The organism is Achromobacter marplatensis (assembly GCF_049060505.1).
Taxonomy (GTDB): Bacteria; Pseudomonadota; Gammaproteobacteria; order Burkholderiales; family Burkholderiaceae_B; genus Achromobacter; species Achromobacter marplatensis_A.
The window spans coordinates 111,130-221,604 of sequence record NZ_JBMGRB010000010.1; the positions used below are offsets into that span (position 1 = coordinate 111,130).

Annotated in this window: 110 protein-coding genes and 1 other annotated feature (2 of these 111 cut by a window edge); of the genes, 44 read left to right on the top strand and 66 right to left on the bottom strand. The window is 65.4% G+C overall.

Annotated features, from left to right (window positions below; translation table 11 throughout):
- On the top strand, positions 1–136 hold the end of the coding sequence (locus tag ACI0FO_RS23300; RefSeq protein ID WP_416030572.1) for an IclR family transcriptional regulator. The gene continues 605 nt to the left of window position 1, outside the view; the window shows 136 of its 741 coding nt (coding positions 606–741); the start codon falls outside the window, past its left edge; it ends in the stop codon at positions 134–136.
- 73 nt (positions 137–209) lie between these two features.
- Here the strand turns inward: ACI0FO_RS23300 and rocF are convergent, their stop codons facing one another.
- Positions 210–1,148, bottom strand: a complete 939-nt coding sequence (rocF, locus tag ACI0FO_RS23305; RefSeq protein WP_416030573.1) for an arginase — start codon at positions 1,146–1,148, stop codon at positions 210–212.
- Positions 1,149–1,170: 22 nt separating this feature from the next.
- Positions 1,171–2,406, bottom strand: a complete 1,236-nt coding sequence (gene rocD / locus ACI0FO_RS23310) for an ornithine--oxo-acid transaminase (protein WP_416030574.1) — start codon at positions 2,404–2,406, stop codon at positions 1,171–1,173.
- Positions 2,407–2,570: 164 nt separating this feature from the next.
- On the opposite strand from rocD, the gene ACI0FO_RS23315 reads away from it, so the two are divergent.
- Positions 2,571–3,392 carry a MetQ/NlpA family ABC transporter substrate-binding protein gene (locus ACI0FO_RS23315; protein ID WP_416030576.1) on the top strand — a complete coding sequence of 274 codons (822 nt, stop codon included), beginning with the start codon at positions 2,571–2,573 and terminating at the stop codon, positions 3,390–3,392.
- A 13-nt stretch (positions 3,393–3,405) separates the two neighbouring features.
- Here ACI0FO_RS23315 and ACI0FO_RS23320 read toward each other — a convergent pair whose 3' ends face one another.
- Positions 3,406–4,602, bottom strand: a complete 1,197-nt coding sequence (locus tag ACI0FO_RS23320) for an MFS transporter (protein ID WP_416030578.1) — start codon at positions 4,600–4,602, stop codon at positions 3,406–3,408.
- A gap of 92 nt (positions 4,603–4,694) precedes the next feature.
- Between ACI0FO_RS23320 and ACI0FO_RS23325 the strand changes: the two genes are divergently transcribed.
- Entirely contained in the window at positions 4,695–5,165 is a 471-nt protein-coding gene (locus ACI0FO_RS23325) for an Lrp/AsnC family transcriptional regulator (RefSeq protein WP_416030580.1), read from the top strand.
- Between the two features lie 4 nt (positions 5,166–5,169).
- Here ACI0FO_RS23325 and ACI0FO_RS23330 read toward each other — a convergent pair whose 3' ends face one another.
- From ACI0FO_RS23330 to ACI0FO_RS23365, 8 genes are all read right to left on the bottom strand, one after another.
- Positions 5,170–6,342 (bottom strand): metallophosphoesterase, encoded by a 1,173-nt coding sequence (locus ACI0FO_RS23330; protein ID WP_416030581.1) that lies wholly within the window; start codon positions 6,340–6,342, stop codon positions 5,170–5,172.
- A gap of 100 nt (positions 6,343–6,442) precedes the next feature.
- Complete coding sequence (locus ACI0FO_RS23335) at positions 6,443–7,669, bottom strand: alpha-hydroxy acid oxidase (protein WP_416030583.1); 1,227 nt, start codon at positions 7,667–7,669, stop codon at positions 6,443–6,445.
- Between the two features lie 129 nt (positions 7,670–7,798).
- The gene (gene asd, locus ACI0FO_RS23340; protein ID WP_416030584.1) at positions 7,799–8,668 is read right to left on the bottom strand and encodes an archaetidylserine decarboxylase; all 870 of its coding nucleotides are present in this window, start codon (positions 8,666–8,668) and stop codon (positions 7,799–7,801) included.
- Positions 8,669–8,777: 109 nt separating this feature from the next.
- On the bottom strand, positions 8,778–10,409 hold the full coding sequence (locus tag ACI0FO_RS23345) for an ATP-binding cassette domain-containing protein (RefSeq protein WP_313463056.1): 1,632 nt from the start codon (positions 10,407–10,409) through the stop codon (positions 8,778–8,780).
- A 321-nt stretch (positions 10,410–10,730) separates the two neighbouring features.
- Positions 10,731–11,600, bottom strand: coding sequence for an HpcH/HpaI aldolase/citrate lyase family protein (locus ACI0FO_RS23350; protein ID WP_416030586.1), 870 nt, complete (start codon positions 11,598–11,600; stop codon positions 10,731–10,733).
- A 10-nt stretch (positions 11,601–11,610) separates the two neighbouring features.
- Positions 11,611–12,330, bottom strand: a complete 720-nt coding sequence (locus ACI0FO_RS23355; protein WP_416030587.1) for a response regulator transcription factor — start codon at positions 12,328–12,330, stop codon at positions 11,611–11,613.
- 348 nt (positions 12,331–12,678) lie between these two features.
- Complete coding sequence (locus ACI0FO_RS23360) at positions 12,679–13,164, bottom strand: hypothetical protein (RefSeq protein WP_416030589.1); 486 nt, start codon at positions 13,162–13,164, stop codon at positions 12,679–12,681.
- Positions 13,165–13,282: 118 nt separating this feature from the next.
- Positions 13,283–13,882, bottom strand: coding sequence for a GNAT family N-acetyltransferase (locus ACI0FO_RS23365; protein WP_416030591.1), 600 nt, complete (start codon positions 13,880–13,882; stop codon positions 13,283–13,285).
- Positions 13,883–13,970: 88 nt separating this feature from the next.
- On the opposite strand from ACI0FO_RS23365, the gene ACI0FO_RS23370 reads away from it, so the two are divergent.
- On the top strand, positions 13,971–15,209 hold the full coding sequence (locus tag ACI0FO_RS23370; protein WP_416030592.1) for an NAD(P)/FAD-dependent oxidoreductase: 1,239 nt from the start codon (positions 13,971–13,973) through the stop codon (positions 15,207–15,209).
- Positions 15,210–15,216: 7 nt separating this feature from the next.
- On the opposite strand, the gene ACI0FO_RS23375 is transcribed toward ACI0FO_RS23370, so the two are convergent.
- Positions 15,217–16,344 carry a 3-deoxy-7-phosphoheptulonate synthase gene (locus ACI0FO_RS23375; protein ID WP_416030594.1) on the bottom strand — a complete coding sequence of 376 codons (1,128 nt, stop codon included), beginning with the start codon at positions 16,342–16,344 and terminating at the stop codon, positions 15,217–15,219.
- 283 nt (positions 16,345–16,627) lie between these two features.
- Between ACI0FO_RS23375 and ACI0FO_RS23380 the strand changes: the two genes are divergently transcribed.
- Both ACI0FO_RS23380 and ACI0FO_RS23385 read left to right on the top strand, forming a co-directional pair.
- Positions 16,628–17,848: an EAL domain-containing response regulator gene (locus tag ACI0FO_RS23380; RefSeq protein WP_416030596.1), complete on the top strand. Its 1,221-nt coding sequence runs from the start codon at positions 16,628–16,630 to the stop codon at positions 17,846–17,848.
- 141 nt (positions 17,849–17,989) lie between these two features.
- Entirely contained in the window at positions 17,990–19,300 is a 1,311-nt protein-coding gene (locus ACI0FO_RS23385; RefSeq protein ID WP_416030598.1) for a ferredoxin reductase family protein, read from the top strand.
- 16 nt (positions 19,301–19,316) lie between these two features.
- Here ACI0FO_RS23385 and ACI0FO_RS23390 read toward each other — a convergent pair whose 3' ends face one another.
- The gene (locus tag ACI0FO_RS23390) at positions 19,317–20,966 is read right to left on the bottom strand and encodes a mucoidy inhibitor MuiA family protein (RefSeq protein WP_416030600.1); all 1,650 of its coding nucleotides are present in this window, start codon (positions 20,964–20,966) and stop codon (positions 19,317–19,319) included.
- Between the two features lie 152 nt (positions 20,967–21,118).
- Positions 21,119–22,018 carry a LysR substrate-binding domain-containing protein gene (locus tag ACI0FO_RS23395; protein WP_416030601.1) on the bottom strand — a complete coding sequence of 300 codons (900 nt, stop codon included), beginning with the start codon at positions 22,016–22,018 and terminating at the stop codon, positions 21,119–21,121.
- Between the two features lie 106 nt (positions 22,019–22,124).
- Between ACI0FO_RS23395 and ACI0FO_RS23400 the strand changes: the two genes are divergently transcribed.
- Positions 22,125–23,402 (top strand): MFS transporter, encoded by a 1,278-nt coding sequence (locus ACI0FO_RS23400; RefSeq protein ID WP_416030602.1) that lies wholly within the window; start codon positions 22,125–22,127, stop codon positions 23,400–23,402.
- A 20-nt stretch (positions 23,403–23,422) separates the two neighbouring features.
- On the opposite strand, the gene ACI0FO_RS23405 is transcribed toward ACI0FO_RS23400, so the two are convergent.
- Positions 23,423–23,737 (bottom strand): flagellar transcriptional regulator FlhD, encoded by a 315-nt coding sequence (locus ACI0FO_RS23405; protein ID WP_416030604.1) that lies wholly within the window; start codon positions 23,735–23,737, stop codon positions 23,423–23,425.
- A 305-nt stretch (positions 23,738–24,042) separates the two neighbouring features.
- Between ACI0FO_RS23405 and ACI0FO_RS23410 the strand changes: the two genes are divergently transcribed.
- From ACI0FO_RS23410 to ACI0FO_RS23420, 3 genes are all read left to right on the top strand, one after another.
- On the top strand, positions 24,043–24,774 hold the full coding sequence (locus ACI0FO_RS23410; RefSeq protein ID WP_416030606.1) for a DUF2325 domain-containing protein: 732 nt from the start codon (positions 24,043–24,045) through the stop codon (positions 24,772–24,774).
- Between the two features lie 72 nt (positions 24,775–24,846).
- Positions 24,847–27,852: a PAS domain-containing protein gene (locus ACI0FO_RS23415; protein ID WP_416030607.1), complete on the top strand. Its 3,006-nt coding sequence runs from the start codon at positions 24,847–24,849 to the stop codon at positions 27,850–27,852.
- Between the two features lie 157 nt (positions 27,853–28,009).
- Positions 28,010–28,366: a hypothetical protein gene (locus tag ACI0FO_RS23420; RefSeq protein WP_416030609.1), complete on the top strand. Its 357-nt coding sequence runs from the start codon at positions 28,010–28,012 to the stop codon at positions 28,364–28,366.
- Positions 28,367–28,459: 93 nt separating this feature from the next.
- Here ACI0FO_RS23420 and ACI0FO_RS23425 read toward each other — a convergent pair whose 3' ends face one another.
- Complete coding sequence (locus ACI0FO_RS23425) at positions 28,460–29,875, bottom strand: RNA polymerase factor sigma-54 (RefSeq protein ID WP_416030918.1); 1,416 nt, start codon at positions 29,873–29,875, stop codon at positions 28,460–28,462.
- Positions 29,876–30,059: 184 nt separating this feature from the next.
- Positions 30,060–30,977 (bottom strand): sigma 54-interacting transcriptional regulator, encoded by a 918-nt coding sequence (locus ACI0FO_RS23430; protein ID WP_416030920.1) that lies wholly within the window; start codon positions 30,975–30,977, stop codon positions 30,060–30,062.
- 292 nt (positions 30,978–31,269) lie between these two features.
- On the opposite strand from ACI0FO_RS23430, the gene ACI0FO_RS23435 reads away from it, so the two are divergent.
- Positions 31,270–32,649, top strand: a complete 1,380-nt coding sequence (locus tag ACI0FO_RS23435; protein ID WP_416030611.1) for a sigma-54-dependent transcriptional regulator — start codon at positions 31,270–31,272, stop codon at positions 32,647–32,649.
- Between the two features lie 36 nt (positions 32,650–32,685).
- On the opposite strand, the gene ACI0FO_RS23440 is transcribed toward ACI0FO_RS23435, so the two are convergent.
- Complete coding sequence (locus tag ACI0FO_RS23440; RefSeq protein ID WP_416030614.1) at positions 32,686–33,054, bottom strand: hypothetical protein; 369 nt, start codon at positions 33,052–33,054, stop codon at positions 32,686–32,688.
- Between the two features lie 133 nt (positions 33,055–33,187).
- On the opposite strand from ACI0FO_RS23440, the gene ACI0FO_RS23445 reads away from it, so the two are divergent.
- Positions 33,188–33,406, top strand: a complete 219-nt coding sequence (locus tag ACI0FO_RS23445) for a hypothetical protein (protein WP_416030616.1) — start codon at positions 33,188–33,190, stop codon at positions 33,404–33,406.
- 13 nt (positions 33,407–33,419) lie between these two features.
- Here the strand turns inward: ACI0FO_RS23445 and ACI0FO_RS23450 are convergent, their stop codons facing one another.
- Together ACI0FO_RS23450 and ACI0FO_RS23455 are read right to left on the bottom strand one after the other, a co-directional pair.
- Entirely contained in the window at positions 33,420–33,788 is a 369-nt protein-coding gene (locus ACI0FO_RS23450; RefSeq protein ID WP_416030618.1) for a DUF378 domain-containing protein, read from the bottom strand.
- The gene (locus tag ACI0FO_RS23455; RefSeq protein ID WP_416030620.1) at positions 33,778–34,047 is read right to left on the bottom strand and encodes a hypothetical protein; all 270 of its coding nucleotides are present in this window, start codon (positions 34,045–34,047) and stop codon (positions 33,778–33,780) included. The genes ACI0FO_RS23450 and ACI0FO_RS23455 overlap by 11 nt, the downstream gene beginning before the upstream one ends.
- A 131-nt stretch (positions 34,048–34,178) precedes the next feature.
- Between ACI0FO_RS23455 and ACI0FO_RS23460 the strand changes: the two genes are divergently transcribed.
- On the top strand, positions 34,179–34,769 hold the full coding sequence (locus ACI0FO_RS23460; protein WP_416030622.1) for a hypothetical protein: 591 nt from the start codon (positions 34,179–34,181) through the stop codon (positions 34,767–34,769).
- Between the two features lie 4 nt (positions 34,770–34,773).
- On the opposite strand, the gene ACI0FO_RS23465 is transcribed toward ACI0FO_RS23460, so the two are convergent.
- The 3 genes from ACI0FO_RS23465 to ACI0FO_RS23475 form a co-directional block, all read right to left on the bottom strand.
- A complete protein-coding gene (locus ACI0FO_RS23465; RefSeq protein ID WP_416030624.1) occupies positions 34,774–35,661 on the bottom strand; it encodes an SDR family oxidoreductase in 888 nt (295 codons plus the stop codon).
- Between the two features lie 171 nt (positions 35,662–35,832).
- A complete protein-coding gene (locus tag ACI0FO_RS23470; protein ID WP_416030626.1) occupies positions 35,833–36,177 on the bottom strand; it encodes a DUF883 family protein in 345 nt (114 codons plus the stop codon).
- 76 nt (positions 36,178–36,253) lie between these two features.
- Positions 36,254–36,586, bottom strand: a complete 333-nt coding sequence (locus ACI0FO_RS23475) for a four-helix bundle copper-binding protein (RefSeq protein ID WP_416030628.1) — start codon at positions 36,584–36,586, stop codon at positions 36,254–36,256.
- 147 nt (positions 36,587–36,733) lie between these two features.
- Here ACI0FO_RS23475 and ACI0FO_RS23480 point away from each other — a divergent pair, with 147 nt between their 5' ends.
- A complete protein-coding gene (locus tag ACI0FO_RS23480) occupies positions 36,734–36,997 on the top strand; it encodes a hypothetical protein (protein ID WP_416030630.1) in 264 nt (87 codons plus the stop codon).
- Here ACI0FO_RS23480 and ACI0FO_RS23485 read toward each other — a convergent pair.
- The gene (locus tag ACI0FO_RS23485) at positions 36,983–38,053 is read right to left on the bottom strand and encodes a DNA topoisomerase IB (RefSeq protein WP_416030632.1); all 1,071 of its coding nucleotides are present in this window, start codon (positions 38,051–38,053) and stop codon (positions 36,983–36,985) included. The genes ACI0FO_RS23480 and ACI0FO_RS23485 overlap by 15 nt on opposite strands.
- A 178-nt stretch (positions 38,054–38,231) precedes the next feature.
- Here ACI0FO_RS23485 and ACI0FO_RS23490 point away from each other — a divergent pair, with 178 nt between their 5' ends.
- From ACI0FO_RS23490 to ACI0FO_RS23500, 3 genes are all read left to right on the top strand, one after another.
- Positions 38,232–38,393: a hypothetical protein gene (locus ACI0FO_RS23490; protein WP_199196882.1), complete on the top strand. Its 162-nt coding sequence runs from the start codon at positions 38,232–38,234 to the stop codon at positions 38,391–38,393.
- Positions 38,394–38,442: 49 nt separating this feature from the next.
- On the top strand, positions 38,443–38,595 hold the full coding sequence (locus ACI0FO_RS23495; protein WP_268077873.1) for a DUF3309 domain-containing protein: 153 nt from the start codon (positions 38,443–38,445) through the stop codon (positions 38,593–38,595).
- Between the two features lie 151 nt (positions 38,596–38,746).
- The gene (locus tag ACI0FO_RS23500; protein WP_416030635.1) at positions 38,747–39,703 is read left to right on the top strand and encodes a 2-hydroxyacid dehydrogenase; all 957 of its coding nucleotides are present in this window, start codon (positions 38,747–38,749) and stop codon (positions 39,701–39,703) included.
- A gap of 6 nt (positions 39,704–39,709) precedes the next feature.
- Here ACI0FO_RS23500 and ACI0FO_RS23505 read toward each other — a convergent pair whose 3' ends face one another.
- Positions 39,710–40,546, bottom strand: a complete 837-nt coding sequence (locus tag ACI0FO_RS23505; RefSeq protein ID WP_416030638.1) for a universal stress protein — start codon at positions 40,544–40,546, stop codon at positions 39,710–39,712.
- A 131-nt stretch (positions 40,547–40,677) separates the two neighbouring features.
- Positions 40,678–42,816, bottom strand: a complete 2,139-nt coding sequence (locus tag ACI0FO_RS23510) for an FUSC family protein (RefSeq protein ID WP_416030641.1) — start codon at positions 42,814–42,816, stop codon at positions 40,678–40,680.
- A gap of 342 nt (positions 42,817–43,158) precedes the next feature.
- On the opposite strand from ACI0FO_RS23510, the gene ACI0FO_RS23515 reads away from it, so the two are divergent.
- The 3 genes from ACI0FO_RS23515 to ACI0FO_RS23525 all read left to right on the top strand — a co-directional run bounded on the left by ACI0FO_RS23515 (position 43,159) and on the right by ACI0FO_RS23525 (position 45,721).
- A complete protein-coding gene (locus ACI0FO_RS23515; protein WP_416030643.1) occupies positions 43,159–44,067 on the top strand; it encodes an EAL domain-containing protein in 909 nt (302 codons plus the stop codon).
- 179 nt (positions 44,068–44,246) lie between these two features.
- The gene (locus ACI0FO_RS23520; protein ID WP_416030645.1) at positions 44,247–44,426 is read left to right on the top strand and encodes a hypothetical protein; all 180 of its coding nucleotides are present in this window, start codon (positions 44,247–44,249) and stop codon (positions 44,424–44,426) included.
- 191 nt (positions 44,427–44,617) lie between these two features.
- A complete protein-coding gene (locus ACI0FO_RS23525) occupies positions 44,618–45,721 on the top strand; it encodes a DUF748 domain-containing protein (protein ID WP_416030647.1) in 1,104 nt (367 codons plus the stop codon).
- On the opposite strand, the gene ACI0FO_RS23530 is transcribed toward ACI0FO_RS23525, so the two are convergent.
- The 8 genes from ACI0FO_RS23530 to ACI0FO_RS23565 all read right to left on the bottom strand — a co-directional run bounded on the left by ACI0FO_RS23530 (position 45,718) and on the right by ACI0FO_RS23565 (position 55,010).
- On the bottom strand, positions 45,718–47,175 hold the full coding sequence (locus tag ACI0FO_RS23530) for a SulP family inorganic anion transporter (protein ID WP_416030649.1): 1,458 nt from the start codon (positions 47,173–47,175) through the stop codon (positions 45,718–45,720). The genes ACI0FO_RS23525 and ACI0FO_RS23530 overlap by 4 nt on opposite strands.
- Positions 47,176–47,266: 91 nt before the next feature.
- Positions 47,267–47,319 (bottom strand) — a sequence feature (sul1 is cis-regulatory element that is thought to sense ions involved in sulfur or methionine metabolism; They are found in Alphaproteobacteria).
- Between the two features lie 83 nt (positions 47,320–47,402).
- Positions 47,403–49,538 (bottom strand): TonB-dependent receptor, encoded by a 2,136-nt coding sequence (locus ACI0FO_RS23535; protein ID WP_416030651.1) that lies wholly within the window; start codon positions 49,536–49,538, stop codon positions 47,403–47,405.
- Positions 49,539–49,586: 48 nt separating this feature from the next.
- Positions 49,587–49,991: a DUF2946 family protein gene (locus tag ACI0FO_RS23540; RefSeq protein WP_416030653.1), complete on the bottom strand. Its 405-nt coding sequence runs from the start codon at positions 49,989–49,991 to the stop codon at positions 49,587–49,589.
- A gap of 45 nt (positions 49,992–50,036) precedes the next feature.
- Positions 50,037–50,750 (bottom strand): MgtC/SapB family protein, encoded by a 714-nt coding sequence (locus ACI0FO_RS23545; protein ID WP_416030655.1) that lies wholly within the window; start codon positions 50,748–50,750, stop codon positions 50,037–50,039.
- Between the two features lie 59 nt (positions 50,751–50,809).
- Positions 50,810–51,211, bottom strand: coding sequence for a hypothetical protein (locus tag ACI0FO_RS23550; RefSeq protein ID WP_416030657.1), 402 nt, complete (start codon positions 51,209–51,211; stop codon positions 50,810–50,812).
- Positions 51,212–51,545: 334 nt separating this feature from the next.
- Positions 51,546–52,439 carry a c-type cytochrome gene (locus tag ACI0FO_RS23555; RefSeq protein WP_416030659.1) on the bottom strand — a complete coding sequence of 298 codons (894 nt, stop codon included), beginning with the start codon at positions 52,437–52,439 and terminating at the stop codon, positions 51,546–51,548.
- Positions 52,440–52,441: 2 nt separating this feature from the next.
- A complete protein-coding gene (locus tag ACI0FO_RS23560; RefSeq protein WP_416030661.1) occupies positions 52,442–54,208 on the bottom strand; it encodes a GMC family oxidoreductase in 1,767 nt (588 codons plus the stop codon).
- The gene (locus ACI0FO_RS23565) at positions 54,201–55,010 is read right to left on the bottom strand and encodes a gluconate 2-dehydrogenase subunit 3 family protein (protein ID WP_416030662.1); all 810 of its coding nucleotides are present in this window, start codon (positions 55,008–55,010) and stop codon (positions 54,201–54,203) included. The genes ACI0FO_RS23560 and ACI0FO_RS23565 overlap by 8 nt, the downstream gene beginning before the upstream one ends.
- A gap of 115 nt (positions 55,011–55,125) precedes the next feature.
- Here ACI0FO_RS23565 and ACI0FO_RS23570 point away from each other — a divergent pair, with 115 nt between their 5' ends.
- From ACI0FO_RS23570 to ACI0FO_RS23580, 3 genes are all read left to right on the top strand, one after another.
- Positions 55,126–55,509, top strand: coding sequence for a hypothetical protein (locus tag ACI0FO_RS23570; protein ID WP_416030664.1), 384 nt, complete (start codon positions 55,126–55,128; stop codon positions 55,507–55,509).
- A gap of 361 nt (positions 55,510–55,870) precedes the next feature.
- Positions 55,871–57,448, top strand: a complete 1,578-nt coding sequence (locus ACI0FO_RS23575) for a TerC family protein (protein WP_416030666.1) — start codon at positions 55,871–55,873, stop codon at positions 57,446–57,448.
- 196 nt (positions 57,449–57,644) lie between these two features.
- On the top strand, positions 57,645–58,628 hold the full coding sequence (locus tag ACI0FO_RS23580; protein WP_416030668.1) for a SphA family protein: 984 nt from the start codon (positions 57,645–57,647) through the stop codon (positions 58,626–58,628).
- Positions 58,629–58,670: 42 nt separating this feature from the next.
- On the opposite strand, the gene ACI0FO_RS23585 is transcribed toward ACI0FO_RS23580, so the two are convergent.
- The 3 genes from ACI0FO_RS23585 to ACI0FO_RS23595 all read right to left on the bottom strand — a co-directional run bounded on the left by ACI0FO_RS23585 (position 58,671) and on the right by ACI0FO_RS23595 (position 60,367).
- Positions 58,671–58,958 (bottom strand): hypothetical protein, encoded by a 288-nt coding sequence (locus tag ACI0FO_RS23585; RefSeq protein WP_416030670.1) that lies wholly within the window; start codon positions 58,956–58,958, stop codon positions 58,671–58,673.
- Between the two features lie 345 nt (positions 58,959–59,303).
- On the bottom strand, positions 59,304–59,924 hold the full coding sequence (locus ACI0FO_RS23590) for an FMN-dependent NADH-azoreductase (protein ID WP_416030672.1): 621 nt from the start codon (positions 59,922–59,924) through the stop codon (positions 59,304–59,306).
- Positions 59,921–60,367, bottom strand: a complete 447-nt coding sequence (locus tag ACI0FO_RS23595) for a GNAT family N-acetyltransferase (protein WP_416030674.1) — start codon at positions 60,365–60,367, stop codon at positions 59,921–59,923. Before ACI0FO_RS23595 ends, ACI0FO_RS23590 begins: the two co-directional genes overlap by 4 nt.
- A gap of 96 nt (positions 60,368–60,463) precedes the next feature.
- Here ACI0FO_RS23595 and ACI0FO_RS23600 point away from each other — a divergent pair, with 96 nt between their 5' ends.
- Positions 60,464–61,891, top strand: coding sequence for a PLP-dependent aminotransferase family protein (locus tag ACI0FO_RS23600; RefSeq protein ID WP_416030676.1), 1,428 nt, complete (start codon positions 60,464–60,466; stop codon positions 61,889–61,891).
- A 3-nt stretch (positions 61,892–61,894) separates the two neighbouring features.
- On the opposite strand, the gene ACI0FO_RS23605 is transcribed toward ACI0FO_RS23600, so the two are convergent.
- Entirely contained in the window at positions 61,895–62,374 is a 480-nt protein-coding gene (locus ACI0FO_RS23605) for a carboxymuconolactone decarboxylase family protein (RefSeq protein WP_416030678.1), read from the bottom strand.
- 97 nt (positions 62,375–62,471) lie between these two features.
- Positions 62,472–63,794 carry an ATP-binding protein gene (locus ACI0FO_RS23610; RefSeq protein ID WP_416030680.1) on the bottom strand — a complete coding sequence of 441 codons (1,323 nt, stop codon included), beginning with the start codon at positions 63,792–63,794 and terminating at the stop codon, positions 62,472–62,474.
- A gap of 297 nt (positions 63,795–64,091) precedes the next feature.
- Here ACI0FO_RS23610 and chrA point away from each other — a divergent pair, with 297 nt between their 5' ends.
- On the top strand, positions 64,092–65,348 hold the full coding sequence (gene chrA, locus ACI0FO_RS23615; protein WP_416030682.1) for a chromate efflux transporter: 1,257 nt from the start codon (positions 64,092–64,094) through the stop codon (positions 65,346–65,348).
- 35 nt (positions 65,349–65,383) lie between these two features.
- Here the strand turns inward: chrA and ACI0FO_RS23620 are convergent, their stop codons facing one another.
- Both ACI0FO_RS23620 and ACI0FO_RS23625 read right to left on the bottom strand, forming a co-directional pair.
- On the bottom strand, positions 65,384–66,178 hold the full coding sequence (locus ACI0FO_RS23620; RefSeq protein ID WP_416030684.1) for an enoyl-CoA hydratase: 795 nt from the start codon (positions 66,176–66,178) through the stop codon (positions 65,384–65,386).
- Between the two features lie 76 nt (positions 66,179–66,254).
- The gene (locus ACI0FO_RS23625; protein WP_416030686.1) at positions 66,255–67,457 is read right to left on the bottom strand and encodes a multidrug effflux MFS transporter; all 1,203 of its coding nucleotides are present in this window, start codon (positions 67,455–67,457) and stop codon (positions 66,255–66,257) included.
- 108 nt (positions 67,458–67,565) lie between these two features.
- Between ACI0FO_RS23625 and ACI0FO_RS23630 the strand changes: the two genes are divergently transcribed.
- Entirely contained in the window at positions 67,566–67,889 is a 324-nt protein-coding gene (locus ACI0FO_RS23630; RefSeq protein ID WP_105558637.1) for a SelT/SelW/SelH family protein, read from the top strand.
- Positions 67,890–67,892: 3 nt separating this feature from the next.
- On the opposite strand, the gene ACI0FO_RS23635 is transcribed toward ACI0FO_RS23630, so the two are convergent.
- The 3 genes from ACI0FO_RS23635 to ACI0FO_RS23645 all read right to left on the bottom strand — a co-directional run bounded on the left by ACI0FO_RS23635 (position 67,893) and on the right by ACI0FO_RS23645 (position 71,229).
- A complete protein-coding gene (locus ACI0FO_RS23635; RefSeq protein ID WP_416030687.1) occupies positions 67,893–69,422 on the bottom strand; it encodes a tripartite tricarboxylate transporter permease in 1,530 nt (509 codons plus the stop codon).
- Positions 69,423–69,425: 3 nt separating this feature from the next.
- Positions 69,426–69,896: a tripartite tricarboxylate transporter TctB family protein gene (locus ACI0FO_RS23640; RefSeq protein ID WP_416030688.1), complete on the bottom strand. Its 471-nt coding sequence runs from the start codon at positions 69,894–69,896 to the stop codon at positions 69,426–69,428.
- Positions 69,897–70,068: 172 nt separating this feature from the next.
- On the bottom strand, positions 70,069–71,229 hold the full coding sequence (locus ACI0FO_RS23645; RefSeq protein WP_416030690.1) for an MFS transporter: 1,161 nt from the start codon (positions 71,227–71,229) through the stop codon (positions 70,069–70,071).
- A 109-nt stretch (positions 71,230–71,338) separates the two neighbouring features.
- Here ACI0FO_RS23645 and ACI0FO_RS23650 point away from each other — a divergent pair, with 109 nt between their 5' ends.
- Positions 71,339–71,824: a MarR family winged helix-turn-helix transcriptional regulator gene (locus tag ACI0FO_RS23650; RefSeq protein WP_416030692.1), complete on the top strand. Its 486-nt coding sequence runs from the start codon at positions 71,339–71,341 to the stop codon at positions 71,822–71,824.
- A 92-nt stretch (positions 71,825–71,916) separates the two neighbouring features.
- Here ACI0FO_RS23650 and ACI0FO_RS23655 read toward each other — a convergent pair whose 3' ends face one another.
- Complete coding sequence (locus ACI0FO_RS23655; RefSeq protein ID WP_416030693.1) at positions 71,917–72,396, bottom strand: DUF1348 family protein; 480 nt, start codon at positions 72,394–72,396, stop codon at positions 71,917–71,919.
- A 31-nt stretch (positions 72,397–72,427) separates the two neighbouring features.
- Positions 72,428–73,018 carry a TetR/AcrR family transcriptional regulator gene (locus ACI0FO_RS23660; protein WP_416030694.1) on the bottom strand — a complete coding sequence of 197 codons (591 nt, stop codon included), beginning with the start codon at positions 73,016–73,018 and terminating at the stop codon, positions 72,428–72,430.
- 394 nt (positions 73,019–73,412) lie between these two features.
- On the opposite strand from ACI0FO_RS23660, the gene ACI0FO_RS23665 reads away from it, so the two are divergent.
- Both ACI0FO_RS23665 and ACI0FO_RS23670 read left to right on the top strand, forming a co-directional pair.
- Positions 73,413–73,565: a hypothetical protein gene (locus tag ACI0FO_RS23665; RefSeq protein ID WP_416030696.1), complete on the top strand. Its 153-nt coding sequence runs from the start codon at positions 73,413–73,415 to the stop codon at positions 73,563–73,565.
- A gap of 327 nt (positions 73,566–73,892) precedes the next feature.
- Positions 73,893–74,555 carry a transferase gene (locus tag ACI0FO_RS23670; protein WP_416030698.1) on the top strand — a complete coding sequence of 221 codons (663 nt, stop codon included), beginning with the start codon at positions 73,893–73,895 and terminating at the stop codon, positions 74,553–74,555.
- Positions 74,556–74,575: 20 nt separating this feature from the next.
- Here ACI0FO_RS23670 and ACI0FO_RS23675 read toward each other — a convergent pair whose 3' ends face one another.
- The 5 genes from ACI0FO_RS23675 to ACI0FO_RS23695 all read right to left on the bottom strand — a co-directional run bounded on the left by ACI0FO_RS23675 (position 74,576) and on the right by ACI0FO_RS23695 (position 80,045).
- Positions 74,576–75,616 (bottom strand): porin, encoded by a 1,041-nt coding sequence (locus ACI0FO_RS23675; protein WP_416030699.1) that lies wholly within the window; start codon positions 75,614–75,616, stop codon positions 74,576–74,578.
- A gap of 175 nt (positions 75,617–75,791) precedes the next feature.
- On the bottom strand, positions 75,792–77,342 hold the full coding sequence (locus ACI0FO_RS23680; RefSeq protein ID WP_416030701.1) for a sensor domain-containing diguanylate cyclase: 1,551 nt from the start codon (positions 77,340–77,342) through the stop codon (positions 75,792–75,794).
- A gap of 167 nt (positions 77,343–77,509) precedes the next feature.
- Positions 77,510–78,589, bottom strand: a complete 1,080-nt coding sequence (locus tag ACI0FO_RS23685) for a site-specific integrase (protein WP_416030703.1) — start codon at positions 78,587–78,589, stop codon at positions 77,510–77,512.
- Between the two features lie 39 nt (positions 78,590–78,628).
- Positions 78,629–79,051 carry a MerR family transcriptional regulator gene (locus tag ACI0FO_RS23690; protein ID WP_416030704.1) on the bottom strand — a complete coding sequence of 141 codons (423 nt, stop codon included), beginning with the start codon at positions 79,049–79,051 and terminating at the stop codon, positions 78,629–78,631.
- Positions 79,052–79,142: 91 nt separating this feature from the next.
- A complete protein-coding gene (locus tag ACI0FO_RS23695; protein WP_416030705.1) occupies positions 79,143–80,045 on the bottom strand; it encodes a LysR family transcriptional regulator in 903 nt (300 codons plus the stop codon).
- Positions 80,046–80,263: 218 nt separating this feature from the next.
- Between ACI0FO_RS23695 and ACI0FO_RS23700 the strand changes: the two genes are divergently transcribed.
- From ACI0FO_RS23700 to ACI0FO_RS23720, 5 genes are all read left to right on the top strand, one after another.
- Complete coding sequence (locus ACI0FO_RS23700; protein ID WP_416030922.1) at positions 80,264–81,148, top strand: alpha/beta hydrolase; 885 nt, start codon at positions 80,264–80,266, stop codon at positions 81,146–81,148.
- Positions 81,149–81,152: 4 nt separating this feature from the next.
- Positions 81,153–82,487: an MFS transporter gene (locus ACI0FO_RS23705; protein ID WP_416030706.1), complete on the top strand. Its 1,335-nt coding sequence runs from the start codon at positions 81,153–81,155 to the stop codon at positions 82,485–82,487.
- Positions 82,488–82,509: 22 nt separating this feature from the next.
- Complete coding sequence (locus ACI0FO_RS23710) at positions 82,510–83,250, top strand: SDR family NAD(P)-dependent oxidoreductase (protein ID WP_416030707.1); 741 nt, start codon at positions 82,510–82,512, stop codon at positions 83,248–83,250.
- 14 nt (positions 83,251–83,264) lie between these two features.
- Positions 83,265–84,077, top strand: coding sequence for an SDR family NAD(P)-dependent oxidoreductase (locus ACI0FO_RS23715; RefSeq protein WP_416030708.1), 813 nt, complete (start codon positions 83,265–83,267; stop codon positions 84,075–84,077).
- Between the two features lie 224 nt (positions 84,078–84,301).
- Positions 84,302–85,375 (top strand): DNA-binding protein, encoded by a 1,074-nt coding sequence (locus tag ACI0FO_RS23720; RefSeq protein WP_416030710.1) that lies wholly within the window; start codon positions 84,302–84,304, stop codon positions 85,373–85,375.
- Here the strand turns inward: ACI0FO_RS23720 and ACI0FO_RS23725 are convergent.
- Positions 85,372–85,557, bottom strand: a complete 186-nt coding sequence (locus ACI0FO_RS23725) for a hypothetical protein (RefSeq protein WP_416030712.1) — start codon at positions 85,555–85,557, stop codon at positions 85,372–85,374. The genes ACI0FO_RS23720 and ACI0FO_RS23725 overlap by 4 nt on opposite strands.
- Before the next feature lie 251 nt (positions 85,558–85,808).
- On the opposite strand from ACI0FO_RS23725, the gene ydiK reads away from it, so the two are divergent.
- From ydiK to ACI0FO_RS23755, 6 genes are all read left to right on the top strand, one after another.
- Positions 85,809–86,945 carry an AI-2E family transporter YdiK gene (gene ydiK, locus ACI0FO_RS23730; RefSeq protein WP_416030713.1) on the top strand — a complete coding sequence of 379 codons (1,137 nt, stop codon included), beginning with the start codon at positions 85,809–85,811 and terminating at the stop codon, positions 86,943–86,945.
- 133 nt (positions 86,946–87,078) lie between these two features.
- Positions 87,079–87,804 (top strand): RNA pseudouridine synthase, encoded by a 726-nt coding sequence (locus ACI0FO_RS23735; RefSeq protein WP_416030715.1) that lies wholly within the window; start codon positions 87,079–87,081, stop codon positions 87,802–87,804.
- 231 nt (positions 87,805–88,035) lie between these two features.
- A complete protein-coding gene (locus tag ACI0FO_RS23740; RefSeq protein WP_416030924.1) occupies positions 88,036–88,974 on the top strand; it encodes a S66 peptidase family protein in 939 nt (312 codons plus the stop codon).
- Positions 88,975–89,151: 177 nt separating this feature from the next.
- Positions 89,152–89,493 (top strand): helix-turn-helix transcriptional regulator, encoded by a 342-nt coding sequence (locus tag ACI0FO_RS23745; RefSeq protein ID WP_310028608.1) that lies wholly within the window; start codon positions 89,152–89,154, stop codon positions 89,491–89,493.
- A gap of 12 nt (positions 89,494–89,505) precedes the next feature.
- Positions 89,506–90,822 carry a type II toxin-antitoxin system HipA family toxin gene (locus ACI0FO_RS23750; RefSeq protein ID WP_416030716.1) on the top strand — a complete coding sequence of 439 codons (1,317 nt, stop codon included), beginning with the start codon at positions 89,506–89,508 and terminating at the stop codon, positions 90,820–90,822.
- Positions 90,819–91,721, top strand: a complete 903-nt coding sequence (locus ACI0FO_RS23755; RefSeq protein ID WP_416030718.1) for a LysR family transcriptional regulator — start codon at positions 90,819–90,821, stop codon at positions 91,719–91,721. The genes ACI0FO_RS23750 and ACI0FO_RS23755 overlap by 4 nt, the downstream gene beginning before the upstream one ends.
- A 27-nt stretch (positions 91,722–91,748) precedes the next feature.
- Here ACI0FO_RS23755 and ACI0FO_RS23760 read toward each other — a convergent pair whose 3' ends face one another.
- The 7 genes from ACI0FO_RS23760 to ACI0FO_RS23790 are packed head-to-tail and all read right to left on the bottom strand — an operon-like array spanning position 91,749 to position 98,445.
- Entirely contained in the window at positions 91,749–92,633 is an 885-nt protein-coding gene (locus ACI0FO_RS23760) for an alpha/beta fold hydrolase (protein ID WP_416030720.1), read from the bottom strand.
- Positions 92,630–93,016 carry a hypothetical protein gene (locus tag ACI0FO_RS23765; RefSeq protein ID WP_416030722.1) on the bottom strand — a complete coding sequence of 129 codons (387 nt, stop codon included), beginning with the start codon at positions 93,014–93,016 and terminating at the stop codon, positions 92,630–92,632. Before ACI0FO_RS23765 ends, ACI0FO_RS23760 begins: the two co-directional genes overlap by 4 nt.
- Positions 93,017–93,028: 12 nt before the next feature.
- Positions 93,029–93,844: an N-acyl homoserine lactonase family protein gene (locus ACI0FO_RS23770; protein WP_416030723.1), complete on the bottom strand. Its 816-nt coding sequence runs from the start codon at positions 93,842–93,844 to the stop codon at positions 93,029–93,031.
- Positions 93,841–95,064, bottom strand: a complete 1,224-nt coding sequence (locus ACI0FO_RS23775) for an ABC transporter substrate-binding protein (RefSeq protein ID WP_416030725.1) — start codon at positions 95,062–95,064, stop codon at positions 93,841–93,843. Before ACI0FO_RS23775 ends, ACI0FO_RS23770 begins: the two co-directional genes overlap by 4 nt.
- 24 nt (positions 95,065–95,088) lie before the next feature.
- Positions 95,089–96,519: an NAD-dependent succinate-semialdehyde dehydrogenase gene (locus ACI0FO_RS23780; protein ID WP_416030727.1), complete on the bottom strand. Its 1,431-nt coding sequence runs from the start codon at positions 96,517–96,519 to the stop codon at positions 95,089–95,091.
- Positions 96,520–97,497, bottom strand: a complete 978-nt coding sequence (locus tag ACI0FO_RS23785; RefSeq protein ID WP_416030729.1) for a Bug family tripartite tricarboxylate transporter substrate binding protein — start codon at positions 97,495–97,497, stop codon at positions 96,520–96,522. It lies immediately after the preceding gene.
- 54 nt (positions 97,498–97,551) lie between these two features.
- Positions 97,552–98,445 carry an NAD(P)-dependent oxidoreductase gene (locus tag ACI0FO_RS23790; protein WP_416030731.1) on the bottom strand — a complete coding sequence of 298 codons (894 nt, stop codon included), beginning with the start codon at positions 98,443–98,445 and terminating at the stop codon, positions 97,552–97,554.
- A 235-nt stretch (positions 98,446–98,680) separates the two neighbouring features.
- Between ACI0FO_RS23790 and ACI0FO_RS23795 the strand changes: the two genes are divergently transcribed.
- Genes ACI0FO_RS23795 through ACI0FO_RS23805 form a run of 3 tightly spaced genes read left to right on the top strand, consistent with a single transcriptional unit; the run spans position 98,681 to position 103,381 of the window.
- Positions 98,681–100,036: an MmgE/PrpD family protein gene (locus tag ACI0FO_RS23795; RefSeq protein ID WP_416030733.1), complete on the top strand. Its 1,356-nt coding sequence runs from the start codon at positions 98,681–98,683 to the stop codon at positions 100,034–100,036.
- Positions 100,037–100,079: 43 nt separating this feature from the next.
- Positions 100,080–102,176 carry an acetate--CoA ligase family protein gene (locus ACI0FO_RS23800; RefSeq protein WP_416030735.1) on the top strand — a complete coding sequence of 699 codons (2,097 nt, stop codon included), beginning with the start codon at positions 100,080–100,082 and terminating at the stop codon, positions 102,174–102,176.
- A gap of 53 nt (positions 102,177–102,229) precedes the next feature.
- Positions 102,230–103,381: an acyl-CoA dehydrogenase family protein gene (locus ACI0FO_RS23805; protein WP_416030737.1), complete on the top strand. Its 1,152-nt coding sequence runs from the start codon at positions 102,230–102,232 to the stop codon at positions 103,379–103,381.
- A gap of 2 nt (positions 103,382–103,383) precedes the next feature.
- Here the strand turns inward: ACI0FO_RS23805 and ACI0FO_RS23810 are convergent, their stop codons facing one another.
- From ACI0FO_RS23810 to ACI0FO_RS23835, 6 genes are all read right to left on the bottom strand, one after another.
- Positions 103,384–103,848 (bottom strand): Rrf2 family transcriptional regulator, encoded by a 465-nt coding sequence (locus tag ACI0FO_RS23810; protein ID WP_416030739.1) that lies wholly within the window; start codon positions 103,846–103,848, stop codon positions 103,384–103,386.
- Between the two features lie 51 nt (positions 103,849–103,899).
- Positions 103,900–104,724 (bottom strand): SAM-dependent methyltransferase, encoded by an 825-nt coding sequence (locus ACI0FO_RS23815; protein WP_416030926.1) that lies wholly within the window; start codon positions 104,722–104,724, stop codon positions 103,900–103,902.
- A 114-nt stretch (positions 104,725–104,838) separates the two neighbouring features.
- On the bottom strand, positions 104,839–106,134 hold the full coding sequence (locus ACI0FO_RS23820; RefSeq protein ID WP_416030928.1) for an APC family permease: 1,296 nt from the start codon (positions 106,132–106,134) through the stop codon (positions 104,839–104,841).
- Between the two features lie 345 nt (positions 106,135–106,479).
- Entirely contained in the window at positions 106,480–107,058 is a 579-nt protein-coding gene (locus ACI0FO_RS23825; RefSeq protein WP_416030741.1) for an amino acid synthesis family protein, read from the bottom strand.
- 103 nt (positions 107,059–107,161) lie between these two features.
- On the bottom strand, positions 107,162–108,127 hold the full coding sequence (locus tag ACI0FO_RS23830; RefSeq protein WP_416030743.1) for a Bug family tripartite tricarboxylate transporter substrate binding protein: 966 nt from the start codon (positions 108,125–108,127) through the stop codon (positions 107,162–107,164).
- Positions 108,128–108,182: 55 nt separating this feature from the next.
- Complete coding sequence (locus ACI0FO_RS23835; RefSeq protein WP_416030745.1) at positions 108,183–109,091, bottom strand: NAD(P)-dependent oxidoreductase; 909 nt, start codon at positions 109,089–109,091, stop codon at positions 108,183–108,185.
- Between the two features lie 126 nt (positions 109,092–109,217).
- Between ACI0FO_RS23835 and ACI0FO_RS23840 the strand changes: the two genes are divergently transcribed.
- Complete coding sequence (locus ACI0FO_RS23840) at positions 109,218–110,132, top strand: LysR family transcriptional regulator (protein ID WP_416030747.1); 915 nt, start codon at positions 109,218–109,220, stop codon at positions 110,130–110,132.
- Positions 110,133–110,284: 152 nt separating this feature from the next.
- On the opposite strand, the gene ACI0FO_RS23845 is transcribed toward ACI0FO_RS23840, so the two are convergent.
- Positions 110,285–110,475: the 3' portion of a DUF4148 domain-containing protein gene (locus ACI0FO_RS23845; RefSeq protein ID WP_416030749.1), read on the bottom strand. Its footprint extends 97 nt past the window's final position; 191 of the gene's 288 nt are visible here — the last part of the coding sequence; its start codon lies beyond the right edge, outside the window — the gene reads right to left on this strand; its stop codon occupies positions 110,285–110,287.

The window sequence follows — 110,475 nt, forward strand, 5'->3', positions numbered from 1 at the left end:
TGCGCTGGATCTGGGCGGGGAATGGTACGCGTTGTGCATGGCGGGGCCGACGCAGCGCGTGTGGGAACAGCGTGAGCAGAATCTGCGCCATCTGCATGCGGCGGCAGAGGCGGTCCGCCGCGCGCGGGCCGGCTAGGCGCGGCGCGCTTGAGCAGGCCAGGCTCGACGCGCGTGAGCGGGCTAGGCCCAGCGCACGGGCGTGCGACGGATCAAGTGCCGCGGCGCATCAAAGTGGACTTGCCGAACAGGCTTTCGATCAGGTCCACCGCCAGTTCCGCCGTCTTGTTGCGCACGTCCAGCGCGGGGTTCAGCTCCACGACGTCCAGCGATCGCATCAGGCCGGTGTCGGCGATCATTTCCATGCATAGCTGCGCTTCGCGATAGGTGGGGCCGCCGGGCACCGTCGTGCCGACGCCGGGCGCGATTTCGGGGTCCAGGAAATCCACGTCGAAGCTCACGTGCAGATGCGTGTCGGCGTCCAGGCCGGCCAGCGCGGCGTCCATAGTCGCGCGCATGCCCATTTCGTCCAGATAGCGCATGTCGAACACTTCCAGCCCGGCCTCGTGGACCAATTGCTTTTCGCCCTGGTCCACGCTGCGGATGCCGATCTGGCGGACCCAGCCCGGCTCAATGTCTGGCGTTTGGCCGGACATGCCGGTGATCTGCGACGGGCCATAGCCGCACAGGCACGCCACCGGCATGCCATGCACATTGCCGGTGGGGGTCAACGCGTTCGTATTGAAATCGGCGTGGGCGTCCAGCCACAGCACGCGCAGCTTCTTACCCGTTTCGCGGCAGTGGCGCGCCACGGCGCTGATCGACCCGATACCCAGGCAGTGGTCGCCGCCCAGCAGGATGGGCAGGCGGCCTTGCGCCAGTTCGGCATAGACGGCATCGTGCACGGCCTGGTTCCACGCCGTGACTTCTTCCAGATGGCGATAGCCGTCCACCGGCGGCAGCCACGGGTTGGCGGGGCCGTATAGATTGCCGCGGTCCGTTACCTGAAAGCCTTGCGCTTCGATGACGGGGCCCAGGTCCGCCACGCGCAAGGCTTCGGGGCCCATCGACGCGCCGCGCGCGCCCGCGCCGATATCGGTCGGCGCGCCGATCAGGGTGATTTGAGTGGGCAAGCTGGCGGTGTTTTGCACGGGGCAGGCTCCGGTGAGTGCTTCAAGGGGCGGATAGTACCGCGGCAAGCTGGTCGCACGCCCAGTCGACTTGTTCGCGCTTGATGATCAGCGGCGGCGACAGGCGCAGCGTATGGCCGTGGGTGTCCTTGGCCAGCATGCCTCGTGCCTGCAGGCGTTCGCTGAAGCGGCGCGCGCCGCCGGCGTCGGGCTCCAATTCCACCGCCAGCATCAGGCCGCGGCCGCGCACCTCGCGCACGGGGCCGGGCAACGCGTGCAGGCGCTCAAGGAAATAAGCGCCAACAGCCGCCGCGTTGTCGATCATGCCTTCGTCGGTCAACACCTGCAGGGCGGCGCGGGCCACGGCGCAGGCGAGTGGGTTGCCGCCAAAGGTGCTGCCATGCTGGCCCGGCTGGAACACGCCCAGCACGTCGGCGTTGGACAGGACGGCGGACACCGGGTAGAAGCCGCCTGACAGCGCTTTGCCGATCAGCGTGACATCGGCCTCGATGCCCTCGTGCTCTTCGGCCAGCAGCTTGCCCGTGCGGCCCAGTCCGGTCTGGATCTCGTCAAGGATCAGCGTGATGCCGCGTTCGGTGCAACGTTGGCGCACCTGGGTGAAGTAGCCGGCGGGCGGCAGCACCACGCCCGCCTCGCCCTGGATGGGTTCTACCAGGAAGGCGACGGTGTTTGGCGTAATGGCGGCGTCAAACGCCTGGAAATCGCCGAAAGGCACGACTTTGAAGCCGGGGGCGAAGGGGCCGTAGCTGCCGTAGGCATCCGGGTCGGTGGAGAAGCCCACGATACCCAGCGTGCGGCCATGGAAGTTGTCGGCGCAGACGATGATTTCAGCCTGATCCGGCGGCACCCCACGGACCTCGTAACCCCACTTGCGCACCGCTTTGATGGCGGTTTCCACGGCTTCCGCGCCGCTATTCATCGGCAGGATCTTGTGCGCGCCCGTTAACCGCGCCAGGTCTTCATAGAACGGCGCCATCTGGTCGTGGCGGAACGCGCGAGAGGTCAGCGTGAGTTTTTGCGCTTGCTCGACCATGGCGGCCAGAATGCGGGGGTGGCAGTGGCCCTGGTTGACGGCGGAATAGGCCGACAGGCAATCCAGGTATCTGCGGCCATCGACGTCATAGACCCAGATCCCGCTGCCGCGGGCAATCACCACATCAAGGGGATGGTAGTTGTGCGCGCCCAGCTGGTCTTCGATCTGGTCGCGGCGGCGGGCGGCGGACCGCGCGCCGGGCAGGGTGGTCAGCACGGCATTCATGTGGACCTCCGGAGGGACGGATTGCGACCATCTTAGCGCTTGTGCCGGCGTGCCGGCATTGCCATTGCGTGACAATGGCCTTTCATGGGGCGGCGCGCAAGGTGCTGCACAATAACGCCTGGGCCGGCGCGGGGCCGGTTTTTCAAGACTCCTGGATACGCTTCATGCTTCTTAAGCACCTGCTTTTCAAACTGGCGCGCGGCGCGGCCGTGGCGGCCCTGGGCGTGGCGGCGTCCGCCGCCGCCATCGCGCAAGAAAAACCTTTGCGCATCGGCGTGATTCCCAGCGTGGCGAACGAAGCGACCGAGTTGGCGATTGCACAGGCGAAGAAACAAGGCCTGGACGTGAAGCTGGTGGAGTTCAACGATTGGGTGCTGCCCAATATCGCCGTGGCGGACGGCTCGGTCGACGCGAATTTCTTCCAGCACGAGCCCTTTCTGCAGTTGTTCAACCAGCGGCGCGGCGCGAATCTGATGCCCATTGCTTATGGTTATTCGACCACGATCGGCCTGTTTTCGAAGAAACTGAAAAAGGGCGACACGGTGCCGGACGGGGCGACCATCGCGGTGCCCAACGACCCTGTGAACACCGGGCGGGCCTTGCTGCTGCTGGAGTCGATCGGGTTGATCAAGCTGAAACCGGGCGTGGCGCATCAGGCCACGCTGGAAGACGTCGTGCACAACCCCAAGAAAGTGAAGTTCGTGCAGATCGAAGGCTCGCAATCGGCACGCACGTTCGACGATGTGACGGCCTCGGTAACCTACACCACGTTCGCCAAACAGGCGGGGTTGAATGAGAAGGATGGCTTGGCGTTCGACAATACCGATTCCGCCAGCATCCGCCGCTACGCGATCCGTTGGGTGACCACGCCCGACAAGGCGCAGGACCCGCGGCTGCTGAAGTTCATTGCCATTTATCAGAATTCGCCGGAAGTCAAAAGCACGCTGAAACGTCTGTACGGCGACCTGATCAGTTTTCCCTGGTAATCCCGCGCGGCGTTCAGGCCGTGGCTTCGCCGCGCGTGGCGCGGCGGCCGTTCAAGCGCCAGTGCAGGCCGACGGCGGCCGCGCCGACGGCCGCTGACGCGCATAGCCCCAAGGTGTCGAACCCGGCGTGCGTATACAGCGTGCCGGCGATGGCCGTGCCCACGCTGGCGCCCAAATAGGTGATGCAGGTGTTCAGGCCCAGCACCGCGCCGCGTTCTTCCGGGCGTGCCCGCGCCAACAGCAGCACCAGCAGGTTCAGGCTCAGTTGCGACGCGGCGCCCCACAACGCCGCGATGATCAGCACGGCGGCCAGCGCATGCGCAGCGGGCAGCAACGCCAGATAGACCAGCGCGATCACACCCAACGCCAGCGGCAAGGCGCGGCGCGGTCCCAACCGCTCGATGAGCGGCGCGCCCGCGATGCCCGCCACCAGAAACCCGGCGCCATAGGCGAACGCAATGAAGCCGACCTGACCTGCGGACAAACCCAGCAAGGTGCGGACATGGTCCGCCAGGAAGGCGTACATGCCGTAGAAGGCCGACGAGAATGCCAGGCAGCCCAGCAGCAGAATGGGCACATCGCGGTAAGACAAGGGCACCAGCAAGCGCGACAGGCGTAGCGGCGCCGGGTTTTCCGCGCGGCGTTCCGGCAGCTTGCGCAGACCCATCAGGGCGATCGCGGCGCACAGGGCCAGGACGCCATAGGTGGCGCGCCACCCCACGGCGTCGGAAATCAGCGCGGACAGCGGCACGCCGGCCACCAAAGACACCGACCAGCCGGCAATGACGCGGCCCAGGGTGCGCGCTTCGTGGCCGGGCGGCGCGACCAACGAGGCCGAGCCATAGGCCGCGGGCAGAATGACGCCAGCGGCAGCGCCGGCCAGGGCTTGCGCCAGGGTCAGCACGATCCAGTGCGGCGCGCTGGCGGACAGGGCCAGGGCGGCGATCAATGCGACCATCGCGCCCAGCAAGGCGCGGCGGATGCCGATGCGGTCGATGCGCGCGGCCAGGAAGAACGCGCTGGCAGCGGTGGCAGCGCCATAAGCCGAGATGGCGGTGCTGATGGTCAGGGCCGACGTCGAGAATGAACGCGCGACATCGCTCAAGATGGGGCTAAGCGCCAGACCATTCGAGCCGACGACGCTGACGGCGAACATCAATGCGGGGACGGAAGAGGGCGTGCGGGTGTTGCGATTGCTACGATTCTGCATGCCGGGAATTTTATTGGAATAAAATAAGGGTTAACGCTGATTTTTCCTTATTCCATAAAAGTTCGAATGCCGTAAGGCAGAACCTGATTCCGATGCCAGACCTGGACGACCGCGACCGAAAACTATTAACGCTGCTGGCCGACGACGCCACGCCGAGTTATGCCGAATTAGGCAAAATGCTGAACCTTTCCGCGCCGGCGGTGCACGAACGGGTCAAGCGGCTTAAGCGCGACGGCTTGATCAAGGGCATCGCGGCCAAGCTGGACGGCGCCCGGATCGGCCGCCCACTGCTGGCGTTCGTACACGTGGACACCAACAACTGGAGCATCACGCAACAGGTGCTGGGGTTGGCGGAATTGACCGAAGTGGAAGAGATCCACACGATCACGGGAAAAAGCGCCATGTTGTTGAAGGTGCGCGTGCGCGACACCCAGGCGCTGGAGCTATTGCTGGCGCGCATCCACAAGATCGACGGCATCACGAACACCACCAGCGATATCGCGCTGACCAGCTATCTGGAACGCGGGCCGCTGCCGGACACCACGCCCGAGGTGGGCGCGTAAGGCGTTAGCCGCGCATCGGCGCGGCGCGCAGGCGCAGCCGCGTGATTTCCGACGGCGCACCCAGCCGCTTGGGCGGCCCCCAGTAGCCTGTGCCCCGGCTGGTGTACACCCACATTTTGCCCAAGCGGTGCAGGCCCGCCGTGAACGGCTGCTGAAAACGCACAAAAAATCCCCACGGAAAGAACTGCCCCCCATGGGTATGGCCAGACAGCTGCAAGTGATAGCCCAGCGGTTCAGCGGCTGCGGCGCTGCGGGGCTGATGCGCCAGCAGGATTCTGGCGCAGGCATCCGCCGGCGCGCCGGCCAGCGCGGCCTTTGGGTTGCTGCGCTGCTGCGGGTCGAACGCGCCCGCGCTGTAGTCCGTTACGCCGGCCACGACAACGGGCATGCCCGATGGGTGGATCACCGCGTGCTCGTTCATCAGCACGCGCAGCCCCAAGCGGCGGAACTCCGCGACCCAGGGTGCGGCGCCCGAATAGTATTCATGGTTGCCGGTGACCAGATAGACGCCGTAAGGCGCGCGCAACGTGCCCAGCGGGCTGGCTTGCGCCGCCAGGTGCTCGACGCTGCCGTCGACCACGTCGCCGGTGATGGCGATCATGTCCGGCTCCAGCGCATTGACCGCATCAACGATGGCCTGCACGTAGTGTTTTTTGATCGTGGGGCCAACATGGATGTCGCTGATCTGCGCGATCGTGAAGCCGTCCAGCGCTTGTGGCAGGCCTGGAATCGGCACGTCCACGTTGACCACCTGCGCCCGTCGGCGCGCGTTGTAGAACCCGATCAACGTGCCGGCCACGGCCAGAGCGATAACGGCCCAGGCGCTGACGCCGCGAATTCGCATCCAGGGCAAGGCGGCGCCGGTCGCCACATCGGCAAGCCAAACCAGCAGCAGCGCGGCGTCGCGGATCACCGTCAAGACGAACAGCGATGAAAACAGCCCCATCGCGATCAGGCCGACCCACGCGATGCGGTCCCCCCAGGGCGGATGCACGGACGAACGACCCAGCATCCCCAACGGGATCAAGATGCAAGAGAGGATCAGCGCGATCGTAGCGGCGGCCGCCCCTGCGTTGCTGAGCAACGCGTCGGGAATCAGCCGGGCGCCGACATAGACGTGGGCAAGGGCTCCCAGCGTCAGGAAGCGCAGGAAAAACGAGGATTGGCGTAGGGACACGGGGCAGGCACGGGAAGCGCGCCGTTTTCTGGCTGGCGCGCGGGTGGCGAAGGAATCGCCATTCTATGCCGCCCGGCGACGCGGTTCGCCCCTGTTTTTTTCAGTATCGGGCGGGGCTGTCGCGCCATAGCAGGCTGGCGTCCATCTCGCCCACGCTGTTGATGCCCAGCATCGCCATGTTGCGGTCGACTTCAGCGCGCAGCAGGCCGATGGCGTGGGCGACGCCCGCCTGCCCGGCCACGGCGGCGGCGTAGTTGAACGGCCGCCCCACGAAGACGAAGCGGGCGCCCAAGGCCAGTGCCTTGAGCACGTCGCCGCCGCGGCGCACGCCGCTGTCCATCATGACCGTCATGCCGCCGGCGGCGGCGACCACGCCCGGCAAGGCGCGCAACGGCGAAATCGCGCCGTCAAGCTGGCGGCCGCCGTGGTTGGAAACGATGACGCCGTCGGCGCCATGTTGGCGGGCCATCGCCGCGTCTTGCGGATGCAAGATGCCTTTGATGATCAAGGTGCCGGGCCATTGCCGGCGGATGCGCGCCACGTGTTCCCAGCTGAGGTGGTCCCGGGCCGTGAAGTCGCGCAGCACGGAAGCGGACACAATCGGCGCGCCGCGCGTGGCGAAAGAATTCTCGAAATGCGGCATGCCATGCGCCATCAGCGTGCGCAGGAAGGTGCCGGCCAGCCATCGCGGCCGGGTCAGGCCGTCCCAGGCCAGACGCAGGCTGGGTTTGAGCGGCGTCGAGAAGCCCGTGCGCACATTGTTCTCGCGGTTGGCCGAAACGGGGATATCCACGGTCAATACCAGCGTTTCATAGCCTGCGCGGCGCGCCCGCTCCACCAGCGCGTCGATCTTCGCGGGGTCGCCGGGCAGATACGCCTGGAACCACGTCCCGGGCGCTTCGCGGATGACGTCCTCCAGCGGTATGAGGGAGGTGCCGCTCAGGATGGCCGGGATATTCTGCTGGAGCGCCGCGCGGGCAAGCACGACGTCGCCGCGATACGCCGACAACGCGCTGATGCCCATCGGGGCGATGCCGAACGGCGACGCGTATCGACGGCCGAACAGTTCCGTTTGCTGCGTGCGCCGGGACACATCGACCAGCACGCGGGGCGTGAACGCGTATTCGCTGAACGCACGCCGGTTGTCATGCAGGGATTGATTGTCTTCGGCGGCGCCCGCGACATAACCGAAGATGGGCCGGGGCAGGCGCCGCCGCGCCGCCGCTTCGAAGTCGTCCAGGGAAAGCAGGCGCGCAAGCGCGCGTGGCAAAGCCTGGCGGGTGGTGTCGCGGTCGGGCGCGGTAGCGGGCAGGGCGGTCGTTGTCATGGCGGGCCGGTTAAAACCCGTAATCTAGCAACGCCGCTTTATCGCATAAAGCGAATAAATATTGAATCGCAATTTCGCTAAAATCGAAATTGCAACGACCCCCCGCCGGCGACCCGCCGCCGTGTCGGGTCAGGCGCCGACAGGCAAGGCCAGCAGTTCGCCCATGCGCACGGGGCCTAGCACCGACGGCGTGTCGGCCCAGCGGACCTTGTTCGGGCCGAACAGCACAATGGCGGTGGAGCCAAGCTTGAAGCGGCCCATTTCGGCGCCTTTCCCAAGGTGGATGGGCGCGCGCGCCACATCGTCGTAGCGTACCGATTTGACGCGGCGCTTGTAGGGCGTGACCAGCCCGGCCCAGACCGTTTCGATGGATGCGACGATCATCGCGCCGACCAGTATGACGGCCATGGGGCCGTGTTCGGTGTCGAACAGGCAGACGACGCGTTCGTTGCGGGCAAACAGGCGCGGCACGTTGCGGGCGGTCAGCGGGTTCACCGAGAACAGGCGGCCAGGCACGTGGACCATCTCGCGCAGCGTGCCGGCAACCGGCATGTGCACGCGGTGGTAGTCCTTCGGCGACAAATAAATGGTGGCGAATTCGCCGCCCTGGAATGGCGCGGCGCGCTCCGTGTCGCCGCCCAGCAGGTCGACCAGGCCGTAGCTGTGGCCTTTGGCCTGGAAGATCCGGCCCTGTGCGATGGCGCCCATCTGGCTGATGGCGCCGTCGGCGGGACAGAGCACCGAGCCGGGTTGGTCGTCCAGGGGCCGGGCGTCTTCTTTGAGCGCGCGCGTGAAGAAGTCATTGAAGCAGTCGTAGGCCAGCGGGTCTTCCTGCACGGCTTCGCGCATGTCCACGCCGTATTTGCGGACGAAGCGCGAGATCATCCAATTCTTGACCGCGGGTTCCCGGCAGTCTGAGGCGTATCCGAAAAAGCGCGACACCAGGTGGTGGGGCGCAAGATACTGGCTGGCGAGGAATACTTGGTCTTTGATCGTCATCTACGAGCGCTGAAAAAACGCGTCCCGCAGACAGCGGGACGTGGTTGAAGGTTGCCCCCGCACACCAAGGACATGACCGGCGGGGGCAATTCGCGGGATTGTAACGCGATCAGGCGGCTTTGGCCGCCAATTTGGTCTTGTAGAGCCAGTCTTTATAGTCGTCCAGGTCGCCGTCGAACGGGCTTACGGCGCCATCGGCCACGATGATGAATTCGTCGGTGGTCGCGCGCAGCAAATGGCGGTCGTGCGAGACCAGCATCAGCGTGCCTTCGAATTGCGCCAGCGCCGTGGTCAGCGCTTCGCGCGTTTCCAGGTCCAGGTGGTTGGTGGGCTCGTCAAGCAATAGCAGGTTGGGACGCTGCCAGACAATCAGCGCCAGCGCCAATCGCGCCTTTTCGCCGCCGGAGAACGGGGCGATGGAGCTGGTGGCCATGTTGCCGTTGAAGTTGAAGCTGCCCAGGAAGTTGCGCAACTCCTGCTCGCGCACGGTGGGCGCGATCTTCATCATGTGCCACAGCGGGGATTCGTCGTGGCGCAGCATCTCGACCTGGTGTTGGGCGAAATAGCCGATCGACAGGCCCTTGTTGAATTGCGTGTCGCCCGCCAGCGATTCGAGGTCGCCTGCGATGGTCTTGATGAAGGTGGACTTGCCTGCGCCGTTGATGCCCAGCAGCCCGATCCGCTGTCCGGCCTGCAGCGAGAAGTTGATGCCCGACACGATGATCTTGTCGGATACGGCCTGCGTGTCCTCGTCTTCGACGCGATAGCCGGCGCTGACCTTGTCCATCGTCAACAGCGGATTCGGCGCGCGCAGCGGTTCGCGGAATTCGAACGAGAACTCGGCGGCCGCGCGCAGCGGCGCCATTTCTTCCATGCGGGCCAGCGCCTTGATCCGGCTTTGGGCTTGCCGCGCCTTGCTGGCCTGGGCCTTGAAGCGGTCGATGAAGGACTGCAGGTGCGAGCGTTGGCGCATCTGCTTTTCCATCATGCCTTGCGCCAGCTCCAGCTGCGCGGCGCGTTGGCGTTCGAAAGACGAATAGTTGCCCGAGTAGCGCTTGAGTTTGCGTTCGTCGATGTGGACGATGACGTTGACCACGCCGTCCAGGAAATCGCGGTCGTGCGAGATGACGATGAGCGTGCCCGGATAGCGCTTGAGCCAATCTTCCAGCCAGATGATGGCGTCAAGGTCCAAGTGGTTGGTGGGCTCGTCCAGCAGCAGCAGGTCGGACGGGCACATCAGGGCCTGCGCCAGATTCAGGCGCATGCGCCAGCCGCCCGAAAAGCTGGTCAGCGGCAAGTGCATCTGGGCTTGCGTGAAGCCCAGGCCGGTCAGCAACTGTTCGGCGCGCGAGTGCACGGTGTAGGCGTCGGCATCGGCCAACGCGGCGTAGATGTCGCCCATGCGCAAGCCGTTTTCGGCGCTTTCCGGCTCGGCTTCCAGCGCCGCCAGTTCGGCTTCGAGTTTACGCAGCGTGACGTCGCCGTCGATCGCGTATTCGATGGCCGGGCGGTCCAGCGCCGGCGTTTCCTGCGCGACATACGCCATGCGCCAGCTGGAGGGGTAGTCCAGGTCGCCCTGGTCGGCGTGCAGCGTGCCGCGCAGCAGGCCGAACAGGCTCGACTTGCCAGCGCCGTTGGCGCCGATCAGGCCGATCTTGTCGCCCGGGTTCAACAGCAGGTCGACCTTGTCTAGCAAGGGCTTGACGCCGCGCATGAGTGAAACTTGTTGGAAGCGGATCATGAATCGTGTGGCTGGGGGTGGCGCGGCAGGCGCGCGGCAAGGCTCCCGCCACAAGGCGCGGCGCAAAAAAGGGAACCGGGGCGGGATCGCGCGCGAAGCTGGCGAACTGATGGATGCAGTCGGGCGCGAAAGGCAAAAAAGACGGGCGGCCGATACGGGCCGCCATCCAGTCGTGGGCGTTATTGTACCGGGCCGCGCGCATCGGCGCAGCCGCCCGGGCATATCGGGCCGGGCCGCTGTCGTTTTCGTCCCCGATATTGCGCCGACTTGGCATTGGCGCCAGGCGCTGATACCGCCTGATAGCGCTCCGTGGCGGCGGGGCTACTCGCCAGCGATCGCCGCAGCCAGCGCCAGTAAACGTTCGGCGTCCTGGGCGTGCAGGTTCTCGACCAGGGCGCCGTCGACCACGGCCACGCCCTGGCCGGCAGCCTGCGCCGCCCGCCAGGCGTCCAAACGTTTGCGGGCGCTGGCCAATTCCGCTTCCGTGGGGGCGAACGCGTCGTTCGCCGCCGCGATCTGCCTGGGGTGGATCAGCGTCTTGCCGTCAAAGCCCTGATCGCGGCCCTGGCGGCAGGCCGCGGCCAGGCCGGCGTCGTCCTGCAGATCCAGATGGACGCCATCCAGTACGGCCAGGCCGTGCGCGCGGGCGGCCATCACGGCAAGGGAACGCGCCAGCAGCGTTTCTTCACGCGTCGGCGTATGACGTGCGTGCAGGTCCTTGACCAGGTCCGAGGTGCCCACCACGATGGCGGCCAATCGCGGATGGCCGCCTGCGATCGCGTCCAGCCGCAGGAAGCCTAAAGGGGTTTCGGCCATGGCCCACAAGGGCAGATCCGGCGGCGCGCCGGCGGCATCCAGCGCCTGCGCCAGCGCGGCCAATTGGCTGGCCGCCTGCACTTTGGGCAGCAGCACCGCGTGGGCGCCGGCCTGCGCGATGGCGTTGACGTCGTCCCGGCCCCATGGCGTGTCCAGCGCGTTGATGCGCACAATGCACTCGCGCCGGCCATAGCCGCCCGAGCGGAGCGCATGCGCGACTTGTTCGCGGGCTTGCGCCTTGGCGTCGGGGGCGACGGCGTCTTCAAGGTCCAGGATCAGCGCATCGGCGTCCAGGCTGCGGGCTTTGTCCAGGGCCCGCGCATTGGCGCCGGGCATATAGAGGACAGAGCGGCGGGGGCGGATAGGGTGTGTCATAAAAAGTCTGTCAGGGCTTGAGGTCGCCGACGATTTGCACCGGCGTCGTGCAGACGTAGCCTACGCCATACACGGTACGGATGCCCATGTCGCCGCCGGCCTGCGCGCGCAGCTTGCGGCGCAACCGGTGCATGTGGGCATCCAGCCGGTGGGTGTCGTAGGCGTCGGCGCTGGCGCCTAGTGCTTCGACCAGACGACCGCGCGACAACGGCAGCGGCGCGGCCTGGATTAGCGCGCCGATCAGCCGGCTTTCGGTATCGGTAATGTCGACACAGACCTGCGCGGGCGACACCAGCGTTCGGCGCGAAGGATCGAAACGCCAGGCGTCGGGTTGCGGACCGTTGCCCGCGGTGGTCGTCACGACGCGCAGCCGGCGCGACAGCGAGACGAGCGTCGCGCCCAACTCGGCCAAATTGACGGGCTTGGTCAGATAGTGGTCGGCGCCCAGGCTCAGGCCCGACACCTTGTCTTCACTCAGCAGCCGGCCCGTCAGCATGATGATGCCCATCGATGGGTAGGTCGTGCGCAGATGTGAAACACGGGTCAGCGCATCGCCGTCGGGAAGCATGGCATCCAGCACCAGAATGCACGGTGTCACCGTCAGCAACAGCTGATCCAGCTCGGCCAGCGAGCCTGCCGTAAGGATGGCTTTGTCCAGTGCGAGGTCCTGGATGTACTCGACGATGGTGTCGCGCCAGTCGCCGTGGTCATCGACGATGATGATTGTCACGGCGCGGTACACCCCTGCGCTTGCCCGCAAGGCGCTCCAAGGGCAAGCACGCATTTCGCTCTTGTCATGTGCTACGGCTTCTTCTTTGGGAAGTCCGCGGTGCGCGGGCGCACGTCCGGACGGGGCGCGATACGTTTTGTATCGTTCACGCTTGCGGAGAATATCATCATCGCCGATTGCGGCGGCGCGCCAAACCCGCGGGATGACATCCGCGCGTAGCCGAAACCTGGGTTGGTCAAAAAATGCGCAGTCCGTGCGCCGGCGCCTGAATGGCCGTCCGCCTTGAATCGTCCGACGGTTTATCCACAGAAATTGTGGATAAACCTCAGCTGCCTGGCGCCATCCCAATTATGTAGGCAAGTACTCCACAGGCACGCCTTGCGGCACCTTGCGCACGCGGTCGCGCTCAATGCGTACCGACGAGAAGCGGGTCTTGCGGGCAGCCGCGTTCTGCAGCAGCACCGACAGCACGGCGCCTTTGTCCTGGATCCATTGCTTTTTGCCCCGCAGCAGCTTCATGGCGTTCTCGACGGTGCCCAACCGGTACGACATGGCATTGATCTGCACCGACGTCTTGCCGTTGAATGAGTCCGCCTCTTGTTCGGTGATGGCGGCGGCATCCAGGTTGCTGCTTTCGTGGTCGACGCGATAGATGAACTTCAGATCACTGTGCGGATCTTGCACCACGATGAGCTTATCCGAGCCCGACACGTCGGACAGCATGCCGATGACAAGCGATTCGACCAGCTGGTTGCCTCGCTGTTCTTCGGTGTAAATGAAAATGGTGGGGCGCGTCTGGGGGGAGGCGGCCGGGACGAGGGGAGAGGAGTCCATACCTGACTTGAAAAAGGCGGAAAAGGGCGAAGACGCCATCGACCCGCCGGTCCTGCGGTACCGGCCCCGGTCCCTGCGGGACTCAAAGCCGGCTGCGAAAAGAACGTAACGCGCAACGCTATCGCGGGCGGCCCATGCGCGCCAGCAGGCGCGCTTTGACCGACGGCCAATCCTCGTCGAGGATGGCGTAATAGACCATGTCGCGGGTGCGTCCCGACTGCGCGATCAGGTGCTTGCGGAACACACCTTCTTCGACGCCGCCAATACGGAGGATGGCTTGCCGCGACTGCGTATTGCCGAGCTCCGTTTTGAACACCACGCGTATGATACCAATTGTTTCAAAGGCGTGCTGCAACAACAGGAATTTTGCTTCGGTGTTCGCGCCCGAACGCTGGGCGGCGGGCGTCAGCCACGTCGCGCCGATTTCCAGGCGCTTGTGCGGCAGGGCAATATCCATATAGCGCGTGGCCCCGACGACCTCGCCGGAGCGTTGCAGCACGATGGCGAACGGCAGGCAGGCGCCTTCGCGCTGGGCGATCAGCGCGCGCTCGACGTAGCGGCGCATGTCCTCGGCCGTGGACATGGGTTCCGGCTGCAAACGCCAAAGTTCCGGATGCAGGCCGACGGCGCTCAGCGCGTCGGCATGGCCGATCGAAAGCGGTTCCAGGCGCACGACGTCGCCTTCAAGCGTGACGGGTTGCAGCAGGGAAAGGGGCATGTCGAAGTCCTGGGCGGCCAAGTGCAGCGTGGGATTCTACGCCTGCGCCAGCTTGCCGAACACGGCCGGCAGGCGCAGAATCCGGGCGATGAAAACAGACGTTGTGGTTCTTGGGGCGGGCATCATCGGCGTGTGCACCGCGCTGCATCTGGTGGCGCGCGGCCGCTCCGTGACGCTACTGGACCGACGCGGTCCGGGTGAGGAAACCAGTTATGGCAACGCTGGCCTGATTGAGCGCGCCAGCGTCATCCCTTACGCCTTTCCGCGCGATTGGCGCAGCGTTTGGCGCTATGCGCGGAACAATACGCCAGACGTCAGTTATCACCCGCGTTTCCTGCCGCGTGTCGCGCCGTGGCTGCTGCGCTATTGGTGGCATTCGTCGCCGGCAAGGCTGGCCCGCGCAGCCGACGCGATGCTGCCGCTGATCGAGCGCAGCGTGGCCGAGCACGATGCGTTGAAAGACGACGCGCAGGTGGTGGGCCTGTTCCGCCGCAACGGCTGGATCGATGGCGTGCGCACCGAGGCCGGCCTGGCGCGCGCCGTCGCCGAAGCGGACGCGTTGGCGTCCTACGGACTGAATTACCGGGTGCTGGACCGACAGGCGCTGACGGCATTGGAACCGTCGCTGTCGGCGCGGATGGTGGGCGCGGTGCACTGGCTGGATCCGGTCAATGTGTCCGATCCTGGCGCCGTGACGCGAGGATATGCGGCCCTGTTCCAGCGGCGCGGCGGACACTTGGCGCGCGGCGACGCGCGCAGCCTGAAGCCGGCGCCTGGCAAGGGCTGGCAGGTGCAGGGCGACGACGGGGTGATCGAAGCCCGGGACGTGGTCGTGGCGCTGGGGCCGTGGTCGCCCGATGTGCTGCGTCCGCTGGGCTATCGCATCCCGATGGCGGTCAAGCGCGGCTACCACCAGCATTTTGCGCTGGAAGACGGGGCCGCGCTGTCGCATCCGATCGCGGATATTGAAAGCGGTTTCGTCGTGACGCCGATGACGCTCGGCGTGCGGCTGACGACAGGTGCTGAATTTGCCGCGCGCGATGCGCCGCCGTCACCTGTTCAGATCCAGCGCACGCGGGCGCTGGCGAGCCAGTTGCTGCCCTTGGGCGCCGCGGTCGAGCGTGAGCCGTGGATGGGATGCCGGCCCTGCATGCCGGACATGCGCCCCGTGATCGGGCCCGCGCCGCGGCATGCCGGTTTGTGGATGGCGTTCGGCCACGCGCATCACGGTTTTACGCTGGGCCCGGTGACCGGCAAGCTGCTGGCCAGCCTGATCACGGGACAGGCGCCGGATATGGACCCGGCGCCCTACGGCCTGCGCCGTTGAACCGGGTTCAGGCCAGCGTTTTTTCGCGGCGCTTGCGCACGGCCAGGGCCAAGGTGTCCAGCACCGGTTCCGTTTGGGTCCAGCCCAGGCAAGCGTCGGTGATCGATACGCCCCGGCGCAGCGGCTGGCCGGGTTTCAAATCCTGGCGGCCTTCCTCAAGATGGCTTTCGATCATGACGCCGGTGATGCGCGCGTCGCCTTGAGCCAGTTGCGCGGCGATGTCATTGGCCACGTCGATCTGGCGCAGATGCGATTTGTTGGAATTGGCGTGCGAGCAATCGATCATGACCTGCTCGCGTTGGCCGGCGGCGCGCAGGGCGGCGCAACAGGCATCCACGCTGGCCGCGTCGTAATTCGGGCCTTGCTTGCCGCCGCGCAGGATCACGTGGGTGTCCTGGTTGCCTCGCGTTTCGAAAATGGCGGCCATGCCCATTTTGGTCATGCCCATGAAGGCGTGTTTGGCGCTGGCGGCCACCATGGCGTCCGCCGCGATCTGTACGCCGCCGTCGGTTCCGTTCTTGAAGCCCAGCGGGCAGCTCAGTCCGGAGCTCAATTGCCGATGGCTCGGGCTTTCAGTGGTGCGTGCGCCGATGGCGCCCCAGGCGATCAGGTCCGCGATGTATTGCGGGCTGAGCAAATCCAGGAATTCGGTGGCGATGGGCAGGCCCAGGCCGCTGATGTCCAGCAGCAGTTCGCGGGCCCGACGCAGGCCTTCATTGATGCGGAAGCTGCCATCAAGCCGCGGATCGTTGATATAGCCCTTCCAGCCGACGGTGGTGCGGGGCTTTTCGAAATAGACCCGCATGACAATCAGCAGGTCTTTTTTGTGCTGGTCCACGGCGGCCCGCAACTGGCGGGCGTATTCCATCGCCTGGCCATGATCGTGGATGGAGCAGGGACCCACCACGATCAACAGGCGGTCGTCGCGGCCGTGCAGGACATCGGCGATCTGCGCGCGGCTTTCTTCCACCAGCGTCTGGATGGCGGGGGAAACGGGCAGTTCGTCCTGGAGCAGCGCGGGCGAGATCAGCGGACGCACGGCGCTGATGCGGGTGTCGTCGGTGCGGGTGTTGTCCTGGGTCGAGTCGGCCGTGCCGACCTCGCGGTCGTGCTGGGGGTCGTCAATGCGGGTCAAGGGGAAGCTCCGTGCCGTAGATGCGTAAAGACGGCCATTATCGCACTGGCGGCGGACGGATGCGCCAGGCGGTGGCGTTCGTCTGGCCGAGGCCGGGCGTGGCGGACCGCGACGGGCGGGACCTATCGGCCGAAGACGCTCTCAAACCTACGTCTATTGGCACCGAAATGGCACTAACCCGTTGCCGATGACGACAGATAGACTCGAGATGCCGTAGGATGGAGTCTAGGGATTTCAAGCGGCCGCCTGCAAAGGCCCGCCCTATAAGCTAGGACGGAACGTGATGCCTAAAACCGACGCCGGAGCCGCTCGACGGATTCTCTTGGTCGAAGACCACCCGGTCGAGCGCGCTTACCTGCAGAACATGCTGCTGGCGTTGGGCCATCGCCGTGTCGCGGGCGTGGGCAGCAGCACCGAAGCCGTGGGCGCGCTGGGCCGCCAGTTCTACGACCTGGTGATCAGCGACATTGTCATGGGCGACGGCGACGGCACCCATCTGCCCAACGAACTGCGGCGCCTGGTCGATGTCGGGCGGCTGAAAGCCATGCCGCCCATCATCTGGATCAGCAGCCTCAGCGACGAATTGCTGCAATCGCATGTGCGGCTGGCGTTGCAGGCGGGCTGTCCATCGGCGCAGGCCTTGTCCAAACCCGTATCGCGTTCGTCAATGCAGCAGGCGATCAAAACCACGCTTCTGTCAGCCGAAGACGTGATCTCGCCTCGCCTGCAGTCGGTCCGGCGCGAAGTGATCGAAGCCGAGCTGGGACGCGCCCTGATCACCGGCGAAGGCATGAGCGTCGTGCTGCAACCGCAGATGAGCCTGGTCACCGGCGAAGTGCTGGCGGCTGAAGCGCTGTCGCGCTGGGAACACCCCGAATTAGGGCCTATTTCCGCCGCCGACTTCGTGCCGGCGGCGCACCGCCTGGGCATGGACCGGATGTTGTTCTTGCGGGTGCTTGACCGTGTCATCGAGGTCTTGAAGCGGATGCATGCCGAGGACATCGCGGTGCCCATCGCCATCAACGCGTCGTCGTCCACGTTGTGCACGCGGGACCTGCCCAGTCTGTTGGAAAAGCGCGTGGCGCAGGCGGGGTTACCGGCCCGGCTTGTAAAAGTCGAACTGACCGAGGACGAACCCGTCAGCGATTGGCTGGCGCTTTCGTCGGTGCTGAATCTGCTGCGGGTGCGGGGTTTTGAATTGGCGATGGACGATTTCGGCGCGGGCATCGCGTCGATGCGGCTGTTTTCGGCCATGCCGTTCACCGAGCTGAAGATCGACCGCGACTTCATCGTGCATATGCACCGGGAAGCCGCGTCGCGCGCGGTGGTGGCGGCGGCGATCGAGATGGGCCGCGTGCTGGGGCGGCGAGTGGTGGCCGAAGGGGTCGAACAAGACCGCGACGTGCAGTTGCTGCGCGAACTGGGGTGCGACGTCGCGCAAGGTTACGGCTTGTCCGTTCCGCTGGACGTCGACGCATTCGTTGAGTTCTGCCGCCAGCATTAAGGCGCCAGGCCGGCCGCCGGTTGCCCTCGGGGTCCGGCGGCATTGATGGCGATCAATGCGGGGACGCGGCGCGTTCAAACGAAGGCGCGCACGGGGCTACCATGGAGGCGGTGTTCCGGCTTTCCTTGGAGGGATGAATCGATGCGACGCACGCTTGGCGCTGTCCTGGTGTTCTGCTTGTTGGCCTGGGCTGGCACGATTTGGACGCATCCGCCGGCGGAATTCACCATCTGGATCCTACGCGACCAGCTCATCCTGTTGACGGGCCTGGGCGCTTACGCGCTGATGGCGCTGATCATGCTGCTGGCGGTGCGCCCGCAGTGGATGGAGTCCCGCATGGGCGGCCTGGACAAGATGTATCGGCTGCACAAATGGAGCGGCATCCTGGCGACCGCGCTTGCCGCGACGCATTATTTGATCAAGCTTGGCAAGCCGCTGCTGCTCATGGCGTTCGATCCAGTTGCCAAGGCGCCGCGCGCGGCGGCTTGGCTGGACGTGTTCCGCGGGTCCGCCAAAGACATCGGGGAATGGGCCGTGTGGGTCTTGTTGGTCGTGGTGGCGCTTACGCTGTGGCGACAATTTCCCTATCACCTGTGGCGCCACATTCATCGCATTGCCGCCGTCGTGTTCTTGGTGACGGCATTTCATGGCGTGGTGTTGACGCCCGCCGCGTGGTGGTGGCAACCCGCTGGATGGCTCGTCGCCGTGGCGACGGCCGTGGGCACGACATGCGCGATGTTGGCGTTGACGGGAAACATCGGCCGAGCGCGGCGCCACAGGGCGACGGTGCTGTGCGTGGATCCTTTGTCGGACGATATTCTGTCGCTTACCTGTAAGGTCGAAGGCGATTGGCGCCATCGTGCCGGCCAGTTCGCTTTTCTGACGGCGGACCGCCGCGAAGGCGCGCATCCCTTCACGGTATCGGGCGCCGACGACGGCACGGGGCGCGTGAGGTTTTCAATCAAGGCGCTGGGCGATTACACGCGGCGCCTGCAAACCAGCCTGAAGGTAGGGCAGGCCGTGACGGTGGAAGGGCCTTATGGCTGCTTCGATTTGGTGCGCGATGACGGCCGCCCGCAGATTTGGGTGGCAGCCGGCATTGGCGTGACGCCGTTCATCTCGTGGCTGGAAGCGCTGCAGGCCGAGCCCGACCGCGCGCCGCAGGCCACCTTGTACTACTGCGCGCGCAATGCGGCCGAGGCGCCGTTTGCCCAAACGCTTGAAACCCTTTGCGCGCAGGTTCCGCGCGTGACGCTGCGCGTGTGGTACAGCGACAAGAACGGGCCGCTGACGGCAGCGGGCCTGCTCGCTGGACGTGTGGCGGGAACGCCTTGGCCCGGTGTGTGGTTTTGTGGGCCGACAGGCTTTGCCGATGCGCTCAAAGACGGGCTGCACCGGCGGGGAATGCCGGTGCGCCAGTTGTTTCACCAGGAAGCGTTCCAAATGCGCTAGGGCGCGTCCCGGGTATTCAGATGCCGGATACGTCGATGTCGCCCGGATAATCCACCGAGAACTTCAGCACCGTCTCGCGTGATTTGCCCGGCTCAAGCTCCCATTCCCAAGCCAGCTTGCCGTCTTCTTCGCGCTTGACGTCGCGGTCGGCCGGCGACAACAGCTTGACCACGATCTTCTCATTGCGCGACACGGGCAGGCGGTCCTTGAACACGATCTGCTCTTTGGTGGCCTTGTTGTTCTTCACCGTGATCTTGTATTCATAGGTCACGCGCTTGCCGCTGCCCGAAAAGCCGGTGCCTTCCGTAAAGCGGTTCACGAGTTGGCGTTTGATCGAGATGCCATCATCCGCGCCCATGGCCAGTTCGACTTTCTCGCCCGGCATGACGGCTTTGATGCGGCTTGAAGCCACGAATGCGTCGTCCAGGAAGGTGTTCAACGGCCCGGCCAGGAACGGAAAGTCGGTGTTGTTGCTGGCCAGCGCGGTCAGGAAGGCCGCTTCGCGCAGCGCGGGCGTGGACTGGTATTGCAGCGTGGCCGGCAGCTTGGCGGTGGCGATCGCCACGCGCTGCGACGAATTATCCGACGCGACGGTGGCCGGGTTCTTGATCTGGAACGAGGCGCTGGTGGCGTCGGTCTGCATCTGCGCCGTAGACACCTCCATGGCCTCTGCCACCGGTTCGGGCATGGTCGAATCGGCGTAGGCCTGACCGCCCGCGGCTGCGGGGCGCGATCGCTTCATGGCCATCTCGCTGCTGATGGGCGCAGGCGCGGCGATGGGGCGCGGCGGGGGGGGCGGCGGGGCGACATCGATGATCCACGGCTGCAGCGGCGGGGCGCCGCCGCCCAGCGAAGGCCGCGCGGTGGACAATGTGAGCTTGACGTTCTTCCAGTCTTCGCCGGTCCTTTGGCTGATGACGCCGAAGTAACCCAAATCCACCGTGCGGTCGGCGGGGCGCAAACGCGCGTCATAGGCCGGCGTCCAGCGTGCGCCGCCCACGGCATACGACACGGCCAGATCCACCTTGCCCGCGCGGGCAAGGTTCACCCGCAGCGTCACGGTCTTGCTGCGGCGGCTCAATTGTCCCTGCAAGACGTTCAACTGGCTTTGCAATGCACTCACCTCGCGTTCCAGCGTGGCTTTGCGTTCGGCGACCTGGCGCAGGCTGGCCAGCGTCTTGCCCAGGCTGTCGGCGCTAAGCGCCTGGATCGCTTTTAGCTCTTCCAGCGTCAGGCGGGCGCCTTCTTTCGCGGGTTCGGTCGCGCCGCGCTGCATCATCAGGACCAGCTCGCGCTGGTTGTCCAACACGGCGGCTTCATCATCCAGTTCGGCTTGCTGGGCCTCCAGCTTGCGCATTTGCTCCTGCAGCGCGCGGACCCGTTCATTGGCGGTGTCGGCCTGGAAGGCGTCACGCACCTTGACGTCCAGCAACGAGGCCTGGCCGGTGCTTTTAGCCGACACCTGCACGGAGTTTTCCTGCAATGTCACCGGCAGATTCTCAAGTACCAATTCATGTTCGCCTGCGGCCAGTTCGCTGCTGGCGGTCCGGGTCACCACGGCACGGTCCTGATAGACCGTCACCGCGCCAATGGAGGAAGCCAGCCCGGCGGCTGCGCCCAAGCCGGGAATTGTTGCGATGGCCAGGGCCAGAAGAGTACGTCGCACTAAGTCACCTGTAGGAAGGTTGGTTCGGCAAGGCTGCGGCCCGGTTCAGGGACGGATCACCGATTGCGCGACAATTTACTCTGCGCCTTGCGGTACGGCTTTACAGAAGATTTCAAACGCGACAGGGCAATACCGCGCAAGCGCGCGGCGCATCATGGGCGTTCGGGGTGGGCCAGCCGTCGCAGCATGTCGACGGCGTTGACGGCGGCCACCGAACGGTCGCGGCGCCGATAGGCAATGTCCAGCAAGGCGTGTGGGGCGTCGCCTTCGATGGGGCGGTACTCGATGCCTTCGGCGCCCATATGACGCATGGCCGCCGGCACCACAGAGATGCCGACGCCCGCGGCAACGAGACTGACGATGGATGCCATCTGCGGCGCCTCCTGGATCACCCGTGGGACAAAGCCCGCCCGCTGGCAGGCGGACAGGATGGCGTCATACAGCCCCGCGCCGATAGGGCGGGGGTATAGCACGAAATCCTCGTCGGCCAGCGCCGCGATGGGCACGCTGTTCACGCGGCTAAGGGGATGGTCGGGAGGCAGGGCAACCAGCATGGGCTCGTCCAGCACGCGTTCGGATTCGAATTCGGGGTCTAGCAGGTAGGGCGGCCGCACGAACGCCACGTCGACCTCGCCCAGCCGCAAGCCGCGCAGCAACGAAATGGTGTTGCCCTCCGTGAGCGTGACGCGCACATCGGGATAGCGGTCACGGAAGGCGCGGATGGCGCGCGGCAGGTAAGGGTGGAACACGGCCGACGCCGTGAATCCGACCGTGACGGCGCCGCGTTCGCCGCGACCCAGGCGGCGAGCGGTGTCGATGGCGCGGTCTGCGCTGGCGAGGATGGCCCGGGCATCCTCCAGGAACTGCGCGCCGGCCTCGGTCATCTCGATGCCGCGCGGCAGCCGCAGAAATAACGGCGTGCCGATTTCGCGCTCCAGCTGCTGGATCTGCTGGCTGAGCGGCGGCTGCCCGATGCCCAGCCGCGCCGCGGCCCGAGTGAAGTGCAGTTCTTCGGCAACGGCCGTGAAATAGCGCAGGTGACGGAGTTCCATCGTTTTAAAGTATGGGGTGTGCAAGTTTCATATATTGGACATATGCAGGGGAAAAGTCTACTTTGAGCATGCGGGCCCCGCGCCCGATGCCATTCCGAGAATCCTGATGTCCAGCGCCTCCCTCCATTCGTCTTCTTCCGCCCCGGCCGCGTATCTTGCCCGCGGCACGCCGGGCCTGCGCCGCGCCCAATGGGCGTTGTTTGCCGCCGGCTTTTCCACCTTTTCCCTGTTGTACTGCGTGCAGCCGCTGATGCCGCTGTTCACGCAGGCATTTGGCGTGTCGCCCGCGCAAAGCAGCCTGGTTTTGTCGCTGTGCACCGGTCTGCTGGCCGTGGCGATCTTTTTCGTCGGCCTGTTTTCGCAGGCCCTGCCGCGCAAGCCCGTGATGGCGTTATCGCTGTTTGCGTCGGCCGTGCTGGGCACGATCGCCGCCGTGGCGCCAGACTGGCATAGCCTGCTTGCGCTCCGCGCGTTGCAGGGCGTTGCGATGGGGGGCGTGCCGGCGGTGGCAATGGCCTATCTGGCCGAAGAGGTCGAACCCGATACGCTGGGCTTCGCCATGGGGCTATATATCAGCGGCAGCGCCTTCGGCGGCTTGTCCGGCCGCGTCATCACCGGCCTGGTGTCCGATCACTTCGGCTGGCGCGCGGCGATGGGAACGCTGGGCTTGCTGGGCCTTGTCGCGGCCGTGCTGTTCGTCTGGCTGCTGCCGGCGTCGCGCCGCTTCGTGCCGCAACGCGGCCGAGGCTGGACAGGCGTGGCGTCGGACGTGCGCGCGGGTGTCGGCGCGCATCTGAAGAATGGTCCGCTATGCGCGCTGTTTGCGATGGGCGGCTTGCTGATGGGCGCGTTCGTCACCCTCTATAACTATGTCGGCTTCAGGTTGTTGCTGCCGCCGTTTTCGCTCAGCCAGACGTTTATCGGCTTCATCTTCGTCGTATACCTCGTGGGCATTTTCGCGTCCACGTTCTTCGGCCGGCTGGCCGACCGCCATGGCCGTGGGGCCATGTTATGCGCCGCCACGGGACTGGCGCTGGCCGGCTTGCTGCTGACCCTATCGGATTCGCTGCCCATCCTTGTCGCCGGGATTGTCCTGTTCACATTCGGTTTTTTCGCGGCGCACGCAGTGGCCAGCGGTTGGGTCGGGCAAATGGCGCGCGGCTACAAGGCGTTGGCCGCGTCGCTATACCTGTTGGTCTATTACGTTGGGTCGAGCGTGCTGGGCGCATGGGGCGGCCATTTCTGGGCCACGCGCCAATGGCCCGGCGTTGCGGCAATGGCGGGCGGTTTGTTGGCCTTGGCATTGTTGATCAGCGCGGGACTGGCATGGCGCACCAGCGCCGGCACCAAGCGCGAAACCGGGATCATCGCCGAAACCCCCTGATTGGCCGCACCCGCTGAAGGCTAGGGCATCCCGGCCGCGTGCGGCTCGGAAGGGGCGGCGGCGGCCTGGGCGGCAAGCGTTACATCGATACCTTGGCTAAGCGCGGACAACAGCAGGTGCGGCGCCATATCCAGGCGCGCCAACAGCACGCTGCATCGTGACATCCTGGCCAAGTCGTCGCGCGACAGGGCGACCAGCCACTGGCAGGCATGCTGCGAGATCTGCAGCCCGGCCATGGCGTCGGCGTTGCCGGTGCGAGCCAGGCGCTGCAGCAGCAGCAAATACATCATGTTCGTTTCGTGGATATCGCGCAGAAGTTCGCTGGATTTCGGCATCGGGCATCCCTGACTTCGTTGATTCCGCACGTCGGCCGCCGCCGATGCGGAAAAGGGCGCGTGGCGTCCTCGTGGGAACGTCTATTCCAAGCCCGAAAGGGCTTGCGTGCCGGTAGCGTCTGTCGATCATATTTAAGCGATTGGGGCGCGTCAGCTATGGATTTCCCTGTGCGCGCCGCGGGCATGACGCAAAAATATAAAACAGACGCATTCTCATTTATAATTGCGGACACGCCAGGTCGCGCGCTGCGGGACCGCTCACGCACGCGGCGCATCCGGCGCTTGTTTCATTCCGAGGCCCTGCGATGACATCCTCTTTTCCAGACCGCCATCCCCTGCAACGCGAACATGCGGCGCTGCTGGCCGCTTACGGGCAGGCGCAATCGCATTGCAGCCAGCTGCTTAGCGCGCAGGCGGCGCGCATTCTGCATCTTGAGGCCGAAGCGATGCGGCTGCGCGCCGCGGTCATCCAGCGCGACACGGCGTTGGCTTGGGCGCGCGAAGACCACCGCGCGCTCGAAGGATCGATACCGGGATTGCCCAAGCGGGTGGCGCTGGCGCGCCGGGTCACGCAGCTGATGGAACGCATTCAATGCCTCATGCGCGAGCGGCTGGCCTGGCAGGACCGCGCCAGCCAGGGCAGGGCACGCCCGGTGGAACGGGTCGCCGAGCCCGTCGCCCTCCAGCCGGCCGTCATGGCAGTGGCATTGCGCGAAAAATCGGTGCTGTGCGTCGGCGAAGACGCGCTGGCGCTGATGCTGACGCGCAAGGTCGTCGAACTTGCCGGCGGCCGGTACCTGGGGCACAGCGGCGAGGGCGATGCAGACGGCGCGACGCTGGAAGCCAGCCTGATCGCGGCGGATCTGGTCATTTGCCAGACCGGCTGCGTCAGCCACGGCGCCTATTGGCGCGTGAAAGATCATTGCGCCCGCACCGGCAAGCAATGCGTGCTGGTCGACAAGCCCGAAGCGCTGAACGCTTTACGCCTGGACGCTTTACGCCCGGACGGCGAGCCTGTCCTCGAGCAGGAACGGTAGCGTCGCGTTACCGAGCGTTTCGGCAAGGCGGCGGGGCCCCGCAATACAGTACGTACTGGCAAAGGGGCAGACATGTTGAAGAAACAGGATCGCGTTGCGCTCCCTTGGACGGATACGCTGGCGCGTCTGGAAGATGAACGCATCATGCTGCAGCGCATTGCCGCAGGCATGCCGCTGCCGGATGTCCTGGAGCATGTGTTGCACGCCATCGAGGCGCAATCGAGCGTGAGATTGCGCACGGCGATCGCCTTGATCGACGATACCGGGACGTTCTTGCTGCACGCCGCGGCGCCCAGCTTGCCGGCGGAATTCAATGTGGCCGTGCAGCGCACGCCCATCGGACCGCAGATGGCATCCTGGGGGGCGGCGGCGCATGCAGGAACCGCTGTGTATGTGGACGACATCGCCACGCACCCGATTTGGGAGCGCTGGCGAGATCTGGCGTTGTCACAAGGCCTGCGGGCGTGCTGGTCGACGCCGATCAAGGCGCCCGACGGACGCTTGCTGGGCGTGTTTTCCAACTACTACAGCACGGTGCGCTCGCCATCCACCGACGATATCGACGCCATCGCATTGGTGACGCGCAGTGCCGCGCTGGCCATCGAGCGCCATCTGACCGACGCCGCGCTACGCGATAGCGGCGCGCGCTGGCGCGCGATGTTCGAGGGCATGCAAGAGGCCTTCTTTTTAAGCGAGGCGTTGCGGGACGGCGAGGGTCGTATCGTGGACTTCCGCTTTCTGGAGGTGAACCCGGCCTTCGAGCGCCAGAGCGGCATGCGGGAAGGCGACACGCTGGGCCATACGCTGCGCGAAATGATCCCCGGCGTGCCCAGCCAGATCATGGACGCTTTTGCGCAGGTGGTGGAGACGGGCGAACCGGCGCAGTTCGAATTCGCCGTGCCCGGGCCCAAGCATGCCTGGTACGAGGCCCGGGCGCGTAAAGACGGCGCCGACCGGATGATGGCGCTGTTTCTGGACGTCACGGCGCGTAAGGCGGCTGAAACCGAACTTTGGGAAGGGCAGCACCGCAAGAATTTCCTGTTGGCGCTGGGCGACCGCATGCGCGAGCTGCACCTTCAGTCCGAAATCGAATATGCCGCGTGCGAGGGGTTGGGCCAGCATCTGGCGCTTGGCCTTGTGGCGGTGGCGGACTGGTCGGGCGACGACGGCGCGGCGGTGACGCTATCGACCTGTTGGCGGTCCGAGAGCGAACGGGCCAACGCGCAGCCGCTGGTGCCCGATCCACTGAGCGAAGAACTGAAGGCTGCGCTGCGTAAGGGCCGCACCGCCCAACTGCAGCCGCTGGTGGCGGATCAGGACGGCGAGGTTCGGCCATCCGCGATCGTGGTGCCGATGCGTCGCTGGGGCCGATATGGCGGCACGTTGCTGGTGCGGCCACAGGCGGGCAGCCGGCTCAAGGCCGGCGATCTGGCCTTTATCGAAGAAGTGGCCGAGCGCATGTGCGGCGCCGTCGAGCGGTCGCAGTACGCGCGCACGCTGGAGCAGCGCGTCGAAGACGCCATCGCCGAACGCGACCGCATCTGGCGGCTGTCTCCGGAACTGCTTGCCGTCGTCGACGCGCATGAGCGCTTCGTCAGTGTCAATCCCGCAGTGCGGCCGATCCTGGGGTGGAGGCCCGAGCAATTTCTATCCATGGGGCTGGCCGAATTGGTGCACCCCGACGACCAGGCGGCCACGCGCGCCGCGATGGCGCAGGCGTCGCATAGCGACCCGGCGCAAGCCGTGCGGCATATGGAAAATCGGCTGCTGGGGCGTGACGGCGCCTATCGCTGGATTACGTGGAGCATGTCGTGGTCGCAAGACAGCCTGTACATGACCGGCCGTGACGATACCGATTTGAAGGTGCAGGCCGAGATGCTGCGCGAGACCGAGCAGGCGTTGAGGCAATCGCAGAAAATGGAAGCGGTGGGGCGCCTGACCGGCGGCATCGCGCACGACTTCAACAATATGCTTCAAGGCATCACGGGCGCCTTGTACCTGGTCAAGCGCAAACTCGACGCCGGCACGCCGGCGCAGGCCGAACGCTTCATCAACGTGGCAATGGATTCCGCCAATCGCGCCGCGCATCTGACCCAACGGCTGCTGACCTTTTCGCGGCGCCAGCCGATCGACCCGAAACCCTTCAGCGTGGCGACTACGTTGCAGTCGATGGCCGACCTGTTCCACCGCTATACCGGCGAACGCGTGCGCCTGCTTTTCGATCTGGATCCGGCGTTGTGGACGGTTCGATGCGACAAGAACCAGTTTGAAAACGCCATGCTGAATTTGGTGATCAACGCGTGCGACGCCATGCCCAATGGCGGGGCCTTGACCGTTGCCGCGCAAAACCGGTCATTGGATCCCGTGCTGTTGCGCCAGTTTCCCGGCATGAATGCGGGGGATTTCGTGCAGGTTTCGGTGACGGACGAAGGTTGCGGCATGCCGCCCGACGTGCTGGCGCATGCGTTCGATCCCTTCTTCACTACCAAGCCGCTGGGCGAAGGCACCGGCCTGGGGCTGTCCATGATCTACGGCTTCGCCAAGCAGGCGGGCGGCGTGGCCACGCTGGAAAGCGAGGTGGGCAAGGGCACGACGGTCAAGTTGTTATTGCCTCGGTACGACGGCGCGCCGGATGCCGCCGCGCGGCATGAGTTGGCCGCGCAACCGGTATCGGGCGTCGGACAGCCGTCCGTCGTGGTGCTGGTGGAAGACGATGCCAATGTGCGCGACATGGTGCGCGAGTGTCTGGTTGATCTTGGCATGCACGTGCTGACCGCAGCCGATGGCGAGGCCGGATTGGAACTGGTGCTGGGCACTGCGGGTATCGACCTGCTGGTGACGGATGTCGGCTTGCCGGCGTTGAACGGCCGCCAGTTGGCGGACGCCGCGCGGGCCGCCCATCCCGGGCTGAAGGTGCTGATGATGACCGGATACGCCGAAAGCGCCGCGCATGACCGCGGCTTCCTGGAGCACGGGATGGAATTGATCGTGAAGCCGTTCTCCTTGGACGCGCTGGGCGAACGCGTGCAGCGCATGTTGGCCGAATCTCGCAAGGCGCGCGACGGAGGGGCGGCCTAGGCGGCAAGAATGCCAGTGTTGCAACGGCAGGTAAAAAATGCCCTTCCAGGCGCGCGGCAGGGGGAAAGCGGGGCGCAGGCGGGTCGACGCGGGGGGCTGCGGGGACGGGAACGGGGCTTGCGTACAAGTCCCTGCTTTCCAACCAAGGAGCCCGACTATGAAAACCCGTGCCATGACTTGCGCTTTCGTATTACTGGCAGGCCTGACGTCCGCCGGTGCGGCGCTGGCCCAGTCGGCCACGCCGACCTCGCCATCTACCACGCCGAACGACTCCTCTGCCGCCCAGCCGAACCGCCCGTTGCCACCGGGGCAGATGGCGCCTGCCCCTAATGCAACGCCCCCTTCGGGCACGACGGCGCCGTCGACGCAACATAGCGGCAGCATGTCATCGGGCAAGAAACACTCCGATGAAACGCCTAATCGTCCGCGCGAAGCGAACGATAACGTTCCGCGCACGCCAGCGGGCGGCGCCGCGCCGCCTCCGGGATACCCGAACACGGGCGGTTCAAAGTAAGCGCGGCTAGCCAGACGGCAACGAAGAAGGCTTCCCTCGGGAAGCCTTCTTTATGTGACACCCGCTGCCGACGCGGTGGCGTCGAACCGGCGCTTAGTGCTGGCGGCGCAGTTCCGCGGGCGGCACCCGCAGTTGGCCCCGGTACTTCGACACGGTGCGGCGCGCCAGCAGGATGCCGCTGGCCGCCAATTGTTGAGTCAGGGCGACGTCCGACAACGGCATGGCGGGGTCTTCCGCATCCACCATTTCCTTGATCAGCGCGCGCACCGCGGCCGCCGAGCACGAACCGCCGGATTCCGTCGCCAGCTCGCGGGAAAAGAAGTGACGGAATTCGAACACGCCGCGCGGCGTCACCATATATTTGCCCACGGTGGCGCGCGACACGGTGGATTCGTGCATGTTCAGATCATCGGCAACTTCGCGCAGCATCAAGGGGCGCAACGCCACCTCGCCATATTCGAAGAATGTCTGCTGGCGCTTGACGATGGCTTCGGCGACACGCTGGATCGTCGTGTAGCGCTGTTCCACGTTACGCACCAGCCAGCGCGCTTCTTGCAGTTCCTGCGCCATGGGGCTGCGGTCGTCCAGGCGGGCGCGGCGGAACAGGTCGGCGTAGGTACGGTGCAAGCGCGCCTGCGGCATCGCATTGCGATTGGGCAAGACGCGCCAACGCGCGTGCCACTTGTCCACGAATACGTCCGGTACGACGTACACCGGGGCTTCCGCGCTATAGCGGGCGCCGGGTTTGGGGTCAAGGCTGCGGATCAACGCGCAGGCGTCGCGTAGCGCCTCGTCAGAGCAATCCAGCACGCGGCGCAGTCCGATGCAGTCGTTTTTTCCCAGGCGGTCCAGGTGCTCGCGCACGATGCGCAGCGCCAGATCCCGGGTAGTGGCGTCCACCGCCCGGGCAGCCATCAATTGCAGCGTCAGGCATTCCGTCAGGTCGCGCGCGGCCAGGCCCGGCGCATCCAGCTGCTGCACCAGGCGCAGGGCCGCAGTCCATTCCCCGTCGTCCGGAGGCGGACTGAATTCGGGCCGATCCGCGCTACAAAGGCTGTCGAGCGGCACACGCAGATAGCCGTCGTCATCCAGCGCATCGATGATGAATTCGGCCAACAGCCGGTCGCGTGGCTGCAAATGGTAGTTGCCCAGGTCCATGCACAGGCGTTCCCGCATCGATAACGACGCGCTGGCCCATTGCCCCAGGTCCTTGCCTTCGCCGGAGCCCGACGACGGCATGGGGTAATCGCCCGAATAGGCGGGCGCATCCGGGGGCGGCTCGTCGCCATCGGCAGCGGTTGTCGGGGCTGGCTCGGCCGGGGCATCGCCCGGGTCGCCGTGGCCGATGGGCTTGACGTCCGGCCCGATTTCCACCGGATCGGCGTCTTGCTCGTCCCCGTCTTCCAGAAAGGGATTGGTGGCTAGCGCGTGCTCCACCGCGGTCGTGAATTCAAGCGCCGACATTTGCAGCAGCTTGACGGACTGTTGCAGCCGGGGCGCCAGCGTCATCTGCTGGCGCAGGCGCAATTCTTGCGTAGGGTGGCCCAATCGAGTCTCCTTGCCAGGGAGCCGCCGGACGGCGGCGCATCCTTGATACTCAAGCAAACTCCGTGCCAGGTGGGTTTGCGGGCGGGTATCCGGAGGCGCGCGGCTGCGGGCGGAGGCGCTATTACAAGCCGACGGTAAGAACTGCTCAGCGGTCCGCCAAGCCTTCCTTGTCGTACACGTCCAGCCGGTTGTAGAGCGTTTTCAGGCTGACGCCCAAGGTGTCCGCGGCCAGGCGCTTGTCGCCGTCATGATGCGCCAGCGTCGCCAGGATGAATTCGCGCTGCGCGCGTCCCAGCGGCATGCCCACCGGGAAGCTGAGCGCCCCGTCGCGCATTTCCGGCCGTTGACGGGCGGGGGCGCGCGTCAGCAGGTCGGTGTTCAGTTGCGCATCCGACAGAATGAACGCGCGCTGCACCACGTTGCGCAGTTCGCGCACATTGCCGGGCCAGTCATGCTGTTGGATCGCGTCCAGCATCTGCCTGGAAAAGGTCTTCTGTGTGCGGTGCTGGGCATTCAGCGTATCCAGGAACCGGTGCGCCAGGATCACGGCATCGTTTCCGCGTTCACGTAGCGGCGGCACCCGTAGCGGGATGACCAGCAACCGGTGAAGGAAATCCTGACGCAGTCGGCCGTCGGCGACCGAGGCCGCGGGGTCGCGGTTACTGGCGCAAATGATGCGAACATTGGCGCGCAACAGGTCGGATCCGCCGACACGCTGATACGTCCCGGCTTCCAGGACGCGCAAGAAATGTACTTGCATGTCGGGCGGCATTTCCGTGACTTCGTCCAGGAACAGGGTTCCGCCGCTGGCGTACTCGAAGTAACCGGCGTTCTGGGCCAACGCGCCGGTGAAACTGCCTTTCTCGTGGCCGAACAGTTCGGCATGCGCCAACGTGCCACTGATGGCGCCACAATTCACGGCGACGAAGGGATGGCCCCGCCGTTCGCTGCCGTCATGGATCGCGCGCGCTACGATTTCCTTGCCGGCGCCGCTTTCCCCCACGATGAAGACGCTGGCATCGGTGGATGCAGCCAGTCGTACCTGAGTGCCCAATTTTTGCATCACCGGTGACAGGCCGGTCATGTCCATCGGAGGGGCGGAGGACGCAATTGCATCCTCGCGCCCGGTGGTGGTGCGGTTTGCCATGTGCAGATACCTCGGCCCGCCGGGCCTAGTCAAGATACTTTTATCGTAGTGGGCGGGTCGGCGCAGGAATGCGACCAGTTGCAAGTATTCGAAAACTTTAGTCGACAGTATCGATTGTTTACGTCTGCCGCCGCCAGACTGATTATTCTCGTTTTCATGTCAATGCGCGGCGCGGACATCGGGCTGCGCACCGCCATACGGAGAAGCTATGCCTCATTTGCTGATCGTCGACGATGACGACGCGATACGGGAAACCCTTGCCGAGATGGGCCGCGACAGCGGTTTCTCGGTGGCGGTGGCGGCCAGCGTCAAAGACGCGCTGATACAGCTTGAGCGGCAGGCGCCCGATCTGGTGCTGACCGACGTCCGGCTGCCGGGTGGCAACGGGATGGACATCTTCAAGAACGTCGCCGCGGCCAGCGCCGAGGTGGTGGTGATGACGGGCCATGGCACGGTTGACTACGCCGTCCAGGCCTTGCGTCTGGGCGCGACCGATTTTCTCGTCAAGCCAATTTGCATGGAACGCTTGAACGGCATCCTGAGCCGCGTGGTGGCCAATGCGGGCGGAGACCTTCCCGGCATGCCGTTCGAGGAAGCTGGGCGTTTCGGCAAGCTCTATGGCGCGTCCGAATGCATGGCCGCACTGTACCGTCAGATCGGACGCGTAGCGCCCACCAACGTCACGACCTTGCTGATCGGTGAAAGCGGCACTGGCAAAGAACTGGCCGCCCATGCGATCCATGAACTCAGCACGCGCCGTCAACGGCCGTTCATCGCTGTCAATTGCGGCGCGATTTCCCCCAATCTGATCGAAAGCGAAATGTTCGGCCACGAGCGCGGCAGCTTCACCGGCGCCGACCGCCAGCACAAAGGCTATTTTGAACGCGCCGATGGCGGCACCCTGTTCCTGGACGAGGTTACCGAGATGCCGTTGGACCTGCAGGTGAAATTGCTGCGGGTGCTTGAGACCGGGCAATTCATGCGGGTCGGGACCAACCGCGAAATCGGCTGCGACATCCGCATCGTCGCCGCCACCAACCGCAATCCGGAACAGGCGGTGCAAGACGGAAAGCTGCGCGAAGACCTGTACTACCGGCTAAGCGTGTTTCCCATCGAACTGCCGCCGCTGCGGGAACGCGGCGACGACATCCTGTTCCTGGCGCAGCGGTTCTTGCAGGCGCAGAACCAGGAGACCGGCAAAAACAAGGTATTTTCGCCGCAGGCCGCCGAAGCCTTGGCGCAGTACGACTGGCCGGGCAATGTGCGCGAGCTCAAGAACTTCGTGCGTCGCGCCTTCATCATGGCTGACGGCGATGTCCTGAATGCCGATATGCTGGCGCCGCATGTTTCGCCAAGCGGCGATGCCCCGACCAGCCAGGTCAGCGTGCCCGTTGGGGAAACGCTGGCCGAAGCCGACCGGCGCCTGATCCTGGCAACGCTTGCCCGCTGCAACGGCGTAAAGAAGCAGACCGCCGCGATGCTGGGCATCAGCCCCAAGACGCTTTACAACCGGCTTGAGGAGTACGCGGCTGCCGGCTATGTTCTGCCAGGCGAAGACGGATCAAGCGAGGCGCGCGACGCAACCTGAGCGCCGCCCCGGGCCGGGCGCGGGGGCGGCGCCGGCTTACTTGCCGTGGCGCGTCTTCAGCTCTGCCAGGCAGGCGTCCTTGGCGTTACCCGACATGGCGTCGCATTTTTCCTTGCCCACCTTGTAGTCGGCGTCGTTGCGCGTCTTGGCGGCGTCATGGCTGGCTTCCGCCTTTTCCTTGCCCGCCTTGGCGTCTGCTTTCGCCTTGTCGCGCGTGGCTTCGGCCTGCTGCTGACACACGTCCTTCTGGTTGCCCTTCATTCCGTCGCATGCTTTCTTGTCCATCTTATATTGGTTGTCGATCTGGTCGCTGCTGCGCACGGAAGTCGTTTGCGCGGAGGCCTGGAACGCCAGGGCGGACAGGCACAGGGCGATAGCGGGGCAAACGGTTCTGGACAGATTCATGGCTAACTCCTTTGGGTGAGGGGTCCGGCGTTAACCGGACCTGCAACCGCTAGCAAGCAAGCGGCGTTCCCGGCACGCGCTCGGGAACGCCGCTTGCGCGTCAAGCGTTCCCCACGGTTATGCGGAGAGCAAGATGAAGCAACCCGAGCAAGAGAAGGCCAAGCCCGAGGCGAACACCCCGAACGACGAGGTCGAGGCGGCCCGTCGCAGCGGCCAGTTCGGCGCAGACCAGCCCGGCTTTGGCAAGCAGCCGCCGGCAGCGAAACGGCCAGCGGACAAGAAGCCCAACACCAAGGGACCGGAGTTTGAAGAAGGCGGGCAGTATCCCGGCAAGCGTCCCGGCGGAAAATAGGGCGGTTGGCGCCCTAGTCGGCGCCGTCACCCCATTTGAAGAGCAGCACGACGCAATGCAGTGCCGCTAGCCCAATCAGCCCTTGGACGGCGCGGGTCGCGGCGGCGTGCGGCAGGATCTTCGCGAACACGTCCAGGTTGACGGCGGCGATCAAGCCGCAGTTCAAGCCGCCCGCCACTACGGCAATCAGCGCCACCCAATCCAGCCATGACAGATCGCGGCCGCGCGGTTCGGCACTTGCGGCAGTTTCTGCTTCAAGGATGGAAAAAACTCCATTCTCGATGGGCAGGCTGTTGGCGTCTTCAGGCGCCGCCGCGCCGGGGCCGAAGCCGGCAGGGTGCAAGGGCGGGGGCAACTGCGAAGGGGCGGGCTCAACCACCATTGCGCTCCGGATTGGGCGCCGAACGGGATAGGCCGGCTTCATCGGCCCCGGTCACGCGGTCCGGTGCGATATCGCTGCCGTCGTCGTCGCGCGGGTCGGGCTCAACGCTTTCACGTTCACCGGTCGCCTGCGAATCGCTGTCGGAATGGGCCATGCCGGGGGGTAAGTCGCTGGCGGAATCAGAGGAATCGCTCGGTCCCAGATCGGGGCGGCCGGTATCGTCCAGATCGGGGAAATCAGGGGCAGGGGGGCGGGGCATGGCGGTCTCCGTGCAGGGTTCGAAGGGCATGGCAAGGCGGCTTGCGCAGCTCCGACAGCAAGCGGCGTGCCGTATGCGGACGGGCATGCCAGTTGCTGCACCCGGCGACACATCCTTTCCGGGAGATCGTCATGTCGTTGATTGTTGCCGCACGCTTCCAGACATTCGACCAAGCCGCCGTGGCCGCGCAGAAACTCTTTACTGAAGGTTTCACCGAAGAGGACGTGCACACCTTCTACATCAACACGGCGGGCGGGCACGCTCGATTTCCATTAGGAGGCGACCGCGTGGCGGATCCCGACGCCAAGGGCGGCCATCTGGGAGCGGTGGCGGGCGCGTCCGCCCTGGGTCTGCTGTTCGCGCTATTGGGCGGCTTCATCGCAGCGCGCATGGCGGCGCCGATCCTGATTGTTATCGCGGCCGCTGGCGTGGGGGCATACCTGGGCGCGTTGGCCGGCGCGCTGTGGATCGTGGGGCGGGACAAGCGTAGGGCCAAAGCTACGCCCGGCGAACCTGAGGAGCATCCGACCGTGCGCGCGGCCGGCGTAATGCTGGCGCTGCATGTGCCGGCGGACAAGGAGGCGCTTGCTCGCCAGGTATTGCGGGAAACGGGTGGGCGCGACATCGAACGGGCGCAGGGCCGATGGCAGAACGGAAAATGGCAGGATTTCGACCCCTTGACGCCGCCCGAGCGGGTAGAGGCGCCCGCTTCCCAGGTTTGAAGGTTCAATCGCCCGCGCTGCCCGTGATGGGCAACACAATCCCGGTGATGTAGCTTGCGCATGCCGGGGACGCCAGAAAAACGTAGGCGGGCGAGATCTCTTCCGGTTGCGCCGGCCGTCCCAGGTCGGTCTGCTTGCCGAATTCCTTGATCGCCTCCGGACTTTGATCCGCCGGATTCAGCGGCGTCCAGACAGGGCCGGGCGCCACGGCGTTCACGCGGATGCCCTGGCTGGCCAGGTTCCCGGCCAGCGAGCGGGTGAAGGCGTGGATGGCGCCCTTGGTAGAGGAGTAGTCCAGCAATTTGGCGCTACCTCGCAGGCCGGTTACCGACCCGGTATTGATGATGGACGCGCCCGACTTCAGATGCGGCAGGGCAGCCCGGGCCATGTAGAAGTAGGCGGTGATGTTGGTGCGCAGTGTCTTATCCCACTTTTCGTCGCTGATGTCCGTCAACGATTCGGTGTGCTGCTGATACGCCGCGTTGTTGACCAGCACATCCAGTTTGCCGAAGGCTTTTACCGTCTGGGCCACGGCATCCTTGCAGAACGCGGCTTCGCGCACGTCTCCGGCGATCAGCAGGCAACGACGGCCTTCGGCTTCCACCGCGCGCCGGGTGTCTTCGGCGTCTTCATGCTCGTTCAAATACACGACGGCGACGTCGGCGCCTTCGCGCGCGAACAGCACGCTGACGGCGCGTCCGATGCCGGAGTCGCCGCCGGTGACGATGGCTGCCATGTCTTGCAGCTTGGCGCTGCCCCGATACCCCGGGGCCTGGTACTGGGGCTTGAGCTCCATGTCGGCTTCGTTGCCGGGTTTCTCTAGGTGTTGGTCCGGCATGGGGGGCGTGGGGTGTGGACGGTCACCCGTACCGGCGTTGCTGGGCTTGCTCATGGAAGGCTCCTTGGGTCAGGCGCGGAAGGCGCGTTGCGGCCAAAGGACGCAAATGCTGTTCCTGGCACAGGAGGACTAGACGCAAGCGGCTGACGGCGATCCCGACGACAGCGCGAAAAAAAGCCGGGCTGATGCCCGGCCGTTACCTAGCCGTTACCCCGGCTGGCGTGGTTATTGGCGCCCCACGACGACGCCGAAAAGAAAAGCTGCGCCGGCAACCAGCCCGATAGCCTGCCACGGCCGCGCGTGAATGTATTCCTCGGTGCAGTCGAGCGTTTCGCGCATCAGGTCACCGGCATTCTCGGAGGCGTCCCGCAAGCTGCGCCGTGTGGCCGTCAACTGCTCAGACAAACGCGTCTTCAGTGCGTCCAGGTCCGTGGTGGGATCGGCGTCGCGCAACGTTGCCTCGATTTCATCGATCCAACTTTCCGGATGGCGCGCGCGCCGGCGCGACCCACGACTGTCCGGGCCGTTCTCGGGAAAGTCGGAAGGCAGAGGGGTGTTCGTAGAGGCCATCTGAAAGCTCCTGGCAGTCGGGCGGAAAATCCGCCATCGCAGACCGGCCCGTGCGGCTGCGCGGCGTGTCGGGGCGCTAGGCCTCGAGCATGTCTTGGCAGGCCAGCGTGCAGGCGAGGCAGGCGCCGGCGCAGACCTGGCAATGCTCTATGTCCTGGTGCGGCGTGCAAGCGCGGGCGCACGCATCGCAAACCAGCGCGCACAAAGTACATAGCGCGGTAGAAAATTCGCCGTTGCGCGCCAGCATGGCCGCACACAGCCGGCACACGCTGGCGCAATCGGTGGCCAGGCTGATGCAGCGCTTCATCCGGGCCGCGTTGATGTCCAGGCTGGCCGCGGCGCATTGGTCGCAAGCCACCGCGCATTCATAGCAGGCTTGCACACATTGCTCGAAGTTTGGGTCTCGCATTGCATCTCCTTGTGAGTTCCCGTGGCGGTCAACGAAGGCAGGCGCGGCCGCACCGGGCACATCCGCTTGCAATTTGAAGGTACTGACAGTGCTTTATCCCGATTGACGGCCGTAGGATGGAAATTCGGAACTTGGCAGGAGATACCCATGAAAACCCGTTCCCGATCGACCGCCGCCGCATCCGGCCCGGCGGACAAAACCGCCCAAACCGGCGCGCAGGACAACGCTAAGATACTGCCGCCGCGGGGCCCCGTCGATGTGCCGAAACAACCGGTGAAACCAGACGACTCGACGCCGGACGAAGCGGCGCGTGATAAGCGCGCGGTCGTTGACAATCAAACGGAATCGAACTGGGCCGACGGCGCCGCGCCGCAGCCGCGCGCGAAGAACGCCCGCTCATCCATTCTTTGATCGACCCGGGCCAACGCGCCCGTCGTCGTTGCCCGGCTGGGCACGCAGGAAAGCCAGCAGGCGCCGTTCGTCCGCGTGCAAGCCGCGCGGCGCGTCCGGGGCTCGCGCCTTTGGCGGCAAGGCGCCCGCCAGATAGGTATCCAGCACGGCGGGGTGTACATAGCAGGCGCGGCACACGGCGGGCGTGTTGGCCAAGCGCTGCGAGACTTGCTTGATCACGTCCACCACGGCCTGCCGGGCCTGCGCTTCGTTCTCGACGGGGCGTGCTTGCAGCGCGGCGTATGCCAGCACCGACCCCGCCCATGTGCGGTAGTGCTTGGCGGTGAAATCGCCTCCGCCAGCGGCGCGCAGATAGGCATTGACCGCGCCGGAGTCCACGGGGTGTTTGCCGCCGTTTTCATCGAGATATTGAAACAACTGCTGGCCCGGAATTTCCAGGCAGCGCTTGATGATGCGGGCCACGCGGCGGTCTTTTACCGTGACGTCGTGGGGCACGCCGCTTTTGCCTTGGAAGCGAAAGCGAAAACCTCCGCCCGTAACGGTCGCATGCCGCCGTTTCAACGTCGTCAGGCCATACGACTTGTTCGATCTGGCGTATTCGCGCGCGCCAATGCGGATCAGCGTCGTCTCCAGCAGCCGCACCAAGGTGGCGATCACCTTTTCCTGGGCCAATCCGGGCGCCCGCATATCCCGGGCCACTTGCCGGCGGATACGGGGCAGGGCTTGGCCGAACGCCAGCAGGTTCTGATATTTGTCCGCGTCGCGCAATGCCGCCCAGTCGGGGTGATAGCGATATTGCTTGCGGCCCCGGGCGTCGCGGCCGGTAGCCTGCAAATGCCCCTCAGCCAGTGGGCAGATCCAGACATCTTCATACGCAGGCGGGATCACCAGCGCGTGGATGCGGGCAATTTCGGCGGCGTCCGTGATGCGTTTGCCGCGCGTATCCAGATAGTGGAACGCGCTGCCATTCACGCGCACCCGGCGATAGCCCGGCTGCGTGTCGTCCACGTAGACCAGCGCTGCGGGTTCGGGCGGCGAAGCGGGGGCGGCGTCCATGCTGTCTCCAACGGCGTTGGCACCTAGCAAGCGGCGTGCCTGACCACGCGGACGCCAAGCGGTCAAGCGGCGCGGGCACGGCGCTTGCTGAGGCCGTCGACAGCAACAACATCAGCGAAACGATCGTTCCGGCCGGGGCTATTCCCCGGACCGGCAAGGATCTGTCAAGGAGAGTGCCATGCAAGCCACACTGCAGCTACACGTGCCGCCCAAACCCGACCCGATTCCGCCCGGATCGCCGCCGGGGGACCTGCCGGTGGAGCCCGACACCGATGAGCCGGAAGTGGACCTGCCGCCGTTGTCGCCGCCAGTCAAAGAAATAGATCCCCCGAAACGCTGATGCCCGCGTGTCGCCGGAAAAATCGAATCAATAACGACGAGGAGTCATCATGTCGACCATTTTGCTGATCATTCTGATCTTGCTGCTTATCGGGGCCGTGCCGGCCTGGCCGCACAGCAAGGGCTGGGGCTATTACCCCAGCGGCCTGCTTGGTATTGTCGTGATCGTATTGATCGTGATGTTGCTGACGGGGCGGCTATAAAAGCTGACGGCCGGCTGAGCGCCAAACCGCGCAAGCCGGCCGTCTTCGCAAGGAATGGTCGTCCGCTGGACGAACGGTAGCGTCGGGGGCAAGGCGGGGCGTAATATTTCCCCGCCTTTTCGCAGACTTCCGCTTAACCCGCGACGCCAATATGACCATTCCCTTATTGATTTTGATCGACAGCGTGCAGGATTTCCTACCCGAGATCCAAGCGCGCGGCTTTCACATCCTGTATGCGCCCACCGCGCAAGCCCGGGCACAAGCCATCCAAGACCACGGCGCCGAGATTCGCGTCGTGCTGACGCGCGGCGCAACGGGGTTCCGCGCCGATGAAATGGCCGCGCTGCCCAAGCTTGAACTGGTCTGTTCGCTGGGCGTCGGTTACGAGAACATTGATCTGGCCGCCGCAGCAGCGCGCGGCATCATCGTTACGAACGGCCCGGGCGCCAACGCCGTATCCGTGGCCGACCACGCAATGGCGCTGCTGCTGGGCGCCGCCCGTCATCTGCCGCAGGCCGATGCCTGGGTGCGGCAAGGGCACTGGAGCGGCTTCATGGGGCCGCAAGTGACGGGCAAGCGTCTGGGCATTCTTGGACTGGGCACCATCGGGCTTGAAATCGCCAAGCGCGGGGCCAATGGGTTCGGCATGAGCGTGGGGTACTACAACCGACGAGCCCGGCCCGACTCCGGCTACACCTATTTCGACAGTCCGCGCGCCCTGGCGGCGGCGTCCGACTTCCTGGTGGTCGCCACGCCGGGCGGCGCCGGCACCCGGCATTTGGTGAACGCCGACGTGCTGGACGCGCTGGGTCCGACTGGCTATCTGGTGAACATCGCGCGGGGCAGCGTGGTGGATACCGTCGCGCTGATCGCCGCGCTGGCTGAAAAGCGCATCGCTGGCGCGGGGTTGGATGTGGTGGACGGCGAACCCCATGTTCCCGACGCACTCAAGCAGCTGGGCAACGTGGTGCTGACGCCGCACAGCGCGGGCCGTTCTCCGGAAGCGGTGGCGGCCACCGTGGCGTTGTTCCTGCAGAACGCCACGGCGCATTTCGGCGGCAAGCCGGTGCTGACGCCCGTGCTGGACGCGCAGGCTGAAGCGGCTTAGCCGTGCTTAGTGCGAAAACATGATCGGCACGGTCATGCTTTTCAGGATGGACGCGGTGGCGCCGCCCATTGCCCATTGGCGCAACTTGCTGTGCCCGTAGGCGCCCATCACGATCATGTCGACGCTATGGTCGGCGGCGGCATTCAAGATGGTGCTGCCGACGCCGACGCCCTTGATGTCGCGGCGCACGTGATCCGGCGCGGGCGTGCCTTGCGCGACGCAATACGTGGCCAGGTCTTCGAAGGGCACGGCGTCGCCTTTCTGCGAGGCCGCGCCTTCATCCATGGTCAGGGCGATCAGCTGGGTGGCAAGGCGCAGCGCCGGCATGGCGTCGCCCAAGGCGCGGGCGGCTTCGCGGCTGCCGTCCCAGCAGAACAGCACGCGCTCTCCCACGACGGGGAAATGGCCACTGGACGGCAGCACCAGCACGGGACGTCCGGCGGTCAGGAGCATTTGTTCGACGAATTCGGCTTCGTGCGCGGCTTCGATGTCGTCGCGGTTGAACTGGCTGACGATGACGAGATCGCTCGTGCGGGCGTGCAAGGCGACGCAGACGCTGGGCGCGGTTTCCCCGGCCCGCACGACGGCGGGAACGTCGGCCTTGGCCGCCGCTTCCAGGAATGCGTTCTGCACCGCGGCGCGGTTCTGCGCTTGCAATTCCTTCATGACATTGAGCGTGCGGGACATCAATACGGATTCGCCGTAGTAGTACTGGGGCGGCGCGGCGCTGGCATAGACGCCAACGAGTTCGGCCTGGTGGCGCTTGGCCAGCGACAGCGCCAGCTCGGTGCGGCGCTTGCAGTCGAATCCATGGTCAAGGTGTACGGCAATGCGGCGATACATGCGGGTCTCCTTAGTAAGCGTCCCATCGCTACATGGTTGCGCTTTCGGCAAGGCGGCCCCTTGATGCGCGTCAAGCCGTGTTCAGATACCCGTCGACCGCGCAAAGCCGGCGGGCGACGCGCCGTTGCGGCTTACCGAGGCGGATCTTTCTCGATGCGGTCGCGCAATTGGCGGACCTGCCGCGCCTGCTGGGCGATGCGGTCCAGCGGATCCGCCAAGGCTGGGGCGGCCGCCACGATAGCGGCCGGCACGGCCCAGGGGCGCGACGGGAGGTCTGGCGCGTCGTCCTGAGGGTGCAGGGCGTGGGCCAGCACCCGGCCGTAGTCGCCCAGCGCCCCGGCGGCGGGCGCCTGTGCCGGCAGGGCGGGCTGGATTTCCAGCACCGTTCCGGCGGCGGTGATGCGCCGCATGGCGTTCAGCAGGTTCACCGCAGTGTCGACGTTGCGTTCGCGGTGCACGGGATTCTGCTGTAGACGCTGCAAAGACGCTTCGGCGTTATCGGCCGACAGGCAGGCCTGGCGCCGCAAGGCGACGATGGCGTCGTCGTCCGCGTCGGGCGCCGCACCGCTTTTTTGCCGGATCAGCGCCAGCGCATAAGCCGCGTGGCGGTCCAGCGCCCGCGTCAGGGCGCCGGCCAATTGCCGCGGTTCTTTTTCCGGCCACACCAGAAAACCCACCAGCAGCGCCAGGATGCCGCCCAGCACGCTATTGAAGGCGCGCAACGCGGCCAGCGTGGGCTCGTAGATTTCCGGCTGCTGGATATGGCTGACCAGCACGAACTGGGACGTCAGGAAAAATGTGAAGAGCGCGTAGTGGATGGTGCGCGCGGCGAAGGTGCCCAGCGCGATGGGCAGCACCGCCAGCGCGACGGACAGCGGCGTGCTCAACAGCAAGCCCAGCAGGGATGCGCCGATGGCGCCGGCCACGCTGCCCGTCACGCGTTCGAGGGTGCGTTGCCAGGTGGTCGCGAAATAGGGCTGAAGGATGAATACCAGGGTCAGCGACATCCAATAGCCGTGGTTGACGGCGAACGTCTTGGACAAGGCCACGGCGATGGTGGCGCCCACGCCCACCCGCAACGCGTGGCGAAAGGCATCGGACTCCACGCTCAGGTTCTGCCGCAGCGCGCGCCAGGCCTGCCGCGCGCGGGACGCCGCGTGGCGCTGCTGCACGGGCGCGCTGGGCGCGCCGCTCTGATCGAACAAGGCCTGCATGACCGCTTGCGCCGTATGCAGCAGGCGGTCCAGCACGGGCACCATGGTGGCCAGATCGGGCGCATAGGCCATCGCGCCGCCACGCAGGTCATGCAGCCCCGCGGCGAAGTGCGCCAGGCGCTCGCGCAGGCATTCGGCCTGTTTGGGGTCGTTGACGTTTGAGGTGCTGGCGATAGCATTGCAGACGCTGGCATACCGGTGCAGCGCATGCGACAGGTGCGCGCCGGCGCTACGGCCCAGCCATTGCGGTGCATGGGATTCCAGCAGGTCGGCGCAGGCGACCAGCGCGATGAAGCTGTCTTCGGCGCTGTCCAGCAGATACGTCAGTTGATTCCCGCGGGCGCGGCGCGACGGCCGGGTGTCCTGCACTTCGCGGATACGGACCCGGGCAGATTCCAGGGCGGCGCGCTGGGCGCTGCGCTGTGGTTTGGTGACGGCGGTCCAGGCTTCCGGACGGGCCGCCGGCGTCAGGCCCGAATACATGCGCGCCAACGCGTCGGCGAAATCGGCCAACCCTCGGTAGCAATGGGCCACCGCGTGTGTGGCGTCTTTCCAGGGCCGTCGGCGCCAAACCAGCGCAGTCATCAAGATGGCCCAGACGGCGCCTGCCAGGAAGAACAAGGTGTACCAGAGGCTTTCGGCCAGCGTCGGGGCCGGCAGTTCGGCGGCCACGACGAAACCGGCGGACAACAGCGTGCCTACGATGGCCGCTGCCGGACCCAGCACACGCAACAGGCCGCCGAAGGTGCAGCAGAGGAAGGTCAGGGGCAGCAATAGCCATAGATGCCCGGCGCTTGCGCTGGCCAGGAAGCAGAACAGGGCGCCGATCAGGCCCAGCGCCAGCATGGAACCGGCACGCTGGCGCAAGGGGCCGCCGGGGTCGCCGAAGCAGGCCCAGAACGCGGCGATCGCGGTCCATCCCAACCGGGGCTCGTGCGCAAGCACGGCCAGGATGACAGGCGCCGCGCTGATCGCGGCGGCTTGCAAGGCGTCCAGCCACAGGATGTTGCGCAGGGACGCGCGCCAACGGGAAAGCAGGTTCGTCACGCTATTCATGGGACCGCACGGGCGCTCGGGAGCCGAAAGACGCAAACCCTACCATGTCGACAAGGCCGATTTTGCGGCGCCGTGCGCGCTGTCCACGGGATGTCGGATCCATGAATTCGAATGGGTGTACACATATAGTTTCATTTATGTGACTTTACCGCCTCTTTAGGTGCAAAATTGCTTGGAACAATTGCGCGAAATCGCATACAAAAACAATTGGCGGTTCAGTGTGCCGGAATTGATGGCCGGCGCCATAGCGGCAAGCCGATAGTGAATACTCATGTCCCAATGTGCTTCTATCTGCGCCCGGACAGCGCAGGCCTTACCCAGAGGCACGCGAGGAGCGTAGACATGACGCCCAATCACGAGGCTTCCACAAGCTCGGTGGTCAGCGACGAAGAAGTTGCGGCCATGGTGGCAGGAAAAGATGGCCTGCGGATATTGTTGCAACCGCAGGTGGATCTGATGACAGGCAGGATCGTAGCGGCCGAAGCCTTGGCGCGATGGCAGCATCCGCGCCTGGGCATTGTCATGCCTGCCGAGTTCATTCCCGCGATCAACCGCATGGGCTTGGACAAACTGCTGTTCGAGCGGGTCTGCCTGCGGGTGATCGACATTCTATTGACGATGCGGCGCGCGGGTATCGCGGTGCCGATCGCCATCAACGCGCCCGCGACGACGCTGTCTGACGAACGCGCCGTGGATTTTCTGCTGGATCTCATCTACACCGCCGAGCTGCCGGCCTCGTTGGTGCGCGTTGAACTGACCGAAGACCAGCCCATCCGCGAACTTGACGTGCTGCGCGCGTCGCTGATGAAGCTGGAAGACGCGGGATGCGAGGTCAGCCTGGACGACTTCGGCACCGGCCATGCGTCGCTGAAACTCTTGTCGGCCATTCCCTTGTCGGAAGTGAAGATCGACCAGTATTTCGTAACGCGCATGCGGCGCAGCGCCGTGGCGTTCGAAGTGCTGCGCACCGCCGCCGAACTGGCCACCCGCCTGGGCTGGCGCGTGGTGGCCGAAGGGGTGGAAAACGTGGCCGATATCCCCGCGCTGCGGGCGGCCGGGTGCCGTTACGGGCAGGGCTTCGCGCTGGGGCGCCCGATGCCGTTGGACGCATTGATGTTGCGGCTGCGCACGCAGCGCGATGGCGGTGAACCTTTGGCCGCACCCGCCAATTACGCCTCATCCTGGATCGAGGCCTTCGACAGCGTCTCCGACGCCGAACCTGCTTTTCCCGTCCGCGCCACGGCGCAGTAGCGCAGTAGCGGATTCGGGCGCTGCTAGACGGCAGTTTCTTCCAACATGGCTCGGACTTACCGGTCTGGAAACGGGGGCATTGATCTGTCCCGTCTTACGCGCCCCGGGCGCGGCGTTTGGGCACGTCAGTTGCTACACCTGATCCAGCGGAGTCTTTTCCGCCTATCAGGAGACTTGTAATGCCTAACCAGAATCAGCCGGACCAGCAAAAGCAGCCGCAAAAGCAGCAATCCCAGGAAAGCCCCCGGGACCGCAATCAGTCCCCTGGCCAGCAACCAGGCCAATCGGGACAGCAAGCCGATAAAGGCCAAAGCCAGCAGGGCCAACAGCCCGGCCAGCAAAATAAGACGCAACGCTGACCCCGCGATCGCGCATTGAGTCCGGAAGCCGGAAGCGCGACGCCCGACAGCCCCGTTCCCGCCTACAGACGGCGTGGACGGGGCTGTTTGCGTAAGGGGATAAGCCGCCATCATCCATTTCGTCCATTGAATAATGGGCCCGTATCGCCGACCATTCCCTTCATCGTCGGCACCCCCAACCTGGAACCGCAATGAGCTTGAACGCAGTCGCGCCGCGCCGGGGATCGGCCCTGGGCACCACTATTGCCGTACTGCTTATCCTTGCGGCGTTGGCCGGAGTGCTGGCCTTTGCCGTCACCCGCATCGTGGAACAGCGAGTGTCAAACATGCTGGGGCCGCGCGGGCAAGTGAGCGACGTGAGGGTGGGGTGGCGGCAAGTGGTGCTGACCGATGTCAACGTGCCGGGGGCATCGGGACAAGCGGGCGCACGCGCCAAACGCATCGTGCTGGAGCCGGAGTGGTCGGCGTTTCTGCGCCGTGAAACGGTTTTCAATTCCGTCGAGATCGAGGGCTTCGATTTTGCGGTGGTACGCGGGGCCGATGGCGAATTGAAGATCGCGCCCGCCTTGCAGGCGGCGCTGCATGCCGGTGCCGGCGGCGACGCCAAACCGCGCGGCGACCGGACGATCCGCATCACGGACCTGATCCTGCGCGACGGTCGCCTGGATTTCGAGGACGCCGTGGTGGCGAAGCCCCCGCATCGCATCCCGTTCAATAACGTGCAGGCCCGGTTAAAGCCGGTGTCCCTGCCCGGCGACGGCGCGCATAGCGATATGACGTTCAGCGGCAGCTTGGAAGATAACCGCAACGGCCAGGCGACCGTGCGCGCGCAGGGCTGGCTGCAAGTCGGAGGCACGGACGCCGACATGAAGGTGGCGGTGCGCAACATGGATATCCGGCACGCCGCACCCTACCTATCGGAAAAGGACGCGGCGTCGCTCACGGGCGGGGCGATGGATCTGGATATGAATACGCACATCGCGGACCGCGAGTTGCAGGCCGCGGGCACGGTCGCGCTGCGCGGCCTGACGTTCAGCGGCGACGGCCTGCTGTTTTCATTACCGCGCAAGGCGGTGCTGGCAGCCATGAAAGACAAGCAAGGCGCGGTGCGCTTCGATTTCAAGCTTCAGGGTAGCCTGGATAACCCCAGGTTCTCGGTCCAGCGAGGCTTTGCGGCGCAGGTGGCGCAAGGCTTCGGTCACGCCATCGGCGTCGGGGCGGAAGGCGCGGCCGCAGGCGTGACCGGGGCCGTGAAGGACTTGGGCAACGCCTTGTCGGACCTGCTCAGCCCCTAGTGCGGGGCGTCGGTGGCGTGCTTGCCGATCAAGGTGGCGCTGGCGTCATTCAAGCCGACGACGTCCACGGCCAGGCCGGCACGGCGCAGTTTGGCAACGGTCTTATGTAGGGCGTCGACGGCGGAAATGTCCCAGAAATGCGCGTCGGACACGTCGATCACCACCATATCGACCGCCTCGTGAAAGTCGATGGCCGCGGCAAAGCGTCCGGCCGAGGCGAAGAACACCTGGCCAGCATACCGGTATGTGCGCGTCGCGCCATCGGCGGACAGACTGGCGGTCACCGTCATCAGGGCGCGAACCTTGCCCGCGAAGAACAGGCCGCTTAGCACCACGCCAGTCAGCACGCCGCGCGCCAGATCGTGCGTCCAGACGACGACCAGGACCGTGGCCAGCATTACCACCGACGATTGCCAGGGGTGCGATCGCAGATTGGGGAACGACTGCCAGTGGAAGGTGCCGATCGACACCATGATCATCACCGCGACCAGCGCCGGCATCGGGATGCGCGCTACCAACGGACCCAGCGCCACGATCAGGAACAATAGGAAAGCGCCTGCCACGAGCGTCGACAGGCGCGTCCGGCCACCCGACCTGACGTTAATGACCGACTGGCCGATCATGGCGCAGCCGCCCATGCCGCCCAGGAACCCCGTGACGATATTGGCGATGCCCTGGCCCTTGCATTCGCGGCGCTTGTCGCTGGCCGTATCGGTCATGTCGTCAACAATCTGCGCGGTCATCATCGATTCCAGCAGGCCCACGGCCGCCATCGTCAACGAATAGGGCAGGATGATGCGCAGCGTGTCCAGCGTGAACGGCACATCCGGGATCTGGAAGAACGGCAGGGCGGACGGCAGCTTGCCCATGTCGCCCACCGTGGCGACGTCAAGGCCGGCATAGAGGGACACGGCCGTCATGGCGATGATCGCCACCAGCGGCGAAGGCACTGCCGTGGTCAGGCGCGGCAGCAGGTAGATGATGGCAAGCGCGGCGGCGATCATTGCGTAGGTAACCCAGGTCACGCCCATCAGATGGGGCAATTGCGCCATGAAGATCAGGATGGCCAGCGCGTTGACGAAGCCCGTCACGACCGAGCGCGACACGTACTGCATCAGCAGGTCCAGCCGCAGGAAGCCGGCGGCGATCTGAAAGACGCCCATCAGCACGGAGGCCGCGAACAAATATCCAATCCCGTGGTCGCGCACCAACGGCACGACCAGCACCGCGATGGCCGCGGTGGCCGCCGAGATCATGCCGGGCCGTCCGCCTGTGAACGCGATGATGACGGCAATGGAAAAGGAAGCGTACAGGCCCACGCTGGGATCCACGCCCGCGATGATAGAGAAACCAATCGCTTCGGGGATCAGGGCAAGCGCGACCAGCACGCCCGCCAGGATATCGGCGCGCGGATTGGACATCCATTCGCGATGAAGCTTGGAGAAGAAAGACATGGGTTGGCTAACCTGAGGTCAGCAAGCGTCGGGCGGCGCCCCATTCAAGAGGGGATGCGGAGAGTGCCGGTGCGCACCCGGAATCGCTTGGAGTTGTCCGGGGGATAGGCGCCCGGCCGAGCCACCCGGCAAGCCGGGTCCAACGGGGAGTCGCCACTATGGCGACCGCCGCCTCCGTTGCAGAAGCGGCGGTCGCATTGTACACGCGGGGCTTGGCCCGCCGCCGCTCAGAAGCGGTAGTTGGCGCTGAGCTCGACCCGCCGGCCTTCGCCCAGCAGCCACTGCGTCTGGTTGTAGTAGGCGGTTTCGGCGTACTGGCGATCGAACACGTTGAAGGCCCGCAGCGCCAGGCTCAGATCGCGCCGTGGCTCCCATTGCAGCGCCAGATTGGTCGTGGTGTAGCCTGCCATTTCCAGCCGGTTGGCCGCGTCGGCGTAGCGTTTGCCTACGTAGCGCACGCCAGCGCTGGCCGTCCATTGCGGCGCGAACTTCCAGCTGATCCAGGCATTGGCCACGCGTTCGGGCACGTCGGTAGGCACGTTGCCGTTGCGCGATACCGCCACGCCGGCGACCGACTCATTGAAGTCGTCATAGCGCGCCCGCAGCGCCACGGCATTGAGGTCCAGCCGCCAAGCCGGCGACAGCTCGACCCCCAGCGTGGCCTCCAGTCCGCGCGACGATTGCTCGCCCACCTGGATGCGCAGCGCCGGGTCGTTGGGGTCCCGCGTGACCAGGTTGTTCTTGGTGATGTGATAGGCCGCCAGGGTCCATTGGCCCTTGTCGTCCCAGAACGTCTGTTTCACGCCGATTTCGATCTGTTTGCCCTGCGACAGCTCGTAGCTCTTGTTGGCGGGCGACAGCAGCAGCAGGCTGCCGATCGGGTCGGCGGCTTGCGCATACTGGGCGTAGACCGACAAGGTGGGCAGCACGTCATAGACCGTGCCCAGGCGCCAGCCGACATTGGTGTACGTGCTGCGGAAAGCTGTTTCTTCGGCTACCAGGTCGCGCCGCTTCAGGTCGATGTGGTCGTAGCGCAATCCGCCCAGTACCGACCAGCGGGAAGTCAGCATCAGCCGGTCTTCGGCGAACAGCGCGTACTGGCTGGCCGTATTGCGGTAACGAGGTGTCGTACCGGCCACATTGATGAAGCGGCCGTGGTCCACGTCGTAGGGGTCGACCCGCGACGTGCCGGAGTAGGGGGAGTTGTTGGTGTGCTTGAGTGATGCGCGATTCAATTCCACCCCTACCGCCACCTTGTTCGCCAGGCCGAACAAGCGGCCGTCGAAAGAGGCGTCGGTAACCATGCCGGCCTGCTCCTGGTCATGGCCGATTTCGGTGTAGCCGCTACGCAGGATCTGGCCGGCCGGCGTCCAGGTGTAGTTTTCGGCGTTGCGGTAGTCGCGGTCACTGCCAATGTAGTAAAGCCGGCTACGCACGGTGGTGGCGGCGTTAGGCGACCATTCGGCCTTCAGTTCGGTGCGGCTATCGCGGTAAATGATCTTGCTGTCGGCCACGTTGTAGTTCTGTTCGCGCAGCCCGTAGTCCAGCGAGCCGTCGACGAGCGGCGTGCCGAAGTAGCGGGTGGGCTCCTGCCAGGCATAGGCCTGGGTCAGCGTGAAATTCAGCTCGGGCGACACGTCCAGACGCAGCGCGGCGGTGACGGCGGCATCGCGCGAATCCCCCAGGCTGATGCCGGAATCCGTGTGGTTGCCGCTGATGTCCAGCCGATACGACCATTTGTCGTCCAGCGCGCCGCCGCTGCCGAAGCCAAACCGTTGGGTGTCGTGCGTGCCCAGCGTCGTCATCAGCTCGTTTTCGATGGGGCCGCGAGCGGGCTTCTTCGGGATCACGTTGACGACCCCGCCAATGGCCCCTTCACCGTATAGTACCGAGGCCGGGCCGCGCAGCACCTCGATGCGGTCCACGGCCCAGGGATCGTAGATGAAGGTCTGGCCGACCCCGCCGTATTGGCGCACACCGTCATAGAGCTGGGCGACAGAGTTGGAGTCGGTGAAGCCGCGCGAAGACAGGGACGAGCCGCCATTGCCGGGATGGCGCATGGCGCTGATGCCCGCTGCCTGGGTGATGGCGTCCGTGACCGTGGTGGCGCCCCGGGCGCGCAGTTGTTCGTTGCTGATGATGTCGATGCTGGCGGGCGTGTCGAAGGGTGTCAGCCCCAGCAAGGTGCCGGTGGACGCCTGTTCAAGCAATGTCGGCGCAAGCGTATCGCCGGAGACGGAGATGACGGGTAGCGTGGCGACCGGGGTCGATTGCGCATGCAGCGCGGGGGTGAAGGCGAGCGCGGTCCAAATGGCCACGCGCCGCTTCAGGACGCGGGGCGTCCTGGCGGAAGAAAAAGACATGAGTAATCTCGGTAGGCTAAGGATTGCCGCGCGCGGGCGGCGCAGGATTTAGCGGAATACCGAGAGGCGGGGTGGCGCGCGCGCGCCGACTGGGGCGCCAATGGCCGACGCATGGACGGGGCCGGGCGGGGCGCGGGCGGCCAGGGGATGGGCCATGATGGCCAAGGCTGCCGACAGTACGATGGGCGAGGGCGGCAGCGCGACGGCGGCAAGCGCCATGCCGACCGGGCAGGTGGCGGCTTGCGCGGCGTGTCGCTCGTCGGGCGCGTTGTCCTGCCTGGACGGGCCGGCCACCCAGATGGGGCCGGCCGCCGAGCACAATTGGATCAGCGTGCCGCTTTGATGCGTGGCGGGCATGAAACCCTGGGGCACCATCGCCTTCAGCACGAACAACATCAGCACCAGCCAAAGGCCGGCGTTGCCACGGTGCAAGGTCTTCAATGAGAGGCGCATGGTCGGCGCCCATTCTAGTGCGTTTCGCCCCGATCGTCCCGCGGGTCACACGGTGCGGGCGGCCCAGAACGCAGTACGCACGGCGGGCGACGCGGCGATGCTTGCGGTGACGCGGTCCAGGTCAAGCTCGTCGACCGATGCTTCGCTGAGCGCGGCTTCGATTTCGACTTCGTTCTCGCCGAACTGGTCGATCTTCAGTTCCGACAACGGCAGCTGTTCGGCTTCCAGCACGTCTTCCAGCACGGTCATCGCGGCCTGGCGGTGTTCCAGGTTCGCGATAACGTGGATCACGTTGGTGACTTCCGTGGTCTGCGAATCCAGCGGCTGACGATTCACGTAGCTGACCACGGGGCGCAGCAGGGTGTTGGCCGCCAGCACGAAGGCCGTGGCGGCCACGGCTTCCAGCATCAGCGAGGCGCCCGCGCAGGCGCCGATCGCGGCCGAGCCCCACAACGTGGCGGCGGTGTTCAGCCCGCGGATGCTGCCGCCTTCACGCATGATCGCGCCTGCGCCCAGGAACCCCACGCCCGACACCACATACGAGATGACACGCGCGCCGCCGTCCGCGCCGCCGATTCGGAACGCCATGTCGACGAAGATGGCGGCGCCCACCGCGACCAGCACGTTCGTGCGCAGCCCCGCCGTGCGTTGGCGGAACTGGCGTTCAAACCCGACGATCGAGCCCAGGACAAAGGCGGTCAACAGGCTGACCAGGGTATTGGCCAGGGTCAGGAATTGGATGTTCTCGAAGTTCTTCATGGTTATTCCCCTTTTCAGCTTATAGGGTGTGGCCGGCGGGCTTGCCAGAGGCCCGCCGTTCAGGCCGGCAGCACGGCGATGGACGCGCCGCCTTCGTTTTCCCAGTGCACGCGGCGCACGTCGGGGCTTTGGCCCAGGCGCAGGGCCACGGCGTTGAGCAGGCTGCGCAGATGCGGCGGGCAATGCAGCGTGACGACCGTGGACGCCAACTGGTCGGCGTCGGCGCGGGAAATGCGCACCGCGACCACGCGCAGGTCCAGCGCCTGTAGTTCGTAGTACAGCTGTTTGCGCAGCGTGTTCAGCGTGGCACTGAGGCTGACGATGGTGAATTGATAATGCGGCGTGACAGGCGCGCGCGCAGGCGTGGCGCCCAGCGAAGGCGTGCCGTCGCCGCGGGCAGGCCGCGTTGCGCGAGCGTCGTGGGCCCGGTCAAGGAAGGGGAAGAATTTCTTGATACGCATGGGTCGTCTCCTTGATAGGGGAGTACGGTGGAAGGTCCACAGGCATGCGCCGCTTGGCCGGCAAGACACGCGCGCAACAAGGCCCGCGTATCGCGTCGGTAAGCTTTAAGGGGAAAGGGGCTGAAAGCCCAAGTCCTGGCTGAACGCAGGACTCACGCGGAAGAGGGATTCCGCGGATCCTGCGTCAAGCGGCGCGAGCAGTCGGTTTTCGACTACATCCGTCGTTGTCCACAGTGATCTCTAGGTGGTTGGAAGTGCCGCGAGTATAGCGTTTACTTAGGGTAAACACCAGGAAAATTTGTCCGCCCCGCGGGTCGCGCGGAGCGGACGGGCATCACTTCGGCTTCGGCGGAGGCCCGGCGTAATACAGCGCCAGTGCCTCGATTTCGCTTTCGGTCAGGCGCTGCGAAAACGCGCGCATCACGCCCACGTCGTCGTTCTGGCGTGAACCGTTGCGAAAGGCATTCATCTGGTCCGTGAAATACTCTTTGGACTGGCCCGCCAGCCTGGGCAGCAAGGGGCCTTCGCCCATGCCGCGCAGTCCATGGCAGTTGGCGCATGCAGGCAGCGCCCGCGCTCCGTCGCCTTGCAGATCCAGCTTGCGCGCCGCATCGCCGCCGAATTCGCCCACGTGCATCGGGGGGCCGGCCAAGGTGCCGTAATAGGCTGCCACTTGGCCGATCTCTTGTTCCGTCAGCGCGCGCGCCACGGTGTTCATCAGCGGTTGAACACGCGTTCCACTGCGGAAGTCGGCCAGTTGCTTGGCCAGATACTCGCGGCTCAGGCCGGCCAGGTTCGGAAAGATGCCGCCGGTGGGCGTGATGCCGGCCGGGCCGTGGCAGGCAATACACGCTTGCACGCCAGCCCCGGGTTTGCCGTTGGCGGCCAATTGCTTGCCGGCTTCCGGATCGGCACCGCGCAGGAATCCCTCCCAGTCGGGACGCGACGCGCTGAAATCCAAGGCGCTGCGGCCCGGTACCGGGGCTGCGGCGGCGGGGGATGCGGCAGGCGACGCAGGGGCAGCAGTCTTGGCGGGAGAGGACGCTGCGGCCGGTGGCGTCGGTTTGGCTGCGGCGGGTGGGGCGGGCGGCGCCATGACGGCACTTGCGCGGATCAGGCCTTCGCCGCCCGTGCCGATCATCTGGTGCGCGGTGGCGATCAGTGTGACAAGCGGCGGCGCCATGATCAGCAGGACCGCGATGGTGATGCCTTTGCGATGTTCGATCATGATCACACCAGCCGCCCCGGCGAACGCAGATAGTCCGCCTTGATTTTTTCGACGATCCAATAGGCGGTCGCGCCTACGGTGCCTGTGGGGTTGTAGCCCGAATTCTGCGGAAACAACGCCGCGCCCGTCACGAACACGTTGGGCACATCCCAGCTTTGCCCGTAACGGTTAACGACGCTGGTGTCGGGGTTGTCGCCCATGGCCGCGCCGCCGGTCAAATGCGTGGACTGGTAGGCGGTAGCCGAGAACGGCCGTTTGCGCGGCCCGGGCTCCGTGCGGACGATCCCTTTCATCGCGCGTCCGATCTCGTCGCCCTTGCTGGTCAGGAAGGCCGACATGCGGATGTCGTTGTCCGGAAAATCATAGGTGACGCGCAGTAGCGGCAGGCCCCAGGCGTCCTTGTAGGTGGGGTCCAGGCTCAGGTAGCCGCCGCGCCACGGCTGGGCCGAGCCCGTGATGGTGATGGACGCGGAATGGTTGTAGTAGCGTTTGACCGCTTTTTTCCAATCGGCGCCCCAGGATGGCGTGCCCTTGGGCGTGGGGTGGTAGCCGATCGGTGCGCCGCTGACGACCTGGATCTGCAAGTAGCCGCCGCCCACGAATCCCAGCGGGCCGTGATCGAAATTGTCGGCGCTGAAATCGTCCATCGTCACGGCCACCGCGCCCGCGCCCATGAAGGGATTGATGTTGACCGATTCGTCGAAGAACAGGTTCACGCCCGAGGTGGTCTGGTGCGTGTAGTTGCGGCCCACGACGCCGGTGTCGGTGACCGGGTCATAGGGTTTGCCGATGCCGGAGAGCAGCAGCAACCGCACGTTATTGATGCCGAATGCGCACAGCACAACGATCTCGGCGGGCTGGAAGACTTCTTCGCCGGCGGCGTCCACATACGTCACGCCCCGCGCGCGCTTCTTGTCGGGTGTGAGCTCGACGCGCAGCACATGGGCGCCAGTGCGGATTTCGAAGTTCTCCATCTTCATCGCCACCGGCAGGATACAGACCTGGGGCGAGGCCTTGGCGAAGTGCTCGCAGCCGAAATTGGAACAGAACCCGCAGTAGACGCAGGCGCTCATGTGCAGGCCTTCGGAATTCACGTAGGGCCGGGTGCAGAGCGCGGACGGTTGAACATAAGGGTGGTAGCCCAGTTTCTTGGCCGCCTCGCCGAATAGGGCCGGCGCGTAAGGCACTTTCATGGGCGGATTCGGATAAGGCCGCGAGCGCCACGGTTCGAATGGGTTGCCGCCTTCCTGCTTTTGCCCCTTGATGTTGCCGGCCTGCCCGGACGCGCCGATCAGGTAGTCGTAACGGTCGAAGTAGGGTTCTAGCTCGTCATACGTCAACGGCCAGTCCTGACAGGTCAATTCCTTGTCGAAGATACCGGCGCCGTAACGCTCGGTGTAGTGGCTGCGGATTCGGAAATCGGTGGGATCGAAGCGGTAGTACGCGCCGGACCAATGGTTGCCCGCGCCGCCCAGATGCGTGCCGGGATAAGCGAACTGCCAGCGGCGCATCGGCAGGGCTTTCTGGTCGGTGTTATTGCGGAAGGTGAACGTTTCGGTAGCGGCGTCCTGGTGCAGTTCGTGGCGGCGCGTGTACTTGAGTTCATCGTGGACGTTCGGTCCCTGGAAATCCGGCGAAGGCCAACGCGCCTGCCCACGCTCCAGCACGACCACGCGCTGCTTGGCCGCGGCCAGTTCCTTGCCGATGATGGACCCGGTCCAGCCGCCGCCGATGATCGCTACGTCTACCGCGGGTAAGGTTTTAGCCATGGCCGTCTCCTGGCTTCATCGCATGTCCCATGGCATTGGCGATGGATACGGGCTTGCCGGCCCAGATGACGCCATGCCGCTCGATGTCGTTGGAGAACGAGGCAAACGCGCCCGGAAAACCCACCAGCTTCCATCCGACCATGTCCGCATTGCCGCCATAGAGCGGGTCGGAGAAGAATCCTTCGATGGTGGCGTCCAGCAGGGCTTGGAAGAACACGTCGGAGGGCAGCGGCGAAAAATCCGGTTTACCGGCCTGCATGTCGTGAAGCCAGGCGTCCTGCCTGGCTTCATCCAATTCGGCGAAAGGTTTGCCGTCTTGCTTGCGGGTGGCGGCATCCAACGCGGCCAGTCCGCGCCGGATCATCTCGGCGGGCGTGAACGACAACTGGTAACCCTGTTCCGGCGTGCCTTTTTCGAAGGGACCCTGGCGGTAGAACTGGCTGCCCGCGCCCCAGGCGCCGGCCAGTTGGCCGTCCAGGAATCGCGTGACGCCGGCTTCCTTGGCGCCTGGCCCCAGCTCGTCGGCCGGAATCAGGCGCGCGGCGATCGCATCCATCGCCCGCGCTTCCTGGGCATTGAAAAAGGTCAGGGTGCGAGGGGTGTTGGACGCGCCGGGGTGGGGGGGCTGCCCCTGTCCCGTTGCGGGCGGCGCTTCACTGGACGCGCTGCGGGCCGTGACGGCCCAGGCGGCGCCGGGAACCCCGACGGCCAGCGCCTTGAGCAGGCCGCGCCGCCCCGGAATTGGCGGATCGTCCGGCCGTTGAGGGTCAAGAGAAAGATCGTCCGAGGGTTGATCGTCCATGCATCACTCCAGCATCGGGGCAGGCACGCGACTTGCCCCTGGGTGAATGAGATCCCGCACCAACTCGTTATCCGTCGGCGCTTAGTTTGTCACTGTTTTCCATTTGGAGACAACCATGAAAAGCCACAAACTGCTACTGCTGTTCGGCTTGGCGTTCCTGCCGTGGCATGCCTCGGCCCAGTCCACCAGCACGACGCTGGTTGCTCAAGCGGCCGCTCCAGCACAACCCATGCCCACGCCGGATGACAAGACGGCCCCAGCGAACGCCATTGGCAAACCTGTCCCCGGCGCCCAGACGCCGGATGAGAAAAAAATGCCATCGACTGAAGAAAAGGGCATGGGGACCAAGCCCGACTCCGCGCCCCGGCAAAAGCGCCCCGACACGGACACGCGTGATCGGCAGAAGACGCCCGGCGGCAAAACCGGCGCGCCGGACAATGCGGGCATGCCGGGCTCCGGGGCGTCCTCGGGATCCGGCGGAGGCGCGGACCCGCGCTAACCGAGGGAGGCCGCCGTGATGCGCGCTCGGGCAGGATTCAGGTAATATTCAGGTTCCTGTAAGAACGAGAGCACGGCGGTTTTCACGCGTTGGCACTGCCCCAGGGTAGTCCGCGAATTCCGCCCACCATGACCGAAGACCCCCTTCCTACCAGGGCGCCGCGGCGCCCGCCATCCCTTCCTTTCCCGCCCGTGGCGTCCGGTTCCCGGCACGCCGCCCCGGCCCGCGCTATCGCCGCAACGCCCTTGCTGGCGTGCCGCGCGCCACCGCCAATCGCCTGGCCCCCCACGCTTGATCCCGCAGTGCCTTTTCAGCAAGGCGGCGCGTCCGTGCGCGCTCGCCCATTTACCATGGACAAACGATGATTTTCGACTGGATGAACGACCCCACCGCCTGGCTCGGCCTGGCGACGCTGGTTGTTCTTGAAATTGTTCTGGGCATCGACAACCTGGTGTTCATCGCCATTCTGGCCGACAAGCTGCCGCCCGAGCAGCGCAATCGCGCGCGTCTGATTGGCTTGACGCTGGCGTTGGTAATGCGTCTGGGCCTCCTGGCCAGTATCGCGTGGGTTGTCACCCTGACGGCGCCGCTGTTCACGGTGTGGGGGGCCGAGATATCCGGCCGTGACCTGATCCTGATCCTGGGCGGCCTGTTCCTGCTGTTCAAGGGCACGATGGAACTGCATGAACGGGTGGAAGGCAGTGCGTCGCACGACGGCGGCCAGAAGCCGCAACATGCCGTGTTCTGGCAGGTGATCCTGCAGATCGTGGTGCTGGACGCCGTGTTCTCGCTGGACTCGGTCATTACCGCCGTGGGCATGGTGCAGGACTTGAGCATCATGATGATCGCGGTCGTGGTGGCGATGGCTGTCATGATGGTGGCCAGCCGTCCGCTGATGGCGTTCGTGGGCCGTCATCCGACGGTCGTGATCCTGTGCCTGGGCCTGTTGCTGATGATCGGCTTCAGCCTGGTGGCCGAGGGCCTGGGCTTCCACGTGCCCAAGGGCTATCTGTATGCCGCCATCGGCTTCTCGATTCTGATCGAGTTGTGCAACCAGTTGGCCCGCCGCAACCGCGCCCGCGGCACGCATGCGCTGGGGCGGCGCCAACGCACCGCGCAGGCCGTGTTGCGGCTGCTGCGCGCCGGCAGGGCGGGACAGCCCGGGCATCAGGTCGACGATGTGGTGGCGCTGGTCGACAGCGCGGGCGACGAACCCGCGTTTGCGCCGGAAGAAAGTTCGATGATCGAGCGCGTGCTGTCGATTGGCGCGCATGATGTCCGCTCCATCATGGTGCCGCGCGGCGATATGACGTGGCTGGATGTGTCCGACACGCCCGACATCATCGTGCGCAAGTTCGCCACGGGTCACTCGCGCCTGCCGCTGTGCGCCGGCGAAGCATCCAACGTGCTGGGCGTGGTGCATTTCAAGGAAGTGCTGGCGCTGTTGCAAAACCCGGGCCCGATCGACCTGGTGGAGCTTGCGCGCGAACCGCGCTATGTCATGGAGACGACGCCGGTGCTGAAGGTGCTGGATGAATTGCGCGCCTCGCGCGACCACATGCTGATCGTGGTGGACGAACATGGCGTCTGCGAAGGCCTCGTGACCCCGATGGACGTGCTGACGGCGGTGGCAGGCGATTTGCCCGAGCATAGCGACGATCAGCCGGAAGCGCTGCAATTGTCGGATGGTTCATGGCTGCTGGAAGGCCGCTTGTCGGTCAGCGAGACCGCCAGGCTGCTTGAAGCCCCCACACTGGCCGACGACTATCCGGATGCCACGCTGGCGGGCTGCCTGTTGCGCGCGGTGGGCCGGCTTCCGGATGCGGGCGACACGGTGTCGCTGCACGACTGGCGCTTTGAAGTGACGCGCCGGGACGGCTTGCGCATTCATCAAGTGCATGCCCGCCCGGCGGAGGCGGGGGGGCATCAAGCCGGCTGAGCGTAGCCAACGCCCGTGCAGGCAGCCGGAACGCCGATCCCGGGTTCCGGCTGCGGCACTTGGGCAAAGCAAAACTCTGTGAGAATATTGCCAAAGATTTGAATCCTCTTTATATCTATATCAATAATCCAAGAGGATTCCTTGCACAACCGCACGTTTCTGCATGCTGTGATTGCCAGGTGGAGAAGGGGAAGCAATGAGGTCGAATCGCGCGCGCCGGACACGCTGGCGCAAGGCCATGGCGCCATGGATCACGCTGGGCACGCTAGCCGTGCCGTCGGCGGCCATGGCGACGGAAGGCGGCTTGGGCCGCCAGATCACGGGCACCAACGTGCAGCCGAACGCAGGTATCGTTTCGCCCGAACCGATCTGGGCCGTGAATTTCGCCCAGATCTACCTGGACGGGAACATCGGCGGTAGCCGCGAAGTGCCAGTGGCCGGACGCACGTCGTTGGGGCTGGATGGGCAGGTCGCGTTCACGTTGGCCACCGTGCTCAAAACCTGGGACACCGGACCGGGACGCTGGAATTTTGCGTCCAGCTTTACCTTGCCCTACGTCTGGACGAAAGTGGATTCCAAACTCAGCGGCCCGGGCGGCCGCACGGTTGGGCAGAGCGATATCGCGTCGAACCTGTTCGATCTGTATTTTTCGCCCATTATCGCGGGCTACCACTTTTCCGAAACCTCGCACATGGCGCTTAGCCTGAACATCTGGGCGCCCACCGGCAAGTACAACGCCAATGACATGGCCAACCCCAGCCTGAACAACTGGACCTTTATTCCGCAGGTGGCCTATACCAAGATCTTTCCAGAATCCGGCTTCCAGCTGGACACGGTGGCGGGGGTGCAGTTCTACACCCGCAACAACGCCACGGACTATCGCAATGCGCCCGTGTTCAGCCTGGACGTGATGGGCCGCAAGACATTCAGCAACGGCGTCAGCGCGGGCCTCATCCTGGGCACCATTCAGCAGATGGGCAGCGACAAGGGGCCCACGGCGGACCGGCTCAACGGGTTCAAAGGCCGCGACTGGGCGCTGGGCCCGATCGTGACCTACGACACGAGGCTGGCGGACAAGCGCTCGTTGTCGCTCAGCCTGCGCTGGGTGCCCACGATCAGCAGCACCAATCGGCTCGACAGCACCAGCACGTTCATGGGGACCGCCACGCTTGTGTTCTGACGCCGGAACCGGCGTGAACCGGCGGGGTGAGCGCGGCGGCAGTCAGCTGCACACGCGCCGCCAGGGCGCGACGCCACGCGGCGGGCAGTAGCCGGCGCAGGGCGTCGCGATGGACACGCCGCTTTGGCACCGGAGTTCGGGCGCCTTGTCGCCATAGGGGACGGTGCCCTGGCAATCGCAACTGGCCAGCCCCGCGCCCGACGGCAGTTTTTTGACTGCTGGGGCCGGTGTCTGCGAAGACGCCGCCGCGTCGTCGTTGCCGTCGTCGCTTTCCACCACCCCCCGCACTTTCGCGGCCGGCATGTTGCACGCCTTGGCAATGGCCTTCACGGATTTTCCTTCATCCGACATGGACAGTATTTTCTTGTCGCTGCAGGCAGCATGGGCCGCGGACGGAAATCCGCCGAACGCGGCGCAAAGCATGAAGGCGGAACACACAGCCCGGCACAGGGTCATCACATGCGTCTCCGGCCTTTTGATGCGGGTTGGAGGAATACGCCGCCGCGCCTGATGGCGCGGCCTGTCGCGGCCTAGCGTAGTGCGCCGGTTTTCGCGGTGTCAATGCGACACGCTTAAATAAGCCGGCTGGCGGCGGATTAGTTTCCGCCGTCGCGCCGGACGTGCCTGAAGTGCCCGGTAAACCCGCAGGGATCAGGAAGCACTAGCGCTGGGTGGTCAGCCCGCCAATGCCGGATGCGCGGCGATATCGGCTTCGGCGCGGCGGCGCGCGGCCAGCAGCGCATCGGGGCCGCGCGCCGTGCCCTCCACCGAAAAGAACGTCACGGATCGCAGGCCGATCGTGCCCAGCACATGCTTCAGATACGGCGTCAAAAAGTCAGGTTGGCGCGCGGCGTCGCCAGAAAATTCGCCACCCGACGAGATGGCGACGTACACGGGCCGGTCGGGCAGATTGCCGATCTTGCCTTCGGGCGTGATACGGAAGGTGCTACGCACGCGCACCACATGGTCGATCCACACCTTCAAGGACGACGGCACCGTGAAGTTGTGCATCGGCGTGGCGATGACGATATGCGTGGCGTCCTGCAACGCCTGGATCAATCGCGCCGATTGCCGCAGCGCGCCGCGTCCCAGCGTGGCGTCCCCCGGGTCCGCGGGCGCGCTCAACGCCACGGCGTAGTCGTGATCCACATGGGGCAGGGCGGTGGCGTCGATTTCAACGATCTCGGGCGTCCGGGGCCCTGACGCAGCGATCAAGCGGTCCAGGATGCGTTGCGACAGGCGGTGGCTTTCGGAGTCGCGGCCGCGCGGGCTGCAGGTAATGTGAAGAATGCTCATGCGGCGGAAACGTCCAGAGTCTTGCTAAAACGGATGGCGCTGGTCAACAGGCCTTGGCGGAAGTAGAAGCGCTGGGCCAGCGCATTGGATAAGCCCGTGTCCAGTACGAACCTGGCGCAACCCGCGTCGCGGGCCATGCCATCCAGCGCCTGCAGCAGGCGGGCGCCCCAGCGGGCGCCGCGCCGCGTGCTGTCCACGACCAGGTCGTCCACATACATGAAGCGGCCGTAGATCAGGTTTTCCTGATATCGGTAGCCGGCCAGCGCCACCACCCGGCCGGACTCTACCGCGGCCAGCAGCCGGTAGCTTTCGGCGCGCATGCGGGCGATGCGGTCAACGAAGTCGTCCGCGCCGGAAAGGTGCGTCCGCAGTTCACGCATCAGCGGCAGGCAGGCGCGTAGTGCGTCATCGGTATCAATGTGCGTTAAGGCGGAGTCGGTCATGGAGGAATTCACGGATGATTCAGGGAGGACGAGGCGTCATCGTAGAAAGCCCATGCCATAATTTAAAGGGCCATAAATTGAACTTTGGACTATGCCATGACCGATCAACGCCCTGGGGCCGGGATGCCGCCGCTAGCCTCCGACAGCGGCAATCCGCTCTATCGCCAGATTTACGACCGGTTTCGCGGCGCGATCGCGCAAGGCACGCTGGTACCCGGCGACCGCATTCCTTCCGCCCGCGCGTTGGCCAAGGAAATAGGCGTGGCGCGCGGTACGGTCGAAGTGGCGTATTCGCTGTTGGTCGCCGAAGGCTACATCCAGGCACGCGGGCAGGCGGGCACCATCGTCGCGCCCGACTTGCAGCCGCAAGCGCGGCCCGCCACGGTGTCGCCGATGCCGGAACCGCCTGACGACGAACACGGCTGGCATCGCCCCGCCGTCATCCTGCCGTTCCAGATGGGAATTCCGGCCCTGGACGAATTTCCCCGCAAGCTGTGGGCGCGGCTGGGCGCCCGACAGTTGCGCGGCGTGCAGGCGCCGGACCTGTCCTATCCGCCATCCAACGGGCTGACGGGCTTGCGGACCGCCGTGGCCGCGTACTTGCAAGTGGCGCGCGGTATCCACTGTCAGCCATCCGAGGTGTTCATCACCTCGGGCTACAACCATTCGATGCAGTTAGTCATGCAGGCGCTGCTTGCGCCGGGCGACCGCGTATGGGTGGAAGACCCGGGTTACCCGCCCACGCGCGCCTTGCTGGCGCAGGCCCGCATGCAGGCGGTGCCGATACCGGTGGATCACGACGGCCTGATGGTCGGCGAGGGCATTGCGCAATGCGCCGACGCAAAGGCGGCCGTAGTGACGCCGGCGCATCAAAGCCCGCTGTCGATGTCCTTGTCGCTGCCGCGCCGGCAAGCCCTGTTGGAATGGGCGGAACGGCAGCAGGCCTGGATCGTCGAAGACGATTATGACGGCGAATACCGCTATGCCAGCCGGCCCTTGCCGGCGTTGAAAAGCCTGGATGCGCAGGGGCGGGTGCTGTATGCCGGCTCGTTCAGCAAGGTGCTGTTTCCGGGAATGCGGCTGGCGTACCTGGTGGTGCCGGCGGCGCAAGCGGCGCGGTTTGACGGTGTCTGTCGACTGCTGTCGGGCACCGCCCCGGGTTTGACCCAATCCATCCTGGCCGCTTTCATGACCGAAGGGCATTTCGGGCGCCATATCCAGCGCATGCGGCGCTTGTACGGCGAACGGCGCAACGCCACGGCTGCGGGCCTGACCGCCGCCCTGGGGCGGCGCATGCGTATCGATCCGCAACCGGGCGGCATGCACCTGGTGGCGCGCATGGACGGCCGGCAGTGGGATCAGCCGCTGGCGGCGCGGATGCTGGAGCAAGGCATGTATGCGCATGCGCTGTCGCGCTGGTCCTCGTTGCCGAATCCGCAAGAGGGCCTGTTGCTTAGCTTCACGAACATCGCCTCGGAAACGCAAGCCCATGCGTTGGGCGTGCGGATCAAGGCGCTGATGTAGGCCTTAGTTCAACCCGGCCTTGTCCAGGCCGAAGGCGGCGTCCGCCGAGCCCGGCACGGTCCGGAACGCTACATTCAGGCGGTTCCAGCCATTGATGGCGACCACGCGGAACGTCAGGTCCGAGATTTCGGCTTCCGTGAACGCCTCGCGCGCCTGCTCATACACCTCGTTGGGCACGCCGTGCGCGGGCAGGGTCGTCAGCGCTTCGGTCCATGCCAACGCGGCCCGTTCGCGGGCCGAGAAAAGGGGAGATTCACGCCAGATGGCGATATGGTGCAGGCGCAATTCGCGTTCGCCGTGCAGCTTGGCTTGCTTGACGTGCATGTCCAGGCAAAAACCGCAGCCATTAATTTGCGACGCGCGGATATCGATCAGGTCGCCGAATTCCTCAATGGCCGGCACCTTCTTCATCGCCGCACTGAAGTCCATGTACTTCTTGGACAGTTCGGCCGACACCTGGAAATAATTCAATCGTTGGCTCATTTGCCTACCTTTCTGAAACGCTGTTTTCGAATGAGGATGGGAGTTCGAATCATGCGTCGGATTGGCCTAGGCAAAAAGTGCCATAAATCGTGTTTTGTTATAGGCCATGGGGCGTGCCGGCGCCCAAGCCTGGCCAGCGCAGCACGAACCGCGCGCCGCCTAGCGGGCTGTCCTGGATGTCGATCGTGCCGCCGTGGTTCGCGGCCACCCGCTTCACGATGGCCAGCCCCAGGCCGGCGCCGCCCGTGCCGCGGTCGCGGCTCTCGTCCAGCCGGATGAACGGTTCGAACACGCGTTCCCGATCCGCTTCGGCGATGCCGCCGCCATCGTCATCCACCAGAAGCTCGTAGCCTTCGCCGGGGATTTGTTTCAGCTCGATCTCGACGCGCTGGCTGGCATAGCGCACGGCGTTCTGCACCAGGTTCAGCAAGGCGCGGCTCATGTAGCGCGGATGCAATTCGACGTGGGCAGGATGGCCCTGGCGTACCCCGCATTGGATGCCTCGGGCGTCCGCCTGATGGGCGACCTGCGCCAACGCTTCGCCCAGCCAGTCGCACACGTCCACGGTCTCCTGCTTCACGTTGTCGTCGGCGGGCCGTTCCAACCGCGCATAGACCAGCAATTCGGCGACCATCGCCTCTAGCTCCGAGATGTCGGTGCGCATGTCCTGCAGGATCTGTCCGCGGCGCGGCAGATAGCGGTCATGGCCCAGCATGTCCACTTCGAACGACAGGCGGGCAAGCGGGGTGCGTAGTTCATGCGACACGGCATTGGTCAGGCTGCGTTGGTTGTCGATCAGCGCCGCGATGCGTTCGGCCATGTGGTTGAAGCTTTCGCCCACATGCCGAATCCCCGAAATACGGGACAGGCGCACGCGCACGCTCATGTCGCCCTGGCCCATGCGCAGGGTCGCCTTGCGCAACGCGTCCAGGTCTCGCCAGATCGGCAGGGCCCAACCCAGTAGCAGGACGATTGCCAGCACGATGCTCAGCGCCGCCCAGGCGGACCAGGTGATCCAACGCTCCATTGCGGGTTCCAACGGCAGCCGCACGTCCAGCCACTGCACCGGCTCGCCCGGCAGGCGGGTCAGGTACGTGTTGTAGTCGTCCCGCATGATCAGGCCGGTGCGGTCCAGCTGTTGCTGCTCTGCCGGCGTCGGCGTCACTTTGCTGTCGGGCAGCAGCGTCAGGACAAGGCCATAATGGGGCAGCAGTTCTTCCAGGATATAGCGGGCCCGGTCCTCCGGCGCGATGGCGTCCAGATCTTTGTGTAGCGCGTAGATCTGTCCGCGCACCGCGCGGTAGGACAGGTCGGCGCTAATCGAGTCCAGCAAGTATCCGAAGCTGAGGTTGACCAGCTGCGTCGCCACGGCATAGCCGATCGTGGCGATGATGACGATGCGCATCGCGAACTTAAGCATCAGGGGGCCTTTCCTGTGGCGCCAAATGTCAGGCGCGGCGCGAAGCGGAGGTTGGGAAGGGCGGTGTAAATCATGCGGCGATAGCGGGCTAATCGCGCATGCTAGCGACGCGCGCGCGTCGAAATTCCCTGGATTTGTGTGTCAATTGTGAAGATTCGTGCAGTCCGCGCCCGCCACGCACGGGCCGATCGCGCGGCAAGGGCCGTCAGACCCGATTGAAACTGCCGCGCGCCCCGGCTATAAGCATGGGAAGGGGCGGACATTCGGCGCCCCGCCTGCCATTGATCGCTCAGCAAGATGCCGCACCCGCCTCCCCACGACGAGCACGTCGCCAGCCGGCCCGCCACGCACGAACGCGTGGACAGCGGCCGGGGTTCCTGTTTTGAAGTATTCCTTGTCTTTCTGCGCCTGGGGCTCACTTCGTTCGGCGGACCGGTGGCCCATCTGGCGTTTTTCCGCACGGAGTTCGTCGACAAACGTCGCTGGCTTGATGACTACGCCTATTCCGACCTGGTGGCGCTGTGCCAATTCCTGCCCGGTCCGGCAAGCAGCCAGGTCGGCATGGCGATCGGGCTGCGACGCGCGGGCTGGCCTGGCATGGCGGCCGCCTGGCTGGCCTTCACCTTGCCGACCGCGCTGGCCCTGATTGGTTTTGCGTTGGGGTTGGCGCATTTCGGCTGGCTGTCGCAATCGGGCGCCATACACGGATTGAAAGTGGCGGCGGTGGCGATCATCGCCCAGGCCGTCTGGGGCATGGGCCGAACCCTGTGCCCGGACCGCCCACGGGCGGCATTGGCAGTGGCGGCGGCGTTGCTCACCGCCGCGCTGCCCACCGCCTGGGGGCAACTGGGCGCGGTCTTGCTCGGCGTCGTCGTGGGCGCCGCCGCGTTGCAGGTGCCGCCTCGGCCCCTTTTGGCCAGCCGCGCGCAGGGCGGGTCGCGCCGCGCGGGCTATCTTGCGATTGCGCTGTTTGCGGCGCTGCTGGCGGGCCTGCCTGCGTGGGCCGTTCTGTCCGATTCCCCGCTGGCTGTCCAGATCGCAGGCTTTTATCGCGCCGGCGCGCTGGTATTTGGCGGCGGCCACGTCGTGTTGCCTTTACTGGAGGCCACGGCGGTATCGGGCGGCATGGTGTCCAACGCCGATTTCCTGGCCGGCTACGGCGCGGCGCAGGCCATGCCGGGTCCGGTGTTCGCATTCGCCGCCTTTTTGGGCGCATCGTCCGCCGGCCCGTTGTCGGGCTGGGCAGGCGGGCTGGCATTCCTGGCCATCATCTTCCTGCCCGGCGCTTTGCTGGTGGCTGGGGCGTTGCCGTTCTGGGAAACCCTGCGGCGGCGGCCAGGCGTGCGCAACATGGCAGCAGGCGTGAACGCTGCCGTAGTGGGTATTCTGCTGGCGGCGCTTTATGACCCCGTCTGGACCACCTCCATCCTGACCAAGGCCGATTTTGCGCTAGCGTTGTTGCTGTTCGCGTTGCTGGTCTATGCGCGCTGGTCGCCTGTCTGGGTCGTGCTGGTGGCGGCAGCTGGCGGCTGGGCCCTGGCTTGGTTGAACTAGGGCCTGGGCAGACCGCCTTTGCGGCCTAGCAAGATCTACGCCTGCCAGCGTGGCGCGCGCTTTTCCAGAAAGGCGTCGATGCCCTCGCAGGCGTCGGCTTCCATCATGTTGCGCGCCATGACATCGCCCGCATAGTCATACGCGTCGGCCAACGCCATCTGCCGTTGCTTGTAGAACATATGCTTGCCATAGCGGATGGCCGACGGGCTTTTCGTCAGGATCTCGGCGGTCAGGGCGCGCACCCGGGCATCCAGTTGCGCCTCGGGCACGGCGTCGTTGATCAGGCCCCAATCGGCGGCCTGGGCTGCATCGATGAAGCGGGCGGTCACCAGCATCTCGAAGGCGCGCTTGGCCGACACGTTGCGGCTGAGCGCCACGGCGGGGGTCGAGCAGAACAGGCCGACATTGATGCCGGATACGGCAAAGCGCGCATTGTCGGCGGCCACCGCCAGGTCGCAACTGGCGACCAATTGGCACCCCGCGGCGGTAGCGATGCCTTGCACCTTGGCGATGACGGGAACAGGCAGCGCCTGCAAGCCCTGCATGACGCTGCCGCATTTGCGGAACAGCGCGCGGTAGTAGTCCAGCGACGGCTGGCTGCGCATTTCCCGCAGGTCGTGCCCGGCGCAGAACGCCCGGCCCGCCGATTCCAGCACGACGCAGCGCACGTCGGTATCACGCTCCAGCGCGTCGATCTCTTGCTGCAACGCGCCGAGCAAGCCTTCGGACAAGGCATTGAATTGCGACGGGCGGTTCATGCGCAGCGTCACCACGCCGTTTTCCGTGGTGCGTTCAAGCAGCGGCGGTTGCGCCGAAGTGTCCAGGGCCATGTCGTCTCCAGGAAAGAGGGTTCCTGGATACTATCGCAAGCCGCGCTGCGATTCAGCCAGCGATTCAGCCAGCCAATCAGCCAGCCAATCGCCGGGCCATGCCGGGCGCCAGGCATAGCAGCGGCGCGACGATCAGTGCGCCGATCAGGGCCATCGCGGCCTGGGGCGCCACGCCGCTGTCCAGCAGCAAGGTCGCGATGACGGCGGAGCCGCTCATCTGGAAGAGGCCATACACGGCGGCCGCGGTGCCGGCGCGTTCGGCGAACGGTTCCAGCGCCAGGCTCAGGCCCGATCCCAGCGCCAGCGAAAAGCCCACGGTCAGCACGGCGACGGGCAGCATGAAGATCCATGCCGACAACGGCGCCCACCACCAGGCGGCGGCGTGCATGGCCGACGCCAGCAGCAGCGCCGCCATCCCGACCCGCACCATGGTGTGACGGCCGTAGCGCGAGATGAAGGCCGGCGCCAGGAAGAAGGCGGCGATGTTGATCGCGGCGTTGCCGCCGAACCATGCGGAGAAGCCCAGCTCGGTATACCCCAACTGCTGCACCAGCACGACCGGCGCCGCCGAGACGAACACCAGGATCATCGCCATGCCCGCCGTGCCGAACATCGCAAAGTACAGGAACCGGCCGCTGGCGACGATGGGCAGATAGCGGCGCAGACTGTAGAGCGCGGTCCGGGGCTGGGACGGGGCCGGCGCCGCGCGGGTCTCCTCGAAACGCTTGGCCAACAGCGCGGCCAAGGCCAGCGCGAACCCGACCATGAACACGAACGTGCTGCGCCAGCCGGCCTGCACCGCCAGGATGCCGCCCAGCATGGGCGCCAGCGCCGGCACGGAACACAGCGCGCCATTCAGATAGCTATAGACGCGGGCGCCGACCGCCGGGCTGAATCGGTCGCGCACGGCGGCGAACGCCACCAGCGAGGCCGAGCATGCGCCCAGCCCCTGGATGACGCGGGCCGCATAGAACATCTCGAGCGATGTTGCTGCGGCGCCGAGCGCCGAGCCGGCCAGGTAGGCCAACGCGCCGCCCAGGGCGACCGGCCGGCGGCCATAGCGGTCGGCCAGCGGGCCGATCAGCATCTGGCCGACGCCCACCGCGAAGATGAACAGCGTAATGCTGGCCTGCAGCGCGCTCACGGGCTGGCCGAAATCCTGCGCCATCGCGGGCAGGGAGGGAAGGTAGATGTCGATGCCCATCGGCGTCAGCGTGACCAGTCCCATCAAAAGACCGATCAGCCAGCGTTGGCTTCGGGAGGATGCAGCAGACTTCATGGCAGGCTCTGGGCGCATTGCGCACCCGGGAAAACCCGACATTATCCACCAATGCGTGACGCGGCCGAAGCCGGGCGCGGCCACGTCGGACGCAGTAAAATATCCGGCATGAACACGCCCGCCTTTCGTCCCCGCATCGTCATCCTCTACTGCACCCAGTGCCAGTGGCTGCTGCGGGCTGGCTGGATGGCGCAAGAACTGCTGTCCACGTTTTCGACCGACTTGGGTGAAGTGGTGCTGCAACCCGGTACCGGCGGCATCTTCCAGATTACCTACAACGGCGACCTGATCTGGGACCGCAAGAGCGACGGCGGCTTCCCGGAAGCCAAGGTGCTGAAGCAGCGCGTGCGCGACCGGCTGGATCCGGGGCGCCCGCTAGGCCATATCGACGGTCATACCGCCGGCCCGCTGGCAGCGCCTCCGGACGACTGACGGCTACGCCGCCGATTCCGATTCCTGCAGCGCCGCGCGTCCCTTGTTGCGTTGGCGAACCGCCGATGCGACCAGCAGCGCGATCAGCGCGACGCAGGCCAGGATGAAGCCCAGGCTGATCGGGCGCGACACGAAGATCGACAGCTCGCCGCGCGACAGCAACAGAGCGCGGCGGAAGTTCTCTTCCACCATCGGCCCCAGCACAAAGCCCAGCAGCAGCGGCGCGGGTTCGAACCGCAGCCGGATCAGCGCGTAGCCCGCTGCCCCGAACACCGTCACCATGCCGACGTCGAACAGGTTGTTGTTGGTGCTGTAGACGCCCACGCAGACAAAGAACAGCGCGGCCGGGAACAGGTAGCGGAACGGCACCGTCAGCAAGCGCACCCACATCCCGATAAGCGGCAGGTTCAACAGCAACAGCAGCACGTTGCCCACCCAGAAGCTGGCGATCAGACCCCAGAACATGTCGGCGTGTTCGATCATCATCTGCGGGCCGGGCTGGATGCCGTGGATGATCAGCGCGCCCAGCATCAGGGCCATTACCGGATCACCGGGAATGCCCAGGCTCATCGTGGGAATGAAGCTTGTCTGCGTCGACGCGCTGGTGGCGGCTTCCGGGCCCGCGATCCCTTCGATCGCGCCGCGGCCGAAGCGGCGCGGTTCGCGCGCCACTTTCTTTTCCACCGCATAAGAGATGAACGACGCGATCGTCGGGCCCGTGCCAGGCAGGATGCCGAACGCCGCGCCGATGGCCGTGCCGCGCACCAGGGCGCCGCGCGATTGCTTGATGTCGCCGGCTTCCGGCCGCATGGACTTCATGCCGACCTTGGCCGAGGTGACCTTGCTGTCGCCGCCGATGCGGTTGATGTTCTTCAGGAAATCCGCCACGCCGAACAGGCCCATGGCCAGCGCCACGATCTGCAACCCGTCGGACAGTTCCAGGATGCCGAAGTGAAAGCGCATCGTGCCCGTGTTGACATCGGTGCCGACCACGCCCAGCAGCAGCCCCACGACCACCATCGCCACGCCCTTGATCGCCGACCCCTTCGCCAAGGTGGCGCCGGCCAGCAGGCCGAGCATCATCATGGAGAAATACTCGGCCGGGCCGAACTTGAAGGCCACGTCCACCAGCAGCGGGGAAAACAGGATCATGGCCAGGATGCCCACCGATGCGCCGCAGAACGACGAGAACATCAGCATGAACAAGGCGGACCCAGCTTTGCCGTTGCGCGCCAGCGGATTGCCGTCCAGGCACGCCACGGCATGCGACGCCGTGCCCGGCAGGTTCAGCATGATGGAGGTGATGCCGCCGCCATACTGCGAACCGTAATAGATGCCGGACAACATCACCAGCGCGGCGGTCGGGGTCATGGTGTAGGTAAGCGGCAGCAGGATGGAGATGGCGGCTAGCACGCCCATGCCCGGCAGCACGCCGATCAAGTTGCCCATGAACACGCCAAACACGGCCCACATCAGGTTGTCCAGCGCGAAGGCCACCGAAAACCCGTGCATCAGGTTATTGAAGATATCCATCGCTCAGCCCCAACGGAACAGCGGAAATTGCAGTTGCAGCGCCCACGAGAACACGGCCACGCCCAGGATCGTCACGCCCACGGCCAACATCGCGGCGGTGCGCCACGTGTGTTGACGGTCTCCCATCGCGGAAAGAAATACCAGGACGAACGTGGCGGGCACCAGACCGCCGAATTTGCCGATCAGGATGAAGGCAAGCAAGCCGCCGATGATGCAGCCCCAGCCGCGCCATTCGGGCGGTGGAACGTCTTCGGCGTCTTCTTCGGCGGCGGCAGGGGACGCGGCCATCTTTGCGATGACCAGACCCAGCATGACCAGCAAGGCGCCCAATATCGCCGGGAACATACCCGGCCCCATACGTGCCAGGCTGCCTAAGGTGTAGGTGGATGCCTGCGCGATAGCGCCCAGGCCCAGCACGATCATCGTGCCGGCTGCCCACGCTTCGCGCCGGACGGCGCTGCGTTTCGACTGCATTGGTCTAGTCTCCCGTTGTTGTGCTTTTGTCTGACTGCTGTCTGAACAAAAACTGACATTGCAATGAATGCGGGAGTCTAAAAATCCAAACTTCCGTTCACCTTTCAGGCAAACGGAGAATTGCGCCGAGCGCGTTATTTAAGCGGAAAATTGCGGGAAATCCCTAGGCCAGCTACACCACGGATGGCGGACGAAAGCGGATCGCCATGGCGAAAAGCACCACGCAGATCAGTGTCATCAAGATCCATGCCGGCGTGAGGTCGGCCAGATGCTGGCGGATCAGGCCCGCCGCAAATGGGAACAGCGCGGCGATCAGATATCCAACGCCTTGCACGAACGACGCCAGCCGGCCGGCTTCCGAGGGGGCCGCGGCATGATCCATGGCCACGATCAGCGACAACGGAAAGAGTGCGCCGATGCCCAGTCCCGCCAGGATGGCGGCAGGCCAGGCTAACGCGGCGGGCGCCGCGATCCAGCCGACCAAACCCAGGAACAGCGCGCCGATCGCCACGAAGAGCGCCGGCCGTCGGTCTGGCAAACGGCCGATGCACAGCGAGACGAGCAGACCCGCGGCGATTTCTGCGGCAGTCACGGCGCCAAGCAACTGGCCTGCCGAAACCGCCGACCAGCCCAATGCGGTGTAGTAGGGCGGCAACCATGCCAGGACCAGCGTGTACGCGCCCGTGCCCAGACCAAAGAACACCGCCAGCAGCCAGGCGCGTGGGCGGGGGGTGCGCAGCGCGCCGGATGTGGCTTGGCCGACGAACGGCGCGGGCGATGCACGGTTCACCCACAGCCACGCCGCCAATGCGATGACGGCCGGTAAGGCCCACACCGCCAGCGCGTGCAGCCAGCCAGTGCGCTCGGCGACAATGGGCGAGGTCACGCTGGCCACGGCCGCGCCGCCCATGATCGCGGTCGAATAGAGGCCCATGATGGCGCTGCTGCCCGTTGTGAAGCGGGTTTTGATGTAGATGGGCAGCAAGGCTTGTGTCAGGGCGATGCCCAGGCCCGCGACGACGCCGCTGGCCAACATCAGGCTGGTCTGGCCCGCCCACAAGCGGCCTGCGGTGGCCAACGTGACCAATGCCAGGCCGACGGCCACACCGACCGATTCGCCGATCAGGCGGCGCAGCGGCGCCACGCTCAAGGCGCCAAGCCCCATGACGAAGACGGGCAGCGCGGTCAGCAGGCCGGCCACCGAATCCGACATGCGCGTGGCGGCTTGCACCCAGTCCAGCAATGGGGGAACGGATGCCAGGACGGGACGCAGGTTCAGGCCAACAAGGATGATGGCGGCGATGCGCCAAGCGTTGAAACGGGGGGAAGACACGGTGACTCCAAACCCGGAAACGCTGCCCTATGCGGCACGTTCCGGTAAACTATCTTGGCATCAAGATATTTTTATTTTATCTTTACGTCAAGACAATTGGAGGCAGACCGTGGATAGGGCAAGCCGGGCAGTGGAACAATGGAACCGCGAACGTCCCGACCTGGATGTGTCGACGATGCGCGTGCTGGGCCGGTTGGCGGAATGCGCGCTGGTGATCACGCGCGACCGGATCAACCCGCTGTTTGCCGAGTTCGGCTTGCAGCAAGGCGAATTCGACGTGCTGGCCACGCTGCGGCGCAGCGGCAAGCCGTATGCGTTGACGCCCACGGCGTTATACGAAGACGCGATGATCTCGTCCGGCAGCATGACCAACCGCATTGATCGGCTGGAAAAGGCCGGCCTGGTGGTACGCACGCCCAACCCCGACGATGGGCGGGCCACCCTGGTGATGTTGACGAAACCGGGGCAAAAGCTCATCGACGAAGCCGTGGTGGCGCATCTGCGCAATCAGGTTGAGGTGCTGTCGCCGCTAAGCGCGGCCGAGCAGGAGCAATTAAGCCGCCTGCTCGGCAAGTTGTTGAAGGCCTACGAGTAAGTGGTTGAAGACCTACGAATGAGTGATTGAAGGCCTGCGAGCAAGTAGTTAAAGGCCCGGGATAAATTGCTGCACGCGCCATGCTGCGGCGCCTACAACCCTAATTCGGACAACCCCGGATGATCGTCCGGGCGCCGGCCCAATGGCCAATGGAATTTGCGGTCGGCTTCCTTGATGGGCAAATCGTTGATGCAGGCATAGCGATTTACCATCAGGCCGTCTTCGCGGAATTCCCAGTTTTCGTTGCCGTAGGAGCGGAACCAATTGCCCGAGTCGTCGTGCCATTCGTAGGCGTAGCGCACCGCGATGCGATGGTCCGTGTAAGCCCATAGTTCCTTGATCAACCGGTAGTCCAGCTCTTTGGCCCATTTGCGCGCCAGGAAGGCGCGGGCTTCGTCGCGATTCTTCACGAATTCGGCGCGGTTGCGCCAATGCGTGTCCGGGCTGTAGGCCAGCGCGACCTTGTCGGGGTCGCGGCTGTTCCAGCCGTCTTCGGCCAGCCGGACCTTCTGGATAGCGCTTTGGTGGGTGAAGGGCGGCAAGGGGGGGCGGACTTCGGAAGGGGATGTCATGGCAAGGCCTCGTGCGGGGGAAGAAAGCGGTTCAGGGATGGGCGGACAGCAGCGCCGAGGCGGCGCGCTCGGCGCTATCGGTAATCGACAGGTCGCCCGTCACCAGCGCCACGGCGATGGCGCCGTCGATCAGTACCAACAGCTGACGCGCCGTCTCGTCGGGATCGGGCACGCCTGCGGCCTCGGTCAGCGTCAGCACGTGGGCCAGCAAGCGGGCCTTATGCAGACGCGAGACTTCGCGTATTGGATTGGCGGGGTCGCCGATTTCGCCGGCGGCATTAATGAATGCGCAACCGCGGAATCCTTCCGACGCAAACCATTCCCGCAAGGCATCGAAGATGGACATCACCCGCGCGCGGGGCGTCGCCGCCTGCGTCGTGGCGGCGATGAACCACTCCATCCAGCGCTGATCGCGCGCTTGCAACGCGGCCGCCACCAGGGCTTCTTTGGTGGGGTAGTGCTTGTACAGGCTTTTGCGCGCAACGCCCGAGGTCTTTACGATCAGATCCATGCCGGTCGCATTGATGCCCCCTTGATAAATGAGGTTCTCGGTGGCACGAAGCAGGCGGACCTGCGTGTCGTCCAGGGCGCCGGCGGGGAGGGCGTGGGTGGCGGAGGTCATGAATTCAACCTTGGAGAATGATCGTTCTTCGTAAAGGGAAGTGCATGATAGAACGATCATTCTCCATCGTCAACGCGTGCGTTCAATGGGGCCGGCACAGTAAGCGCATGCGCTGATCTGCTTGCTTTTTCTGCCAAAATTATGCTAATATCATTTAATTCGCATAAATAACAACAGCAAAAAACGGCTGCGCTAACCTAGGCAAGTACATAGACAAATACGTGTCAAGTACATAGCCAGGTACATAGCCAAGCGCAGCAACAGCGAACCCCCAGCGCTGCCTTTTTACGAATGCCTTCCCCCGCGTCCCCACACGGCATTCCTGGCACGCTTGAATCCGGCAGGTACTTTGCTTACGCGGGGGAGGCCATGCGCCTCGCACAGGAGAACGCTCATGTCGCATCAACTGATTGGTAAGAAGTGGCGCTTCGAGATTCCGCCCTTGGAATGGAAAGCCCCCGACGCGAACAAGGAATCTGAAGTCGACGCGGTGCCCGCCGACACCGACGCTTCAGAAGACGCCGATAAGCTGCGTCTATCCGCTTGATCCCTTCTCCCTGACGCTTGTCGTCCGGCCTGTATTCCCAGGCTGATTCAATCCTGATTGACCGGTTCCGAACGGCGCGCCTGGTGCGCGCCGTTTGATTACGCCGGTTTTTCCCATCCCGCTTTCCCGACCCCGCGCTCTTTCCGCCCGCATGCCCGATGCCGTATGCCGGCGGCGCCTTGGCTGCGCGAGCGGCGGGCGGACGCATTCTTGGGTGGCCGGGCGCCCACAATTTGACCCTGGCGAGTATTCGGAATGCCTGAAAACACATCAAACCCTCAACCGGTTCGGCCATTCATCTATGCCACGGCGACATCGCGGTCGCTCATGTTTTCTCATGCCGAAATCCAGAGCCGCATGTGGACGAAAGACCCGTCCGCGCTCAACCTGGAATACACGCGCATCATGATGGCGTTCCTGCTTTTCAACCCCGAACCGCGGCGCATTGCGATGGTCGGGTTGGGAGGAGGGTCGTTGGCCAAATTTTGCTATCAACAGCTGCCGTCCGCCCGTATCGACGTATTCGAAATCAATCCGCACGTCATCGCGTTGCGGGATTCGTTTCAGGTGCCGCGGGACGACCACCGCTTCGCGGTGCTGCAAGGCGACGGCGCGACATTGATTCGCCAGTACCGCAACGAGTACGACGCCGTGCTGGTGGACGGCTATGACATCAACGGGTTGCCGCGGCAATTGACGACGAATGCGTTCTACGACGCCTGCTTCAATGCGCTGGCGCCAGAGGGCATGATGGTGTGCAACTTCCACGCGTTGCGCCCCGGGTACGACGGCTACCTGACCCGTATCAAACAGCGCTTTGCGGGGTCGGTATTGGTGGTCAACGACCTTTCACGCGCGCACCGCATTGTGTTCGCTTGCCAGGGAGATAGGCTTAAGCACTGCACCGGCCTGCCCAAGCGCCGGCCTGACGCGATGAGCACCGAAATGTGGCTGCGGCTGGCCCCTACGTTTTGGCCGATGCTGGTGTAACGCTATGGGCGGGAAACGGCTTAGAAGTGATGCCTTATCCCCACCACGGATTGCAGCGTGTGCGACTGCCGCCGGTCCACGCGGTCAAGCAGGGCGTATAGATTCGTGCGCTTGGACAGCTCGTGCTGATAGCCCAGGCCCCACCCCTTGATGCGCGATGCCGTGGCACGCTGGTAGGCCGCCAGCACGCGGCCGCGGCGGTTAAGGGGAACGCTGGCGCCGCCCACGAACGTGTTGATGCGCGTGAATCCGGCCGATGGCCCCGTGTTGGGATCGCGTAAATGGCCGTAGCCGGCATGCAACTGCATCCACTCGAAGTCATACATGGCGCCCAACTGGAGGTTGGTGGCCCGCATGGCGTTCGAAGCGCGGGCGTCCGGGTTCAGGCGCTCGTAGGTGAAGGCCGTGGAAAACGGCCCATTCCGATAGCGCAAGCCGGCCGTCCATACGCGGTCATGGTCGGCGGTTGCGAACGGGTCTTCGTTATGTGCGGAAAAGCTGTACCCCACACCCGCCTGCCAGCCTTGCAAAACAGGCGTTCGGTAGATCAACGCATTATTGACGCGCCCGCTGGACCCGAAGTCGCCGTCGTTGTAGCCCAAGGTGATGGAAGCCGCCGCGCCGCTCCAACTGGTGCCGAATGGCGATGCGATGCCTCCCCAGCTGTCGCTCAATACCTGTTGGCGGCCGGCGCGCAGTTCGCCGAAGGGGCCGGTCAGGCCCAGATAGGCCCATCTGCCGAACAATTGGCCTTGCCCCTGCGTGCCGTCCGACGCTTGAAAGCCGCTTTCCAGCCGGAACACGACCCTGTACCCGTTGCCAAGGTCTTCCACGGCGCGCAGGCCCCAGCGCGACCCCGATCGCGTGCCGTCCTTCATGGACAGGCGCGAGGACGCGCTGCCGGAGCCGGAAGCCTGGCGCTGACGCTCGTAACCCAGCCCCAGGTCGATCAAGCCATAGAGCGTGACGCTGGTGGTGGCCGCTTGCGCGGCGCCGCCACCCGTGCACAAGGCCGCCAACGCCGCGACCAGCGCACTGCATGTCATTCTTGCTGCGATCATGAGATTCCCCCTTGAAAGACCGGTGCGCAGCGAGGCGCACAAGGATCCTCGGCGGCTGCTGTCGAAAGCGGCCGCGCAAGGTGAAGGGAGTCTAGGTGTCCGGCCAGTGAGCCTAAGTGGAAATCAGACGGTTTGACCGTCTGACTGATATTGCTGGCCGCCGCGTGCGCGGCGATCAGGCGCCGTGCGCGACGACGCGGTTTCTTCCTTGCTGTTTGGCGGCATACAGCGCTTCATCCGCCGCTTCGAATACCTGCCCGATGTCCGACCCGCATGACGGCCATTGCGCTACGCCGGCCGACACCGTAATGCCGCTTACGCCGTGCAAGGAGCGGTCGGCCAAGTGCGTGCGCAGCCGTTCGGCGATCTGGCTGGCTTCCTTGATTCCCACGTTGGGCAGCAGAATCAGAAATTCTTCGCCGCCATTGCGGCAAAGGATGTCGGAGGGACGTGAACAGTCGCGCATCAATTGCGCCATGCCCCGGATAACCTCGTCACCCGTGGCGTGGCCATAGGTATCGTTTACCCGCTTGAAGTGGTCGATATCCAGCGCGACGACCGCGAACGGCGTGCCCGAGGCTTGCAGGTCTTGCACGGCGTCCTGCGTGCCGCGCCGGTTGCGCAGGCCGGTCAACGGGTCGGTGATGCTGGCCAGGTTCAGCTTGCCGATCTTATCTTGCAGCGCGGTGAAGCTCCAGATGACGGCGCGCTTCAAGCGCTCGGCCTCGAAGTACCAGGCCTTGACCGACTGCACGCGCTGCATCGCCACCGCGACGTCTTGATGTTCGACGTTGGTGGCCAGCTGGGACAAGGGGCGCGAGATCAGGCGGGCGCACCACCAGATGGCCGCCAGAAACACCAGCGCCAAAGGCGTGGCATAGCCGATCAGTGTCCAGATGAGGGCGTTGATCGGCTTCAGGGTGACGTCGGCCGGCCGCTGCGCGATGATGCCCCAGCCGCTGATCGGTTCGGCCGCGTAGCCCGCCAGCATATCCACGCCCTTGGTGTTGACCACGCGCTGCGCGCCCGACTGGCCTTGGGTCACTGCCGCGACCGCCGGGTTACGCATGACGTTTTCGCCCACCCGCGCGGCTTGTACGTGATAGATCAGTTGGCCGTCGCCATCCACCACGAAGAGATACGAGCCGTCTTGGTAGTGGTGTTTCCCCAGCAATTCCTGCAAGGCGCTTTCATTGCGCAGATAGATCGTGCCGGCGATATAGCCCAAATAGCGGCCATCGTTGGAATAGATCGGATGCGACAGGTTGATGAGCATGTTGCCGGCGATCGACACATAGGGCTTGCTGATCATGGGCTGGCGGGCCTGAAGCGCCGCGCGGCTGCCCGGACTGTCCACCCGCGTGCCCAGGAAGCTGCGGAAGTTGCGCGTCGTGGCCAGAATGACGCCGTCGGCGCCGACGATACCCACGGAGTTGAAACTGTCGGTCTGTTCCTGCACGCGCGCGACTTCCGCGGCCAGGATGTCGGGCGCGTCGACCTGCACGGCCATGTGCCGCGCGCTGTAGGCCAGTTGCTGTTGCGCGGCCTTCAGGAAGTTGCCGGCGCTTTCGGCCAGCTTGGCCGCATATACCCGGTTCGACTCCAGCGTGTTGGTGATGAGCAGGTCGCGTTGCACCCGATAGCTGGCGTACAGGGCATTGGCCGTCGCAGCGGCGGCGCTAAATACGGTAAGCGCAAGCACAAGCCCGCGTAAGTTGATTCGCATGGATCGGAGCGGACTAGGGACCAGGACAGGCGCGGCGCCTGGCCGCGGGTGAAAAAGGGGGGGCGAAATGCCGGCAGGCAAGGCCGCATGCAAGTAAGGTGATTGTAAACATGACAAAGATCGTTGCGGCGGCCGGCTCTCACTATTACGGCAATGCGCGGACGGATCTATAGGCCGCTGGCGTCCGGCTCGTCGAGTAGCCGCGCCGCAGGCGAGCGTGCCGCCGCGCCGGCGCGGAAATAGCCCATCACCGTGGCCACGCTGGCGTGCCCCGTCATGGCCATCGCGTCCCCCAGCGGCACGTTGCGGCGGCCGGCTTCGGTGACGAAACCCGACCGCAAGCTGTGCGCCGAGAAATCGCCTTCCAGGCCAGCCAGTTTGCAGCGCTGGCGCACGATATCGCGCACCGCGGCGGCCGCCAAGGGTTCGCCGATGATGTCGCCGCGGCGCACGCGGCGAAAGATCGGCCCCTGGCGGATGCCGCTGGCGGAGAGCCACGCGTCCAGTGCCTGCGCGGCGGATCCCGCGATGGGCTTCTGGTCGTCCGCGCGCGTCACGCCCGCTTGATTAGTCTTGGAATGCGCCAAGGTATAAAGGAAGCCTTCGGCCGTGCGCGTCGTGTTTTCAACCGTTGCCCGCACGACTTCCGAACGGCGGCGGCCGCCGCTTGCCCACGCGAACAGCAGCAAGGCCCGGTCGCGCAGGCCACGCAGCGTGTCGTCGCACGTCGCCAGCATGGCTTGCAAGGGTTCGCGGGTCAGCGCTTCTTTTTTGGCGGGCGCCACGCCCCGGCGGGCATAGGCGCGGCGGGTCTTGGCCAGCAGCTCGCGCACCGGCGCCGCGCGGCAAGGGTTGGGGTGACCCAGCAGCTCATGCGCCTTGGACAGCACGGACAAGCGTTGCAATAGCGTGTTCAGGCTGGGCGCGCCCAACTTGCCTTTAGCCTTCAGGCGGACGAGTTCCTGGTCTAGCGCCAGCGGCAGTTCCCATTTCAGCCCCTGGTCCGTCGTCCGTTGGGCGTGATCCACAACGAATTGGATGACAGCCGCGTCCGGCAAGGGCAACGCGAAGGGTTGCCCATAGCGCAGTTCGAACCAAGCCGTCCAATACCGGATGGCGGCGCGGTAGCTGGCGGCGGTGTTGGCGGAACTGCCTTCCCGCATCAGGCTGCGGACCGCGGCGTCGGCCTGGGCGTCCAGCGCGTGCGGATCCAGCAACGGCAGCGCCGCAGGCAGCGTCAACTGCATAGGGGAGGGGTTCGGAATCGTGTCATGGGCGCCGTCATTTTAGGGCAAAGGGGCAGGGCCGGAAGGGGGTTTTCCGGCCTGCATCAGCGCTTCCAGAATCGGGCAGGAAGGGTGTTGCGCGTCGGGATACGCGTTTTCCAGACGTTGCAGGACCCGCTGCGGCGCCTGACCGCCGCGCCACAACGACAGCAATTGGGCAATCTCGTTGATGCCGAATCCCAAGACATGCGTTCGCCTGATGAAGCGCAGTACGGAGATATCGTCGTGGGTATAGCGCCGCCCCGTGGCGCCGGCGCGCCTGGCGCTGCCAAGCAGGCCGTGTGTGTCGCAATAACGCACCAGCCGTTCCGAGACATCGGCGCGCGCGGTGACCTCTTCGATGGCCCATCGAGGCTCGTTGCCGGGGGCCGCCGGCCGAGGGGTGAAGGCATGCGTATGCAAGGGGGAAATAGCGTCGTTCATGTGAGCTCCTGTCCATTGAAACCAGCTTGAAGGTTCCAGCCTGCCATGCGGTCAAGGTCAAGCGCGTGAGGGTAGCCGGCACGTTGGCCGCTCAGGCTGCCACGCCGTGGCGTTCAGCGATGCGCAACAACAAGGCGTCCAGCTCCTGCAGGATCGGTCGATTGTCGTCCGCCCGCCGCACCAGTGCCGAGGGCATCGCCGGCAGGTCGATTTCGACGAACGCGATCCCGGGCGTCGCGTAATAGCTGGCAGCGCGCTTGGTCAGCATGAGCAAGCCCTGCCGCGTATTGACGGCCGAGAGTCCTTCGCGGATGGTGCGCACAACGGGCCCGTCGCCAATCGGGCGGCCTTTCGGGGTATGCCTGGGAAAGTGATAGTCCTGCCATTCCTGGTTGACTGATCCCGGCACCATGCGCACGAGTCGCTCGTTGGTCAACACCTCCGGATCCAGCAGTGTCGCCGCGGCAAAGGGATGATCGTGCGGGACGCACAGCATGCGCTGGTCCCGCAAGACGATCGGGCCATGGCTCAAACCGTCCGCGCCCAGGGGTAGCCGGCAGAAGGCGGCGTCCACGGAGCCATCGGCCACCGCGGCATAGTGGGTAACGTAGGTCAGTTCGATGAACTCCAGTTCTACGTAAGGGTGGGCGGCCTTGAATTCGGAGACGAGCGGGCGGTACAGCTCATAGAATCCGCCGCCCAGGAAACCGATGCGCAGATGGCGCGGCTTGCCGGCCGCTTGGCGCTTGCAGTCGTCAAGCGCGCCTTTAAGCATGATGACGGCTGGCCCCGCGCCCAATTTCAAGGTTTCGCCCAGCGGCGTCAACGCAACGCGACGGCTGCTGCGTTCGAACAGCGGAGCGCCAAGCACGCGTTCAAGCGCCTTGACGGCTTCCGACACGGACGATTGGCCCATATGCAGGGTCTCGGCGGCGCGGCCGAAGTGCAGCGTTTCGGCGACGGTGAGAAAACACTCCAGTTGGCGTAGATCCATATTCGCGGCAGTCCAAAACGGGGCAGTGCTGCGCCCCGATTAATCGGCAATTCCGATTGATGGCGGCAATATTACCGCTTGTTCCCCCTGCTGGCGATGGGCAGAATTTGGTCCGCCTGCCGGTTATCAGGCAGGTCAATCTGGACGGAGGGAAGACAGTGGAAGAGACAACACAGCGGCGTGCGAGCGCCAAAGGATCGGCAGAGCCGATTGAATTTCTGGTGGAGGGCGACCGCATCCGAGGCACCTTGTATCTGCCTGCGAAGGCCGACGGCCCTGTCGGCGCCGTGGCCTTGGCGCACGGCTGGTCCATGGTGGCCGGGGGAGATCTGGAGGACTACGCGGCCGCGGTGGTCAACGAAGGGCTGGCCGCCATGACGTTCGATTTCCGCAATCTGGGACGCAGCGAGGGTTTGCCGCGCCAGGAAATCGATCCGCAGCGGCAGATCCAGGACTTCAGGTCCGCCATCTCGTATCTGCGCCAACGGCCGGAGGTGGATCGCGAACGCATTGGCATCTGGGGCAGCAGCTACAGCGGCGGGCATGCGCTGACGGTTGCCGCGATCGACAAGCGGGTCAAGTGCGTCGTAAGCCAAGTGCCGACGACCAGTGGCTTTTCGGCCGCGCAACGGCGCGTGCGGTACGACAAGGCGCAAGCCCTGCAAGCCGCATTCGAGGCCGACCGCGAGGCCCGCGACGCAGGGCTGCCGCCGGCCACCTTGCGCATGGTCGATGCGGACCCCGATGCGCCGGTCGCTTATCCGGGACGCGATTCCTACGAATACATGAGCGGGGAAGCGCGGCGCTGCCCGGCGTGGGTCAACGAAGTGACCCTGCGGTCGTTGGAGCTGGCCCGCGCCTATGAGCCGGGCATGTACGTCCGCCGCATCGCGCCCACGCCGTTGTTGATGATCGTGGCAACGGGCGATGGCCTGACGCCCGCCGACCTGCAGCAAGACGCTTTCAATGCCGCGCACCAGCCCAAGCAACTGCTGTTGCTGCCCGGCGGCCACTACTCCGTCTATACGGAGCACTTTGAACGCACCAGCCGCGAAGCGGCCAGCTGGTTTGCCCAACACTTGCGCGGATGCGCCAACGGATAAAACAATGACAACGACAATCATGGAGACACAGGACCGCCGGCGCCGGCTGGCATCGCTGCGCGCCGCCGCCGTGGGCAATGCCCTGGAATGGTTCGACTGGACACTTTATGGCACGTTCTCGGCCTACCTGGCCATGAACCTGTTTGATCCCGCCGACCGCACGTCGGCGCTGCTTGCCACGTTGGCCGTCTTTGCGGGGGGCTTTCTTGCCCGCCCCGTCGGCGGCTGGCTGTTCGGCCGCATCGGCGACCGCTATGGCCGTAAGTTCACCCTGGTTCTCACGATGTGCCTGCTGGCCCTGACCAGCCTGGCCATCGCCGTGCTTCCCACCTATGAGCAGGCGGGCGTGCTGGCCTCGATCCTGCTGTTCGCGTGCCGCCTGATGCAGGGGCTGGCGCATGGCGGGGAGTCTGGCGTGGCCTATACCTATGTGGCCGAAATCGCGCCGCCCGCGCGCCGGGGCCTATGGTCCAGTTCCGTGTTCGTCAGCGTGACCATCGGCGTCATGGCCGCCACCGCGCTTGCGGCGGTGTTGACGTCCTGGCTGGGCAAGCCGGCGATGGAAGCGTGGGGGTGGCGGGTGGGATTTGCCGTGGGGGCGCTGTTGGGCGTCTACGCGTTGTTCCTACGCCGAAGCGCCAGCGAGAGCGAAGTGTTCGAGCACCAGGCGCAGCAGGGCGGGGCGCAGAAGGTGTCAAAAGGCCAGGCCCTGCGCATCGCGCGCAATATCGTGATGATCGCCGCGGCGTCCAACGCTACGTACTACACCTGGGTCACCTTCGCGCCGGCTACGGCTATTGCCACGAAAGGCATGGATCCGTCGGGCGCCTATACCGCCAGCTTGATCGCCCAGTTGATATGCCTGCTTTGGCTGCCCGTCTGCGGCTGGCTGGCCGATCGCTATGGCCGCAGGCCCATGGTGATGGCCTTTGGCCTGGCGGTGGCTTTGGTGGTCTTTCCCGTGTCGCACCTGGTCACGGACCAGCCCTGGACGCTATTCGTCGCGCAGCTGATCGGCCTGGTGGTATGGGCATTGCTTGCGGCCATTTTTCCCGCCGTGCTGGCGGAACAGGTGCCTACCGGCGCGCGTGCGATGGGGGTGGGGTTTATCTCGTCGCTGTCGGTCGCGATCTTTGGGGGAACGGCCCCCTACATCAATGCCTGGCTTGGCGCTCAGGGCCTGGAGTGGGTCTACACGGCCTATGTGGGTGTGCTTGGCTTGATGGCGTTCGCGGGCGGATTTTTGATCAAAGAGACTGCGGGGATGGATCTGAACGACATCCGCCTATCCGAAGAACCGCCCACCGGCGCATCCGCCAAGCGCGCGGCCTTCAACTGATTTTCAACCTCTTCATCACGATATGAGCACTATGATTTATGCGGATCTTGCAGGAAAAGTCGCGGTCGTCACCGGCGCCGGGGGCGGTATCGGGCGCGCGGTGGTGACGGCGCTTCGGACCCAAGGCGTGACCGTCGTCGCCACGGACCGGGATGCCGGCGCGATGTCTGGACTGGACGCGGACTGCCGCGAGCTGGATGTTACGCAGGCGAAAGCGGCGCAAGCGCTGGCAGCCGCCGTGGCGTCGCAATATGGCGCGGTGGACATCTGGGTCAACAACGCCGGCTTCATGGCGCGGGCCCCCGCGCTTGATATCGACGAAGCCGCCTGGCAGCGCACGATGGACATCAACCTGAAGGGAACCTTCTTCGGCTCGCAAGCAGCCGCGCGGCACATGGTGGCGCAAGGCACCGGCGTGATCATCAACTTGTCCAGCTATGCGGGCGTGAAACCGCGGCCCAACTGCGCTGATTACGCGGCGGCAAAAGCGGGCGTCGCACATCTGACGCAATGCCTGGCGCTTGAGTGGAGCCCCCTGGGGATTCGCGTGAACGCCATTGCGCCCGGATTCATCGAAACGCCGATGAGCAGCTGGATGCACGCCGATGCCGGCACTTACGCGGAGTACGTGGAACGCTTGCCGGTGCGGCGGGTGGGGCAACCCGCCGAGATCGCCGATGCGGCGCTTTATCTGGCGTCGCAGGCCTCGTCCTATGTCACGGGCCACGTGCTGCTGGTGGACGGCGGCGTGTCCAAAACATGAGGAGCGAAATCGAAATGGATGCCTACTGGATGGGCAAGGCGGCGGTGGTCACAGGCGCGGCGCGCGGGCAGGGCGCCGCCGAGGTGCTCCGGCTTCTGCGGGCAGGCGCGGTCGTTTATGCGATGGATGTGTTACCCGATGGCGACGCAAGTTGGGCAAGCTTGCGGGCGGACGCGGGCAAGGACGCGGACAGGCTGCGGATACGAATTGCGGACGTCGCCAACGAAGCGGACTGGCTTGCCCTGGCCCAAGAGCTGGCGGGTGGCCAGGTGCCCCTGTTCGGGCTGGTGAACAATGCCGGGGTCACCTTGCGCAAGACGGTGACCGAAACCACTCACCGGGAATGGCGCCGCCTGCTGGACATCAATCTGGACGGGCCGTTTCTGGCTATCCGCACGCTTGCCGGTTTGATGCCCGCTGGCGCCGCAATCGTCAATACGTCGTCCACGGCGGGGCTTACGGGCTATTTCAGCGCGGCTTACACGGCCAGCAAATGGGCGCTGCGCGGTTTGACGCGGGCGGCGTCGATGGAGTTGGCAGGGCGGGGCATACGGGTGAACACGGTCTGCCCGGGCCTGGTTGAAACGCCCATGATCATGCAGCCCAATGCCGTCCACGACGTGGGTCGCGCCCGGCTGTTCTACGAAGGCAATCGCGATGCCACGCCGCTTTCGCGTGGCGCCGATGCCGACGAGATCGCCGCAGCCGTGATGTTCCTGTTGGGTCCCGAGGCCTCCTTCATTACCGGCGCAGACTTGCCGGTCGATGGCGGCATGACCGGCGGCGGAATCTACTGGCGCATCGGCAAAGCCACCGGAAACCTGTAAGCCCAAGCCGACAGCACGGCCCCGCGCCCTTGATTGAGGGCGCGGGGCTTTTTTCATGCTGACGTGCGCTTTTTAGACCCTGTGGGGCGATTTCCTTATGTATTACATTTAATATATGTATGCTGTATGATATCTTACATAAAGACGATTTAAATCACGATAAGGTTCCATTATCGTGACTAATTAAACATCAAGGCGCCAGCCAATCACGGAGTACGCGGGCCATGGCCACAGGAATTACCGAAACCGACGTCTGGACCGCCGCTGATGCGCTGTTGCTGGAAGGCGCGCGCCCCACGATCGAACGGGTACGGCAGAAGATCGGCCGCGGGTCGCCCAATACCGTCAGCCCGCATCTGGAGACCTGGTTTCGGGCGCTGGGAGCGCGCATCAAAGACCCCGGCGCGTTCGCGGCGTCGCCGGCGGTTCCCGACCCTATCGCGCAGGCTGCCGCGCATTTCTGGGACACCGCATTGGCCGAGGCGCGCGCCGAGCAAGCCGAGACCTATCGGCAGCGGTGGGGCGAACTGGCGCAAGAAGGGGAGCGCCTGGCCGCCGATGCCGAGCAATTGCAGCAACGCGAAATCCAGTTGGCCAACCGCGAGCGGGATCTCCAGGAAGGCCTGAGCGTGGCAACCGCTCAACTCGCGGCCACGGAAGACCGCTTGCGCGCCGCGGAACACCAACTGCGCCAGCGCGACGATCAACTCAAGCAGACCCAGCGGCAACTGGAAGATGCCCGAAGCGCGGTTCAAACGTTGCTGACCGAGGCCGAGAAACTGCGCAGCGCACAGGCTCAGGCGCTTGAGGCAACAGAAGCGCGCCATGCGGCGCATGAGCGGCGTTGGCTGAACGAGCTGGACGCGGAACGCGGTGTGGCCAAGAAATTACAGGCACGGCTGGACGACGCGCAGGCCGTCAATCAGCGGCAAGCGGCGCAATGGCAGACGGCGTTGGGCGAGGCACAAGAGGCCAAGCGGGTGGCGGAGCAGGGCGCGCAGACACTGCAGAGCGAGGTCGCGGCGGTCCAGCAACGGCTGCTTGCCAGCGAAAGGGCCGCTGCCGATGCGCTGGCGGCGGCCCGGCAACGCGAGGCGGGACTGGAAACGCGGTTGGACGCCGTGGACGCGCAATCGGCGTCGTTGCTGGCGCAACTCGCGCAAAAAGACGCGCAACTGGCCGAATTGACTCGGCATTTGATCGCGCTGGCCAACGAAAGAACCGCCGCGGCGGCGGCCGGCGCCGTCGTGACGGACGCCGAAGTTACTGCCGCGCCGCCGCGACAACAACAGCCTTAACGTCCCGGATAGACGCCTTGGAAGGGGGTGTTGTCGGGCTCCCCGAAATTTTCCGAGTGGTAGTTGGCGTGATCCCTCGTCGTGCTGTCGGCACGCGGCGGGCTGGAACTGTAAGAACTGGGCGCGGTGCAGCCGGCCAGCGCCAGGGCAAGCAATATGCCGGCAGTGGACAAGCGTTTCATGGGATACCTCCTGAAGAAATAGACGCCGTCCGATGTGCGGCGACCGGAGCATCCGGCCCCATCAGCCCTTCGGATTCGACGGCATCGGGTTCCTCCGCAAGCGGCGTGCCCGGACGATTTCACGGCAAGATACAAGTGCGGGTGAATTTCGGATAAATTGCCGAGAATCGCATCGACGCGCATCCCGAGCAGCCGCACACGGGGCCCGATGCGTCATCACGCAGGGCGCGCAGCCTTGCCGGGAGCAGCGGGTGAATACACGTCCTACCGTCGATCTTGCCCGAGTCCTGCTTGTCATTGTGATTCTGTCCGCCTTGATGATCGGCAGCCTTTACATCCTTAGGCCGTTCCTGCCCGGGCTGATCTGGGCGACCACGATCGTGGTGGCAACCTGGCCCGTGCTGCTGGCCATTCAGCAGCGGTTCGGCGGCCGCCGTTGGGCGGCCACGGTGCTGATGCTGCTGATCTTGCTGTTCGTGATCGTGCTGCCGCTATATCAGGTGATATCCACCCTGGCCGAACATGGCGGGGCCATCATGGCCGCCGTGAAAAGCCTGCCCGATTACGCGTTGCTGGCGCCGCCAAGCTGGGTACGCGCCATTCCGCTGGCCGGCCCGCGCCTCGCGCAAGAATGGCAAACCTTGTCCGACGCCGGCGCAGGCGGCCTGCTGGCCCGGCTGGAACCTTATCTGACCATCGCGGCGCACTGGCTGCTGAGCCACGCGGCGATCGTCGGCGTGTTCGTGATGCACATGCTGATCACCATCGTTATTGCCGGCATCCTGTATAGCCAGGGCGAGGCGGCGGCCGATTTCGTCAAGCGTTTCGCCAACCGCCTGGCCGGCCAGCGCGGCGTGGCGGCGGTCCGCCTGGCGGGTGCCGCCGTCCGGGCGGTTGCGTTGGGGATCGTGGTGACTGCCGTGGTGCAGTCGGTGCTGGGCGGTGTGGGGCTATGGATCGCGGGCGTGCCCGCGGCGGGCATCCTGACTGCCTTGATGGTGATGCTGTGCCTGGCGCAATTGGGCCCGTTCCTGCCGATGCTGGGCGGCGTCATCTGGCTATTCCAGAACGACATGAAGGTGGCCGCTATCCTGCTGCTGATCTGGGCGGTGCTGGTCGCCATGCTGGACAACCTGCTGCGCCCGATGTTGATCAAGCGAGGCGTGAACTTGTCGCTGCTGCTGATCCTGTCCGGCGTGCTGGGCGGCATGTTCGCCTTCGGCATTGTCGGTCTGTTCATCGGTCCGGTGATCCTGGCGGTGACGTCGACGCTTGTGAATGCCTGGATCGCCGATGTGCCGCCCCCCGCCGCGACAGCCGATATCCCCGAGACGGTTACGGGTAAGCTACCCGAGCCGCCCCCCGGAAAAGGCGTAACATCTGCCTGACGCCGCGGGCGCTTTGCCCGCGTTTTGCAACACCCCGGCAATACTTAATGACGATGCACCCATTTGTGCTGGCAGACAGCACGCCCGAATCGCTTTTCCGACCGGCCACGGCCGCACGCCAGGCGGTGGCGCGATGAGCGAAAGCGTAAGACTGGCCAAGCGCTTGGCCACGGAACAGTCCTGCTCCCGCGGCGATGCCGAACGTTATATCGAAGGCGGCTGGGTCGCGGTCGACGGCAAGACAATCGAAGAGCCTGGCTTCCGCGTGGCGCCTGGGCAGACGGTCAGCCTGCGGCCCGGCGCCAAGCTTGAAGACATGCGTCCCGTGACCGTGCTGGTGCACAAGCCCGAGGGCATGTATGCCGACAACGAACCGGGGTCGGCGCGCGACCTGATCGTGCCCAAGAACCTGATGCCGGGCGACCGGTCCGGCCAACGCTACCTGAAACGCATGTTCAATGGCCTGAAGCTGGTCACCCCGCTGGAACGCGCGGCCAGCGGCCTGGTCGTGTACACGCAGGAATACCCGGTGGCGCGCAAGCTGGTGGAAGAGGGCAAGCTTGTCGAACAGGAATACGTGGCGCAGGTCACCGGCCAATTAAGCGAGGGCGACCTGGCCCGATTGCAACGCGGTCTGGCCTTCGAAGGCCGCCCCGCCATGCCGATGAAGGTCAGCTGGCAGAACGAAACGCACCTGCGCTTTGCGTTGAAGACGCCGCCGCTGGGCTTCATCGAATACGTCTGCGACACCGCGGGCCTGCGGCTGCAGGCCTTGCGCCGCCTGCGCATCGGCCGGCTGCCGATGGCGGGGTTGGCCGTGGGCCAATGGCGCTATCGGCTGGACTACGAACGGTTTTGACGCCACATTCTTGACGCCACATTGATACGACCGACTTCGACCATGAACCTGCCGGCCGAGCTTGCGCAGAAGCAGAACCCGGGCCGCCGTGGCTTTCTTAAACAGACGGGCGCGCTGTGCCTGACGGCGCTGGCGCTGAGCGGCTGCGCGACGCGGACGCCGGGCACCCGCCAGCCGGCCGTCGCCACGGCGACGCCGCCCCCGCCCGCGCACGGCAAAGGCGCGGCCCCGGTGCCCGCCCTGCGGCCCGGCGCACGAGTCGCCATCGTGGCGCCGGCGTCCGCCGCACCGGGTGCCAGCGACGATGCCGCCGAATGGCTGGAGGCCCGAGGCTTTGTCGCCCAAGTCATGCCGGCCAGCCGGACGCGCCTGGATTCGCCGTATGACTATCTGGCGGGCAGTGATGCCGACCGTTTGGCGGATTTGCACGCGGCTTTCGCGGCGCCCGAGGTCGGCGCGGTGTGGTGCCTGCAAGGCGGCTTCGGATCATGGCGCCTGCTGGATCAATTGGATTACGCGCTGCTGCGCAAGCACGCCAAGCCGTTCATCGGCTATAGCGACATCACCGCGTTGCATCTGGCCATGCAGCGCCACGCCGGATTCGTCACGTTCCATGGCCCCATGCTGGGCCAGGACTTGCTGGCCGGCAAACGCGAACCCACGGAATCCAATCTGCTGGCGATGATCACCGGCCAGATGGGTAACGGGTCCTGGATCACGCCGCCGCCGGATGCACTGCCCACCGAATTGGTGCCGGGCGTGGCCAGCGGGCGGCTTATCGGCGGCAATCTGGCGCTGATCGCCGCGTTGACCGGCACGCGCAACGAGATCGACACGCGCGACGCCATTTTGTTTATTGAAGACGTCAACGAAGCCGTGCCGCGCGTCGACCGGTTGCTGGGCCAACTGGCGGCCGCCGGCAAGTTCGATGGGGTGAAGGGAGTGTTGGTGGGCACCTTCACCCGCTTGGGCGTGCAGATGGACGATGCGCAGGCGCAAGGCCTGCTATACCCGTTGATCCTGGACCAGTTCCGGTCGCGCGGGATTCCGGTGCTGGGCGGATGGCCCAGCGGCCATGGCGACCCAAACCTGACGTTGCCGCTGGGCGCGCGCGTCACTCTGGATACCGGCCGCGGCGCGTTGAGATTGGATCAAGCGGTAGTGATCTAGGCGGCGCGTGCTTATTGCACGCCGCTTTTATTCCACACTCACTTGCTGCTCTACCCACGTATTTTGATCCATTAATAGGCCACTAAGGTTAATTATGCGCCATTAATGGAACATAATTTGCACTTTAGTTGCACCATTAATCGTGCAGAATCGCGGTTAAAGCCCTATTATCAGGGCATGAAAAAGAAGATAGAACCCAGTTTCGATGCGGCTGACGCGCTGGCGCGGCTGGGCGCCAACGTGCGCACAGCCCGTTTGCGCCGCGCCGAATCGGAGAGCGCGCTGGCCGCCCGGCTGGGCGTGTCGCGCGCCACCATCGCCCGCCTGGAACGCGGCGACGGCGGCGTGTCGCTGGCGCTGGCGGTCGAGGCCTTGCTGCAATACGGCTTTGGCGACCAGTTGTTCGCGCTGGCGGACCCGGAACAGGATGGCGTGGGCAAGCGATTGGATGCCTTGCGGCGACCGAGCCGGGGCGGCGGGGCGGTCCCGCCGAACCGCATCGATCCCACCAAGCTGTAAGGCGGATCGGCCATGGCGCGCGCCAGGAAGCAGAAGTCCGTCGAAAGCCAGCTGTTCGTCTACGTGGACATCCGCGGCGAAGCGGTCCTGGCCGGCGTGCTGACCTTGGATGACTCGGACGAGAACCATTTTTTTGCCGAATTCACCTATGTGCAGTCCTATGTGAACGACCCACGCGCCTTCGCGCTGGACCCGCTGAACCTGCCGCTGATTGACGCCAAGACCACGTTCCGAACGGAAAGCCGCTATGAAACGCTGGGCGCGATCTTCGATGCCGCGCCAGACGCCTGGGGCCGTAATGTCATGCGGGTGGACAAGGCGGGCGCCCGCGTCACGGAAGACGAAGTGCTGCTGCGCGGGCGGGGCATGGGCGTGGGGGCGCTGTTTTTCAGCGCCCGCCAATTGACGCCGAACATGCGCAAGACCTACCGTCTGCCTGAAATCAGCCAGCTTGAATCGCTGGCTGACTTGTTGACGGACATCGACCGGGGCGTCAAGCCTAAAGGCCTGTACCGGGACATTCTGGGCAGTTCGTGGGATATCGGCGGCGCGCGGCCGAAGACCATCGTGCGCGACGGGCACGGCGAGATGTGGATTGCCAAGTTTCCGCGCCAAGGAGATTCGTATGACCGGCAACGGGTCGAATTCGCAAACCTGGAAATGGCCCGGGCCATCGGCCTGACCGTGCCCGAGATCCACCTGACCGAAACCCACCTGGGCGCCGTGCTGTTGACCCGCCGTTTCGACCGGGAACGATTGCCGGCCGAGCGCGGCGGAGAGCCCGTCGTGGCGCGCCGCCATTTTCTTAGCGGCGCGTCGTTGATCAGCCCGTCGGCGCAGATCGGCAAGCGCGAACTGGACAGCGAACGCGGCAAAGCCACGTATTCTTACGCTCGGCTGGCGGATGTGGTGCGCCGGGTGTCGTCGAACCCGGTGCAGGATCTGAAGGAACTTTACGCCCGCATGATCTTGAACGTGGCGGTGCATAACACTGACGACCATCTGAAGAATGTGGGGTTCGTGAAGGACGAGGGCGTGGGCACGTACCGCTTGTCGCCGCTGTTCGACGTGGTGACGCAGGAAGGGTCGGCCCGGCACTACTTGCACATCGGCGCGGCAGGGCGCGACAGCTCGTTCGAGAATTGCCTGACCGAGTACCGGCGGTTTGGCTTGCGGTCCGAAGCCGCGGCGCGATCGATACTCGACCGCGTGCGGGAAGTGGTGGCCGAGCGCGCCGTTTTCTATCAACGGGCGGGCATGGCCCACCCTGAAATCGAGCGGGTGGAAGCAACGTTGACGGCGTGGCGGCACGGTATATTGCCGGTATGAAAAAGCTGGATATTCCTGCGCTGGAAATCTTCGTCGCGGCCGTCGAGGAAAAGAGCCTGTCGAAAGCGGCCGAACGGGAAAACCTGGTGACATCGGCCGCCAGCAAACGGGTAGCCGAACTGGAGCGTCACCTGGGCCGGACGCTGCTGCACCGCCACGGCCGCGGCGTCGAACCCACGCCGGCGGGCGCATTGCTCTACCAGCGCGCCAAGGCCATCCTGCGCAGCGTCCAGCTGACGGAACAAGCGATCAACGGCTACTCCCTGAACGGGCAGGCGAAAATCCGGCTGGCTTCCAACCCGTCGACCATCCTGCAATTCCTGCCCGGCGTGATGGGACGGTTCCTGGCGGGCCGCAGTGATGTCAGCGTGGACCTGTTGGAAGGCCACAGCTACGACATCCCCCGCATGGTGGCCGAAGCTTCGGTCGATATCGGCATCTATCACGCCGATCACCCCGTGCCCGGCGTTGCCTCGTTTCCGTTCCGGCGCGATCGCGTCGGGCTGGTGGTGCCCGTGGGGCATCCCTTGGCCGACCGGACGGAACTGTTTCTGGAAGACGCGCTGGACTATGACCTGCTGGGCTACTTTCCCCGGCATTCGCTGGACCAGTTCCTGGCGTATGCGGGCCAAACGCTATCGCGCCCGCCCAACGTCAAACTGCAAGTCTCCAATTTTGAAACCCGGTGCCGGATGATCCGCGAAGGCTTGGGCATCGGCGTGGTGCCCGAGGGTATCGCGCGTCATTACCTGGCGTCGATGGGGCTGGTGTTGTTGCGCTTGCGCGATGAGTGGGCCGAGCGCCAGTTTTACGTCTGCGTGCGCGATAGGGCGCAACTCGCGCGTCCCGTGGACGAATTGCTGAAAGCGTTGACGGCGCCAGAGTCGCCGGCACGGTAGCCGCGCCGGCGACGGAACGCGGCGGCGTTATGCCCGCAGACGCGCTTCGGCGGCCTGTGCCAGCACCGGCCGCAGATAGGCCAGGAACCGATCGGGGTCTTCGCTCATGGGGAAGTGGCCCATGCCTTCCATGATCTGCCAGTGGGATCCCGCGATGCGCCCGGCCAGGAACTCGGTGTCCTGCGGCGTGCAGGAATAGTCGTATTCGCCGGTCAATAGCCACAGCGGGCAGCGCCGTGTGTCGATCCCGGCCACCCGGTCACGAATGTCCCCGTCCGCCGTGTAGAAATGCAGGTCGCCCTTGAACACGCCGGGGCCGCTCTGCATGTAGTGCCACAGGGTTTCCCAGCGGTGATTGTCGGGGCTGCCGGGGCCGACCAGACCCGATACGATTCCAGCGCAGACTTCGCCGCCATGCACATCGGGCCGGTTCAGCCATTCCAGGTCGTAATACGGATCCACGTGGGCGCCCGACTGCAACCCGATCGCGCCACCGAACCGGTCCGCATGTTCCAACGCCAGATGCAGCACAATGCGCCCGCCAATCGAACATCCCATCACCAGCGGCCTGTCCAGCGCCATCGCGTCGGCCACGGCGATGATGGCCTGCGCGTAGTCTTGGGACGTCAGCCGGTAAGTCTCCTGCTGCCAGCCTTCGGGCGGCGAGGACTTTCCGTGCCAAGGGAGGTCGAATGCAATGACGCGGAAGGACTCAAGGATCCGTGGGTCGTTCATCACCGCACGGTACTGGCGCGTATCGGCGCCCGCGGTATGCAGGCATAGCAGCGGGATGCCGCTGCCGGCTTCCTCGACATAGACGCGGTGCGTGCGGCCGCCCAGCGTCAGATGCAGGTAACGCCCAACGATGGGTTCGAACACAGCGGGGTGCGGATTCGCTTGTTGCGGATTCACGAGGGCGCTCCTTCGGCGCGCGGGCAGGCCAGCACGTCCTTGAAATACAGCAGATGGGACATCAGGGGATACAGGTCGCCTTCGACGCGCAGGCGTCGGAATTTCACCAGCGCCATCAGATCGTGGTAGCCCGGCGGGGGCAGCGGACGCCAGAACTGCGCCCAGTCTTCGGCCGAGGCCCGTAGCGCAAACTGCCAGCGCGGCATCACGAAGGGGCCTTGCCGCACGGCCTGGATTCGGCCCGCCGCTACCGTGATCAGGTAGGCGTCCGTGCCGCGTTCCAGCAGGAACACGGTGTGCAGGTGCCGCCCCCGCCACACCAGGCGTTCTTGTCGGTTGACGGCGTCGGCCAGGCGGTTAAGGATGAAGTCGTCGTCTTGCATCGGTTTTCCTTGTCACAAGGGCGGCGTGTCCAGCCGGTAGATGCCTGCGTCGCCGTCGGCGGGCGGATATTGGCGGGCAACGATGGGATCGTGTCCCGGCACGATATGCGCGTCTGAATCTGCCAGCGTGCGGATGCGCGCATAGCCGTCGAGCATGTCGCCTAGATGGAAGATAGCGGGAAACGGGTTGTTGTCGGTGAAGTTACGGGTGTAGTGCAGGGCGTCCGAGGCCAGTACGATCCAGCCGCGTGCCGTATGTACCCGGACGACTTGCAAGCCCTGTGTATGGCCGCCGACGTGATGCAGCTCAAGCCCCGGCGCCAGCACGGCATCGCCATCATGGAAACGGACCCGGCCCGCGTACACCTGGCGCACCACCGCCTGCACATCGTCCACCGAAAAGAAATGCCGCATGGCCGCAAAGCACATGTATCGGCCGGTGGCGTACTGCATTTCTGTTTCCTGCAAATGGACCTGCGCGCGGGGATACGCCTCGACATTGCCGGCGTGGTCATAGTGCAGGTGCGTCAAGATCAGATGATCGATGTCGGCCGGCGCCAGCCCCAGCCGGGCCAGCGCCGCTTCGGGATGCAGCGTGAACGCCCGGTCCCGCGCGCGGGCCGAACACGCGCTGAAACCGGTATCGACCAGCACATTGCCCACCGGCCCCCGCAGCAGCCAGCAATAAAAATCCATTGGCATGGGGCCATCGTGCACATCGGCGCGCGACAGGAAGTTGTCGCCGGCGCGCCGGGTCACGGTAGCGTAGCGGATGGCGTAGGCCTCGTAGACGGGCAGGGCGGCGCCAGCGGCCGGCGGCGAGTTCATTTCCTGGCCAGCTTGCATTGGCTTTCGGCCAGGGGCATGAAGGCCTGATCGCCCGGCACCGTCTTGATGATCTTGTAGTAATCCCACGCGGCCTTGGACGCCTTTGGCGCCTTCACCTCGACGACGTAGGTGTCGTGGATCAGTTTGCCGTCTTCGCGCAAGCGGGCATTGCGGGCAAACGCGTCGTGGATCGGCATGCTGCGCAGCGTGCGCATGACGGCGTCCACGTTGTCCGTGCCGGCTTTTTCCACCGCGCGCAGGTAGTTCAGCACCGCGGAGTACTGCCCGGCCTGCAACGCGGTCGGCATCTTGTTGGCCGCCTTGAAGAAGCGCTGCGCGAACGCGCGCGTTTCATCGTCCATGTCCCAATAGAAGGTCTCGGCGAATGTCATGCCCTGGGCGGCATCCAGGCCCACGCCATGCACGTCCGTGATACTCATCAACATGGCGACGAGCTTCTGGCGGTCGGACAGGCCGAATTCGCGCGCTTGCTTGATTTCGTTCTGTAAGTCCGCGCCCGCGCTGGCGAATCCGACCGCGTCGGCCTGGCTGGCTTGCGCCGACAGCAGGAAGGACGCGAAATCCGTGCCCGGGAAGGGGTAGCGGACAGAACCGGCGACCGTGCCGCCGCCTTCCTTGACGAAGCGCATGCCGTCGCTTTCCAGCGAATGGCCAAAAGCGTAATCGGCCGTGACGAAATACCACTTTTTCGCGCCGGCCTCGACCAGCGGCAGGGTGCCCACCTTGGCCAGCGCATAGGTGTCATAGACCCACTGCACATTATTGGGCGAGCAGTCTTCGCCCGTGATGCGCGTGGCGCCTGCGCCGGTCACCATCGTCATCCGGCCCTTCTCGCGGGCAATGTTCATGACGGCCAGCGCCACCGCGCTGTTGCCCAGTTCGGTCACCACGTCGACCTTTTCGCGGTCCATCCATTCCCGGGCCCGGCCCGCAGCGACGTCGGTTTTGTTCAGATGGTCGGCGGACAGCATTTCGACGGGTTTGCCCCGCACCTTGCCGCCAACGTCTTCGATGGCAAGCTTGGTGGCCAGCACCGAGCCGGGGCCGACATTGCCCGAATAGGCGCCGGACATGTCGGTCAGCACGCCGATGCGCACCACACCGTCCGAAATACCCTCGGACGCCTGCGCCTGAGCGTGAATGGGGGCCAAGCCGGCGCCCGCGGCCAAAGCAAGCACGGCGGTAATTTTGTTTTTCATGGTCTTCTCCTTTGGGTCGTGCGGCTACATCTGGCTGACGTACTTGATCTGCATGAACTCCTGCAGGCCTTCGACGCCGCCTTCCTTGCCCAGGCCGCTATCCTTGAAGCCGCCAAAAGGCGTTTCGGGCAGGGATGCCTGGCAATGGTTGATGCAGACGACGCCGCTTTCGATGCGCTCGGACGCCAGCCGGGCCGTGGCCGCGTCCCGCGTGAAAACATAGGACGCCAAGCCGAACGGCAGGCGATTGGCCAGCGCCAGCGCCTCATCCGTATCGCGGAACGGCTGCACAAGCGCCAGCGGCCCGAAGGGTTCGGTGTTGGCGGCCAGGCAATCCGGGCCCGCATCGCGCAGCACGGTCGGGGCCCAGAACCAGCCCGGCAGGTCCAGCCGCGAGCCGCCGGCGGCAAGCTGTGCGCCATGCTTGACGGCATCGGCCACCATGGATTCCATGGCAGCCAACCGGCGGGGGTTCGCCATCGGCCCCATTTGCACGCCGGCATCCAGGCCGTTACCCACGCGCCAACCGCGAGCGCGGTCGGCCAAGCGTTGCACAAAGCGCTCATAGACGCCTTGCTGGACGTACATGCGCGTGGGCGACGTGCAGATCTGGCCGCTATTGCGCAGCTTGGCGGCCAGCAGCGCGTCGGCGGCGGCTTCCGGGTCGGCATCGTCGAACACCAGCACCGGGGCATGCCCCCCCAGCTCCAGCGTGGCGCGCTTCAGGCCGCTTGCGGCCATCACCGCCAGATCGCGGCCAATGGACGTGGATCCGGTAAACGTCACCATGCGGATCACGGGCGAGGCGATCAGCCGCCGGGAAATCTCGCCAGGGTCGCCAAACAGCATGTTCAGCACGCCGGCGGGCAGGCCCGCATCCGCCAGCGCAAGGGCGATTTCCAGCGCAATAGCCGGGGTTTCTTCGGACGGTTTGATCACGATCGAGCAGCCGGCGGCCAACGCGCCCGCGATCTTGCGCGATGGCGTGATCGCCGGGGCGTTCCAGCCGGAAAACGCGGCGACCGGGCCGACGGGTTCGGGAACCGCCATTTGCCGGATGCCGCCGACGCGCCCGGGGATCAGTCGGCCATAGGTGCGCCGCGCCTCTTCGGCGGCCCATTCGAACATTTCGGCGGCGGTCGCCACTTCCTTTTCAGATTCGGGCAGCGGCTTGCCAAGCTCGCGGGTGATCAGCCACGCCAGGCGGGGCGTGCGTTCCCGCATCAGCGCGGCGGCGCGGCGCAGGATTGCCGCCCGTTCCAGCGCCGGCGTATCGCGCCAGCCTGGGAAACTGCGGCGGGCGGCGTCCAGCGCTTCGTCGATGTCTTCGGTCGCAGCCACCGGCACGCGCCCCAATACGACTAGCGTGGCCGGGTCGATCACTTCCAGGCCCGGGCGATTGCCGGCGGGCACGAGCCGGCCGTCGATCAACAGGTTCAGTTCGGGATAGTGCATTTAGTCGGCCTTTGCGATGTGGCTGGTCTGCATGACTTGCGCCCAGCGGTCGGTTTGCGTGCTGATGTGCCGCGCGAAGTCGTCGGGGCTGCCGGTCATCGGGTATTGGCCCAGTTTCAACAGCGCGTCGCGCGAAGCCTCGGTGCCCATCACCTTGTTGATCGCGGCGTTCAACCGCTGCGTGACGGCGGGCGGCACGCCAGCGGGCGCCAGCACGCCGTTCCACGGTTCGGCCGAGAACCCCGGAATACCGGCCGACTCCGCCACGGTCGGCACGCCCGGCGCCACGGAAGAGGGCTGGGCCGCCGCGACGCCAAGCGCGCGCATCTTGCCCGCCTGCACCTGCGGCATCGCGGCGATTGCGCTCAAGAACGCCATGTCAACCCGTCCGGCCACCAGGTCGGCGATCGCCGCCGAATCACCCTTGTAGGGGATGTGAGTGATATCCACGCGGGACGCGCTCTTGAACCATTCGCCGGCCAGGTGATTCACAGCGCCGCTTCCGGCCGACGCGAAGGTCAGCGCCCCGGGCTTCTGGCGCGCGCCGGCGATCAGCTCGCGCACCGTCTTGTAGGGGGAGTTGGCGGGCACGACCAGCAGGTACGGGTAACTGGCGACCAGGGCGATCGGCTGGAAGTCCTTCAACACCTGATAGTCGACCTTCTGCTTATAGACGGGTTCGATGGATAGCGTGCCGCTACTGCCGAGCATCAGCGTGTAGCCGTCGGCCGCGGCGCGCTTGACGGCCTGCAGCGCCACGACGCCGTTGGCGCCCGGACGGTTTTCCACCACGATGGTCTGACCGAGTTCGGCCTCCAGGCCGCGGGCCAGATAGCGTCCGACGGCGTCCGTCGGGCCGCCAGCGGTAAAGCCGATCACCAGCGTGATTGGCTTTACGGGGTAGTCCGCAGCCGCGGCATTGAAGCCGAGCGCGGTGGCAAGCAGGGGCAGCGCCCACCTGCGAAGCATGGATGTCATGGTTGTCTCGAATAGGGAAGGCCGCGGCGGGCGCCGCAGGCAACACGGTTGAATTCAGGCGTAGCCGCGTTCGATCAGCTTCACCATTACCGGGTAGTACTCCTTGACGTAGCCCGCGGCGCGTGTGCGCTCAAGCAGGTCGTGCGTCAGCTTGGCGGCGCGGGCGTCGACATCGCCCTGGTTCGCCAGCTCCAGCGCCAGCAGGATGTCCTTGATGGCGTACTCGGTTGGAAAGGTCTTTTCGGGAAAGGTCTGGGCGGCAAGCGCCTTCTGGCCCGGATTGCGCAGCACGAAGCTGTCGGCCGACCCCTTGCTCAGCGCGTCCAGCAGCAGCGTACCGTCGACGCCCGCGCTGCGCCCGATCGTGATGGCCTCGGCCAGCGCATGGACGGTCATGAATACCACCATGTTGTTCATGATCTTCACGACCTGGCCGTTGCCGATGCCGCCGCAGAGCAGCACGTCCGTGCCCATGCACGACAGGTAGGGCAACACCGTCTCGTAGTCCTCGCGGGTGGCGCCCACGGTGATCATCAGCGTGCCCAGCCGGGCCGCTTCGCGCATGCGCGCCACCGGCGCGTCGATCAGCAGGATGCCGTGGCCGCGCAGGACCTCGGCCAGGCGGCGGGTGCGTCCCACATCACTCGTGCTCATGTCGACCACGATGCGCACACGGCCGCCGGCTTCGACCAGGCCGCCCGGTCCGGTGCATACCTGTTCCACCTGCACGATGCTGGGTAGCGACAGGAACACGATCTCGGCGGTTTGCGCCACTTCGACGATCGACGCGCAGGCGTGGGCGCCCAATGCCCCGATGCGGGCCACCGGTTCCGGGCTGATGTCGGCCACATAGACGGGGTGTCCGGATTTACGGACCAGATTGGCGCACATGGGCTCACCCATCACGCCCAGGCCGATAAAGCCCAGCGGGGTCGTTGTCTCACTCATTACTGCCTCCTTGGAATGGCGTCTGTTTTTCTAGCTATTGCCATGCAGCTTACGGAAGGCCCCGGCGCGGCGGTGTGAAAAATTGGCAAAGCAACTATCTCCAATTCCGTCCCCCCCGGATCAAGAACGCTCGTTTTCCTTTTTATCAATCCTGAGCCGGGTCCGGCCGCCTAGAGTGGACGGCAGATATCAGCGCCGCCTTTGCCGCGCCGCAACAATAGTGGGAGACACAAGCATGCTGCTGGACACGATTGCCGCCTACGGCGCCCAGGACACATTGGCCAGATTGCCCGATGCGGTGGTTCATCACGCCAAACGGGCGTTTCTGGATTGGCTGGCCGCGCTATATCCCGGCACGCGTACCGCGCCTTGCCTGCAATTGCTGGGCGCGCACGGAGCGGAACTGGGCGCGGGCGTGTCCAGCTTGCCCGGTTGCGCCACCACGGCTTTCGCGGCCACGGCGGCATGGATCAACGGCAGCGTGTCGCACGCGGTGGAATTCGACGACATCTTTCGCGACGCGATCTACCATCCCGGCTGCCCGACCATCGCCGCTGCGCTGGCGCTGGCGGAAGAGGGCGACGCCAGTGGCCAGGCGCTGCTGAACGCCATCGTCGTGGGGTACGAGATATCGACACGCATCGGCGTTGCCGTGCAGCCGTCCCATTACCGCTACTTCCACACGACGGGTACCGTGGGCTGTTTCGGCAGCGCGGCGGCCGCCGCCGCGTTGTGCGCCCCGGGCGACGCGCAAGTGATGCGGCACGCGCTGGCGACCGCCGGCACGTTGGCCAGCGGCCTGCAACAAGCGTTCCGCTCGGACGCCATGAGCAAGGCGCTGCATGCCGGCCATGCCGCCGCGGTGGGCGTGCGGGCCGGGCAGGGCGCGGCGCACGGCATCACCGGCGTGGCCGATATCCTGGAAGGCGATGTGGGGTTCGGCGCGGCATTGGCGCAGGATCCGGACTGGGCCGCCGCGGTCGAGGGCCTGGGCCAGCGCTACAACATCCTGTCGATCACGCAAAAGAACCACGGCTGCTGCGGCCACACCTTCGCCGCGATTGACGCCGCGCTGGCGCTGCGCCAGCAAGGGTTACGCGCGGACGACGTGGCGTCGTTGCGCGTGGCTGCCTATCAGACCGCCCTGGACGTCACGGGAAATTTCTCGCCCGCGACGGCTTTCGAAGCCAAGTTCAGCTTGCCCTATGTGGTGGTGCACGCGCTGGTCCATGGCTCGGTTCGCTTGGACGCCTTCGGCGCCGAACGCCTGCAAGACCCGCAGGTGCGCGGGTTGATGCAGCGCTTGACGCTACACGCCGACCCGGCATTCACCGCGGGCTTTCCGACGATGCGCGCTGCGCGGTTGTCGGTCACGACGACGGGCGGGCAGGTGCTTGAACACCATTCGCCGTACCGCAAGGGCGACCCCGAGTCGCCGCTGTCCGACGCGGATCTGAATGACAAGTTCGACGAATTGGCCGGCCCCGTGCTGGGCCGCGAGCGAGTCCGTGCGCTGCGCGACGCCGTCTGGCGCCTGGACGCGATGCCCGTGCGCGCCCTGCGCCTGGCTGCCGACATGCCGCGGCTTTGAACCCCTTATTCGCTTTCCGGAACCCATGACCTTAGCCGCATCCATGTCTTCTTTCTCCCTGTCGCCGTCCTTCGCCGACGCGCTGCTGTCCCCCCGTGCCATTGCGTTGGTCGGGGCCTCGGGCGACGTGCGCAAGAACACCGCGCGTCCCTTGCGGTTCATGCGCAAGCATGGCTACACCGGCGCCGTCTACCCGATCAACGCGGCTCGCGCCGACATCCTGGGCGAACGCGCCTATCCATCGCTGGCTGATCTGCCCGGCCCGGTGGACCACGTTTTCGTGATGATTCCCGGCCGCGAGGTCGCCGCGTTGTTGCCCGCTTGCGCCCAGGCGGGCGCCCGCGTCGTGACCGTCTATTCGGACGGGTTCGGTGAAACCGGGCCGGACGGCCAGGCGCGCCAGGCCACGCTGGTGGCGCAGGCCCGGGGGCTGGGCTTGCGCTTGCTGGGGCCGAACAGCATAGGCCTGGCCGACCTGCATACCGGTGGAATCCTGTCAGTGAACGCCGCGTTCGAGGCCGACACGCTTCTACCCGGCGACATCAGCATGGTGTCGCAGAGCGGATCGATGATGGGGTCGCTGCTATCGCGCGCCGCCGCCCGGGGGTTCGGCTTTGCCAAATCGGTGTCGGTCGGCAATGAAAGCGATATTTCGGTCGGCGAGGTGGTCGACGCGCTGGTGGACGATCCGCACAGCAAGGTCATCCTGTTGTTCCTGGAAACCTTGCGCGATGCGCCCGCGCTGAGCCGGGCGCTGATGCGCGCCCGAGGCCAGGGCAAGCCGGTGATCGCCTACAAGCTGGGCCGCTCCGAACAAGGCGACGCGCTGGCGCAGTCCCATACCGGCGCCATGGCGGGCAACGACGCCGCGGTCGACGCGTTCTTGAAGGCGCACGGGGTGATGCGCGTCCAGCATCTGGAGACGCTGTTCGAGATCGCGCCGCTGGCCTCGCGTCATGCCAGGCCGCCGCGCGCGCCGGCCGGTATGGCCACGGCGGCCGCCCGCGTGGCGGTGATCACGACGACCGGCGGCGGCGCCGCGACCGTGGTCGACAACCTGGGCCTGCACGGCTTGACTGCGGTGCCGCCGCCGCCCGATTTCGTCCGGAGGGTCGCGCAAGCCGGCTTGACCATCCGCGAGACGCCCGTCATCGACCTGACACTGGCGGCCTCCAGCGCGCAATACAAGATGCTGCTTGAACATTTGCTGCGCGCCGATTGGTGCGACGCGGTGCTGAGCGTGGTGGGGTCATCCGCGCAATTCCATCCCGGCCTGGCGGTCAAGCCGCTGCTAGAGGCCGACAAGCCCGCGGATAAACCGTTGGTCGTGTTCCTGGCCCCCGAGGCCCCGGAATCGCTGGCGTTGCTGCGCGCGGGCGGCATTGCCGCTTTTCGCACGCCGGAAGCCTGCGCCGACGCGCTCTCGGTGTTCTTCGCCGATGCCGGCCAACCGCCCGCGCAGGGCGATTCCGTGGCCTGGCCGCAAGGGCTGCCGCGGCGCGGCATGCTGAGCGAGCACCAGGCGGGGACGCTGTTTCAAAGCCTGGGCGTGCCGGTGGCGGCCGGTCAGCTGCTGGCGCCAGATGCGCTGCAGCACGCCGTGCCTTACCCACTGGTCGCCAAAGTTTGTTCGCCGGACCTTGCGCACAAGACCGAACTGGGCGCCGTCCGGGTGGGTATCCCGGATGCCGCGGCGTTAGCGGACGCCGTGCGCCAGATGCTGGAGGCGGTGCGCCGTCAGGCGCCTGGCGCGCGGATCGACGGCATCCTGGTCCAACCCATGGAAAGCAGGCTGATCGAACTGATCCTGGGCTACCGCCATGACCCCTTGGTGGGCCCCACGGTGCTCTTGGGCGCGGGCGGCATCGCCGCCGAATTGGCGCCGGACTTTGCGCTGCGCCTGGCGCCGGTGGACGTGGAGGAAGCCCGGCGGATGATTCTTGAAGTGCGGCAAACCCGCCTGATACGCGGCTTCCGCGGCTTGCCGGAAGGCGACTGCGACGCGTTGGCCCGCGCCATCGCGGGCTTTTCCCGGCTGGCGTGCCTGTCGGGCGCACGCATCGAAGAAGCCGAAATCAACCCCTTGTTCGTCCGCGCCGACGGCGTGGTCGCCGTCGATGGCCTGGCGCGTCTGGCCTGAGCCCGCGCATGCCTTCCCCTCATTCCTTCACCTTTGCATCGGGAACACCCTAGATGGACTTCACACTGACTCCGGAACAACAGGATTTCCAGGCCGCCGTGCGCCGCTTCGCCGACCGCGAACTGCGCGACGGCGCCGTCGAACGCGCCCATTCCGACGACTACCCGTGGGACGTCGCCCGCAAGATGGCAGGACAGGGGTTGCTGGGCATCACGGTGGCTGAGCAGGACGGCGGCGTCGGCGGTTCGTTGATGGATGCGGTCATCGCCATCGAAACCGTGGCGTCCGTATGCCCGCGCAGCGCCGACGTGGTGCAGGCCGGCAACTTCGGCGCTATCCGCGTGTTGGCTGAATACGGCAGCGCATTGCAAAAGCAGAAGTACCTGACGGCGTTGCTGGCGGGCGAAGGGCTGATCTCTGTCGGCATGACCGAACCCGACGCGGGGTCCGCGGTGACGGAACTCAAGACCAGCGCGACCCGCGCCGAGGGCGGCTGGCGCATCAACGGCACCAAGATCTTCACGACGCACGGCCCGCACGCCAGCGTCATCCTGACCTATGTGCGCTTCGGCCCGGGCACGGGCGGCATCGGGTCGGTGCTGATCGATACCAAGGCCCCCGGCGTGAAGCTGGGCAAGCGCTCCGCATTCATGTCCGGCGAGGAATGGGTCGAGATCTTTTTCGACAACGTGCTGGTAGCGGACGATATGGTCGTGCTGGGCGAGGGCGGTTTCAAGAAGCAGATCGCCGGCTTTAACGTCGAGCGCATCGGCAACACGGCGCGGTCGTTGGCGCTGGGCCGCTATGCGTATGAAGAAGCGCGCAACTGGGCAATGCAGCGCAAGCAGTTCGGCCGCCTGCTGTGTGAGTTCCAGGGCTTGCAGTGGAAATTCGCGGATATGCGGATCAAGCTGGATGCCGCCCAATTGCTGCTGTACCGGGCGGCCAGCGGCGCGGACACCGGATTCCCTTCGGCCACGGATACGGCGATCGCCAAGGCCTATTGCAATCAGGTGGGCTTTGACGTGGCCAACGATGCGCTACAGGTGTTGGGGGGCCTGGGTTACAGCCGGGAATCACTGGTGGAGTACTGCGTGCGCCGGTGCCGCGGCTGGATGATCGCCGGCGGGTCTATCGAAATCCTGAAGAACCGCATCGCCGAGGGCATCTTCGAACGCAGCTTTCCGCAGCGTCCCCCGCGCTAAGCCTATTCGGTATGCGCCATGGCGGGGTTGAACCCCCGGCCCTGGCGCAGCATGCCGGCATGGAAGTCTTTGCTGAGCGCGGCCAGGGTCACCGCGCCGAACCGCTCCATCAGCAGGGCTTCGGCGTCTTCGAATGCACCGGTCAGCGCTTTGTTCACGGCCGCTTCGACCAGGCAGCCGGGTGCATCGCTGCGGTTACCCATGGCGAAGATCTCGGGCGAGCCCAGGGCTTCGTAGATATCGCGCAGCGTTACGCGATTGAAATCGCACGAGATCGTCCAGCCGCCGCCATGGCCCTTTTCGGAATGCACCATCCCTTGGTCGCGCAAACCGGCCATGATGCGGCGAATGACGACAGGATTGGTCTGCATCACCCGGCCCAGATCGTCGGACGTCATGGGGCCCGGCGCCTCGGCCATATGTAGCAGAACATGAAGCACGCCGGATAGTTTGCTGTCTCTTCTCATGCAACGCATGCTATTGCATGAGAAGCGGACCGGTCAAACTCAGCGGACGGGTCAAACCCGCTTTGCGGTCCAGTTTCCTTTGCCTGCGGCCGTGCCGCTGATGGTCTTGCCGTTGACCTCGCCCACATAGCGCACGCCGTTGGCGCTGAACGAGATCGTCTTGCCGTTGACGCGCGCCTCTGAAATGTCCGCCGCGCCGAGCTTGCCCGACAGCATCTGGTACTTCTGCGTCAGCTGCAGCGTTTGGCCGTCAACGTCCCATTTGCCGTCCACCTTGGCCGGCACGATCCACAGCAACGCGGTGCAATAGGTCGAACAATCCTGGGTGACGGTCTCGGTCGCGTCGGGCTCCCAATCGCCCATGCGGAAGGTGTTGGATACCACCCGCGTGCCCGGCGGCAGCTGCAGCAGCGTGGGGCGCAGCTTTTCGTTGATGGTCGTCAGCAAGAACATGGTGATGACATCGGCTTTGGACAGGTCGGTCTGGAAGAGGTCGGCGGCCACGAAGGTCGCACGGTCCGCCACACCGGCCCGTTGCGCATTGCGGCGCGACAATTCGACCAGATCGGGGTTGTATTCGATACCTTGCGCGGTCAGGCCGCGCTGCGCAGCCGTGATGACAGTGCGGCCATCGCCGGATCCCAGGTCCATCAGACGGTCTTTTGGCGTGACCTTGGCCATGTCCAGCATCTTGTCCACCAATGTTTGCGGCGTTGGCACCCAGATCACGTCCTTGCCTTGCTGGCCAACGTCCGGAACATACTCTTTTTGCGTGTCCGGCTTGGCGCCCGGCGCTGTCGCCAGCTGGGCGGTGGCCGTGGCGGCGAACGACAGGCACAGCACCAGGGCCGTGAACGCCGCGGCGGTTCGGGCCATAGACCGGCGGCCGGCGGTAAGCGGTTGGGTCGAAGGTTGCATGATGGGCTCTCCATGTAGGTCGACAAGGGGGACGAACCGCGGGCGCAGCGCCGCCCGCGGCAACAACACGCGCTAGTCGGGCATCCGCGCGGGCTTCAGCAAGCGCAGCATGGGAATGCCCGCCGCCAGCACCGCCAATCCGATCAAGGCGCCGGCACCCGCGTAGACGGCGCTGGAATACACCAGCCCGGCGCAGGTCAGGCCCAGCAGCAGCGGGGGCAGCGGATAAAGGGGCACACGAAATGGCCGCGGGCGATCTGGATCGCGTTGCCGCAAGCGCCATACCGACGCCGCCACCAGCAGCATGAAAATCCAGAATACCGGCGCGGTGTAGGCCACCAGCGTCTGCACGCTGTTCTGGCTGATGGCGCCCAAGCCCACCAGAAGCAGGGTGATCACGCCTTGGACCACTAAGGCGGCGGCCGGCGTTTCGCTGCGGGCGCTCCAGCCCGCCAGCGCATGCAGCCGGGGCACGTCGCGGCCCAGCGCGTAGTAGACGCGGGCGCCGGTGATGATGGTGCCATTGACCGTGCTGAGCGCGGTGGCGCAGACGGTCAGGCTGAGCAGGGCGGCGGCGTAAGGGCCTGCCGCCATTTGCATGACGTCGGCACCCAGCGCCGGCGTGTCGCGCAGGCCTTGCAGGCCGAACAGCTGCAGCAACGCCAGATTGGTCAGCACATAGGCGCCCGTCACGACCGCCGTGCCAATCAGCAGCACCCGGCTCATATTGCGTTCCGGATCGCGCAGTTCTCCGCTGAGATAGGCGGCTTCGTTCCATCCGCCGTAGGTCAACAGCACGAACACCATGCCCATTCCCATCAGGCCCGCAGGGTTGCCGGCAAGCGGCGAAGGCGCCGCGGGGGCGCTGGTCGTGTCGCCCGTTGCCGTCAGGCTGGCCACCAGGATCGCTCCCAATGCCATCAGGGTGAGCACGGTGAAGGCCCATTGCAGGCGTTTGGAGTAGCGCGTGCCCACCACGTTCAGGGCCGTCAGGGCCACCACCGAGATCGCGGCATGCGCCGCCGTGCCGTAGGTGCCCAGCGGCATCAAACGTTGCGCATAGTCCCCGTAAATGTAGGCGACGACCGCGATGGCGCCGGTCTGGATCACGGTGCAGCGGGCCCATGCGAACATCAGGCCCACGCGCGGCCCCCAGGCCCGCGTCAGGTACAGGTATTCGCCGCCGGCGCCGGGATAGGCCGAGCCCAGTTCCGCATAACACAGCGCGCCCACCAGCATCACCAGGCCGCCCGCGCACCACAGCGCGATGTATATGGTTTCGGACGCGGCGTGCTGCGCGACCAGGGGCGGGAAACCGAAGATGCCGATGCCGATGACCACGCCCACCAGCACGACCGTGGCGTCCATCACCGATAACCCCGGTTTCTCGTCTTGCCGCATACGGGTCGGTAATGCGGCGGCGCGCGGAGGGATCGATGTCATGGGGCTCTCGCAGGGGCGGCGGGTCACAGGCGCGGCGCGTGCCGAAGAGGGCGCCTGACGTCAACCTGAACAATTTGCGACCGATGCGAAAGCGAAAAAGTTTCTCCGGGTTTTCCCGAAAAATGCGGCGTGGTGCGGGTTCGAGACGATATCTTTATCGCTAATCGACTTTAATTCATTGATTTAACACATTGATTTCCCAGTGCTTAAAGATGATCTTAAAGTAAATTAGTTAAAGTAATTTCTAGGTATTGAAATGGCAGTTTCCAGCTACCGTTGGCCGTCATGAACCGACACGGCGTCCTTCGTTAAACCGCCCAGCCGCGAATGCACCCGCCCACCCGTGCCCATAACCAATGCGAACAGGATTTCGCCGGCTCGCGGCGCGTCCTGGATGCCGATTTCGATGCTGTTGAAGTGGCTGCGCACATAAGAGGCGTGGATGTAATGCACCGGAACCATGATCCGGTACCCCGCGACAGCCACCGCCTTCACTGCTGGCACCATCGCCTTGGGTTCGCCCAGCACCGTGCGCATCGCCCAGCCGCCGGCTTCATGCCAGACGGCGCCATGCTCCATTTCGCCGTCTAGCCCCACGATGGCGGCCTTGCTGTAGACCTCGATATTGTCCTTGCCCAGGGTGTCGACCAGTTCGGTCGCCAGCAGCGTGCCCAATGTGCGTAGCTCGGCCATGAACGGCATCAGATCCGGTTCGTAGCGTCCCGCGTAGGGATTCTTGACGACGGCGCAGGACGCGGCAAGCTTCAGCGGCCGAGCGGGGGCGGGGCCATTTTCGTGCAAGGTGGTTTCAACGATCAGGCAGCGTTTGCGTAGTTGAATCAACGACATGGAAGTCTCGTCAGGTGAAAAATAAGGATCGGGAAGGCGTCAACAAAGGCGACAAAGGCGACAACGGGCGCAACGCAGGGGCAAGCCGGGCGTCACAAAGGGGTCACTGCGGCGGAATGCCGGTTTCTTTGACGATCGCGGCCCATTTACCGATTTCGGCCACGACGAAGGCGCCAAACTCGGCAGGGCTTTGGGTTTTCACACTAAGCCCCTGCCGCGCGTAGGTTTCCTGCAATTCCCGGTTTGCCAAGGCAACGTCCAAAGCGCGGGCCAGCCTGTCGCTGATGGGTGGGGGCAAGCCTGCGGGCCCCATCAGGCCGAACCAGACGGTCAGGTTGAACCCCGGCGCCCCGGTTTCATTCAGCGTAGGAATGTCTGGCGCCAACGGGAAGCGATCTGGCGTGCTGACGCCATACGTCTTGACCTTACCGGCGCGGGCTTGCTGCAAGCCGTTGGCCAGGTCCGTGAAGGTCAAGTCGACGGTGCCGCCGATAACGTCTGTCAGCGCTTGCGGGCCGCCACGGTACGGCACGGCGGTGACCGTAATGCCGCCCATGGCGGCCAGTTTGGCGCCGAACACCTGGGCGCTGCCCGATCCGTAGGCGTAGGTGAGTTTGCCGGGGTGCTTGCGGCCGTAGGCGAACAGTTCACCGACGTTTGCGCCCGCCGTTTTGGGCGCACCCACCAGCAAATACGGAGTTTCCGCGACGGCGCCGATGGGCGACAGGTCTTTCGCCGGGTCGTAGGGCAGGTCCTTGAAGAGGCTGACGCCGCTGGCCGCCGTGGACACGCCGACCACCACCAGCGTATAGCCGTCGGGCTTGGCCCGGGCCACGTCATGGGTTCCGATAATGCCATTGGCGCCGGGCTTGTTCTCGACGACGATGGGCTGGCCCAGGTCGGCCGCCATGTGCTTGCCCAGGCTGCGCGCCACCACGTCGGTGATGCTGCCGGGCGGGAAAGGCACGACCATCCGGATGGGATGGTCCGGATAGGGGGCGGCGGCCAGCGCTGGAATCGCGCTGGCCAGGCCCAGGGTCAAGGCGATGGAAATGGCAATTCTTTGCATGATGTTGTCTCCCTTATGGCGGGTATGCCTTTGTTATAGGTGCCTTGTTGCGGGCTTATCGGGCGTTGCGCCGCGTTTGCAGATAGCGGTAGATCTCCGTGTTGTCGGCGGTCGCGGGCAGGGTTTCCAGGGCCTGCTGCCAGAGGCCGGCGCACAGCGCCAGTTGAGGCGCCGGCACGCCCGTCAGCTGCTGCAGGCCGTCGGCGGTGCGCAGGTCTTTTGCCATCAACCCCAGCGCGAAGCCGCCATTGAACGTGCCCGGCACGATGAACTGGCCCAGCTTTGTTTCGGTGGCGACGTTGCGGCCGCTGGAAGCGTTAAGCACCTGCGTGAAGACCGCCGGGTCCAGATCCATGGCCTGCGCAATCAGCATCGCTTCGCTGGCGGCCAGCAGGCCGGCTGCGTACACATAGTTGTTCAGCGCCTTCATGGCATGGGCCGAGCCAACCGCGCCAGTGTGGATCACGGCAGCGCCCATGCGAGACAGGATCGGCTGGACGCGCGCCAGGTCGTCCGCCGCGCCGCCCGCCATGATGGCAAGCGTGCCGCTGGCGGCTTTGGCGACCGCGCCGGAGACCGGGGCGTCAATCAGGGTGATGCCGGCCTCGTGCAGCAGCGGCGCCAGCCGCAGGGTGTCCGCCGGGCTGGACGATCCCATGTCGATCAGCGTGGCGCCGCGCGGCAGCAGCGCGGCCAAGCCAGGCGTGCCCGGCTCGCCTTCGATGACCGAGTTGGTGATGGCGCTGTTGGGCAGCATCGTGATGATCACCCCGCAGTCCGCCAGGTCGGCCAGGCGCGCGGCCGGCAGTAGCGTCCGGCCCCAGGCGGGATGGGCCTGCAAGCGGTCCAACCGTTGCGGGTCCCGGTCGTAGGCACGCACGTGGAAGGCTTCCTCGCGGGCCAGATTCTCCAACATCGGCAGGCCCATCATGCCCAGGCCGATGAATCCCAATTTCAGCGTCATGCAATCCCTTTATCGAAACAGCCAGAATCGCGTCCGGCGACGACTCTGGATGCTACCGATATGGCCGAATTTCCTCTTATGCTAAGTTGGCCAGGGGATATAACCAATGATTATCGGAATGGCGAAATGCGGTTCAAATTAAGGCAGATGGAGGTCTTTCGGGCGGTGATGCTGACCGGGTCCATGAACGGGGCGGCCAAGCTGCTGTTTGTCTCGCAACCGGCCGTCAGCCGGCTGATTGCCCACACAGAGCAAAGCCTGGGCTTGACCTTGTTCGACCGGGACAAGGGAAAACTGACGCCTACGCCTGAAGCGCATCGGCTGTTCGAAGAGGTGGGGCCGCTCTTTGAAGAAGCGTTGCGCATCGACGACTTTGCCCGGGACCTGGCGGCACGGCCGGAAGGGGCGCTGACCCTGTGCTCCAGCCCCAGCCTGGGGCTTAATTTCCTGCCGCCTGTCATGGCGCGCTATCTGGAACGCTATCCCAATGTCCGCCTGAAATATCACACTACGCTGCTGGCCGACATGGGGCACGAGCTATTGGGGCGCAAGGCGGAGCTGGCGATATCGGTGCTGCCCATCGACCATCCCAATCTGATCGTTGAACCGTTCGCTACCGGGAAAATGGTCTGCATCCTTCCGACGGGTCATCCGTTGGCGGACCAGGCGGATGTGGGGCTGGCCGAATTGGCTGCGTATCGGCTGGTGCTGTACAGCCGCAACATTCCGTTCGGTCAATTGGTGGCAGCGGCGTTTCAACGGGCAGGCGTGTCCTGGACCGCGTCAGTCGATATCGTGCGCGCTGAATTGGCGTGCGCGCTGGTGCGGGCCGGCGCGGGCGTGGCGATCGTGGACGAGTTTTCGGTAGGGCAGGAGGGCTGGCCCGGACTGGTCGTGCGGCCGCTGCGCGAGTCGATTCCGCTGGCATTGAGCCTGGTGCGCTCTCGCTTCGATGCCCCCAGCCGCCACGCGCAGCGTTTCGTTCGCGTCTTGAAGGATTATGCGGAAACTTGCGCCGGCCCCGTCGCCTCGGCGTCATAAGGGCCCGGCGACGGCGAAGCGTCGCAGGCCGAAAGCGAGGTAGCGGCCATGCGTGGTTGCATCGGCTGGGCAAGGGGTTGCGCCTGCGGTGGCGCCCAAGGCGGCCAGCGCCAGGGCAAGGAGTAGGGGGCGGGAGGTGATCGTCATGGCATTCACCGGCTGGAGTCGGAAAGGCCGCGCTCAAGCTCAAGCGCCTGCTGGTATTCGGGGCCCGTGCGCATCCGGACGTAGTAGGCATAGCGCGTGCGGTAGTCCAGGCCGAAAACGTCGGGTTCCAGTTCGCCACGGTGCAGGTCGGCCAGGCCGGCTCGGGTCCAGAGACGGAGATCGGCGCGGACTTCGG

Excerpts from the sequence above, each read along its gene's own strand:
- rocD (WP_416030574.1), bottom strand. The coding sequence starts at position 2,406 with ATGAATGCCGTGCTGACCACCCTGCCCGGCGCGCGGTCCGCCGCCCGC.
- ACI0FO_RS23315 (WP_416030576.1), top strand. The coding sequence starts at position 2,571 with ATGCTTCTTAAGCACCTGCTTTTCAAACTGGCGCGCGGCGCGGCCGTG.
- ACI0FO_RS23320 (WP_416030578.1), bottom strand. The coding sequence starts at position 4,602 with ATGCAGAATCGTAGCAATCGCAACACCCGCACGCCCTCTTCCGTCCCC.
- ACI0FO_RS23325 (WP_416030580.1), top strand. The coding sequence starts at position 4,695 with ATGCCAGACCTGGACGACCGCGACCGAAAACTATTAACGCTGCTGGCC.
- ACI0FO_RS23335 (WP_416030583.1), bottom strand. The coding sequence starts at position 7,669 with ATGACAACGACCGCCCTGCCCGCTACCGCGCCCGACCGCGACACCACC.
- asd (WP_416030584.1), bottom strand. The coding sequence starts at position 8,668 with ATGACGATCAAAGACCAAGTATTCCTCGCCAGCCAGTATCTTGCGCCC.
- ACI0FO_RS23345 (WP_313463056.1), bottom strand. The coding sequence starts at position 10,409 with ATGATCCGCTTCCAACAAGTTTCACTCATGCGCGGCGTCAAGCCCTTG.
- ACI0FO_RS23350 (WP_416030586.1), bottom strand. The coding sequence starts at position 11,600 with ATGACACACCCTATCCGCCCCCGCCGCTCTGTCCTCTATATGCCCGGC.
- ACI0FO_RS23360 (WP_416030589.1), bottom strand. The coding sequence starts at position 13,164 with ATGGACTCCTCTCCCCTCGTCCCGGCCGCCTCCCCCCAGACGCGCCCC.
- ACI0FO_RS23365 (WP_416030591.1), bottom strand. The coding sequence starts at position 13,882 with ATGCCCCTTTCCCTGCTGCAACCCGTCACGCTTGAAGGCGACGTCGTG.
- ACI0FO_RS23370 (WP_416030592.1), top strand. The coding sequence starts at position 13,971 with ATGAAAACAGACGTTGTGGTTCTTGGGGCGGGCATCATCGGCGTGTGC.
- ACI0FO_RS23380 (WP_416030596.1), top strand. The coding sequence starts at position 16,628 with ATGCCTAAAACCGACGCCGGAGCCGCTCGACGGATTCTCTTGGTCGAA.
- ACI0FO_RS23385 (WP_416030598.1), top strand. The coding sequence starts at position 17,990 with ATGCGACGCACGCTTGGCGCTGTCCTGGTGTTCTGCTTGTTGGCCTGG.
- ACI0FO_RS23395 (WP_416030601.1), bottom strand. The coding sequence starts at position 22,018 with ATGGAACTCCGTCACCTGCGCTATTTCACGGCCGTTGCCGAAGAACTG.
- ACI0FO_RS23400 (WP_416030602.1), top strand. The coding sequence starts at position 22,125 with ATGTCCAGCGCCTCCCTCCATTCGTCTTCTTCCGCCCCGGCCGCGTAT.
- ACI0FO_RS23405 (WP_416030604.1), bottom strand. The coding sequence starts at position 23,737 with ATGCCGAAATCCAGCGAACTTCTGCGCGATATCCACGAAACGAACATG.
- ACI0FO_RS23410 (WP_416030606.1), top strand. The coding sequence starts at position 24,043 with ATGACATCCTCTTTTCCAGACCGCCATCCCCTGCAACGCGAACATGCG.
- ACI0FO_RS23415 (WP_416030607.1), top strand. The coding sequence starts at position 24,847 with ATGTTGAAGAAACAGGATCGCGTTGCGCTCCCTTGGACGGATACGCTG.
- ACI0FO_RS23420 (WP_416030609.1), top strand. The coding sequence starts at position 28,010 with ATGAAAACCCGTGCCATGACTTGCGCTTTCGTATTACTGGCAGGCCTG.
- ACI0FO_RS23425 (WP_416030918.1), bottom strand. The coding sequence starts at position 29,875 with ATGACGCTGGCGCCCCGGCTGCAACAGTCCGTCAAGCTGCTGCAAATG.
- ACI0FO_RS23430 (WP_416030920.1), bottom strand. The coding sequence starts at position 30,977 with ATGCAAAAATTGGGCACTCAGGTACGACTGGCTGCATCCACCGATGCC.
- ACI0FO_RS23435 (WP_416030611.1), top strand. The coding sequence starts at position 31,270 with ATGCCTCATTTGCTGATCGTCGACGATGACGACGCGATACGGGAAACC.
- ACI0FO_RS23440 (WP_416030614.1), bottom strand. The coding sequence starts at position 33,054 with ATGAATCTGTCCAGAACCGTTTGCCCCGCTATCGCCCTGTGCCTGTCC.
- ACI0FO_RS23445 (WP_416030616.1), top strand. The coding sequence starts at position 33,188 with ATGAAGCAACCCGAGCAAGAGAAGGCCAAGCCCGAGGCGAACACCCCG.
- ACI0FO_RS23450 (WP_416030618.1), bottom strand. The coding sequence starts at position 33,788 with ATGGTGGTTGAGCCCGCCCCTTCGCAGTTGCCCCCGCCCTTGCACCCT.
- ACI0FO_RS23455 (WP_416030620.1), bottom strand. The coding sequence starts at position 34,047 with ATGCCCCGCCCCCCTGCCCCTGATTTCCCCGATCTGGACGATACCGGC.
- ACI0FO_RS23460 (WP_416030622.1), top strand. The coding sequence starts at position 34,179 with ATGTCGTTGATTGTTGCCGCACGCTTCCAGACATTCGACCAAGCCGCC.
- ACI0FO_RS23465 (WP_416030624.1), bottom strand. The coding sequence starts at position 35,661 with ATGAGCAAGCCCAGCAACGCCGGTACGGGTGACCGTCCACACCCCACG.
- ACI0FO_RS23470 (WP_416030626.1), bottom strand. The coding sequence starts at position 36,177 with ATGGCCTCTACGAACACCCCTCTGCCTTCCGACTTTCCCGAGAACGGC.
- ACI0FO_RS23475 (WP_416030628.1), bottom strand. The coding sequence starts at position 36,586 with ATGCGAGACCCAAACTTCGAGCAATGTGTGCAAGCCTGCTATGAATGC.
- ACI0FO_RS23480 (WP_416030630.1), top strand. The coding sequence starts at position 36,734 with ATGAAAACCCGTTCCCGATCGACCGCCGCCGCATCCGGCCCGGCGGAC.
- ACI0FO_RS23485 (WP_416030632.1), bottom strand. The coding sequence starts at position 38,053 with ATGGACGCCGCCCCCGCTTCGCCGCCCGAACCCGCAGCGCTGGTCTAC.
- ACI0FO_RS23490 (WP_199196882.1), top strand. The coding sequence starts at position 38,232 with ATGCAAGCCACACTGCAGCTACACGTGCCGCCCAAACCCGACCCGATT.
- ACI0FO_RS23495 (WP_268077873.1), top strand. The coding sequence starts at position 38,443 with ATGTCGACCATTTTGCTGATCATTCTGATCTTGCTGCTTATCGGGGCC.
- ACI0FO_RS23500 (WP_416030635.1), top strand. The coding sequence starts at position 38,747 with ATGACCATTCCCTTATTGATTTTGATCGACAGCGTGCAGGATTTCCTA.
- ACI0FO_RS23505 (WP_416030638.1), bottom strand. The coding sequence starts at position 40,546 with ATGTATCGCCGCATTGCCGTACACCTTGACCATGGATTCGACTGCAAG.
- ACI0FO_RS23510 (WP_416030641.1), bottom strand. The coding sequence starts at position 42,816 with ATGAATAGCGTGACGAACCTGCTTTCCCGTTGGCGCGCGTCCCTGCGC.
- ACI0FO_RS23515 (WP_416030643.1), top strand. The coding sequence starts at position 43,159 with ATGACGCCCAATCACGAGGCTTCCACAAGCTCGGTGGTCAGCGACGAA.
- ACI0FO_RS23520 (WP_416030645.1), top strand. The coding sequence starts at position 44,247 with ATGCCTAACCAGAATCAGCCGGACCAGCAAAAGCAGCCGCAAAAGCAG.
- ACI0FO_RS23525 (WP_416030647.1), top strand. The coding sequence starts at position 44,618 with ATGAGCTTGAACGCAGTCGCGCCGCGCCGGGGATCGGCCCTGGGCACC.
- ACI0FO_RS23530 (WP_416030649.1), bottom strand. The coding sequence starts at position 47,175 with ATGTCTTTCTTCTCCAAGCTTCATCGCGAATGGATGTCCAATCCGCGC.
- ACI0FO_RS23535 (WP_416030651.1), bottom strand. The coding sequence starts at position 49,538 with ATGTCTTTTTCTTCCGCCAGGACGCCCCGCGTCCTGAAGCGGCGCGTG.
- ACI0FO_RS23540 (WP_416030653.1), bottom strand. The coding sequence starts at position 49,991 with ATGCGCCTCTCATTGAAGACCTTGCACCGTGGCAACGCCGGCCTTTGG.
- ACI0FO_RS23545 (WP_416030655.1), bottom strand. The coding sequence starts at position 50,750 with ATGAAGAACTTCGAGAACATCCAATTCCTGACCCTGGCCAATACCCTG.
- ACI0FO_RS23550 (WP_416030657.1), bottom strand. The coding sequence starts at position 51,211 with ATGCGTATCAAGAAATTCTTCCCCTTCCTTGACCGGGCCCACGACGCT.
- ACI0FO_RS23555 (WP_416030659.1), bottom strand. The coding sequence starts at position 52,439 with ATGATCGAACATCGCAAAGGCATCACCATCGCGGTCCTGCTGATCATG.
- ACI0FO_RS23560 (WP_416030661.1), bottom strand. The coding sequence starts at position 54,208 with ATGGCTAAAACCTTACCCGCGGTAGACGTAGCGATCATCGGCGGCGGC.
- ACI0FO_RS23565 (WP_416030662.1), bottom strand. The coding sequence starts at position 55,010 with ATGGACGATCAACCCTCGGACGATCTTTCTCTTGACCCTCAACGGCCG.
- ACI0FO_RS23570 (WP_416030664.1), top strand. The coding sequence starts at position 55,126 with ATGAAAAGCCACAAACTGCTACTGCTGTTCGGCTTGGCGTTCCTGCCG.
- ACI0FO_RS23575 (WP_416030666.1), top strand. The coding sequence starts at position 55,871 with ATGATTTTCGACTGGATGAACGACCCCACCGCCTGGCTCGGCCTGGCG.
- ACI0FO_RS23580 (WP_416030668.1), top strand. The coding sequence starts at position 57,645 with ATGAGGTCGAATCGCGCGCGCCGGACACGCTGGCGCAAGGCCATGGCG.
- ACI0FO_RS23590 (WP_416030672.1), bottom strand. The coding sequence starts at position 59,924 with ATGAGCATTCTTCACATTACCTGCAGCCCGCGCGGCCGCGACTCCGAA.
- ACI0FO_RS23595 (WP_416030674.1), bottom strand. The coding sequence starts at position 60,367 with ATGACCGACTCCGCCTTAACGCACATTGATACCGATGACGCACTACGC.
- ACI0FO_RS23600 (WP_416030676.1), top strand. The coding sequence starts at position 60,464 with ATGACCGATCAACGCCCTGGGGCCGGGATGCCGCCGCTAGCCTCCGAC.
- ACI0FO_RS23605 (WP_416030678.1), bottom strand. The coding sequence starts at position 62,374 with ATGAGCCAACGATTGAATTATTTCCAGGTGTCGGCCGAACTGTCCAAG.
- ACI0FO_RS23610 (WP_416030680.1), bottom strand. The coding sequence starts at position 63,794 with ATGCTTAAGTTCGCGATGCGCATCGTCATCATCGCCACGATCGGCTAT.
- chrA (WP_416030682.1), top strand. The coding sequence starts at position 64,092 with ATGCCGCACCCGCCTCCCCACGACGAGCACGTCGCCAGCCGGCCCGCC.
- ACI0FO_RS23620 (WP_416030684.1), bottom strand. The coding sequence starts at position 66,178 with ATGGCCCTGGACACTTCGGCGCAACCGCCGCTGCTTGAACGCACCACG.
- ACI0FO_RS23625 (WP_416030686.1), bottom strand. The coding sequence starts at position 67,457 with ATGAAGTCTGCTGCATCCTCCCGAAGCCAACGCTGGCTGATCGGTCTT.
- ACI0FO_RS23630 (WP_105558637.1), top strand. The coding sequence starts at position 67,566 with ATGAACACGCCCGCCTTTCGTCCCCGCATCGTCATCCTCTACTGCACC.
- ACI0FO_RS23635 (WP_416030687.1), bottom strand. The coding sequence starts at position 69,422 with ATGGATATCTTCAATAACCTGATGCACGGGTTTTCGGTGGCCTTCGCG.
- ACI0FO_RS23640 (WP_416030688.1), bottom strand. The coding sequence starts at position 69,896 with ATGCAGTCGAAACGCAGCGCCGTCCGGCGCGAAGCGTGGGCAGCCGGC.
- ACI0FO_RS23655 (WP_416030693.1), bottom strand. The coding sequence starts at position 72,396 with ATGACATCCCCTTCCGAAGTCCGCCCCCCCTTGCCGCCCTTCACCCAC.
- ACI0FO_RS23660 (WP_416030694.1), bottom strand. The coding sequence starts at position 73,018 with ATGACCTCCGCCACCCACGCCCTCCCCGCCGGCGCCCTGGACGACACG.
- ACI0FO_RS23665 (WP_416030696.1), top strand. The coding sequence starts at position 73,413 with ATGTCGCATCAACTGATTGGTAAGAAGTGGCGCTTCGAGATTCCGCCC.
- ACI0FO_RS23670 (WP_416030698.1), top strand. The coding sequence starts at position 73,893 with ATGTTTTCTCATGCCGAAATCCAGAGCCGCATGTGGACGAAAGACCCG.
- ACI0FO_RS23675 (WP_416030699.1), bottom strand. The coding sequence starts at position 75,616 with ATGATCGCAGCAAGAATGACATGCAGTGCGCTGGTCGCGGCGTTGGCG.
- ACI0FO_RS23680 (WP_416030701.1), bottom strand. The coding sequence starts at position 77,342 with ATGCGAATCAACTTACGCGGGCTTGTGCTTGCGCTTACCGTATTTAGC.
- ACI0FO_RS23685 (WP_416030703.1), bottom strand. The coding sequence starts at position 78,589 with ATGCAGTTGACGCTGCCTGCGGCGCTGCCGTTGCTGGATCCGCACGCG.
- ACI0FO_RS23690 (WP_416030704.1), bottom strand. The coding sequence starts at position 79,051 with ATGAACGACGCTATTTCCCCCTTGCATACGCATGCCTTCACCCCTCGG.
- ACI0FO_RS23695 (WP_416030705.1), bottom strand. The coding sequence starts at position 80,045 with ATGGATCTACGCCAACTGGAGTGTTTTCTCACCGTCGCCGAAACGCTG.
- ACI0FO_RS23705 (WP_416030706.1), top strand. The coding sequence starts at position 81,153 with ATGACAACGACAATCATGGAGACACAGGACCGCCGGCGCCGGCTGGCA.
- ACI0FO_RS23710 (WP_416030707.1), top strand. The coding sequence starts at position 82,510 with ATGAGCACTATGATTTATGCGGATCTTGCAGGAAAAGTCGCGGTCGTC.
- ACI0FO_RS23715 (WP_416030708.1), top strand. The coding sequence starts at position 83,265 with ATGGATGCCTACTGGATGGGCAAGGCGGCGGTGGTCACAGGCGCGGCG.
- ACI0FO_RS23720 (WP_416030710.1), top strand. The coding sequence starts at position 84,302 with ATGGCCACAGGAATTACCGAAACCGACGTCTGGACCGCCGCTGATGCG.
- ACI0FO_RS23725 (WP_416030712.1), bottom strand. The coding sequence starts at position 85,557 with ATGAAACGCTTGTCCACTGCCGGCATATTGCTTGCCCTGGCGCTGGCC.
- ACI0FO_RS23735 (WP_416030715.1), top strand. The coding sequence starts at position 87,079 with ATGAGCGAAAGCGTAAGACTGGCCAAGCGCTTGGCCACGGAACAGTCC.
- ACI0FO_RS23745 (WP_310028608.1), top strand. The coding sequence starts at position 89,152 with ATGAAAAAGAAGATAGAACCCAGTTTCGATGCGGCTGACGCGCTGGCG.
- ACI0FO_RS23750 (WP_416030716.1), top strand. The coding sequence starts at position 89,506 with ATGGCGCGCGCCAGGAAGCAGAAGTCCGTCGAAAGCCAGCTGTTCGTC.
- ACI0FO_RS23755 (WP_416030718.1), top strand. The coding sequence starts at position 90,819 with ATGAAAAAGCTGGATATTCCTGCGCTGGAAATCTTCGTCGCGGCCGTC.
- ACI0FO_RS23765 (WP_416030722.1), bottom strand. The coding sequence starts at position 93,016 with ATGCAAGACGACGACTTCATCCTTAACCGCCTGGCCGACGCCGTCAAC.
- ACI0FO_RS23770 (WP_416030723.1), bottom strand. The coding sequence starts at position 93,844 with ATGAACTCGCCGCCGGCCGCTGGCGCCGCCCTGCCCGTCTACGAGGCC.
- ACI0FO_RS23775 (WP_416030725.1), bottom strand. The coding sequence starts at position 95,064 with ATGAAAAACAAAATTACCGCCGTGCTTGCTTTGGCCGCGGGCGCCGGC.
- ACI0FO_RS23780 (WP_416030727.1), bottom strand. The coding sequence starts at position 96,519 with ATGCACTATCCCGAACTGAACCTGTTGATCGACGGCCGGCTCGTGCCC.
- ACI0FO_RS23785 (WP_416030729.1), bottom strand. The coding sequence starts at position 97,497 with ATGACATCCATGCTTCGCAGGTGGGCGCTGCCCCTGCTTGCCACCGCG.
- ACI0FO_RS23790 (WP_416030731.1), bottom strand. The coding sequence starts at position 98,445 with ATGAGTGAGACAACGACCCCGCTGGGCTTTATCGGCCTGGGCGTGATG.
- ACI0FO_RS23795 (WP_416030733.1), top strand. The coding sequence starts at position 98,681 with ATGCTGCTGGACACGATTGCCGCCTACGGCGCCCAGGACACATTGGCC.
- ACI0FO_RS23800 (WP_416030735.1), top strand. The coding sequence starts at position 100,080 with ATGTCTTCTTTCTCCCTGTCGCCGTCCTTCGCCGACGCGCTGCTGTCC.
- ACI0FO_RS23805 (WP_416030737.1), top strand. The coding sequence starts at position 102,230 with ATGGACTTCACACTGACTCCGGAACAACAGGATTTCCAGGCCGCCGTG.
- ACI0FO_RS23810 (WP_416030739.1), bottom strand. The coding sequence starts at position 103,848 with ATGAGAAGAGACAGCAAACTATCCGGCGTGCTTCATGTTCTGCTACAT.
- ACI0FO_RS23815 (WP_416030926.1), bottom strand. The coding sequence starts at position 104,724 with ATGGCCCGAACCGCCGCGGCGTTCACGGCCCTGGTGCTGTGCCTGTCG.
- ACI0FO_RS23820 (WP_416030928.1), bottom strand. The coding sequence starts at position 106,134 with ATGGACGCCACGGTCGTGCTGGTGGGCGTGGTCATCGGCATCGGCATC.
- ACI0FO_RS23825 (WP_416030741.1), bottom strand. The coding sequence starts at position 107,058 with ATGTCGTTGATTCAACTACGCAAACGCTGCCTGATCGTTGAAACCACC.
- ACI0FO_RS23830 (WP_416030743.1), bottom strand. The coding sequence starts at position 108,127 with ATGCAAAGAATTGCCATTTCCATCGCCTTGACCCTGGGCCTGGCCAGC.
- ACI0FO_RS23835 (WP_416030745.1), bottom strand. The coding sequence starts at position 109,091 with ATGACGCTGAAATTGGGATTCATCGGCCTGGGCATGATGGGCCTGCCG.
- ACI0FO_RS23840 (WP_416030747.1), top strand. The coding sequence starts at position 109,218 with ATGCGGTTCAAATTAAGGCAGATGGAGGTCTTTCGGGCGGTGATGCTG.